The organism is Caenispirillum bisanense, assembly GCF_900230255.1.
Classification (GTDB): domain Bacteria; phylum Pseudomonadota; class Alphaproteobacteria; order Rhodospirillales; family Rhodospirillaceae; genus Caenispirillum; species Caenispirillum bisanense_A.
On the sequence record NZ_OCNJ01000005.1, the window covers coordinates 1 to 111,292 of the forward strand.

Annotated in this window: 110 protein-coding genes and 1 pseudogene (1 of these 111 cut by a window edge); 45 read left to right on the plus strand and 66 right to left on the minus strand. The window is 69.7% G+C overall.

Features of this window, described 5'->3' with window-relative positions; all coding sequences use genetic code 11:
- The 3 genes from CRP50_RS11885 to CRP50_RS11895 form a co-directional block, all read left to right on the plus strand.
- On the plus strand, positions 1-236 hold a 236-nt coding region (locus CRP50_RS11885; RefSeq protein WP_176525139.1), incomplete at its 5' end, for an ATP-binding protein.
- A 2-nt stretch (positions 237-238) separates the two neighbouring features.
- Entirely contained in the window at positions 239-1,243 is a 1,005-nt protein-coding gene (locus CRP50_RS11890; RefSeq protein WP_176525140.1) for a patatin-like phospholipase family protein, read from the plus strand.
- 152 nt (positions 1,244-1,395) lie between these two features.
- Positions 1,396-2,547 (plus strand): helix-turn-helix transcriptional regulator, encoded by a 1,152-nt coding sequence (locus CRP50_RS11895; protein ID WP_176525141.1) that lies wholly within the window; start codon positions 1,396-1,398, stop codon positions 2,545-2,547.
- 188 nt (positions 2,548-2,735) lie between these two features.
- On the opposite strand, the gene mnmA is transcribed toward CRP50_RS11895, so the two are convergent.
- From mnmA to cysE, 5 genes are all read right to left on the minus strand, one after another.
- A complete protein-coding gene (gene mnmA / locus CRP50_RS11900; RefSeq protein ID WP_141415117.1) occupies positions 2,736-3,902 on the minus strand; it encodes a tRNA 2-thiouridine(34) synthase MnmA in 1,167 nt (388 codons plus the stop codon).
- A 68-nt stretch (positions 3,903-3,970) separates the two neighbouring features.
- Positions 3,971-4,303 (minus strand): ferredoxin family 2Fe-2S iron-sulfur cluster binding protein, encoded by a 333-nt coding sequence (locus CRP50_RS11905; RefSeq protein WP_097279397.1) that lies wholly within the window; start codon positions 4,301-4,303, stop codon positions 3,971-3,973.
- Between the two features lie 97 nt (positions 4,304-4,400).
- Complete coding sequence (locus tag CRP50_RS11910) at positions 4,401-5,513, minus strand: cysteine desulfurase family protein (RefSeq protein WP_097279398.1); 1,113 nt, start codon at positions 5,511-5,513, stop codon at positions 4,401-4,403.
- Between the two features lie 99 nt (positions 5,514-5,612).
- Complete coding sequence (locus CRP50_RS11915) at positions 5,613-6,077, minus strand: Rrf2 family transcriptional regulator (RefSeq protein ID WP_097279399.1); 465 nt, start codon at positions 6,075-6,077, stop codon at positions 5,613-5,615.
- A 64-nt stretch (positions 6,078-6,141) separates the two neighbouring features.
- A complete protein-coding gene (cysE, locus tag CRP50_RS11920) occupies positions 6,142-7,002 on the minus strand; it encodes a serine O-acetyltransferase (protein ID WP_281257937.1) in 861 nt (286 codons plus the stop codon).
- Positions 7,003-7,280: 278 nt separating this feature from the next.
- On the opposite strand from cysE, the gene CRP50_RS11925 reads away from it, so the two are divergent.
- Complete coding sequence (locus CRP50_RS11925) at positions 7,281-7,919, plus strand: alpha/beta hydrolase (RefSeq protein WP_097279401.1); 639 nt, start codon at positions 7,281-7,283, stop codon at positions 7,917-7,919.
- A gap of 68 nt (positions 7,920-7,987) precedes the next feature.
- Complete coding sequence (locus CRP50_RS11930; RefSeq protein ID WP_097279402.1) at positions 7,988-8,434, plus strand: DUF29 domain-containing protein; 447 nt, start codon at positions 7,988-7,990, stop codon at positions 8,432-8,434.
- A gap of 47 nt (positions 8,435-8,481) precedes the next feature.
- Here CRP50_RS11930 and phoB read toward each other — a convergent pair whose 3' ends face one another.
- The 6 genes from phoB to CRP50_RS11960 all read right to left on the minus strand — a co-directional run bounded on the left by phoB (position 8,482) and on the right by CRP50_RS11960 (position 14,837).
- Complete coding sequence (phoB, locus tag CRP50_RS11935; protein WP_097279403.1) at positions 8,482-9,183, minus strand: phosphate regulon transcriptional regulator PhoB; 702 nt, start codon at positions 9,181-9,183, stop codon at positions 8,482-8,484.
- An 8-nt stretch (positions 9,184-9,191) separates the two neighbouring features.
- Positions 9,192-9,947, minus strand: coding sequence for a phosphate signaling complex protein PhoU (gene phoU / locus CRP50_RS11940; protein WP_097279404.1), 756 nt, complete (start codon positions 9,945-9,947; stop codon positions 9,192-9,194).
- 55 nt (positions 9,948-10,002) lie between these two features.
- Positions 10,003-10,848, minus strand: coding sequence for a phosphate ABC transporter ATP-binding protein PstB (gene pstB / locus CRP50_RS11945; RefSeq protein WP_097279405.1), 846 nt, complete (start codon positions 10,846-10,848; stop codon positions 10,003-10,005).
- Positions 10,849-10,856: 8 nt separating this feature from the next.
- The gene (pstA, locus tag CRP50_RS11950; RefSeq protein ID WP_097279406.1) at positions 10,857-12,203 is read right to left on the minus strand and encodes a phosphate ABC transporter permease PstA; all 1,347 of its coding nucleotides are present in this window, start codon (positions 12,201-12,203) and stop codon (positions 10,857-10,859) included.
- 12 nt (positions 12,204-12,215) lie between these two features.
- The gene (pstC, locus tag CRP50_RS11955) at positions 12,216-13,613 is read right to left on the minus strand and encodes a phosphate ABC transporter permease subunit PstC (protein WP_097279407.1); all 1,398 of its coding nucleotides are present in this window, start codon (positions 13,611-13,613) and stop codon (positions 12,216-12,218) included.
- Between the two features lie 177 nt (positions 13,614-13,790).
- On the minus strand, positions 13,791-14,837 hold the full coding sequence (locus CRP50_RS11960) for a PstS family phosphate ABC transporter substrate-binding protein (RefSeq protein ID WP_097279408.1): 1,047 nt from the start codon (positions 14,835-14,837) through the stop codon (positions 13,791-13,793).
- A 556-nt stretch (positions 14,838-15,393) separates the two neighbouring features.
- On the opposite strand from CRP50_RS11960, the gene CRP50_RS11965 reads away from it, so the two are divergent.
- The 6 genes from CRP50_RS11965 to rpe all read left to right on the plus strand — a co-directional run bounded on the left by CRP50_RS11965 (position 15,394) and on the right by rpe (position 22,342).
- Positions 15,394-16,029 (plus strand): response regulator transcription factor, encoded by a 636-nt coding sequence (locus tag CRP50_RS11965; protein WP_097279409.1) that lies wholly within the window; start codon positions 15,394-15,396, stop codon positions 16,027-16,029.
- Between the two features lie 175 nt (positions 16,030-16,204).
- A complete protein-coding gene (locus tag CRP50_RS11970) occupies positions 16,205-17,188 on the plus strand; it encodes a fructose-bisphosphatase class II (RefSeq protein WP_097279410.1) in 984 nt (327 codons plus the stop codon).
- A gap of 4 nt (positions 17,189-17,192) precedes the next feature.
- A complete protein-coding gene (locus CRP50_RS11975; protein ID WP_217992042.1) occupies positions 17,193-18,164 on the plus strand; it encodes a phosphoribulokinase in 972 nt (323 codons plus the stop codon).
- Positions 18,165-18,246: 82 nt separating this feature from the next.
- Complete coding sequence (gene tkt, locus CRP50_RS11980; RefSeq protein WP_097279411.1) at positions 18,247-20,250, plus strand: transketolase; 2,004 nt, start codon at positions 18,247-18,249, stop codon at positions 20,248-20,250.
- Positions 20,251-20,297: 47 nt separating this feature from the next.
- On the plus strand, positions 20,298-21,386 hold the full coding sequence (gene fba / locus CRP50_RS11985; protein WP_097279412.1) for a class II fructose-bisphosphate aldolase: 1,089 nt from the start codon (positions 20,298-20,300) through the stop codon (positions 21,384-21,386).
- Between the two features lie 308 nt (positions 21,387-21,694).
- Entirely contained in the window at positions 21,695-22,342 is a 648-nt protein-coding gene (rpe, locus tag CRP50_RS11990; protein WP_097279413.1) for a ribulose-phosphate 3-epimerase, read from the plus strand.
- Positions 22,343-22,547: 205 nt separating this feature from the next.
- Here the strand turns inward: rpe and CRP50_RS11995 are convergent, their stop codons facing one another.
- The 4 genes from CRP50_RS11995 to CRP50_RS12010 form a co-directional block, all read right to left on the minus strand.
- Positions 22,548-25,040: a bifunctional diguanylate cyclase/phosphodiesterase gene (locus CRP50_RS11995; RefSeq protein WP_097279414.1), complete on the minus strand. Its 2,493-nt coding sequence runs from the start codon at positions 25,038-25,040 to the stop codon at positions 22,548-22,550.
- 153 nt (positions 25,041-25,193) lie between these two features.
- Positions 25,194-25,868 carry a protein-methionine-sulfoxide reductase heme-binding subunit MsrQ gene (locus CRP50_RS12000; protein ID WP_097279769.1) on the minus strand — a complete coding sequence of 225 codons (675 nt, stop codon included), beginning with the start codon at positions 25,866-25,868 and terminating at the stop codon, positions 25,194-25,196.
- Positions 25,865-26,860, minus strand: coding sequence for a protein-methionine-sulfoxide reductase catalytic subunit MsrP (gene msrP / locus CRP50_RS12005; protein ID WP_097279415.1), 996 nt, complete (start codon positions 26,858-26,860; stop codon positions 25,865-25,867). The genes CRP50_RS12000 and msrP overlap by 4 nt, the downstream gene beginning before the upstream one ends.
- Positions 26,861-26,941: 81 nt before the next feature.
- Positions 26,942-27,319: a hypothetical protein gene (locus tag CRP50_RS12010; RefSeq protein WP_141415118.1), complete on the minus strand. Its 378-nt coding sequence runs from the start codon at positions 27,317-27,319 to the stop codon at positions 26,942-26,944.
- A gap of 258 nt (positions 27,320-27,577) precedes the next feature.
- Between CRP50_RS12010 and CRP50_RS12015 the strand changes: the two genes are divergently transcribed.
- The 5 genes from CRP50_RS12015 (at position 27,578) to CRP50_RS12030 (ending at position 31,446) form a co-directional block, all read left to right on the plus strand.
- Positions 27,578-28,066 (plus strand): sigma-70 family RNA polymerase sigma factor, encoded by a 489-nt coding sequence (locus tag CRP50_RS12015; protein WP_245913457.1) that lies wholly within the window; start codon positions 27,578-27,580, stop codon positions 28,064-28,066.
- Between the two features lie 18 nt (positions 28,067-28,084).
- Positions 28,085-28,330, plus strand: a complete 246-nt coding sequence (locus CRP50_RS12020) for an anti-sigma factor family protein (RefSeq protein WP_097279417.1) — start codon at positions 28,085-28,087, stop codon at positions 28,328-28,330.
- 485 nt (positions 28,331-28,815) lie between these two features.
- Entirely contained in the window at positions 28,816-29,604 is a 789-nt protein-coding gene (locus CRP50_RS12025; RefSeq protein WP_141415119.1) for a response regulator, read from the plus strand.
- A 320-nt stretch (positions 29,605-29,924) separates the two neighbouring features.
- Complete coding sequence (locus tag CRP50_RS25570) at positions 29,925-30,086, plus strand: hypothetical protein (RefSeq protein WP_176525142.1); 162 nt, start codon at positions 29,925-29,927, stop codon at positions 30,084-30,086.
- A gap of 4 nt (positions 30,087-30,090) precedes the next feature.
- Positions 30,091-31,446, plus strand: a complete 1,356-nt coding sequence (locus tag CRP50_RS12030) for a lipid kinase (protein ID WP_097279419.1) — start codon at positions 30,091-30,093, stop codon at positions 31,444-31,446.
- On the opposite strand, the gene CRP50_RS12035 is transcribed toward CRP50_RS12030, so the two are convergent.
- The 4 genes from CRP50_RS12035 to CRP50_RS12050 all read right to left on the minus strand — a co-directional run bounded on the left by CRP50_RS12035 (position 31,418) and on the right by CRP50_RS12050 (position 35,406).
- Complete coding sequence (locus tag CRP50_RS12035; RefSeq protein WP_097279771.1) at positions 31,418-31,864, minus strand: DUF4112 domain-containing protein; 447 nt, start codon at positions 31,862-31,864, stop codon at positions 31,418-31,420. The two genes, CRP50_RS12030 and CRP50_RS12035, sit on opposite strands and share 29 nt — an antisense overlap.
- Before the next feature lie 73 nt (positions 31,865-31,937).
- Positions 31,938-32,639 (minus strand): hypothetical protein, encoded by a 702-nt coding sequence (locus CRP50_RS12040; protein WP_097279420.1) that lies wholly within the window; start codon positions 32,637-32,639, stop codon positions 31,938-31,940.
- A gap of 93 nt (positions 32,640-32,732) precedes the next feature.
- A complete protein-coding gene (locus tag CRP50_RS12045) occupies positions 32,733-33,788 on the minus strand; it encodes a PRC-barrel domain-containing protein (protein WP_141415120.1) in 1,056 nt (351 codons plus the stop codon).
- A gap of 82 nt (positions 33,789-33,870) precedes the next feature.
- The gene (locus CRP50_RS12050; protein WP_245913458.1) at positions 33,871-35,406 is read right to left on the minus strand and encodes a replicative DNA helicase; all 1,536 of its coding nucleotides are present in this window, start codon (positions 35,404-35,406) and stop codon (positions 33,871-33,873) included.
- A 189-nt stretch (positions 35,407-35,595) separates the two neighbouring features.
- On the opposite strand from CRP50_RS12050, the gene CRP50_RS12055 reads away from it, so the two are divergent.
- Complete coding sequence (locus tag CRP50_RS12055) at positions 35,596-36,141, plus strand: L,D-transpeptidase family protein (RefSeq protein ID WP_097279423.1); 546 nt, start codon at positions 35,596-35,598, stop codon at positions 36,139-36,141.
- A 64-nt stretch (positions 36,142-36,205) separates the two neighbouring features.
- On the opposite strand, the gene CRP50_RS12060 is transcribed toward CRP50_RS12055, so the two are convergent.
- The 5 genes and pseudogenes from CRP50_RS12060 to thiS form a co-directional block, all read right to left on the minus strand.
- Entirely contained in the window at positions 36,206-36,838 is a 633-nt protein-coding gene (locus tag CRP50_RS12060; protein ID WP_097279424.1) for a glutathione S-transferase family protein, read from the minus strand.
- Between the two features lie 124 nt (positions 36,839-36,962).
- Complete coding sequence (locus CRP50_RS12065; protein ID WP_097279425.1) at positions 36,963-37,184, minus strand: hypothetical protein; 222 nt, start codon at positions 37,182-37,184, stop codon at positions 36,963-36,965.
- A 52-nt stretch (positions 37,185-37,236) separates the two neighbouring features.
- Positions 37,237-38,457, minus strand: a complete 1,221-nt coding sequence (locus CRP50_RS12070) for an App1 family protein (protein WP_217992043.1) — start codon at positions 38,455-38,457, stop codon at positions 37,237-37,239.
- A gap of 89 nt (positions 38,458-38,546) precedes the next feature.
- Entirely contained in the window at positions 38,547-39,332 is a 786-nt protein-coding gene (locus CRP50_RS12075; protein ID WP_245913478.1) for a thiazole synthase, read from the minus strand.
- A gap of 30 nt (positions 39,333-39,362) precedes the next feature.
- A pseudogene (thiS, locus tag CRP50_RS26510) lies at positions 39,363-39,548 on the minus strand (sulfur carrier protein ThiS); the annotation flags it as partial.
- A gap of 289 nt (positions 39,549-39,837) precedes the next feature.
- On the opposite strand from thiS, the gene aroQ reads away from it, so the two are divergent.
- Genes aroQ through aat form a run of 4 tightly spaced genes read left to right on the plus strand, consistent with a single transcriptional unit; the run spans position 39,838 to position 42,808 of the window.
- The gene (aroQ, locus tag CRP50_RS12080; RefSeq protein WP_245913459.1) at positions 39,838-40,293 is read left to right on the plus strand and encodes a type II 3-dehydroquinate dehydratase; all 456 of its coding nucleotides are present in this window, start codon (positions 39,838-39,840) and stop codon (positions 40,291-40,293) included.
- Complete coding sequence (gene accB, locus CRP50_RS12085; protein WP_097279428.1) at positions 40,294-40,758, plus strand: acetyl-CoA carboxylase biotin carboxyl carrier protein; 465 nt, start codon at positions 40,294-40,296, stop codon at positions 40,756-40,758. It begins immediately after the preceding gene.
- Between the two features lie 26 nt (positions 40,759-40,784).
- Positions 40,785-42,128 (plus strand): acetyl-CoA carboxylase biotin carboxylase subunit, encoded by a 1,344-nt coding sequence (gene accC, locus CRP50_RS12090; protein WP_097279429.1) that lies wholly within the window; start codon positions 40,785-40,787, stop codon positions 42,126-42,128.
- A gap of 20 nt (positions 42,129-42,148) precedes the next feature.
- Entirely contained in the window at positions 42,149-42,808 is a 660-nt protein-coding gene (gene aat, locus CRP50_RS12095; RefSeq protein ID WP_097279430.1) for a leucyl/phenylalanyl-tRNA--protein transferase, read from the plus strand.
- On the opposite strand, the gene CRP50_RS12100 is transcribed toward aat, so the two are convergent.
- From CRP50_RS12100 to CRP50_RS12115, 4 genes are read right to left on the minus strand one after another with little or no spacing between them, the layout of a single operon-like run.
- Positions 42,751-43,164 carry a DUF2155 domain-containing protein gene (locus CRP50_RS12100; protein WP_097279431.1) on the minus strand — a complete coding sequence of 138 codons (414 nt, stop codon included), beginning with the start codon at positions 43,162-43,164 and terminating at the stop codon, positions 42,751-42,753. The genes aat and CRP50_RS12100 overlap by 58 nt on opposite strands.
- A gap of 50 nt (positions 43,165-43,214) precedes the next feature.
- Positions 43,215-43,694, minus strand: a complete 480-nt coding sequence (locus CRP50_RS12105) for an outer membrane lipid asymmetry maintenance protein MlaD (protein WP_097279432.1) — start codon at positions 43,692-43,694, stop codon at positions 43,215-43,217.
- Between the two features lie 28 nt (positions 43,695-43,722).
- Positions 43,723-44,340 (minus strand): MlaD family protein, encoded by a 618-nt coding sequence (locus tag CRP50_RS12110; protein ID WP_097279433.1) that lies wholly within the window; start codon positions 44,338-44,340, stop codon positions 43,723-43,725.
- A 37-nt stretch (positions 44,341-44,377) separates the two neighbouring features.
- Positions 44,378-44,731, minus strand: a complete 354-nt coding sequence (locus tag CRP50_RS12115; RefSeq protein WP_097279434.1) for an NADH:ubiquinone oxidoreductase subunit NDUFA12 — start codon at positions 44,729-44,731, stop codon at positions 44,378-44,380.
- 528 nt (positions 44,732-45,259) lie between these two features.
- On the opposite strand from CRP50_RS12115, the gene CRP50_RS12120 reads away from it, so the two are divergent.
- From CRP50_RS12120 to CRP50_RS12130, 3 genes are all read left to right on the plus strand, one after another.
- Positions 45,260-48,961: a vitamin B12-dependent ribonucleotide reductase gene (locus tag CRP50_RS12120; protein ID WP_097279435.1), complete on the plus strand. Its 3,702-nt coding sequence runs from the start codon at positions 45,260-45,262 to the stop codon at positions 48,959-48,961.
- 156 nt (positions 48,962-49,117) lie between these two features.
- Positions 49,118-49,330 carry a hypothetical protein gene (locus tag CRP50_RS12125; RefSeq protein WP_141415121.1) on the plus strand — a complete coding sequence of 71 codons (213 nt, stop codon included), beginning with the start codon at positions 49,118-49,120 and terminating at the stop codon, positions 49,328-49,330.
- A gap of 4 nt (positions 49,331-49,334) precedes the next feature.
- Positions 49,335-49,631, plus strand: a complete 297-nt coding sequence (locus CRP50_RS12130) for a type II toxin-antitoxin system RelE/ParE family toxin (RefSeq protein ID WP_097279437.1) — start codon at positions 49,335-49,337, stop codon at positions 49,629-49,631.
- A 302-nt stretch (positions 49,632-49,933) separates the two neighbouring features.
- Here CRP50_RS12130 and CRP50_RS12135 read toward each other — a convergent pair whose 3' ends face one another.
- Positions 49,934-50,545 carry a YbaY family lipoprotein gene (locus tag CRP50_RS12135; RefSeq protein ID WP_097279438.1) on the minus strand — a complete coding sequence of 204 codons (612 nt, stop codon included), beginning with the start codon at positions 50,543-50,545 and terminating at the stop codon, positions 49,934-49,936.
- A gap of 98 nt (positions 50,546-50,643) precedes the next feature.
- Between CRP50_RS12135 and CRP50_RS12140 the strand changes: the two genes are divergently transcribed.
- Positions 50,644-51,126, plus strand: coding sequence for a hypothetical protein (locus tag CRP50_RS12140; RefSeq protein WP_097279439.1), 483 nt, complete (start codon positions 50,644-50,646; stop codon positions 51,124-51,126).
- A gap of 7 nt (positions 51,127-51,133) precedes the next feature.
- On the opposite strand, the gene arsC is transcribed toward CRP50_RS12140, so the two are convergent.
- Positions 51,134-51,478, minus strand: a complete 345-nt coding sequence (gene arsC / locus CRP50_RS12145) for an arsenate reductase (glutaredoxin) (RefSeq protein ID WP_097279440.1) — start codon at positions 51,476-51,478, stop codon at positions 51,134-51,136.
- A gap of 114 nt (positions 51,479-51,592) precedes the next feature.
- Here arsC and CRP50_RS12150 point away from each other — a divergent pair, with 114 nt between their 5' ends.
- The 5 genes from CRP50_RS12150 to CRP50_RS25065 all read left to right on the plus strand — a co-directional run bounded on the left by CRP50_RS12150 (position 51,593) and on the right by CRP50_RS25065 (position 58,632).
- The gene (locus CRP50_RS12150) at positions 51,593-53,986 is read left to right on the plus strand and encodes a mechanosensitive ion channel domain-containing protein (RefSeq protein ID WP_141415123.1); all 2,394 of its coding nucleotides are present in this window, start codon (positions 51,593-51,595) and stop codon (positions 53,984-53,986) included.
- A 153-nt stretch (positions 53,987-54,139) separates the two neighbouring features.
- A complete protein-coding gene (locus tag CRP50_RS12155; protein WP_097279442.1) occupies positions 54,140-55,192 on the plus strand; it encodes a glycosyltransferase family 4 protein in 1,053 nt (350 codons plus the stop codon).
- Positions 55,193-55,752: 560 nt separating this feature from the next.
- Positions 55,753-56,511 carry a hypothetical protein gene (locus CRP50_RS25055; protein WP_141415124.1) on the plus strand — a complete coding sequence of 253 codons (759 nt, stop codon included), beginning with the start codon at positions 55,753-55,755 and terminating at the stop codon, positions 56,509-56,511.
- Positions 56,504-56,866: a hypothetical protein gene (locus CRP50_RS25060; protein WP_141415125.1), complete on the plus strand. Its 363-nt coding sequence runs from the start codon at positions 56,504-56,506 to the stop codon at positions 56,864-56,866. The genes CRP50_RS25055 and CRP50_RS25060 overlap by 8 nt, the downstream gene beginning before the upstream one ends.
- Positions 56,867-57,510: 644 nt before the next feature.
- Positions 57,511-58,632 carry a hypothetical protein gene (locus tag CRP50_RS25065; protein ID WP_141415126.1) on the plus strand — a complete coding sequence of 374 codons (1,122 nt, stop codon included), beginning with the start codon at positions 57,511-57,513 and terminating at the stop codon, positions 58,630-58,632.
- On the opposite strand, the gene CRP50_RS12160 is transcribed toward CRP50_RS25065, so the two are convergent.
- The 8 genes from CRP50_RS12160 to CRP50_RS12195 form a co-directional block, all read right to left on the minus strand.
- On the minus strand, positions 58,619-59,107 hold the full coding sequence (locus CRP50_RS12160; protein ID WP_097279443.1) for a DUF29 domain-containing protein: 489 nt from the start codon (positions 59,105-59,107) through the stop codon (positions 58,619-58,621). The two genes, CRP50_RS25065 and CRP50_RS12160, sit on opposite strands and share 14 nt — an antisense overlap.
- A 71-nt stretch (positions 59,108-59,178) precedes the next feature.
- Positions 59,179-60,582: a signal recognition particle-docking protein FtsY gene (gene ftsY / locus CRP50_RS12165; RefSeq protein WP_176525143.1), complete on the minus strand. Its 1,404-nt coding sequence runs from the start codon at positions 60,580-60,582 to the stop codon at positions 59,179-59,181.
- Entirely contained in the window at positions 60,579-61,841 is a 1,263-nt protein-coding gene (mtaB, locus tag CRP50_RS12170) for a tRNA (N(6)-L-threonylcarbamoyladenosine(37)-C(2))-methylthiotransferase MtaB (RefSeq protein ID WP_097279444.1), read from the minus strand. Before mtaB ends, ftsY begins: the two co-directional genes overlap by 4 nt.
- The gene (gene dapF, locus CRP50_RS12175; RefSeq protein WP_245913460.1) at positions 61,838-62,713 is read right to left on the minus strand and encodes a diaminopimelate epimerase; all 876 of its coding nucleotides are present in this window, start codon (positions 62,711-62,713) and stop codon (positions 61,838-61,840) included. The genes mtaB and dapF overlap by 4 nt, the downstream gene beginning before the upstream one ends.
- Before the next feature lie 58 nt (positions 62,714-62,771).
- The gene (locus CRP50_RS12180; protein ID WP_097279445.1) at positions 62,772-63,257 is read right to left on the minus strand and encodes a GNAT family N-acetyltransferase; all 486 of its coding nucleotides are present in this window, start codon (positions 63,255-63,257) and stop codon (positions 62,772-62,774) included.
- Positions 63,258-63,270: 13 nt separating this feature from the next.
- Complete coding sequence (locus CRP50_RS12185; RefSeq protein ID WP_097279446.1) at positions 63,271-63,711, minus strand: hypothetical protein; 441 nt, start codon at positions 63,709-63,711, stop codon at positions 63,271-63,273.
- 102 nt (positions 63,712-63,813) lie between these two features.
- On the minus strand, positions 63,814-64,746 hold the full coding sequence (locus tag CRP50_RS12190) for an exopolyphosphatase (RefSeq protein ID WP_097279447.1): 933 nt from the start codon (positions 64,744-64,746) through the stop codon (positions 63,814-63,816).
- A gap of 132 nt (positions 64,747-64,878) precedes the next feature.
- A complete protein-coding gene (locus CRP50_RS12195; RefSeq protein ID WP_097279448.1) occupies positions 64,879-66,177 on the minus strand; it encodes a flagellar biosynthesis protein FlgA in 1,299 nt (432 codons plus the stop codon).
- A 118-nt stretch (positions 66,178-66,295) separates the two neighbouring features.
- Between CRP50_RS12195 and CRP50_RS12200 the strand changes: the two genes are divergently transcribed.
- Positions 66,296-66,787, plus strand: coding sequence for a hypothetical protein (locus CRP50_RS12200; protein ID WP_141415127.1), 492 nt, complete (start codon positions 66,296-66,298; stop codon positions 66,785-66,787).
- Between the two features lie 122 nt (positions 66,788-66,909).
- Here the strand turns inward: CRP50_RS12200 and CRP50_RS12205 are convergent, their stop codons facing one another.
- The 6 genes from CRP50_RS12205 to CRP50_RS12230 form a co-directional block, all read right to left on the minus strand.
- Positions 66,910-67,692: a succinate dehydrogenase iron-sulfur subunit gene (locus CRP50_RS12205; RefSeq protein WP_097279450.1), complete on the minus strand. Its 783-nt coding sequence runs from the start codon at positions 67,690-67,692 to the stop codon at positions 66,910-66,912.
- Between the two features lie 41 nt (positions 67,693-67,733).
- Positions 67,734-69,524, minus strand: coding sequence for a succinate dehydrogenase flavoprotein subunit (gene sdhA, locus CRP50_RS12210; RefSeq protein WP_097279451.1), 1,791 nt, complete (start codon positions 69,522-69,524; stop codon positions 67,734-67,736).
- Positions 69,525-69,530: 6 nt separating this feature from the next.
- The gene (gene sdhD / locus CRP50_RS12215) at positions 69,531-69,908 is read right to left on the minus strand and encodes a succinate dehydrogenase, hydrophobic membrane anchor protein (RefSeq protein ID WP_097279452.1); all 378 of its coding nucleotides are present in this window, start codon (positions 69,906-69,908) and stop codon (positions 69,531-69,533) included.
- 14 nt (positions 69,909-69,922) lie between these two features.
- Positions 69,923-70,303, minus strand: coding sequence for a succinate dehydrogenase, cytochrome b556 subunit (gene sdhC, locus CRP50_RS12220; RefSeq protein ID WP_097279453.1), 381 nt, complete (start codon positions 70,301-70,303; stop codon positions 69,923-69,925).
- Between the two features lie 350 nt (positions 70,304-70,653).
- A complete protein-coding gene (locus CRP50_RS12225; RefSeq protein ID WP_097279454.1) occupies positions 70,654-71,715 on the minus strand; it encodes a MaoC family dehydratase in 1,062 nt (353 codons plus the stop codon).
- 258 nt (positions 71,716-71,973) lie between these two features.
- Positions 71,974-72,852 carry an HpcH/HpaI aldolase/citrate lyase family protein gene (locus CRP50_RS12230; protein WP_097279455.1) on the minus strand — a complete coding sequence of 293 codons (879 nt, stop codon included), beginning with the start codon at positions 72,850-72,852 and terminating at the stop codon, positions 71,974-71,976.
- A gap of 248 nt (positions 72,853-73,100) precedes the next feature.
- Between CRP50_RS12230 and pdxY the strand changes: the two genes are divergently transcribed.
- From pdxY to CRP50_RS12250, 4 genes are all read left to right on the plus strand, one after another.
- Positions 73,101-73,982 (plus strand): pyridoxal kinase PdxY, encoded by an 882-nt coding sequence (gene pdxY, locus CRP50_RS12235; protein WP_097279456.1) that lies wholly within the window; start codon positions 73,101-73,103, stop codon positions 73,980-73,982.
- A 162-nt stretch (positions 73,983-74,144) separates the two neighbouring features.
- The gene (locus CRP50_RS12240; RefSeq protein ID WP_097279457.1) at positions 74,145-75,542 is read left to right on the plus strand and encodes a diguanylate cyclase; all 1,398 of its coding nucleotides are present in this window, start codon (positions 74,145-74,147) and stop codon (positions 75,540-75,542) included.
- An 18-nt stretch (positions 75,543-75,560) separates the two neighbouring features.
- Complete coding sequence (locus CRP50_RS12245; protein WP_097279458.1) at positions 75,561-76,193, plus strand: response regulator; 633 nt, start codon at positions 75,561-75,563, stop codon at positions 76,191-76,193.
- A 77-nt stretch (positions 76,194-76,270) separates the two neighbouring features.
- Positions 76,271-76,933: a LysE family translocator gene (locus tag CRP50_RS12250; RefSeq protein WP_097279459.1), complete on the plus strand. Its 663-nt coding sequence runs from the start codon at positions 76,271-76,273 to the stop codon at positions 76,931-76,933.
- 3 nt (positions 76,934-76,936) lie between these two features.
- On the opposite strand, the gene CRP50_RS12255 is transcribed toward CRP50_RS12250, so the two are convergent.
- The 7 genes from CRP50_RS12255 to CRP50_RS12285 form a co-directional block, all read right to left on the minus strand.
- Positions 76,937-78,163 carry a PepSY-associated TM helix domain-containing protein gene (locus CRP50_RS12255; protein WP_097279460.1) on the minus strand — a complete coding sequence of 409 codons (1,227 nt, stop codon included), beginning with the start codon at positions 78,161-78,163 and terminating at the stop codon, positions 76,937-76,939.
- Between the two features lie 18 nt (positions 78,164-78,181).
- Positions 78,182-80,587, minus strand: coding sequence for a TonB-dependent siderophore receptor (locus tag CRP50_RS12260; protein ID WP_097279461.1), 2,406 nt, complete (start codon positions 80,585-80,587; stop codon positions 78,182-78,184).
- Positions 80,588-80,680: 93 nt separating this feature from the next.
- Positions 80,681-81,703 (minus strand): FecR family protein, encoded by a 1,023-nt coding sequence (locus CRP50_RS12265; protein ID WP_097279462.1) that lies wholly within the window; start codon positions 81,701-81,703, stop codon positions 80,681-80,683.
- Positions 81,704-81,790: 87 nt separating this feature from the next.
- Positions 81,791-82,309 (minus strand): RNA polymerase sigma factor, encoded by a 519-nt coding sequence (locus CRP50_RS12270; RefSeq protein ID WP_097279463.1) that lies wholly within the window; start codon positions 82,307-82,309, stop codon positions 81,791-81,793.
- A 112-nt stretch (positions 82,310-82,421) separates the two neighbouring features.
- On the minus strand, positions 82,422-82,826 hold the full coding sequence (locus tag CRP50_RS12275) for a VOC family protein (RefSeq protein ID WP_097279464.1): 405 nt from the start codon (positions 82,824-82,826) through the stop codon (positions 82,422-82,424).
- 43 nt (positions 82,827-82,869) lie between these two features.
- Positions 82,870-83,898 (minus strand): aspartate-semialdehyde dehydrogenase, encoded by a 1,029-nt coding sequence (locus CRP50_RS12280; RefSeq protein ID WP_097279465.1) that lies wholly within the window; start codon positions 83,896-83,898, stop codon positions 82,870-82,872.
- 41 nt (positions 83,899-83,939) lie between these two features.
- Positions 83,940-84,605: a cell wall hydrolase gene (locus CRP50_RS12285; RefSeq protein WP_245913461.1), complete on the minus strand. Its 666-nt coding sequence runs from the start codon at positions 84,603-84,605 to the stop codon at positions 83,940-83,942.
- Positions 84,606-84,873: 268 nt separating this feature from the next.
- Here CRP50_RS12285 and CRP50_RS12290 point away from each other — a divergent pair, with 268 nt between their 5' ends.
- The 3 genes from CRP50_RS12290 to CRP50_RS12300 are packed head-to-tail and all read left to right on the plus strand — an operon-like array spanning position 84,874 to position 86,303.
- The gene (locus tag CRP50_RS12290) at positions 84,874-85,269 is read left to right on the plus strand and encodes a CidA/LrgA family protein (protein WP_097279776.1); all 396 of its coding nucleotides are present in this window, start codon (positions 84,874-84,876) and stop codon (positions 85,267-85,269) included.
- Between the two features lie 7 nt (positions 85,270-85,276).
- Positions 85,277-85,996 carry an LrgB family protein gene (locus CRP50_RS12295; RefSeq protein ID WP_097279466.1) on the plus strand — a complete coding sequence of 240 codons (720 nt, stop codon included), beginning with the start codon at positions 85,277-85,279 and terminating at the stop codon, positions 85,994-85,996.
- A 7-nt stretch (positions 85,997-86,003) separates the two neighbouring features.
- Positions 86,004-86,303 (plus strand): DUF2293 domain-containing protein, encoded by a 300-nt coding sequence (locus tag CRP50_RS12300; protein ID WP_097279467.1) that lies wholly within the window; start codon positions 86,004-86,006, stop codon positions 86,301-86,303.
- A gap of 1 nt (position 86,304) precedes the next feature.
- On the opposite strand, the gene CRP50_RS12305 is transcribed toward CRP50_RS12300, so the two are convergent.
- A complete protein-coding gene (locus CRP50_RS12305; RefSeq protein WP_097279468.1) occupies positions 86,305-87,459 on the minus strand; it encodes a PQQ-dependent sugar dehydrogenase in 1,155 nt (384 codons plus the stop codon).
- A 259-nt stretch (positions 87,460-87,718) separates the two neighbouring features.
- Between CRP50_RS12305 and CRP50_RS12310 the strand changes: the two genes are divergently transcribed.
- Positions 87,719-88,381, plus strand: coding sequence for an EF-hand domain-containing protein (locus CRP50_RS12310; RefSeq protein ID WP_176525144.1), 663 nt, complete (start codon positions 87,719-87,721; stop codon positions 88,379-88,381).
- A gap of 91 nt (positions 88,382-88,472) precedes the next feature.
- On the opposite strand, the gene CRP50_RS12315 is transcribed toward CRP50_RS12310, so the two are convergent.
- The 3 genes from CRP50_RS12315 to phaR all read right to left on the minus strand — a co-directional run bounded on the left by CRP50_RS12315 (position 88,473) and on the right by phaR (position 90,279).
- Complete coding sequence (locus CRP50_RS12315) at positions 88,473-88,868, minus strand: helix-turn-helix domain-containing protein (RefSeq protein ID WP_097279470.1); 396 nt, start codon at positions 88,866-88,868, stop codon at positions 88,473-88,475.
- 243 nt (positions 88,869-89,111) lie between these two features.
- Positions 89,112-89,462, minus strand: a complete 351-nt coding sequence (locus tag CRP50_RS12320) for a hypothetical protein (protein ID WP_097279471.1) — start codon at positions 89,460-89,462, stop codon at positions 89,112-89,114.
- A 169-nt stretch (positions 89,463-89,631) separates the two neighbouring features.
- Positions 89,632-90,279: a polyhydroxyalkanoate synthesis repressor PhaR gene (phaR, locus tag CRP50_RS12325; protein WP_097279472.1), complete on the minus strand. Its 648-nt coding sequence runs from the start codon at positions 90,277-90,279 to the stop codon at positions 89,632-89,634.
- 379 nt (positions 90,280-90,658) lie between these two features.
- Between phaR and CRP50_RS12330 the strand changes: the two genes are divergently transcribed.
- From CRP50_RS12330 to phbB, 3 genes are all read left to right on the plus strand, one after another.
- Entirely contained in the window at positions 90,659-92,023 is a 1,365-nt protein-coding gene (locus CRP50_RS12330) for an alpha/beta fold hydrolase (RefSeq protein WP_245913462.1), read from the plus strand.
- A gap of 144 nt (positions 92,024-92,167) precedes the next feature.
- Positions 92,168-93,340 carry an acetyl-CoA C-acetyltransferase gene (locus CRP50_RS12335; RefSeq protein WP_097279473.1) on the plus strand — a complete coding sequence of 391 codons (1,173 nt, stop codon included), beginning with the start codon at positions 92,168-92,170 and terminating at the stop codon, positions 93,338-93,340.
- A 471-nt stretch (positions 93,341-93,811) separates the two neighbouring features.
- Positions 93,812-94,540: an acetoacetyl-CoA reductase gene (gene phbB, locus CRP50_RS12340; protein ID WP_097279474.1), complete on the plus strand. Its 729-nt coding sequence runs from the start codon at positions 93,812-93,814 to the stop codon at positions 94,538-94,540.
- Between the two features lie 83 nt (positions 94,541-94,623).
- On the opposite strand, the gene CRP50_RS12345 is transcribed toward phbB, so the two are convergent.
- The gene (locus CRP50_RS12345; RefSeq protein WP_176525145.1) at positions 94,624-95,829 is read right to left on the minus strand and encodes an MFS transporter; all 1,206 of its coding nucleotides are present in this window, start codon (positions 95,827-95,829) and stop codon (positions 94,624-94,626) included.
- Positions 95,830-95,924: 95 nt separating this feature from the next.
- Here CRP50_RS12345 and CRP50_RS12350 point away from each other — a divergent pair, with 95 nt between their 5' ends.
- On the plus strand, positions 95,925-96,812 hold the full coding sequence (locus CRP50_RS12350) for a LysR substrate-binding domain-containing protein (RefSeq protein WP_097279476.1): 888 nt from the start codon (positions 95,925-95,927) through the stop codon (positions 96,810-96,812).
- A 687-nt stretch (positions 96,813-97,499) separates the two neighbouring features.
- Here the strand turns inward: CRP50_RS12350 and purD are convergent.
- Positions 97,500-98,777, minus strand: coding sequence for a phosphoribosylamine--glycine ligase (gene purD / locus CRP50_RS12355; protein WP_097279477.1), 1,278 nt, complete (start codon positions 98,775-98,777; stop codon positions 97,500-97,502).
- A 64-nt stretch (positions 98,778-98,841) separates the two neighbouring features.
- Here purD and xseA point away from each other — a divergent pair, with 64 nt between their 5' ends.
- Together xseA and CRP50_RS12365 are read left to right on the plus strand one after the other, a co-directional pair.
- Positions 98,842-100,491 carry an exodeoxyribonuclease VII large subunit gene (gene xseA / locus CRP50_RS12360; RefSeq protein ID WP_097279478.1) on the plus strand — a complete coding sequence of 550 codons (1,650 nt, stop codon included), beginning with the start codon at positions 98,842-98,844 and terminating at the stop codon, positions 100,489-100,491.
- Positions 100,491-101,321, plus strand: coding sequence for a M23 family metallopeptidase (locus tag CRP50_RS12365; RefSeq protein ID WP_097279479.1), 831 nt, complete (start codon positions 100,491-100,493; stop codon positions 101,319-101,321). Before xseA ends, CRP50_RS12365 begins: the two co-directional genes overlap by 1 nt.
- Positions 101,322-101,326: 5 nt before the next feature.
- On the opposite strand, the gene CRP50_RS12370 is transcribed toward CRP50_RS12365, so the two are convergent.
- The 9 genes from CRP50_RS12370 to CRP50_RS12410 form a co-directional block, all read right to left on the minus strand.
- Positions 101,327-102,238: an ArgK/MeaB family GTPase gene (locus CRP50_RS12370; RefSeq protein WP_097279480.1), complete on the minus strand. Its 912-nt coding sequence runs from the start codon at positions 102,236-102,238 to the stop codon at positions 101,327-101,329.
- Between the two features lie 217 nt (positions 102,239-102,455).
- Positions 102,456-105,134 (minus strand): pyruvate, phosphate dikinase, encoded by a 2,679-nt coding sequence (gene ppdK / locus CRP50_RS12375; protein WP_097279481.1) that lies wholly within the window; start codon positions 105,132-105,134, stop codon positions 102,456-102,458.
- 12 nt (positions 105,135-105,146) lie between these two features.
- Positions 105,147-107,492 carry a glycine--tRNA ligase subunit beta gene (gene glyS, locus CRP50_RS12380; protein ID WP_097279482.1) on the minus strand — a complete coding sequence of 782 codons (2,346 nt, stop codon included), beginning with the start codon at positions 107,490-107,492 and terminating at the stop codon, positions 105,147-105,149.
- Between the two features lie 4 nt (positions 107,493-107,496).
- A complete protein-coding gene (locus CRP50_RS12385; protein ID WP_097279483.1) occupies positions 107,497-108,384 on the minus strand; it encodes a glycine--tRNA ligase subunit alpha in 888 nt (295 codons plus the stop codon).
- Positions 108,385-108,479: 95 nt separating this feature from the next.
- Entirely contained in the window at positions 108,480-108,977 is a 498-nt protein-coding gene (locus CRP50_RS12390; RefSeq protein WP_097279484.1) for a DUF4411 family protein, read from the minus strand.
- A complete protein-coding gene (locus CRP50_RS12395; RefSeq protein WP_097279485.1) occupies positions 108,974-110,149 on the minus strand; it encodes an XRE family transcriptional regulator in 1,176 nt (391 codons plus the stop codon). The genes CRP50_RS12390 and CRP50_RS12395 overlap by 4 nt, the downstream gene beginning before the upstream one ends.
- 71 nt (positions 110,150-110,220) lie before the next feature.
- Complete coding sequence (locus CRP50_RS12400) at positions 110,221-110,493, minus strand: hypothetical protein (RefSeq protein ID WP_097279486.1); 273 nt, start codon at positions 110,491-110,493, stop codon at positions 110,221-110,223.
- Between the two features lie 25 nt (positions 110,494-110,518).
- A complete protein-coding gene (locus CRP50_RS12405) occupies positions 110,519-111,283 on the minus strand; it encodes a tRNA1(Val) (adenine(37)-N6)-methyltransferase (protein WP_097279487.1) in 765 nt (254 codons plus the stop codon).
- Positions 111,280-111,292, minus strand: partial view of a DUF2007 domain-containing protein gene (locus CRP50_RS12410; RefSeq protein WP_097279488.1) — the 3' portion only. It continues 209 nt past the right edge of the window; the window shows 13 of its 222 coding nt (coding positions 210-222); its start codon lies beyond the right edge, outside the window — the gene reads right to left on this strand; the stop codon is at positions 111,280-111,282. Before CRP50_RS12410 ends, CRP50_RS12405 begins: the two co-directional genes overlap by 4 nt.

Below are 111,292 nucleotides of genomic sequence, written 5' to 3' on the forward strand. Positions count from 1 at the left end.
CGCTCTTGATCACCGCCAACCAGCCGTTCGGCCAGTGGGACCGTATCTTTCCCGACAAGGCCATGACCATCGCCGCCATCGACAGGCTGGTCCACCACGCCACGATCTTCGAGCTGAACGTCGAGAGCTATCGGCGCCGGACGGCAGTCGGCCGGGACGCCGCATCCTCCGCGACAACTACCGAAGTGGATAATTGTCGCTCAGCGACAACTACATCGGAGGCCGGCGACAATTAGACTTGCCGGCGCCGCTGCGCGGCGCCACCATCATCATCCCATCACGGCGACCGGCCATCGTAGTTGTCGCCCACCGGCCATCCCAATTGTCGCGCTACAAGGCGGCGCGCGAGGGGCTCGAAACCTTCTGGCGCAAGGTCGCCGAGGCATCGCGCTTCACGCCCTTCAAGCGCGGCCCCTTCGGCTGGCTGACCGGCTCGTGGAGCCTGGACGGCAACCCGTGGTTCATCTGGGCCGACCTCATGCAGCGGCTCTACAGTCCGTACGAGTTCAACCCGTCCAACCACAATCCGCTGCGCGAGATCGTCGACGCCTGCGTCGATTTCGAGCGGGTGCGGCGGTGCGACCGGGTGCAGGTCTTCGTCACCGCCACCAACGTGTCCACCGGCCATCCGCGCGTCTTCCGTCACGACGAACTGACGACCGACCACGTCCTGGCCTCGGCCTGCCTGCCGCACCTCTACCAGGCCGTGGAGATCGACGGCGAGGCCTATTGGGACGGCGGCTACATGGGCAATCCGGCGCTGTGGCCGTTCATCTACCGCGGCGGCAGCCGCGACATCATCCTGGTGCAGATCAACCCGCTGCGCCGCCAGGCGGTGCCCCGCACGGCGCGCGAGATCATCAACCGCATGAACGAGATCACCTTCAACGCCAGCCTCTACCGCGAGATGCGCGCCATCGCCTTCGTCGGCCGGCTGCTCGACCAGGGCAAGCTGGACCCGCAGGATTACAAGCGCATGCTCGTCCACCGCATCAGCGGCGAGCCGGAGATGGACGCCCTGTCGGCCTCCAGCAAGCTCAACGCCGAGTGGGACTTCCTGTGCTGGCTGCGCGACCTGGGGCGCGAGAAGGCGCGCGGCTGGCTGGATGCCCACGCCCATGCCGTCGGGCGCGAGAGCACGGTGGACATCGGCACCACCTTCCTCGGCGCCGCGGACTCCGACGCCGTGCCGCCATGGCTGCGGGACGAGACGGCGGGCACCCGCGAAACCACCGCCCCCTGACCGTCGGCAGGCCCCGCCCCGGTTTCCGCGGCCCCATTATCCCGAAAATCCGGGAGGAAGGTGTTTACCTCTGGTGCGTGTTCCCCCACATTGAAAGGGTGGGAAGGCGAAGCCAAGACTTCGCCAATATTCCGGGGTGCAGGGGGAAAGGCATGACGTCTGGGGAGACGGTTCATGTCATCATAGACAAGATCTATGATGGGGCGGTGCAGGAACAGGCAGACGCCTGGCAGGACGCCATGGCGATGATCGAGCACGCCACGGGTGGTCTCGTCACACTTACTCTGGAAGACACCCGCGTCGGCAGCGTCGATGTGTTCGTCGCGCCCAGTTTGCCGCCGGCGGCGGTGGAGAGCTATTCTTCCCACTTCTTCCGGGTCAATCCCTGGCTGCCGCTGATCCCCGAGCATCCGGGCGACCAGCCGCTCGACGGGGATGCGCTGCTGGACCCGCACATCCTGCTGGCCAGCGAATATTACACGGACTGGCTGAAACCGCAGGGGCTGCGCTACGCCATCGGCGCCGACCTGTTCCGCGAGCCCGGCCGGGTGATGCTGCTGAGCATCCTGCTGGCGCCGGACAACCCGCCGACCGACTCCCATTTCGCGCTGTTGCGTACCCTGCAGCCGCACCTGCGCCGTGCCGCCCAGGTGCGGCGCCAGTTGGCCGACGCCTGGGCCGCCCGCAGCAGCGCCGACGCCATGCTCGAGCGCATCGCGACGGCCGTCCTCCTGCTCGACGGCGGCGGCCGGGTCGTCGCCCTCAACGATCGCGCGCGGCGGCTCGTCGAAGCCCGCCGCGGCCTCGACATCGACGGCCGCCAGCACCTGCAGGCGGCGGCGGCGGCGGCCAGGGAGCCGCTGCGCCGCCGCATCGCCTCCGCCCTGGCCGTGGGCAGCGGCGGGGCCGGCGGTGTTCTGGCGGTGCCCTGCGGCCCGGAGGAGGAGCGGCTGCACGTTCTCGTCGCCCCCACGGGCAGCGGACGCGGCTGGCTCGGCATCGCCGCGCCGGCGGTCGCCGTCTTCGTACACGACCCCGCGGCGACCGGTCGACCGTCGCCAGAGCGGCTGGCGGAGCTGTTCGGCCTGACCCAGGCGGAGGGCCGCGTGCTGGCGGAACTGGCGATCGGCGCTTCGGTGCAGGAGGTGGCGAGCCGCTCCGGCGTCGCCGTCTCCACGGTGCGCCACCACCTGAAGCAGTTGTTCGGCAAGACCGGCGTCAACCGGCAGGCCGAACTGGTCCGCCTGGTGTTGCAGGACCCGGTGACGCGCAGCCGTCGTCACGGCCCCGGCTCCACCGGGTGAGCGGCGAAAAAGAGGGCGCTTCCACCGGGGAAGCGCCCTGCAATGCCCGCACTACTCGGGGATAATCGCAGCAGCTCTCGGGGGTCGGGTGACAGCCGCCGCAGTCTTCAGGCATCACTCGGTCAGGATAGAAACAAGTGACCGCCATCACACCCTCCGTTTGGGGGAGGAAGCGACAAAAAGTTCGCTCAGGCGGTGCGGTCGCGGACGATCCAGCCGCCGCCCAGCACGCGGTCGCCGTCATAGAGCACGCAGGCCTGCCCCGGCGCCACGCCGTGCACCGGCTCGTCCAGCCGCACCTCCGCCGCGCCCTCGCCCGCCGACAGCACGGTGGCGGCGGCGGGGCGGAAGCTGTTGCGGATCTTCACCACGCACCGCACGCCCGCGGCGTCCGGCGCCGTGCCCTCGCCGATCCAGTTGAGGTCGCGGATGCGGAAGGACTCGCGGCCGAGCGCCTCGCGCGGGCCGACGATGACGCGGTTGGTGGTCGCCTCCACCCGCACCACGTAGAGCCGGTCCGCCGTGCCGCCGATGTCGAGGCCGCGGCGCTGGCCGACGGTGTAGTGGATGATGCCCTCGTGCCGGCCGAGCACCGTACCGTCCACATGCACGATGTCGCCGGGACGGGTGGCGCCGGGGCGCAGCTTTTCCACCACGCGGGCGTAGTCGCCGTCGGGCACGAAGCAGATGTCCTGGCTTTCCGCCTTGTCGGCGGTCGGCAGGGCATAGCGGTGGGCGAGCGCGCGCGTCTGGTCCTTGCTCAGGCCGCCGAGGGGGAAGCGCACGAAGTCCAGCTGTTCGCGGGTGGTGGCGAACAGGAAGTAGCTCTGGTCCTTGGCGGGATCGGCGCCGCGCCACAGTTCGGAGCGGCCGTCGGCACCGCGCTGGCGGCGCACGTAATGGCCGGTGGCGAGGGCGACGGCACCCAGGTCGCGGGCGGCCGTCAGCAGGTCGCGGAACTTGACGGTCTGGTTGCACAGCACGCAGGGCACCGGCGTCTCGCCCGACACGTAGCTGTCGGCGAACTTCTCCATGACGTCGCCGAGGAAGGTGCCCTCGTAGTCCACCACGTAGTGCGGGATGCCGATGGCGGCGGCGACGCGACGGGCGTCGTGGATGTCCTTGCCGGCGCAGCAGGCGTTGGCGCGCGCGATGGCGGCGCCGTGGTCGTAGAGCTGCATGGTGATGCCGACCACGTCGTAGCCGCGCTCGGCCAGCAGGGCGGCCGTGACCGAACTGTCGACCCCGCCGGACATGGCGACCACCACCCGCGTCTCCGCCGGCGGGCGCGAGGGGGCGATGTCGAGATCGAGGGCGGCCACGTCGGGCGCGTCGGGCAGAACGGCGGTCGTCATGGCGCGTCACATAGGGTCCGCGGCGGGAAATGGGAAGGGCGCCGCAGCGCCCTTCGGCAGGCGCGTCCTCAGTCGCTCATCACGTTGCGCGTGCCCGAGGGCAGGCGCACGACCAGACCGTCGAGGTCGTCGGTCATGATGATCTGGCAGCCGAGGCGCGAGGTCTTGGTCAGGCCGAAGGCGAGGTCGAGCATGTCTTCCTCGTCCTCGGACGCCTCGGGCAGCTTCTCGTACCAGTCGGGGTCCACCACCACATGGCAGGTGGAGCAGGCGAGCGACCCTTCGCAGGCACCCTCGAGATCGATGCTGTGACGGTGCGCCACTTCCAGCACCGACAGCCCTTCCGGGGCGTCGTAGGTCTGGGCCTCGCCGTCCTTGTCGATGAAGGTGATCTTGGGCATTCGCCGCTCCCTTTGTAACCGCTCGTGTTGGGGGTTCAACGCTTTCGGGGTGACTGCATAGCGTTCCCGCCGCCTCTCGGCAAGGGGGCAGGATGGATCACGCCGCCGCCCGCGCCGCCAGCGGCGCCCAGGCGGCGAGGAAGGCGTCGACGTCTCCCTCGGTGGTGGTCCACCCCAGGCTGACGCGGATCGCCTCGCGGGCCTGCGCCTCGCCGGCGCCCATGGCGAGCAGCACGTGGCTCGGCCCCACCTTGCCGGAGGAACAGGCCGCGCCGGCGCTGACCGCCACGCCGGCGAGGTCGAGCGCCATGAGCTGGGTCTGGGCAGTGACGCCCGGCAGGCCGACGCAGGTGGTGTTGGGCAGGCGGGCCGCGCCGGCGCCCCAGATCACCGCCGCCGGCTGACGGGCGCGGATGCCCGCCTCCAGCCGGTCGCGCAGGGTGGCGAGGCGCGCCGCTTCCTCCCGCCAGCCGGCGGCCACGACACGGGCGGCGGCGGCGAAGCCGGCGAGGCCGGGCACGTTCTCCGTCCCGGCGCGCTTGCCGCGCTCCTGCCCGCCGGCGAACAGCGGCTGCACGGCGACGGGATCGGTCGCCACCAGGGCGCCGACGCCGGGCGGGCCGCCGATCTTGTGGGCCGACAGGCTGAGCAGGTCGACGCGCAGGGCGTGGACGTCGGTGAAGATCCGCCCCGGCCCCTGCACGGCGTCGCAATGCACCAGGGCGCCGTGGGCATGGGCGAGGCGGGCCGCTTCCTTCACCGGCTGCACCACACCCGTCTCGTTGTTGGCGAGCATGACGGAGACCACCACCTGCCCGTCGGCCTGGGCCTCCGCCAGCAGGGTCTCCAGCGCCGCCAGGTCGAGCACGCCGTCGGGCGTCACCGGGCAGACGGCGACGTCGGGGTGGCCGCGCAGGACCGCCGAATGCTCCACCGCCGACGCCACGGCGCGTGGCCGGCCGCAGCCGCGCAGGGCGAGCGCGTCGGCCTCGGTGCCGCCGGAGGTGAAGATCACCTGCTCGGGCCGCGCGTTGACCAGCGCCGCCACCGCCTCGCGGGCGTCTTCCACCACCATGCGGGCGCGCCGGCCGAGCGCGTGCACCGACGACGGATTGCCGCCGTCGCGCAGGGCCTGCATCACCGCCTCCGCCGCCTCGGGGCGGATGGGGGCGGTGGCGTTGTGGTCGAGGTAGTGCACCGGCCGGGTCATGGATGGATCATCTGGTTCGCACATGAAAAGACCGCCGGCGAGCCGGGGCGGGGGCATCTCCCACCACGGCCACGCGGCGGCCTTTCGCGGACGCGGGCCTTACTGAGCGGCGGCGCTGATGGCCGGATCGCCGAACAGGCCGCTGGTGCCGAGCACCTTGCGCTGGACCACCTGCTCCAGCGTCACGCTGGAGAGGTACAGGTAGATCTGGTTGCCCAGTTCTTCCCACAGGTCGTGCGTCAGGCAGCGGCCCTTGTTGTTGTGGCAGCCCGCCGGAGTGCCCGGCGTGCAGCGCGTCGTCTGGATCGGCTCGTCGACCGCCAGGATGATGTCGGAGATGCGCATCTCCGCCGCCGCGCGCGACAGCAGGTAGCCGCCGCCGGGGCCGCGCACGCTGCGCACCAGGCCGCCCTTGCGGAGCTTGCCGAACAGCTGCTCCAGGTAGGAGAGGCTGATTTCCTGACGTTCGGCGATATCGGCCAGAGCCACCGGCTTGCCCTGGGAATGCGAGGCAAGATCCCCCATCGCCATCACCGCGTAGCGGCCCTTCGTACTCAGTCTCACGGTCCGTACTCCCTCTGGGCCCGCGCCGCGGCAGCGACACGAACCGTTCCCGTCTGCGCCCTCATCACGCCTGCCCCCCGCCGGAGGCGGCGCGGCGGTCTTCCTCGTCTCGTGCTCCGGAGGGGGAGGCGGCATCGCTGCCGGAGACGGACGACTCCTCCGCGGCTGTCTTGTCCGAGTCGCTGTTGTCGGCGACCACCTGCGGAAGTCTCGGAATGCGCCCGGCCGCGGCGACGGCTCCGGTGGCCGGGGCGCCGCCGGCCCGCTCGCGCTCCAGCGTCTCCACCCGGTCCATCAGCGCACTGATCTGGGCGCGCAGCCCATCCATCGTGCGCACGACGGGGTCGGGGAGATGCTCGGTCGGCAGGCCGTAGGCGCAGAAATCCTCTTCGATGCCCTTGGGCTTGCGCATCACCATGCGGGCCGGGATGCCGACCACGGTGACGCCCGGCGGAACCTCGTCCAGCACCACGGCATTGGCACCGACGCGCGCCCCCTCCCCCACCGTGTGGGGACCGAGGATCTGGGCGCCCGAGCCGACGATGACGCCGGCGCCCAGCGTCGGGTGGCGCTTGCCCTTGTGCAGCGAGGTGCCGCCCAGGGTCACGCCCTGGTACAGGGTGACGTCGTCGCCCACTTCCGCCGTCTCGCCGATGACGACTCCGGTGGCGTGGTCGATGAAGACGCGGCGGCCGATCTTGGCGCCGGGATGGATCTCGACGCCGGTGAAGATCTTCGCGACATGCGACAGGAACCGTGCCGTCAGGCGAAAGCCCTTGCCCCACAGCCAGTGCGTGGCGCGATGAGTCGCGATGGCATGGAAGCCCGGATAACACAGGAAGACCTCCAGCCGTGAACGGGCGGCCGGATCGCGTGCCAGGATGGCGTCCATGTCTTCCTTGAGTCGTGCGAACATCTTCGAAATCTGTTGAAAATTGCCGCTGTGAGTATGCTAATATGCGCCCCGTTTTACACGGTCGGGTCGCACCCCTGCTTCCCGCCGCGCAACAGTAGATAACAGAGGCCATGGCCCCTGTGGAGTTGAATATATGATCCCCGACCAAGCCGGTCAAGTTTGCCCGGGGCCGTCGGCGCCCGTTTCCGGGCCGGCCGGCGCAGCATGCGGCGGCCGGCCTTTCGTCCCCTCCGCGCGTCCTGTTGCGATCCCTTCCGCCGCGCCAGAAGCCAGGGCTCACCGTACCCATGCCTGAAGTGATCTTCAACGGGCCGGAAGGCCGCCTGGAAGGCCGTTACCACCACTCCAAACGGCCCAACGCCCCCATCGCCCTGGTGCTCCACCCGGACCCGCAGCACGGCGGCAGCATGAACAACCGGGTGGTCTACAACACCTACCACACCTTCGCGCGTCGCGGATTCTCGGTGCTGCGCTTCAACTTCCGCGGAGTCGGCCGGTCGCAGGGCGTCTACGACGCCGGCCAGGGGGAACTGTCCGACGCCGCCTCGGCGCTGGACTGGATGCAGCAGATCAACCACAACGCCGGCGCCTGCTGGGTGGCCGGCTTCGGATTCGGCGCCTGGATCGGCATGCAGCTGCTGATGCGCCGGCCGGAGATCGAGGGGTTCGTCTCGGTGGCCGCGCCGGCCAACCAGTACGACTTCACCTTCCTCGCCCCCTGCCCGTCGTCGGGCCTCATCGTCCACGGATCGAAGGACGAACGGGTGCCGGAAGCCGCCGCCGCCAAGCTGGCCGGCAAGCTGCAGCAGCAGAAGAACATCACCATCGACTACCACGCCATCGACGGCGCCAACCACGCCTTCACCGACCACCAGGAAGCCCTGGTGCGGGTGATCGACGCCTACCTGGCCAAGGCGACGGGCTGAGAAGGGACTTCCGGCCGCCTCGGGCAGCCCTTGTCTTTGGCCCATGCAGGGCTGCCGGAGGTCGCACCATGGCGACGGCGAAACGCTTTTATGACGCCGACTTCTACGCCTGGACCCAGGACCAGGCGGCGCTGTTGCGCGACATGCGCGGCGTCAACACGAGCCTCGACGTCGAGTATCTGGCGGAGGAAGTGGCCGGCATGGGTCGGGCAGAACGCCGGGCGATGGCGGGCCACGCCGCCACCCTGCTCATGCACCTGCTGAAGTGGGCCCACCAGCCGGATCGCCGCAGCCCAAGCTGGCGCGTGACCATCCGGGAAAGCCGGCGCCAGATCGGCCGGCTGCTCGACGACAGCCCGTCGCTGCGCGGTGCCTTCGAGGCCGGTCTGCCCGAGTGGTACGCCGATGCGCGCGAGGACGCGGCCGACGAGACGGGCCTGCCGCCGGAGACCTTCCCAGCGGTCATGGCGTTGCCGGTCGACCGCCTGCTCGATTGCGACTGGCTGCCGGAATAGCCGCGACGCGGCGGCGAAACCCGCCGCCGCGCCTTACTCTCCCGGTGTCAGACCACCACGGCGTTGGCGTCGAGCGCGTAACCGGCGGCGCGGACGGTGCGGATGACGTCCTGTTCCGTCTCGCCGTTCAGCGCCTTGCGCAGGCGGCGGATGTGGACGTCGACCGTGCGCGGCTCGACGTAGATGTCCGGCCCCCACACGGCGTTCAGCAGTTCCTCGCGCGAGAACACGCAGCCCGGATGCTCCATGAGGAACTGCAGCAGGCGGAACTCGGTCGGGCCCAGGTGGACGTAGCGGCCGGCGCGGGTGACGCGGTGGGCCGACAGGTCCATGGAGATGTCTTCGTAGGTCAGCACGCCCTTGCTCTGTGCCACCGGCTGCGAGCGGCGCAGCAGGGCGCCGATGCGGGCCATCAGCTCGGGCATGGAGAAGGGCTTGGTGATGTAGTCGTCGGCGCCGGTGTTCAGACCGCGCACCTTGTCGGTCTCCTCGCCGCGGGCGGTGACCATGATGATGGGCACGTCCTTTGTGGCCGGCTTGCGGCGCAGCTGGCGGCAGACCTCGATGCCCGACATCATCGGCAGCATCCAGTCGAGCAGGATGAGGTTCGGCGTGTTCTCGGCGGCGACCGTCAACGCTTCCTCGCCGTCGGTGGCCTCGACGACGCGATAGCCTTCCTTCTCGAGGTTGTAGCGGAGCATGGTGACGAGGGCGATTTCGTCCTCGACGATCATGACAAGGGGCTTCATCTGTCGCTCTACTCCGTCGCGTCCTTGGCCGGCGCGGGGGCGTCGGTGCCCCCGGGCGGCAGGCTGTAGTCCTGGTCGGCGCCCTTGGGGCGCTGGCCGCGCAGGGGCGTGCCCTGCACCAGGAAGTGGATGGTTTCCGCGATGTTGGTGGCGTGGTCGCCGATGCGCTCGATGTTCTTGGCGATGAACATGAGGTGCGTGCAGGCGGTGATGTTGCGCGGGTCTTCCATCATGTCGGTGACCAGTTCGCGGAACAGGCTGGTGTGCAGCTCGTCCACTTCCTCGTCGCGCTGCCAGACGTCGATGGCCTTGCGCACGTCGCGCTCGACATAGGCGTCGAGCACGTCGTTGATGAGTTCCTGCACGATGCGGCCCATGCTGGGCACGCCCGCCACCGGCCGCACCAGCGGCAGCTGGTTGAGCACCAGCACCCGCTTGGCGACGTTGGCGGCGTAGTCGCCGATGCGCTCGATGTCGGCGGCGATCTTCAGGGCGCCGACGGCGTTGCGCAGGTCGTCGGCGACCGGCTGGCGGAGCGCGATGAGGCGCACGACGCAGGCGTCCACCTCCCGCTCCATTTCATCGACCTTGGCGTCGGCCGTCACCACCTTGGCGGCGAGGTCGCTGTCGCGCCGCGACAGGGCCTGCAGGGAGGACGCGAGTTGCGCCTCCGCCAGGCCGCCCATGCGCACGATCATGTCGCCGAGGTCGCGCAGCTCCTCGCCGAAGGCGCTGACCGTGTGGTCCGACGAACGCTGTTCCACGGTGCTTCTCCTGCCTCGCCCGCGAACGCCGCGGGATGGGGGACGGACCGCCGCCTCAGCCGAAGCGGCCGGTGATGTAGCCCTGCGTCAGGCGGTGCTGCGGGTTGGTGAAGATCTGCTCGGTATCGCCGCACTCCACCAGATTGCCCAGGTGGAAGAAGGCCGTGCGCTGCGACACGCGGGCCGCCTGCTGCATGGAGTGGGTGACGATGACGATGGTGTAGTTCTGCCGCAGCTCGTCGATCAGTTCCTCGATCTTCGCCGTGGCGATGGGATCGAGCGCCGAGCACGGCTCGTCCATGAGGATCACCTCGGGGTGAACCGCGATGGCGCGCGCGATGCACAGGCGCTGCTGCTGGCCGCCGGACAGGCCGGTGCCGGGCTGGTCGAGGCGATCCTTCACCTCGCCCAGCAGGCCGGCGCGCTCGAGGCTCGTCATGACGATCTCTTCCAGCTCGTCCTTGTGGCGGGCGATGCCGTGGATGCGCGGGCCGTAGGCGATGTTCTCGAAGATGGACTTCGGGAAGGGGTTCGGCTTCTGGAACACCATGCCGACGCGGGCGCGCAGCTGCACCGGGTCGACGCGCTTGGCGTAGATGTCCTCGCCGTCGAGGGTGATGAGGCCGGTGACGCGGGCGATGTCGATGGTGTCGTTCATGCGGTTCAGGCAGCGCAGGAACGTCGACTTGCCGCAGCCCGAGGGACCGATGAAGGCGGTCACCTCGTTCTGCTTGATGTCCAGGCCCACGTCCTTGATGGCGTGCTTGTCGCCGTAATAGACGTTGGCATTGCGCGCGGAGACCTTGGCCTGCTCGCCCGGGCCGACCAGCGGCGTGCCGGCGGTGCCCTGGGGGGCGGGGGCTTCGGTCTGAACCTGGGCGGCGGTGGCTTGGCTGTTCATGTCGGGTCCTACCAGCGACGTTCGAACTTCTTGCGAAGAATGACGGCGAGCGCGTTCATCACCACCAGGAAGGCGAGGAGAACCATGATGGCCGCCGAGGTGCGGGCCACGAAGGCGCGCTCGGGGCTGTCGGCCCACAGGAAGATCTGCACCGGCAGAACGGTCGCCGGGTCCATGGGGCCGCCGGGGATGTCGACCACGAAGGCGACCATGCCGATCATCAGCAGCGGCGCCGTCTCACCCAGCGCCTGGGCCATGCCGATGATGGTGCCGGTCAGCATGCCGGGCATGGCCAGCGGCAGGACGTGGTGGGTGATCATCTGCAGCTTGGAGGCGCCGACGCCGAGCGCCGCTTCGCGGATCGACGGCGGCACCGACTTGAGCGCGGCGCGGCTGGCGATGATGATGGTCGGCAGGGTCATCAGCGTCAGCACCAGACCGCCGACCAGCGGTGCCGAGCGCGGCAGCCCGAAGACCTGCAGGAACACCGCGAGGCCGAGCAGACCGAACACGATGGACGGCACCGCGGCGAGGTTGTTGATGTTCACCTCGATCAGGTCGGTCCACTTGTTCTTCGGCGCGAACTCTTCCAGGTACACCGCCGCCGCGACGCCGATGGGGAACGACAGGGCGAGCGTCACCAGCAGCGTGTAGAAGCTGCCGACCACCGCACCCCAGATGCCGGCCAGTTCCGGCTGGCGCGAGTCGCCGTTGGTGAACAGGATGGTGTTGAACTGGCTGTCGACCAGATCCCGCTCCTGCAGCGTCTGGAACCACGCCACCTGATTGTCGTTGAGGCGACGTTCCGTCTCCGGCACCGAGGTGTCCACCTGGCCCTTGGCGAGCAGGTCGAAGTCGGCGGCGACGGGCGCTTCCAGAAGGATCTCGCGGCCCACCAGCTCGGGGTTCTCGCGGATCATGTTCTGCAGGCGGTAGGTGGCGCCGTCGGACAGGATGGCATAGAGGTCGCGCTTGTCCGACCGGCCCGTCACGTCGGGGAACTGGGCCTCCAGCGCCTTGCGCATGGGCACGGCGAAGTTGGCGTAGGCCAGGCTGTCGGTGGTCACCTCGCCCTGGGCGTTGGCGACCATTTCGCGCTCGACGGTCACCGGCAGCTCGATCACCGTGGTGGTGAAGGCGGTCCAGCCCTGGGCGAAGATGGTCACGAACAGGGTCGCGAGCATGGCCAGCGCCACGCCGATGGCGACGACGCCATAGACCTTGAAGCGGCGCTCGGCCCGGTAGCGGGCGGCGAGCCCGGAGTTGACGATTTCTGCGATGTTTCGGTTCACGGTGCGTCCCTCGGCAGCCACGGCGGCGGCGGGATCATAGGCGTTCGGAGTGTTCGGTGCCATGGTCCGGCCTCCCTACTCGTACTGCTCGCGGTACTTGCGCACCACGTGAAGGGCGATGACGTTGAGCACCAGCGTCACCACGAAGAGAACGAGGCCGAGGGCGAAGGCCGCCAGCGTCTTCGGGCTGTCGAATTCCTGGTCGCCGACCAGCAGGGTGACGATCTGCACGGTCACCGTGGTCACCGCTTCGAAGGGGTTGGCGGTCAGGTTGGCGGCGAGGCCGGCGGCCATCACCACGATCATGGTCTCGCCGATGGCGCGCGATACGGCGAGCAGGATGCCGCCCACCACGCCCGGCAGCGCCGCCGGCAGGATCACCCGCTTGATGGTCTCGCTCTTCGTCGCGCCGAGGCCGTAGGAGCCTTCGCGCATCGCATTCGGCACGGCGGTGATCACGTCGTCCGACAGCGAGCTGACGAAGGGGATGATCATGATGCCCATGACGATGCCGGCGGCGATGGCGCTTTCCGAGCTGATGGACAGGCCGAACAGCTGCCCCGAGTCGCGGAAGAAGGGGGCCACCGTCAGGGCGGCGAAGAAGCCGTAGACCACCGTCGGGATGCCGGCCAGGATCTCCAGCAGCGGCTTGACCACGCTGCGCACCTTGCGGGGCGCGTACTCGGCCATGTAGATGGCCGACAGCAGGCCGATCGGCACCGCCACCATCATGGCGATGAACGAGATCAGCATCGTGCCGGCGAACAGCGGGATGGCGCCGAAACCGCCCGACGATCCGACCTGGTCGGCGCGGATGGAGATCTGCGGGCTCCAGTGGGTGCCGAACAGGAACTCCACCGGCGAGACGCGCGAGAAGAACCGCAGGCTCTCGAACAGCAGCGACAGGATGATGCCGATGGTGGTGAAGACGGCGATGGTCGAGCAGACGATCATGAAGATCTTCACGGCCATCTCGACGTCGTTGCGGGCACGCAGGTCGGCCGACACGCGCTTCCAGCCGAAGCCGGCGCCCAGCACCGCGAGCGACAGGGCGGCCGCCGTCAGCAGCCAGTCGCCGGTGGCGCGGATGCCGTTGTAGTACTGCGCCGCCTGCTGGACGATGGCGTCGGAGCTGCCGGCGATGTTGCCGGTGGCGGTGTTGCGGATGTCGTTGAGCAGAAGCCCGATGCGCGCCTCCGACAGCGGCTGGCCGTCCGGCCCCTGCAGCGCCTGGGGCGGCAGGTTGGCGAGCGTCAGCTGCGTCGCGATGGAGGATTCGAACAGCATCCACAGCCCGAACAGCACGAACGACGGGACGGCGCACCACAGGGCGACGTACATGCCGTGATAGCTGGGCAGGGAGTGGAGCTTGCGCGTCTCGCCGCCGACCACGGCGACGGCACGACCGCGTCCCATGCGGAAACCGACGACCGTCAGCACCGCCAGGACGAGGATGAGGGTGAACGCTTGCATGGGCTCTCGCTACACCGGCTGGAAGGAATTGGGGGAAGCCTGAAATGCGGCTGCGCGACGAGTATGGATCAATGAAAGGCTTGTCGAGTCCGAACTGTCGGATGCCGCCCCGCATACGAACGAGTGGCCGGCCGTGCGGCCGGCCACTCTTCGTGCCGTCGGAGCGACGGAAGGCCCTTAGTGGGAAGCCTTCAGCTGTTCCATGGTGATCGGCTGCAGGCTGTTGGCAGCCTGGGCCACCTTCTCGCGCTCGGCGTCCGGCATGGCGATCAGGCCCTTGTCGGCGAGGTAGCCGTCGGCGCTCCAGGCGCGCGGGCTGGTGTACTCGGCGATGAATTCCTTCATGCCGGGGATGGTGCCGACGTGGGCGTTCTTGGCGTAGACGTACAGCGAACGCGACACCGGGTAGGCGCCCGAAGCGATGGCTTCGTAGGTCGGGACTTCGCCGTCGACCTTCGCACCCTTCAGGGCGCCGGAGTTCTGGTCGAGGAACGAGTAGCCGAAGATGCCGAAGGCGTTCGGGTTGGCCTGCAGCTTCTGAACGATCAGGTTGTCGTTCTCGCCGGCTTCGACGTAGGCGCCGTCTTCACGCACCTGCTGGCAGACGGCCTTCATCTCGTCCTTGCCGAGTTCGACCTTCTGCTCCTTCAGGGCCGCCTCGCAGCCCACTTCCATCACCAGCTCGACGAAGGCGTCGCGGGTGCCGGAGGTCGGCGGCGGGCCGAGGACTTCGATCTTCTCGTTCGGCAGCGAGGCGTCGATCTCGTTCCAGCTGGCGTAGGGGTTGGCGACGATCTTGCCGTCGACCGGAACCTGCTTGGCCAGGGCGAGGTACAGCTGCTTGCGGGAGATGGCCATCTCCGGCGCGGCCTTGTCGTTGGCCACCACGATGCCGTCGTAGCCGACCTTGATCTCGGTCACGTCCTGCACGCCGTTCTTCTGGCAGGTCTCGAGCTCCGAGGCCTTCATGCGGCGCGAGGCGTTGGTGAAGTCCGGGTGCTCGGTGCCGACGCCGGCGCAGAACAGCTTCATGCCGCCGCCCGTGCCGGTGGACTCGACGATCGGGGTCTTGTTGCCCGTGGTCTTGCCGAAGTTCTCGGCGACCGTGGTGGTGAACGGATAGACCGTGGACGAGCCGACGAAGCGGATCTGGTCGCGGGCCTCGGCGGCACCGGCGGCGGCGACGGTGGCCAGAGCGGCCAGAACGATGGTCTTCTTGAGCACTGGGACCTCCAATTGGTCAGTCGAGCGAGTGAGGCTCAAATTCCGAGCCGGTGGACGAGCCGCGTTCGGCCGGCGTCCTCGGCACGGCGCAGACTGTAGTCACCGATGGAGTCCCCTTCGTGACGGATTTCTTAAACTTATGTGACAACCGCGACCGTTGCAGAACAACGAGATATTCCAGAGACTTAGACAATTGGGCCAGTTGTCGCCATGGGCACCGGCCGGTGCATCCGCCCGCCCCATATCAACCGCAGCGGCAAGCCCTGTCACGAAAGGCCTCTCGATCGCCGCACGAGGGCGACTCCGGCGGTGGGTTTTTCCGCCCGGCCGCCGCCGTCCGCCCGCCTCCGCCGGGCCGCACCGCCGCCGGCCCGATCGACGCACCGTCCGGCGGCCCCGCGCGTCCGCGGCCGGTCCCGCCCCTCCGGGCAGGCGGACCCCGCACTTTCGGTCATAACGGCATTTGCCTTCCGGGATACATGCTGTAGCCTATGGGCCCACGGACCAGGGGGGTCCGGTTGATCCTAGGCACGACCACAACCAGGCGGCCCGGCGCATGCCCAACGACAAAAAAGCGAAACGGCCCATCGAGATCGTGATCGCGGAAAAGAACCCGCTCCTGCAGAGCAGCCTCATCAAGCTGTTCGCCGGGGACGAGCGGTTCACGCTCCTGCACATGTGTCCGGACGGCGAGCGCTTCCTGGCCGCCTGCGACCGCATGAAGTTCGACGTCGGCATCATCGGGTGGGAAATGCCCTACCTGGACGGCCGCGGCGTGCTGGAGGCGCTGTCGACCCGCCAGGAAGGGCCGCGCATCATCGTCTACACCGGGTCCGGCAACCCCGACATCCCGCGCCAGGCCATGGCGTTGCGCGCCGCCGGCTTCTGCTCCAAGTCCGATCCGCCGGCGCAGTTGCTGGAAACGGTGGCCGCCGTCGCCGACGGGCGCATGATGTTCCCCTTCGTGGACGTGAGCCAGCTGGGCGCCGACCCGCTCGCCGGCCTGACGCGGCGCGAGCGCGAGTTGCTCGCCTCCCTCGCCAGCGGCTTCACCAACCAGCAGATCGCCGAAAAGCTCGACATTTCGCTGAACACGGTGAAGTTCCACCTGAAGAACCTCTACGACAAGCTGGGCGTCAGCAACCGCGCCCAGGCCGTCGCCTTCTTCCTCAAGGGCCGCGACCGGGCCTGAGGCGGGCCGGTCCGCCGGCGCACGCCCCGGGGCGTGCGCCGGACGGCCCTTTCGTGTTGCATTGGCCGCCGCCAGGGTCTATGTCCCGGCCCGATCGCACCACTCCGCCGGGTGGCGGTCCCCCACCCGAGGCCGACGTCCTGCCGGACCGACGCCGGCAGGGAAGGAAACGACGATGTATCAAGGCCCGTCCTCCGCCGCGGAGCACTCGCCGTCGCCGCTGGCCTTCACCTACGCCCTGCGCGCCGCCACCGAGGCGGCGGCGCTGGCCGTGCATGGCGGCCTGCGCCGCGGCGACCGTGCCGCCGCCGCCCGCGCCGGTGCGGCGGCCATGCGCCGCGAGCTGGAGACGCTGGGCCTGTCGGGCACCCTGGTGGTCGGCGAGGCCATCGACGCCTCCGCCGCCCTGCTGCCGCCAGGCCTCGCGCTCGGCGACGCCGACTCGGACGCCGCCTTCGACATCGCCGCCGACCCGGCCGAAGGCACCACCTACATGACCGAAAGCGGCGTCAACAACGCCCTCTCCGTCGTGGTGGTGGCGCCCAAGGGCAGCCTGTTCCGCCCCGGCCCCGCCTTCTACATGGAGAAGTTCGCCGGCCCGCCGGCGGTGCGCGGCCGCATCGACCCGACGGCCCCCGTCGCCGAAAAGCTGCGGGTGCTGGCCGACTGCCTCGACAAGCCGGTGTCGGCGCTGACCATCTACGTGCTGGAGAAGCCGCGCCACCGGGCGCTGGTGGAAGCCATCCAGCGGGCCGGCGCCCGCGTCGCCCTGCACCCCGCCGGCGACGTCGCCGGCGCGCTCATGGCCGCCATCCCGGGCTCGGGCGTCGACGCCATGATGGGCACCGGCGGCACGCCGGAAGGCGTCATCGCCGCCGCCGCCATCGGGGCGCTGGGCGGCGAGTTCCTCGGCCGCATCAACCCGCAGCTCAACACCGAGCGCATGGCCGTCGAGGCGGCCGGCATGGACACCCGCCGCTGGCTCGGCACCGCCGACATGGCGGCGTCGCAGGCGGTGCACTTCTGCGCCACCGGCATCGCCGACGGATTGCTGCTCAACGGCGTCGCCGCCACGCCCGAGGGCATGTGCACCCAGAGCCTGCTCATCGCCGGCGGCGCGCCGGGCCGGCAGGTCGTCACCGCGTGGCGGCGGGATTGAGCCCATGTCCGTGCCGCTCGCCACGCCGTCGCCCATGTCGCTGAAGCGCGTCGCCGACCGCCCCATCATCCTCGGCATCGTCGGCGACAGCGCCGCCGGCAAGAGCACCTTCGCCGCCGGCGTGGCGCAGATCCTCGGCGAGGACCGCGTCACCATCATCGCCCTCGACGACTACCACAAGCACAGCCGGGCGGAACGCCGCCGCCTCGGCCTCTCGGCCCTCGACCCGCGCGCCAACCACATGGACGTGATGGAGCAGCACATCCGCCTGCTGCGCGAGGGCCAGCCCATCCTCAAGCCCGTCTACGACCACAGCGACGGTACCCTGCGCGCGCCCGTCTACGTGCAGCCCAAGGACTACGTCATCGTCGAGGGGCTGCTCGGCTACACCACGCGGGCCATGCGCGACTGCTACGACGTGAAGGTCTACCTCGAGCCCGAGGAGGACCTGCGCGTCTATTGGAAGATCACCCGCGACACCAGCCAGCGCGGCTACGCCGAATCCGAGGTCCGCGAGTCGCTGCAGAGCCGCGGCGAGCTGAGCGAGGCATGGATCCGCCCGCAGCGCACTTTCGCCGACATGGTGGTGCAGTTCGTCCGCCCGGAAGGCCGGCGCGAGGAGGTGGGGCCCAACTTGGTGGTGCGCCACACCTTGCGCCCGACCCTGCCCCATCCCGATCTTTCGCCCATCCTCGAGGGCAGCAAGGACAAGGTGTCCCTGACGCTCGCCCGCGACATCGACGGCAAGCCGGTGGACGTGCTTGAAATCTCCGGCGATCTCGACGACAAGCGGGCCAAGGCCATCGAGGACCTGTTGTGGAACCTGATCCCGGAGGCCAGCCACCTGCGCGCCCACCTGGGCCAGTTCATGGACGACCGCGAGCACCGCGCCAAGATGAGCCACCCGCTCGCCCTGTCGCAGCTGCTCATCACCTATCATCTGGTGAAGGCCGCCATGGGGCATTACGCGATTTGACGTTCCGCGCTATAGAGACGCCACCGATACTGCAGCCTCGCCGCACGACGCACGAACAGCACCACGGATACAGAGCCAGCCAATGACCGACACCACCGCCACCGCCCCCGTCGACGTCCGGACGATGGCCAACGCCGTCCGCTTCCTCGCCATCGACGCCGTGCAGAAGGCCAACAGCGGCCACCCCGGCATGCCCATGGGCATGGCCGACGTGGCGACGGTGCTGTTCACCCGCTTCGCCAAGGTCGACCCGACCAGCCCGCGCTGGCCCGACCGCGACCGCTTCGTGCTGTCGGCCGGCCACGGCTCCATGCTGCTCTACGGCCTGTCCTACCTGCTGGGCTACGCCGATACCGACATCGAGCAGCTGCAGAACTTCCGCCAGCTGGGCGCCAAGACCGCCGGCCACCCGGAATACGGCCACGTCGATTTCGCCGAGACCACCACCGGCCCGCTCGGCCAGGGTATCGCCAACGCCGTCGGCATGGCGCTCGCCGAGCGCATGATGGCCGCCCGCTTCGGCGACGACGTGGTCGACCATTACACCTGGTGCATCGCCGGCGACGGCTGCCTGATGGAAGGCATCAGCCAGGAGGTCATCTCCTTCGCCGGCCACCAGAAGCTCGGCAAGCTCGTGGTGCTGTGGGACGACAACCGCATCTGCATCGACGGCGACACGTCCAAGGCCACCAGCGACGACCAGATGAAGCGCTTCGAGGCGAGCCAGTGGCACGTCCAGGCGGTCGACGGTCACGACCCGGAGGCGGTCGCCGCCGCCCTGGAGAAGGCCAAGGCCGACCCGCGCCCGAGCCTGATCGCCTGCCGCACCGTCATCGGCTTCGGCTCGCCGTCGCTCGCCGGCTCCGAGAAGACCCACGGCGCGCCGCTCGGCGAGGCCGAGATCGCCGCCACCCGCGAGGCGCTCAACTGGCCGCACGCGCCCTTCGAGGTGCCCGAGGACGTGCTGACCGCCTGGCGCGCCGCCGGCACCCGCGGCACCGAGGCGCGCCGCGCCTGGGAAGCCAAGATGCAGGCCGAGCCCGCCGACAAGCGCGACGCCTTCTTCGACTTCGTCGCCGGCAAGCTGCCGCTGGGCTGGGAACGCGGCCTCGACGACTACAAGAAGAAGTGCGCCGAGGAGCAGCCGAAGGTCGCCACCCGCAAGGCCAGCCAGCAGTGCCTGGAGCACATCGTGCCGGCCCTGCCGCAGATCGTCGGCGGCTCGGCCGACCTGACGCACTCCAACCTCACCATCACCAAGCAGATGAGCGCCGTGGAGCCCGGCCACTACGCCGGCAACTACATCCACTGGGGCATCCGTGAGCACGGCATGGGCGCCATGATGAACGGCATCGCCCTGCACGGCGGGTTCATCCCCTACGGCGGCACCTTCCTGGTGTTCACCGACTACCTGCGCCCGGCGCTCCGCATGGGCGCCATCATGAACCAGCGGGTGATCTACGTCGGCACCCACGACTCCATCGGCCTCGGCGAGGACGGCCCGACCCACCAGCCGGTGGAGCACCTGGCCTCCCTGCGCGCCATGCCGAACGTGCTGGTGCTGCGCCCCTGCGACCCCATCGAGACGGCCGAGTGCTGGCAGATCGCCCTGCACACCGACGACGCGCCGAGCGTGCTCGCCCTGTCGCGCCAGAACCTGCCGACGGTGCGCCAGTACACCGCCGAGAACCTGTCGGCCCGCGGCGCCTACGTGCTGTCGGAGCCCGAGGACGGCGGCCGCGACGTCACCCTCATCGCCACCGGCTCGGAAGTGCAGCTTGCGCTGACGGCGCAGGTCATGCTCGCCAACGTCGGCGTGAAGGCGGCCGTGGTGTCCATGCCGTGCTGGGAGCTGTTCGACCAGCAGCCGACCGACTACCGCAACCAGGTGCTCGGCAAGGGCGTTCTGCGCGTCGCCGTCGAAGCGGCGTCGACCTTCGGCTGGGAGAAGTACGTCGGCCTCGAAGGGGCCGTCGTCGGCATGCGCCAGTTCGGGGCGAGCGGCCCCGCCGAGGAGCTTTACGAGTTCTTCGACATCACCGCCAAGTCGGTCGCGGACGTCGTCCTGACCCGCCTGAAGCGCTGATCGTCGGTCGTCCCGTTACGACTCAAGTCCACCGGAGGGAAACAGTCATGGCTCTCATTTCGCTGCGTCAGCTGCTCGACCACGCCGCCGAGCACGACTACGGCATGCCGGCCTTCAACGTGAACAACATGGAGCAGGTGCTCGCCATCATGAAGGCGGCGCAGAAGCTCGACGCGCCGGTCATCCTGCAGGCCAGCCGCGGCGCCCGCTCCTACGCCGGCGACATCATGATCAAGCACATGATCATGGCCGTCGCCGAGATGTACCCCGACATCCCGGTGTGCATGCACCAGGACCACGGCAACAGCCCGGCCACCTGCCTGTCGGCCATCACCGCCAACTTCTCGTCGGTGATGATGGACGGCTCGCTGATGGAAGACGCCAAGACCCCGGCCGACTACGACTACAACGTCGAAGTCACCCGCAAGGTGACCGAGATGGCCCACATGGTCGGCGTCTCCGTCGAGGGTGAACTGGGCGTGCTCGGCTCGCTCGAGACCGGCATGGGCGAGAAGGAAGACGGCCACGGCTTCGAGGGCAAGCTCGACAAGGAGATGCTGGTCACCGATCCCGACCAGGCCGCCGACTTCGTGGCCCGCACCAAGGTCGACGCGCTGGCCGTCGCCATCGGCACCAGCCACGGCGCCTACAAGTTCTCGCGCAAGCCGACCGGCGACATCCTGGCCATGGACACCATCAAGAAGATCCATGCCAAGCTGCCGGACACCCACCTGGTGATGCACGGCTCGTCCTCGGTGCCGCAGGACCTGCAGGACATCATCAACCAGTACGGCGGCGCCATGCCGCAGACCTACGGCGTGCCGGTGGAAGAGATCGTCGAGGGCATCAAGCACGGCGTCCGCAAGATCAACATCGACACCGACTGCCGCATGGCCATCACCGGCCAGATCCGCAAGGTCTTCCAGGAGACCCCGGCCGAGTTCGACCCGCGCAAGTACCTGAAGCCCGCCCAGGAAGCGATGCAGAAGATCTGCGAACAGCGCTACGAGCAGTTCGGCGCCGCCGGCATGGCCCGCAAGATCAAGGCGATCCCGCTGTCCGACATGGCCAAGCGCTACCTGAAGGGCGAACTCGACCCGAAGGTGCTGGCGGCCACCGCGACCGCCGCGCAGTAAGCGCGTGAGTGACGACCGCCCCCGGGGGACTGCTCCCGGGGGCGGGTTTGTTTTTGGCCACCAAGGCACCAAGACACCAAGGGGGCGGCGGTGCCGTCTCCATCACCATCTCTCCATTGTCATGCCCGGGCTTGACCCGGGCATCCACGTGGTCGGTCCTGGGGGAGCGCAAGACGGCTCACTTCAGTGGCGCCGTGGATGGCCGGGTCGAGCCCGGCCATGACAAGAGGAAAGAAGCGAAGGCCCCTTGGTGTCTTGGTGTCTTGGTGGTTCAAATCCCCCCTCCCCCGACCCAGAGCCCGAAAGCCATGACCGTCAAGATCGCCCCGAGCATCCTTTCCGCCGACTTCGCCAAGCTGGGCGAGGAAGTCCGCGCCATCGACGCCGCCGGCTGCGACTGGGTGCATGTGGACGTCATGGACGGCCACTTCGTGCCCAACATCACCATCGGCCCCGGCGTCGTGAAGGCCATCCGGCCGCACAGCGCCAAGACCTTCGACGTCCACCTGATGATCGAGCCGGTGGACCCCTACATCCCCGAATTCGCCGCCGCCGGGTCGGACATCATCACCGTCCACGCCGAGGCCGGCGCCCACCTGCACCGCTCGCTGCAGCTCATCCGGTCGCTCGGCAAGAAGGCCGGCGTGTCGCTCAACCCCTCGACGCCCGAGAGCGTGCTCGAATACGTCCTCGACGACCTCGACCTCGTGCTGGTCATGAGCGTCAACCCGGGCTTCGGCGGCCAGGCCTTCATCGAGAGCCAGGTGGAGAAGATCCGCCGCATCAAGGCCCTGGTCGGCGCCCGCCCGATCGAGATCGAGGTGGACGGCGGCGTGAACCCGGAAACCGCCAAGCGCTGCATCTCCGCCGGCGCCACCGCGCTGGTCGCCGGCTCCGCCGTCTTCAAGGGCGGCCCGGACGCCTACGCCGCCAACATCGCGGCGCTGCGGGGCTGAGGCTCGGACGGTTCTTTAACCACCAAGGCACCAAGACACCAAGGATGCGAGGGAGGCGGGGGCCTCCCTCGCGCACCCTCCATCAGTTGTTTCTTCAGCATCTCGCCGCAGAGGAAACGAATCGGAGGGAGCGCGAGGGAGGGCCTCGCCTCCCTCGCACCCTTCTTGGTGTCCTTAGTGTCTTGGTGGCTAACCGATCACCACGTCAAGCCGGCGCCGCTTCCGCCTCGGGCGCGGCTTCCGGTTCGTAGAACTGGTGGTTCTTCTTGCCCTGGGCCTTGGCGGCGTACATCGCCGTGTCGGCGTTGCGCAGCAGTTCCTCGCAGTCGGCGGCGTCGGCCGGGAACAGGGCGATGCCGATGGAGGCCGACACGCGGCCCTCGCGGCCGCCCAGGTCGAACGGCACTTCCAGGGTACGGATGATCCGCTGGGCGACGATGGCGGCGCCGGGGCGGCCTTCCACGTTGTCCATGATGATGGTGAACTCGTCACCGCCCAGGCGCGCCACCGTGTCGCTTTCGCGCACGCACTTGCGCAGGCGGTCGGCGGCGCCCTTCAGCAGGTCGTCGCCGGCCTCGTGGCCGAGGGTGTCGTTGACCGCCTTGAAGCCGTCCAGGTCGATGAACATGAGGCCGAGCGTCGCCCCGCTGCGCCGCGCCGCGGCCACGCCGTGCTCCAGCCGGTCGAGGAACAGGGCGCGGTTGGGCAGGCCGGTGAGGGCGTCGTAGTTGGCCTGGTAGCGGATGCGCTCCTCGTCGCGCTTGCGCTGGGTGATGTCGTTGACCACCACCACGAACTGCCGCAGGGTTTCCTCCCCGTCCTCCGAGGGCACGGCGGAGGCGGCGATGCGCGAGGCGTATTCCTCGCCGCGCGGCCGGCACGACCACTGCTCGCCGACCCAGTGGCCCTCGGCGGCCAGCGCCTCCAGCATGACGCCCTGGTCGAAGGCGCCGCAGCCGAACACCTCGCCCACCGACCGCCCGACCAGCGCCGCCGCATCCTCGCCGGTGATGGTGGCGAAGGCGGGGTTGACGGTGGTGATGGTGCCGTCGGCCTCGCACACGGCGATGCCCTCGGCCGTGGTGTCGAACACGGTGGCGGCGACGCGCAGGCGGCCTTCGGCCTTCTTGCGTTCGCTGATGTCGCGGAACAGCACCACGGCGCCCGAGCGGGTGCCGTTGTCCTCGATGGGGGCGGAGGCGTATTCGGCCTCGAAGGTGCCGCCGTCGCGACGCAGCAGCGTCAGTTCCGTGCTGTCGTGGAACATGCCGCGGCGCAGGGCGGCGCGCACCGGCACCGGCCGGCCGCAGCGGCGGCCGTCGCCGTAGCGGAACACGCCGGCGGCATCCTTGCCGGGCAGATCCTCGCGCCGCCAGCCCAGCATCTCGGCCGCCGCCGGGTTGGCGACGGTGATGAGGCCGTCGTTGTCGAGCGCCACGATGCCGTCGCCGGCGCTTTCGAGGATGGATTCGCTCTGCCGCGACAGGGCGCGCAGTTCTTCCGTGCGCTCGCGGACGTGCGTCTCCAGTTCCTCGTTGTAGCGCTTCATCGCCTCCTCGGCGCGCTTGCGCTGGGTGATGTCGCGGATGACGCCGGTGTAGAGGCGCGAGCGGCCGATGCGCATTTCCGCCAGCGACAGCTCGATGGGGAAGACCGATCCGTCCTTGCGCAGCCCTTCCAGCTCGCGCGTGCGGCCGAAGGACTTGGGCGGCCCGCCGCCGTGATAGGTCGCCATGTGGCCGTCGTGGTAGGCGGCGTAGCGGGTCGGCATGAGGACCGACAGGTTGCGCCCCACCAGCTCGTTGCGCTGCCAGCCGAACAGGCGCTCCGCCGCCGGGTTGACCGACTGGATGACGCCGCGCTCGTCGGCGGTGACGATGCCTTCCGCCACCGTGTCGAGCACGCCCTGCAGGCGCGCCTCGCGCTCGCGCAGGGCCTCGGCCGAGCGCATGCGGTCGGAGATGTCGCGCGCCTCGATCATGAAGCCGTGGGAGCCGAAGGGGATGACGCGCACTTCCATGTCGTGCACGGCGGCGTCGAGGCCGACCATCTTCAGCGGCAGCACGCCGTCTTCGGCGGCCAGCGCCTCCAGCCCCAGGTCGACGATGTCGCGGTAGTCGGCGTGCACCAGATCGGCGAAGCCGCCCGTCAGCAGATCTTCCGGCCGGTCGCCGCCGAGCAGCTTGCGCGCCGTGCCGTTGACCACCACCAGCCGGTCGTCCTGCACCACGAAGATGAGGTTGAGCGACATCTCCACCACGTTGCGGTAGCGATGCTCGCTTTCCAGCAGGTTGGCGACGGCACGCGCCCGCTCGGTCACGTCGCGGGCGTGGATGAGCACGGCCTCGCCGTCCTCGTCGCCGGACAGGATGGAGGGCGGGCTCGGCGCCACCCGGCTCGCCTTCAGCTCCACCTCGATCACGCGGCCGTCGAGGGCCTGCATGAGCAGCGGCATGGCGCCGCCGTCGTCGGCCAGTACGCCGAGGCCCATGTCGACGATGTCGCGGTAGTCGCCGTGCACCAGGTCGCGGAAGGCGCGGCCGACCAGCAGCGGCGCGCCGGGCGCGGTGCCGGTCATCAGCCGGTGGCCGGCGCCGTTGATCCAGACGATGCGTCCTTCACGGCAGACGCAGACGAGGTCCTCCACCAGTTCTGCGAACTGGCGGCTCCATTCCCCGATGAGCGTCGACGATCCCATTGCGGGCTCTATCCCCCAGGCCCTTGGACGCACGAAAGCTTCGCCGTGCCCGATCGCGACGAAAGCGAAGACATGATGAGGCTTCGCCCTACGACGTACAACAACAACGTGAAGGACTTATAACCAATGTTCTAGGGGGCACTCTATCCTTGGTCAGAGACCACGGCCTGCGGTACGGACGCGCCCCTCCGCCCCGCTCCGTCGCCGGCCCCGCCAGGACTTGAGCGCCGGGCGCGCCGCCAGCAGCAGGGCGAGAACGACGCCATGGATCACCGGCTGGGTCAGGTCGGCCTTCACCATCAGCCCGTAATGCACCACGGCCAGCACGGCGGCGGGGTAGACCAGCCGGTGCAGCGCCTGCCAGCGCCGCCCGCCCAGGCGTCTCACCGCCGCCTTGGGCGAGGTCAGGGCCAGGGCCAGCAGGATCGCGAAGGCCGCCATGCCGACGGTGATGTAGAGCCGCTTCACCACGTCGGCCCAGATGCGCGCCCAGTCCAGCCCCTGGTCGAGCCCGACGTAGGCCGCGAGGTGCAGGGCGGCGTAGAAGAAGGCGAACAGCCCGAGCATGCGCCGCAGCTTCATGGGCCAGGCGAGGCCGGTGAGCAGGCGCAGCGGCGTCACCGCCAGCGCCACCAGCAGCATGCGCAGCGCCCAGTCGCCCGAGAAACGCACGATCGACTCGATGGGATTGACGCCGAGCGCGCCCCACAGGCCGAGCCCGAACAGGCGCAACGCCAGCTCGGCCAGCGGCACCAGGGCGAGGGCGAAGACCACCGGCTTCAGCGCCGGCGAGCGGCCCCGCGCTTCCCAGAAGGCGCGCTGGGTCAGAACCACTTCTTCAGGTCCATGCCGGCGTAGAGCGGGGCGACGTCGTCGTAGCCGTTGAACATCAACGTGTCGCGCCGCTCGAACATGGAGAAGATGCTGCCGCCGTCGAGCCGCCGCTCGCTCGCCTGGCTCCAGCGCGGGTGGTCGACGGTGGGGTTCACGTTGGCGTAGAAGCCGTACTCCGAACCGCCGCCGTAGGCCGCCCAGGTGGTCTGCGGCATGTCCTCGACGAAGGAGATGCGGACGATGGACTTGATGGACTTGAAGCCGTACTTCCACGGCACCACGAGCCGCAGCGGGGCGCCGTTCTGGTTGGGCAGCACCTCACCGTAGAGGCCGACCGCCAGCAGCGCCAGCGGGTGCATGGCCTCGTCCATGCGCAGGCCCTCGACGTAGGGCCAGTCGAGCACGCCGCTGCGCTGGGCCGGCAGCATCTTGGGATCGTGGATGGTCTCGAACCGCACGTACTTGGCCTGCGCCGTCGGCTCGAAGCGCTTCAACGCCTCGCCGAGCGGGATGCCGACCCAGGGGATGACCATGGACCACGCCTCGACGCAGCGCAGGCGATAGATGCGCTCCTCCAGGGCGTGCGGCTTCACGAAGTCGTCGTAGGAGAGCTTGCCCGGCTTGCCGCAGGCGCCGTCCACCGTGATGGTCCACGGCTCGGTCACCAGCTGCTCGGCATTGGCCTTCGGGTCGCCCTTGCCGGTGCCGAGTTCGTAGAAGTTGTTGTAGCTGGTCACGTCCTCGAAGGGCGTCAGTTTGTCGTTTGGCCCGACGGTGCTCCACTGCGTTTCGGCGATGGGCTCCAGGGCCTCGCGCACCCCCGGGCGGGCGACCAGCGCCTCGGCCTCACGCCCCCCGGCGAGCAGCGCGGGCGCGGCGGCGGCGGCCCCGGCGGCGGCCATGAAGGCACGGCGGCTGAGGTAGACCTCCTTCGGCGTGACCGCGCTCTCGGGCATGTCCCACGGACGGCGGCGACGGATGAGCATGACGCAACTCCTGTTGTGACGCTCCGCCGATATAGGAACGACTCGGGCGGGGTTGCGACTCACAGGCGCGTGAAAAGCCGTTCACGTTCCGGTGGGCACGGCGAGCGGCTTGCCGTCCGGCGGGTTCACCAGCGCCTTCGGCCCGAGGCGGCGGACGAACCAGCCGCGGCGCTCCGCCTCGCCAACCAGGGCGGCGGGAGCGATGGCGTTGAAGCCGCTCAGGTGCGCGGCATAGGTGCCGCCGTCGGCCCAGAAGGCCAGCTCCTGCGCCAGTTGGGCGTCGGTGAGGCGCCATGCCGCCCGCCCCTGCCAGGCCGCCAGCACCCGTTCGAGTCCCGCCGCACCGAGCCGCGCCGCCAGCCCGCCGTCCTCCAGGGCTGCCCGCAAGGCCTGCCAGGTATCGTGCTCTTCCACCAAAGCGATAGCAGCGGCGAGATCGGGACTTTCGGTTGGTGACACGCAAATCCTCCTTCGTCCTTGGGACTAAGTCATACGCGCGACGGCACCCCCTATGGAACCCCCGTTTCCAGCGCCATCCCGATACCATCAGAAATTCCGCGGTTTCGCTTGGTCCTGACCGGCCGCGGAGTCACACTGGACGGTCTCAGGGGAAAGGGACACAGGGGGGCGACGGTCCGCAGAGGCCGCGGCTCCGTCGATGGTAGGCCGGCTCGGGCGGCCACTGTCGACTGTATGGACCCGACAGGATCGAGGGTGATGGAAGAGAGCAGACGATTGATGCTGGAGGAGCTGCCGCGGCTCCGCCGGTACGCCCGCATGCTCGTCCGGGATCCGGCGCGAGCCGATGATCTCGTGCGGGAATGCCTGGTACGGGCCATTGGCGCATTGGCAAGCTTTCAGCCTGGAACAAACATGCGCGCCTGGCTGTTTACGATTTTGCGAAACACGCTTTACAACGAAACCAAGCGGGCGAGGCGCCAGGTCGAGCAGACGGAAGAGCCGGTTTCGGCGGTTTCCGGGGGCCAGGAAGAAGCGCTCGCCATGCGCGACGTTCAGCGGGCCTTCGACAGCCTGCCCGAGATCCAGAAGGAAGTGGTCCTGCTGGTCGCCGTCGAGGGCATGGAATACGAGGACGCGGCCGCCGTTCTGGGCGTGCCGGTCGGTACGGTGAAGTCGCGCCTGTCGCGGGCGCGGCAGGACATCAGGGCATTCTTGGACACCGCCAAACCCAAGTCGGGCGGCTGAGGACATGGTCGGATACCGATGACATCACTTCGCCAATCAGGCGCCGTCGAAACCCTCGACGCCACCATCGACGACTACCTGGCCGGCCGGCTGACGGCCGACGAGCGGTCGCGCCTGGAGACGCTGATCGAGGAAAATCCCGAGGTGCGGCGCCGCGTCGATGTCCTGCGGGCACAGGAGGAGGCCCTGCGCCACCTGGGCTCCGACATCCTCGACGAGCCGGTGCCCGACCGCCTGCTGCAAGCCCTCGGCCTGGACGACTGAGTCGCCCCGTTCCCCCTCGTCTCCTATCCCGCGTTCCGTCGCCTCGCCAGGCGCCTACCCCTTCCGGAGTGGGCGCCTTCCTCTTGCCGCGCGTGCGCTGCGCGCCATGTCTTCGGCGAGCCGCCCTCCTCCGAGCGGCCGTATGCCCACGGGCACCTTCTACCCAGACGCAATAAGGCCTTGCAAATTGCGAAATTTCGGGTTGTTATTGCTCGCAGGAACTTTCGAGTCTTATAACTTTCGGGCATAACCCTTCGGGTGTACCGGCGAAGCATCGAAAGTGGTAATGCTGCAGCGCGATAACCCAAGGATTTTTGCGGCGTTGACAGGGTTCCTTAGAAGGTGACACTATCAGTTTAGGGGTGTAGGACAGGCTGCCGCAGGGTTCCGTCTATCCGTCCGGATAACGCGGGGTTATAGGGCGAAAGACATAGCGGCCGTTTGTCGGACGTCGGGGGACGCGACACTCGGGGAGTAGGATCGACATGCTCACTTCGGTTGATTTGAGGGACCGCCTGCCGCGCTTGCGGCGGCACGGGTACCTTTTGACCGGCAACCGCCACGCCGCCGACGAGGCGGTGATGGCCTGCCTGGCCGCCCTGCCGCGCGACGCGGCCGGGAAGCCTTACGCCGCCGACGACGCGGCGCTGTTCCGCACCTTCCACTCCGCCGTGCTGGCGCCGACCGAGCCCGTCGCCGGGCCCGACGCCGCCTGCGAGGCCGACGCCGACCTGGCGGAGACGCGCGACCGCCTGTTCGCCCTGCCGCCGGTGGAACGCCGGGTGATCCTTCTCGTTTCGCTGGAAGGCTTCACGGTCGCCGAGGCCGCCGCCATCCTCTGCATCGCCCCGAGCCGCGCCGCCCGGTCGCTGCTGACGGCCCGCAGCCTGATGGTCCAGCCGCAGCGCCGCCTGCGCGCCATGATCATTGAGGACGACCAGCTCATCGGCATGGACATCGCCGAGTCGCTGCAGGAAATGGGCTACGGCGACTGCGTCCACGCCGCCAACGGCCGCGAGGCGCTGGAAGCCTTCGGCGGCGGCGAGCCCGACCTCATCATCGCCGACGTGGTGCTGTCCGACGGCCCCTCGGGGGTCGAGGTGGCGCGCCGCCTGCGGGGCCGCTACAAGGCGCCGGTGGTCTTCGTCACCGCCTTCCCGGAAATGGCCCTGGCCGATCCGAGCGTCCGCGCCGACTGCGTGCTGCCCAAGCCCTTCAGCCCGAACGCGCTCAAGTCCATGGTCCGCCGCACGGTGCAGGCGCCGGCCGCCTGACCTGCCGGCAGGCCGCATCGCCGGACCGACGGCCGAGGCAAGTCCTCGGCCGTTCGTTTTTTCATCGACTGTCGCATTTTCCGGGGAACACGAAGGGCCGTTCGCTGTTTTCTTTGCGTTGGCTCTGTTTTCGACGTGTACGGCATCCCATCACGTCTCCACTCTCCGACAGGCCAATTCCCTCGACCTTGGCGGCGGTCCCTAGACCGCCGCATTTTTTTGGTCCTGCCGCTTGCGTCCTTTGCGCCGCCGCCCGGCCGCAACGGGGCGGTCGCGTCTTCCGTTTCCTCCCTGCCCCGACAGTGTGCACAGAGGATCCCATGGATCAGACGCAGTACAACGCCGCCCGCGGCGAGTTGAATCGCCTGCAGGCCTTGCCCTCCCCCGACGCCGAGGCGCGCGAGCGCATGGAAACCCTGCGGCGCGAGATCGACGCCTACGAGCAGGGCGCCGAGTCCAAGGGCAAGCCCGGCCAGGAATGACACCATGGCCCGCCGGGCGCTGCTGATCGTCAACGAAAACAGTTCGCAGGGGCGCGACGGCGACCTCCGCCCCCTCCTCGACATCCTGCGCCACGACGGCGACATGCGGGTGGACGTCCACAAGAGCCGCTCGCGCGAGCACGTGGCCGAGATCATCGCCGAGCACGGCGACGGCATCGACCTCGTCATCATGGCCGGCGGCGACGGCACCATGAACGCCGCCGTCGACATCCTGCACGAGCGCGACATCGCGCTGGGCCTGCTGCCGCTCGGCACCGCCAACGACCTCGCCCGCACCCTCGGCATCCCGGCCGGCGTGCAGGCGGCCTGCCGCGCCATCGCGCACGGGCGGCCGCACCGCATCGACCTCGGCCGCGTCAACGGCAAGCTCTTCTTCAACGTCGCCTCGGTGGGCGCCGCGGCGCAGTTGTCCAAGCAGCTCGACCGCGAATTGAAGGCCCGCTGGGGGGTGCTCAGCTATCCCATCCGGGTGCGCGACGTGCTGGGCGACGCCAATGCCTTCGACGCCGAGATCGAGGACGACCAGGGCGCGGTGGAGCGGGTGCGCTCCATCCAGGTCGCCGTCGGCAACGGCCGGTTCTACGGCGGCGGCATGAAGGTGGCCGAGGAAAGCGCCATCGACGACGGCCGCCTCGACCTCTACAGCCTGGAGCCGCAGAGCCTGTGGCGGCTGGTCCTCACTCTGCCGTTCATCCGCTCGGGCCGGCACGGTAAGCTGGAGGGATCGGTCGCCATGACCGGCACCCGCTTCACCGTCCGCACGGCGGAGCCGCTCGACGTCTCCACCGACGGCGAGGTGACGACGCGGACCCCAGCCACCTTCGACATCCTGCCGGCGGCGCTGACGGTCATGGTACCGAAGGACCGCAACGGCGAAGGAGTGACGCGGGAAATGCTGCGCGACGACAGGGTGGTGGCGCTCGACGACGTGATCGTCGCCCTCAAGCGGTCCATCGCCGACATGGAAGAGGCCGCCGACACGCACGACGAGCCCGACTCGCTCGACCGCACCCTGCGCGCCATCGCCAGCCGGCGGCACACGGTGGTGACGACCCTGGAGGACGCGCTGCGGGCGCTGGGCGACCTGCCCTCGGCGCCGGACGCCGACCGCCAGACCTTTTCGCACCTCGCGCTGCGCGTAAGGGCGCTGCTGTCGGGAGACGAGGCCCGCACCCTCGCCGACGCCGCCTGCTCCGACGAGGATGCCCTCGCCGAAGCCATCGAAGCCGCGCTGGATGCCGACCTGCCGGACGCGGTGAAGCACACCCTGCGGGCGCTGCGCGGCGACGTCGACCGGGCCTGCGACGAGATCAAGGCCGTTGCGGCGGCGCGGCCATGACCTCCTCGCCGAAGTGACGCAAGATGCGGCGGATGTTGCGGCGGTTGGCCTTGAAGCCGACGTCGAACACGTCGCCCACCAGCGGCACCAGGCCGATGGCCCAGTCGACGCCGACGGTGCCGGCCATGGCGACCAGATCCCGCCGCGGCATGCCGAGCCGCCACGCCTCCAGGATGATCCAGCCGGCCACCGCCGTGGTGGCGGTGTCGCCGACGCCCGGCACCAGCCCGGCGATGCCGTCCAGCCCCACACGGATGTTGGTGCCGGGCAGGCGGAAGCGGTCGTCGAGCCAATAGGCCACCGTCTGCAGACGGGCGAGCCGCCGGCGCCGGTCGGCGTCGGGGCCCGTCGTCGTGTCTGCGGCGGCTGAGGCGGCGCCGGAAGGGCGGCCGGGGTCGGTCCAGGTGCGGTCGGGCATGGGCGGCATCCGTCTGTTGCGTCTCTTTCACAAACAGCGCGCCGCCGACCGACGTTTCAAGAGGCCGCGGGCGTCACTCCGCCGGCTGCTGCGCCTGCTGGTCCTCGGCGGTCACTTCGTCCCAGGTGCGTTCGAGGTCGCTGACCGCCTGGCGGAAGTTCTCCTGCGCCGACTGCCAGCCGTCCGCCGTCGCCCCTTCCACCTGCGCCCAGGCCTGGTCGACCCGCGCCAGGGCCTCGGCCACCGCCTGCTCCGCCTCGGTCCCGAGACCGGCCGTTTCGGCGCCGGCGGGCGCCGCCGGTTCGATGGGCGCGGTGCCGCCGGACGACGGCTGCGGCAGGCTGGCTGCCACCTCGGCCTGCTTCGGATCGTAGTCCGGCAGGGCTTCCAGCTCGTCCTTGGCCATGCCGAGCACGAGGCGCGGCTCGCCGCCCTCGCCGCCGGGCTGCACAGACAGCTCCACCGGCGCCACCGCCACCTCGCGGCTGCCGATGCCCATGACGCCGCCGTGGGAGATGACGGCGCGCGGGCTGCCGCCGCCGGCCAGGGCCACACCCGTCAGCTCGCCGAGCGGCTCGCCGGTCGGGGAATAGACGGTCTCGCCGATGCGCTCCGCCAGCGTGTCGACGCCCGGATCCAGCGGCCCGCCGCCGTCGCTCGTGGCCACTTCGGCGGGCGCCGCCGGCATGGGGGCGGAGGCCGGTGCGCCCTCCTGCGCCAGCGCCGGCGCCAGCGGCAGGACCAGGGCGGTGGCAACCAGAAGGTGCTTCAGCATCGTCGTGCTCCTCTGCAGTGACCACGGCAGGAACAGCCGAGGCAGCCCCCTGGTTCTCATGGTCCCCGAAAGGTCACGGCCGCAGGCGCGCCGTCACTGGTCGTCGCCGGCGACGCCGTCGCCGCCGTGACCCTTGCCGATTTCGGGCTCGACCTTCTCCAGCACCTCGTCCATGGCGCCGCCGTCGGCCTGCTGCGGCCGCGGAAAGGCCTTGGTCTCGTCGACGTCGGGCAGCATCTGGGAGGCGGTGGGCTGGCCGGAGCCGCGGTCGAAACCCTGGTCGTCGCCGATGGCCTGTTCGCCCGCCAACCCGGCCGCCGCCGTGCCGGGGGCGGTGATGGCCGCCGGACTGTCGCCGAACACGTAGTCGGGCCGCTGCGCCAGTTCCTGCGCACCGAGGTCGGTGGTGATCGTCAGGCGACCGTCTTCGCCGCCGCCGCGGCTGACGGTGACGCGGTCGGCCGGAATCATGACGGTGCGGTCGTCGGTCTCCACCACCAGGCCCTGGATGCCGGCGGTGCTGTGGACGATGGCGTCGACCACCGTCCCGACGGCCTCGCCGCCCTGGCCGCCCTGCACCTCGACGTCGAACAGGGCGTCGGAGACGGCGGTCACGCCCTGCGCCCGCTCGGCGTCGAAGCGCGGCAGGTTGGCGAGGTCCATGGGCGTGACGCCGGTGACCAGCATCCAGTTCTCCGGCCCGCGGCCGGTCTGCACCCGGATGTTGGCGAAGGGCACCAGCACGCGGTCGCCCTCGACCTCGACGGCGGCGTGGACGCTGCCGTCGTCGGACAGCACGATCTCGGAAATCTCGCCGATCTCCTCCTCGTCGCCGCTGCGGAGTTCGTCGTCGACCAGCGCCGAGACGGGCAGCGCGAAGGTCGTATCGCCGCCCGCCACGCCCGGGTCGGCGAACTGCGCCGCCTCGCGCGGGCCGGCGTTGAGGCCGCCGATCTCGTCCACCGAGGTCGGCTGGTTGCGGCTGGCCTTCTCGCCGTAGGACATGTCGCCCTCGGCCGTCTCGCCACCTTTCTTGGAGTCGGTCTGCGCCTGGGTCTGCGTCTGGGCCTGTTCGGCGCCGGCGAGGGCGGGAACGATCAGGACGGCGGGCATGGCGAGGGCGCTCGCCAGAAGGGCTCTGCGAAGCATGGAATGGTCCTCCGTGGCGGCCATGGCGGGCCGCATAGCGGTTGAAACCTTTCCCTGCCAACGCCCGCAGGCCGCGTCGGGTTTACTCGCCGTCGTCCTCGTACCCGTCCTGGGTGACCAGGTTGCCGAACTTGGTGTAGTTGCCGTCGAAGAACAGCCGCACGGTGCCGATGGGGCCGTGACGCTGCTTACCGATGATGACCTCGCCGACGTTGGCCGCCTTGCCGAGGCGCTCCTGCCACGCCGTGTAGCGCTCGAGGAACTTGTCTTCCTGCTCCTCCGGCTTGCGGCCAGGCTCGGCGCGGGCGAGGTAGTATTCCTCGCGGTAGACGAACATGACCACGTCGGCGTCCTGCTCGATGGAGCCGGATTCGCGCAGGTCCGACAACTGCGGCTTCTTGTCGTCGCGCTGTTCGACGGCGCGCGACAGCTGCGACAGCGCCATGACCGGCACGTTCATTTCCTTGGCCAGCGCCTTCAGGCCGCGGGTGATGGCCGACACTTCCTGCACGCGGTTCTCGCTGCTGCCCTTGCCGCCGCCGCCCGAAAGGAGCTGCAGGTAGTCGATGATGATGAGGCCGAGGCCCTGGCCGCCGTTCTGCCGCGCGAGGCGCCGGCAGCGCGTGCGCAGGGCCGAGACGGTCAGCGCCGGCGTGTCGTCGATGTAGAGCGGCAGGTTCTGCAGTTCCTGGCTCACCTGGATCATGCGCTGGAAGTCGGCGTCGTCCAGCTCGCCGGTGCGCAGCTTGTGGCCGGAGATTTCGGCCTGCTCGGCGAGGATACGGGTGGCCAGCTGCTCGGCCGACATTTCCAGCGAGAAGAAGGCGACGCGGCCGCCGTCCACCACCTTACGGGTACCGTTCTCGTCGACCTCCTCGCGGTAGGCCTTGGCGGCGTTGAAGGCGATGTTGGTGGCGAGCGACGTCTTGCCCATGGAGGGGCGGCCGGCGAGGATCAGCAGGTCCGACTTGTGCAGGCCGCCGAGCTTGCGGTCCAGGTCGATGAGGCCGGTGGTGCAGCCGGCCAGCGACCCGGCGCGGCGGTGGGCGTTCTGCGCCATCTCGATGGCGCCGGCCAGGGCGCTGGCGAAATCCACGAAGCCCTTGTCGGTCTCGCCGGTGGTGGCGAGGTCGTAGAGCGACTGTTCGGCCGATTCGATGTGGGTACGCGCCGTCGTCTCGAAGTCGACCGTGAAGGCGTCGTTGACCAGCTTCTCGCCGAGGTCGATGAGCTCGCGCCGCAGGTGCAGGTCGTAGATCTGGCGGCCGTATTCGGCGGCGTTGACGATGGTGACGACGCTGTTCACCAGCGTCGCCAGGTAGTCCATGCCGCCCACCTCCTGCACCGCCGGATCGCGTTCCAGGTAGGTCTTCAGCGTCACCGGCGTGACCGTATGGCCCGCCTCGATGAGCTTGCCGCAGGCGCGGTAGATGGCGGCGTGGGCCGGGTGGGCGAAGTGCTCCGGCCGCAGGTATTCCGACACCTTCTCGAAGGCGCGGTTGTTGACCAGGATGGCGCCGAGCAGGGCCTGCTCGGCCTCGTAGTTGTGCGGCGGGATGCGGGCCGGCGTCGCGGCCGCGGCGGCGTCGCCGCCGCCGGGAATGGCGGTCAGGTGCATGGGGCTCGTGCTCATGGCGCGCAGTGTAGCAGATGCGGTGCCCGGTGGGGGCGCCGCGGCACCTGTGGATAACGAGGATAACAGGGATAAGACGCCGCGTCCGGGTCATCCGGATGATGACGTGCGACTCGGTTTCCGGTATGGTTCCGACCAGAGAGAGAGTAGCAAAAACCGAGGGAGTCCCGGCCCATGCGGCGCTTTGTTGCGACGCTGTGTCTCGCCGTCTGCGTGACCGTCCTGACCGCCGTCCTGCTCGCCCCCCGCCCCGCCGCCGCCGGCGAGGCCGTGGCCGCCATGCGGCCCATGGGCTCCATGATCGACAAGATCGTGGTGGAGAAGGGCAAGCGCGTGCTGACCCTGATGTCGGAAGGCCGCGCCGTGAAGACCTGGCCCATCGCACTCGGCTGGGAACCCGCCGGCCACAAGCAGTACGAGGGCGACGGCCGCACGCCGGAAGGCTGGTACGTCATCGACTACCGCAACGACGAGAGCATCTACTACCGCTCGCTGCGCATCAGCTACCCCAACGGCGAGGACCGCGCCTCGGCCGCCGCCCGCGGCAAGAGCCCCGGCGGCGACATCTACATCCACGGCCAGCCGACCACCATCAAGAGCAGCCTGCGCGCCAAGACCATGAAGGACTGGACCGCCGGCTGCATCGCCCTGTCCAACGACGCCATGGACGAGCTGTGGGCGCTGATCGACATCGGCACGCCGATCGAGATCTTCCCCTGACGCCAGGGCACTGAACGGCACGGGGCCGAGGGCGGACGCGATGCCGCCTTCGGCCCCGTTTTCGTTACAGCGGCGGCAGGCCGTGGATCTCCAGCGCGCGCTGCGTCGCCGGCCGCTCCTGCACGCGGCGGGCGAGGCCGACGTAGCGCGGGAAGTCCTTCTCCAGGTCGAAGCCGGCCCGGCCGCCCCAGCGCAGGAAGACGTAGAGGTGGGCGTCGGCCACGGAGTAGTCGCCGAGCGCGAAGCCCTCGGCCGGCAGGCGGCCGTCCACTTCCTTCAGCGCGGCGTGATAGGCCGCCAGCGCCGCATCCTTCACCGGCTGGGCGTCGGTGCCCTCGGTGACGAAGCGCTCGGGGCGGAAGAAGCGGGTGAAGTGCGGGTGCACACCGGCGGCGCAGTGGTTCATCCACTCGTGGGCGCGGGCGCGAGCCAGCGGATCGGTCGGGATGAGGCGCTTCTCGGGGTGGGTATCGGCGAGGTAGGCCATGATCGCGTGCGTCTCGGTCAGTACCTGCCCATCGTCGAGCTGCAGCGCCGGCACCTTGCTGCGCGGGTTGAGGGCGCGGAACGCCTCGCCGTACTGCTCGCCCTCGGCCAGGTTGACCCGCACCGGCTCGTAGGCGGCACCGGTTTCCTCGATGACGATGTGCGGCGCCAGCGAGCAGGAGGCGGGGGAGTAGAAGTAACGCAGGGACATGGATCGGCTCTCGCGGATCGTGAACGATGCGTCGAGGATACCCGAGTGCGCCGAGGGGAGTAAGGGCCGGTATGGCGAGGCGGAGGCGGGCCGTCGGTTGCCGAAGCCGCCAGCAGCCGCTACGTCAGGGACACGCCGCGGCACGAGCACGGTCGAGAAGACCGGCCACGTATTCGGAGATACCGCCGTCCGCAACGGCCGTCACGCGGCCAGCCCGAACGTCCGTGAGGCCGACCTCCACCGCAGCCCGGAGTACCTCGGCACGCACCGTCCGCTCCTTTTCGACCTGTCCCCCGGACACGGGTTCATCCAGGTGCTCGGGAAGGTCGAAGGTGCGGCGGGTCATGGACCGGTCCTCGGTGGCATATCTCCGAATATCGGCCAGGGTCCGGCGGCCGTCAACGCCGCCCGGACCTCGGCTCCACCACCACGCTCTCGTCTTCGTCGCCCTGCCCCTCCACCACGTCCTCGACTTCGGCGGCGTCGGCGCGGCGGATGGGGTGGTCTTCGCCGTCGCCTTCCTCGCGCACCTTCTCGCCGCGCACCAGCGGCACGCGGCCCGGCTGGATGAGGCCGAGGTCGGCGGCGTGCTCGGCCATGGCGATGCTGTCGGCGGCGAGCAGCAGGGACGAGCCGTGCGCCACCGCTTCCTCGGCCATGGCGGCGATTTCGTCGGCGCGGCCGGCGTCCTTCGAGACGTTGCGGATGTAGACGGCCAGCACCCGGTCGCCGTGCTCGGCGACGATGCGGCGGTAGACCTCGGGGTCGTGCTGACCGCTGTCGCCGATGAGCACGACGGGCAGGTCGCGGTAGACGTCCAGCATGTGGTCGATGAGCATGCGCTTGTGGTCCACCGCCTTGCGCGGCAGCGGGCTCGACCACCGCATGCCCCATTCGCGCAGGAACAGGATCGGACCGACGGGAATGCCGTGGCGGCGGAAGAACTCGTCCAGCACGTCGTAGATGCCCCACGGCGCCCGGCTGACGTAGAGCATGGGGTTGCGCTCGTCGCCGCCGGCGCCGTCGTAGAGGGCGCGGTAGAAGGCGGTGACGCCGGGGAAGGCGGTGCGGCTGTTGGCCCCCTGCACGAACAGCCGCCACATCATGCCGAACACGTTGGCGACGCCCGTCACCATCACCGTGTCGTCGATGTCGCTGATGACCACGAAGCGGCTGCGTTCCGGCGGAATGAAGACCCGCGCCGTCGCCTCCACCACGTCGGGCGCCTCCAGCGTCAGGGCGACCTCGTGCCACTCGCGCCCGTCGGGCACCGGCGCGGGCAGCCGCAGGTGGACGCGGAAATAGCCGTCGCTGTCTGTGTGGATGCGCTGCTCGCAGCCGTGGAAGCGGGCCGTCAGCGGCGCGTCGGCGACCGCCCGGCGGGCGATACGGCGGCCGATGTCGTGCAGCATGCGCCGCACCGTCAGCGCCGAGCGCGGCGCCGGAGCCTGACGGAACACCCGGCCGATGACGAAGATCTCGGTGCGCGAGCCGTAGCCGCGGTAGGGCTGCACGACGATGCCGCGCTCCCCGTGGGCCCGCCGTGCCGGCCGGCCGGCGAGGCGCAGCAGCCCGCGCACCGCCTTGCCTGCCCCGGAAATCATCGTGCCGAACGCCATGGCCCCTGCCTGCAAGAGAAAAGCCCGCTCCGGGAGAGGAACGGGCTTTCCTGGGGAACCGTTTCGCGATGCCGCCGCGCGGCCCGCCGTCAGATGAGGCCGGCGAGCGGGCTCGACGGGTCGGCGTACATCTTCTTCGGCATGCGGCCGGCCTGATAGGACAGGCGCCCGGCCTCGATGGCGAGCTTCATGGCGCGGGCCATCTTGATGGGATCCTTGGCGCCGGCGATGGCGGTGTTCATGAGCACGCCGTCGCAGCCGAGTTCCATGGCGACCGCCGCGTCCGAGGCGGTGCCGACGCCGGCGTCCACCAGCACGGGCACGCTCAGGCTTTCCTTGATGAGGCGGATGTTCACCGGGTTCATGATGCCGAGGCCCGAACCGATCAGCGAGCCGAGCGGCATGACGGCGACGCAGCCCATGTCCTCCAGCCGCTTGGCGACGATGGGGTCGTCGTTGGTATAGACCATGACCTTGAAGCCGTCGGCGATCAGCGCCTCGGCGGCGGCCAGGGTTTCGGTGATGTTGGGGTAGAGCGTCTTCTGGTCGCCCAGCACTTCCAGCTTCACCAGATCCCAGCCGCCGGCCTCGCGGGCGAGGCGCAGGGTGCGCACGGCGTCCTGGGCGGTGAAGCAGCCGGCGGTGTTGGGCAGGTACGTATAGACCTTGGGGTCGACGTAATCGACCAGCATGGGCTGGCTCGGGTCCGACACGTTCACGCGGCGCACGGCGACGGTGACGATCTCGGCGCCGCTCGCCTCGATGGCGAGGCGGGTTTCCTCGAAGTCCTTGTACTTGCCCGTACCCACCAGCAGGCGGGAGCGGAAGCGGCGGCCGGCCACCTCGAAGAAATCGTCGGCGTCCAGCGCCGGCATGCGGTCGCCGTCGGGCAGGCCGCCGCCGATGAAGTGGACGATCTCCAGGCGGTCGCCGTCGGTCACCGGCGTCTGCTGGAAGGCGGACTTCGGCACGATCTCCAGGTTGCGCTCCACGGCCACCTTGCGGGGGTCGATGCCGAGGGTGGTCAGCAGCCCCTCGACGGTGGTGGCGGTGGACAGCGGGCGGGCTTCGCCGTTGATGGTCACCTGCATCGGCTTGCATTCTCACTCAGGGATCAGGGTTGGCGAGAGTATGGGGCGACGCGGCCCGTCCCGCAACCGCGAGAACGCGCTGCCGCGGGCGCTTGCGCAACATTATGTCGCGGAAGACGCCGGCGGGTCTGCTGCGTCCCCTGCGCTTTTCGGTCGTTTTCGGCCGGATGCCATGCATTGGGCGCATGGCGGCGCACCTTGCCGCCAATCCAGACGTTGCCAGCAGGGTCCGCCTGCTATAGGACTAGGCGACATACCGTTACGGCAACCAGCGACGGCAACCGCGCGCGTGTCCCCCACCGTCTTCATCCTCAACGGCCCCAACCTGAACCTGCTCGGCACCCGCCAGCCGGAGGTCTACGGCCATGAGACGCTGGCCGACATCCGCCGCCTGTGCGAAGACCACGCCGAAGGCCTCGGCCTTTCCGTCGACTTCCGCCAGACCAACCACGAAGGCGAGCTGGTGACCTGGGTGCAGGAGGCGCGCACCGCCGCCGCCGGCCTGATCGTCAACGCCGCCGCCTATACACACACCTCCGTCGCCCTGCTCGATGCGCTGCTCGCCGTCGATCGTCCGGTGGTGGAGGTGCACCTTTCGAACATCCACAAGCGCGAGCCGTTCCGGCACCATTCCTATGTGTCGAAGGCCGCGCACGGCATGATCTGCGGGTTCGGATCCCACGGCTACGTGCTGGCGCTGGACGCCGTCGCCCGCCTCATTCGAAGCCAGAAAGAGAAGAGCTAGATGAGCAGCAAGCCCTTGATCGACAGCGCCGCCGTCCGCGACCTGGCGACCCTGTTGGACGAGACCGGCCTCACCGAGATCGAGTACGAGACGGAAAACGTGCGCATCCGCGTCGGCCGCGCCGCCGCGCCGCAGATGGCCTACGCCCCGGCGCCGATGCACGCCGCCGCACCTGCGCCGGCCGCCGGCGCCGCCGCGGCCCCGGCCGCGGTCGAGGACGTCGCCAAGCACCCGGGGGCCGTCACCAGCCCCATGGTCGGCGTGCTCTACACCTCGTCGGAGCCGGGCGCCCCGGCCTTCGTGACCGAGGGCGCGACGGTGTCGCAGGGCCAGACCCTGTTCCTCATCGAGGCCATGAAGACCTTCAACCCGGTGCGTGCCCCCAAGGGCGGCACGGTCAGCCGCATCCTCGTCGACAACGCCCAGGCGGTCGAGTTCGGCGAGCCGCTGTGCGTGATCGAGTGATCCTCCCCGGCCAGGTTGGGAAAAGCATGTTCGACAAGGTCCTCATCGCCAACCGTGGCGAGATCGCCCTGCGCATCCACCGCGCCTGCCGCGAGATGGGCATCAAGACCGTCGCGGTGCATTCCACCGCCGACGCCGATGCCATGCACGTGCGCCTCGCCGACGAGAGCGTCTGCATCGGCCCGGCGCCGGCGCGCGAGAGCTACCTGAACCGCGCCGCCATCCTGTCGGCGGCGACCATCACGGGGGCGGACGCCATCCACCCCGGCTACGGCTTCCTGTCGGAGAACGCCGACTTCGCCGAGATGGTGCAGGACCACGGCTTCGCCTGGATCGGCCCGAGCCCGGAACACATCCGCCTCATGGGCGACAAGGTCACCGCCAAGAAGGCCGCCATCGAAAGCGGCCTGCCGGTGGTGCCGGGCAGCCCCGGCGCCGTCGAGACGGCGGAAGAGGCCAAGACCATCGCCGCCGAGATCGGCTACCCCGTGCTCATCAAGGCCTCCGCCGGCGGCGGCGGGCGCGGCATGAAGGTGGCGCGCGACGCCTCCGAGCTGCTGGAAGCCTGGTCGACGGCCCGCACGGAAGCCCAGGCCGCCTTCGGCAACCCCGAAGTCTACATGGAAAAGTACCTGGGCCAGCCGCGCCACATCGAGATCCAGGTGCTCGGCGACCACTACGGCAACGTGGTGCACCTCGGCGAGCGCGACTGCTCGCTGCAGCGCAAGCACCAGAAGGTGCTGGAGGAGGCCCCCTCCCCCGCGCTCAACGCCGACCAGCGCGCCGCCATCGGCAAGGTCGCCGTCGACGCCATGAAGACGCTCGGTTACCGCAACGCCGGCACCATCGAGTTCCTGTACGAGAACGGCCAGTTCTTCTTCATCGAGATGAACACCCGCCTGCAGGTGGAACACCCGGTGACCGAGAGCATCACCGGCATCGACCTGGTGCGCGAGCAGATCCGCATCGCCGCGGGCGCGCCGCTCGGCTACACGCAGGACGACGTCATCATCGCCGGCCACGCCATCGAGTGCCGCATCAACGCCGAGGACCCGGAAACCTTCGCCCCCAACCCGGGCAAGGTGGTCGGCTACCACGCGCCGGGCGGCCTGGGCGTGCGCGTCGACTCCGGCCTCTACGCCGGCCTGTCGATCCCGCCGCACTACGACAGCATGATCGCCAAGCTCATCGTCTCCGGCGCCAACCGCACGGAATGCCTCATGCGGCTGAAGCGGGCGCTCGGCGAGTACGTGGTGGACGGCGTGAAGACCACCATCCCGCTGCACCAGCGGCTGATGGACGTGCCCGACTTCCAGAACGGCGCCTACGACATTCGCTGGCTGGAAAAGTTCGTGGCAGGCGACCTCTGAGGCGGACGGGGGAGACGCGCTTGACAGAGCTTCCCGTCACCCCCGACCTGCTCCTGCGCGCCTACGCGAGCGGCGTCTTCCCCATGGCGCGCTCGCGCGGCGGTCGTACCCTCTACTGGGTGGATCCGGACGAGCGCGGCATCATCCCGCTCGACGGCTTCCACGCCCCCAAGTCCCTGCTGAAGACCGTGAAGCGCGGGGTGTTCGACGTTCGCGTCGACACCGCCTTCCGCGCCGTCATGGAAGGCTGCGCCGCCCCCGCGCCGGGCCGCACCGAAACCTGGATCAATGACACCATCTTCAAGGTGTTCTGCGACCTGCACGCCATGGGCTACGCCCACAGCGTCGAGTGCTGGCAGGACGGCCGGCTGGTGGGCGGGCTCTACGGCCTGCAGCTGGGCGCGGCGTTCTTCGGCGAGAGCATGTTCTCGCGCGCCACCGACGCCAGCAAGGTGGCGCTCTGCCATCTGGTGGCCCGCCTGCGCGGCGGCGGCTTCACGCTGCTCGACACCCAGTTCATCACCGACCACCTGCAGCGCTTCGGCGCGACGGAAATCCCCCGCGCCCGCTATCACCGCATGCTCGGCGAGGCGCTGAAGCGGCAGGCGCGGTTCGACGGGGATTATCCGGTGGAGCTGGTGTCGTCCCTGCTCAGGCAGTCGAGCACCCAGACGTCGTAGATGGGGTGCTCCATGGCCGACAGGGCGGGGCTGGAGGCGAACATCCAGCCGCGGAACACCTCGCGCGCCGGGGCGCCGGGCTCGATCTCGGTGATGTCGAGGAAGGCGGCCGACTCCGGCGTCTCCTCGGGCGGCCGATAGCGGCAGGCGCGCACCAGGATCTCCAGATTGCCGATGCGCGTCTTCTGGCCGACCGGCGCCGTCACCGTCGAGACGCGCGCCGTCACCTTGTCCAGCCACTGCAGCACCGCCTTGTCGCCCGTCACGTCGGTGGCGGCGGCAGCCGGCGCCACCGCACCGGCGGCGAGCGTCAGGGACAGGGCGGCGGAGCGGAGAAGGATCGTGAACGTCGTCATGGCGAAGCGGTAACCCGTGGCGGCTGGGGGCCCGAAGGCGGCGTACCGGCTCAACGGCCCGGCTGCGCCGCACCCTGGGCGGAGGGCGACTGGGTGGCGAGGAAGATGATGTCGCCCACCAGATCCTCCATGGACTGGAAATCCTCGGTGTTGTCGATCCTGCCCCCGGAATCGAGCATTTCCGTGGCAGAGCCCGGCTGCAGGCGGACGTATTTGCCGCCCAGCAGGCCGTCGGACACGATGGTGGCGACGGTGTCGGCCGGCAGGCGCACGTCGGGGACGATGGTCATGCTGACCACGGCCCGGAAGGTCTGCGGGTCGAGCCGCTGTTCGGTGACCGAGCCCACCTTGATGCCCGAGACGCGCACGTCGGACCCCACCTGCAGGTCGCCGGTCTTGGAGAACACCGCCTGCAGCGGATACCCCTCCACCGGGCGGACGTCGGCCATGGTGTAGGCGATGGCGAGGAACAGGCCGGCCACCACCAGCACCACGGCCCCCAGGATGGTCTCGATCGGATTGCGTCCCATGACGGTCGGGTCCTTCCCCTGGTGCGGGTCAGTCGGTGAGCGAGGGGAACGGGCTGGCGCCCGGCGGGGCGGCGGTGCCGGCCGGACCGCCAGCCTCGCCGGCATCACTTCCGTCGCCGTCGCCGTCGGGATCACCCGGGGCGAGGATGTCGCCGCCCTGCTCGGCCGCGGCGCCGCCCTCGGCCGCCGCGGCGCGGGCCGCCTTGGCGCGGGCGACGATCTTCGCCAGCAGTTCCTCGAGGATCACCGCGTCCTGGGTGTAGGAGATGCGGTCCCCGTCGGCCAGCAGGTCGAGGCCGCCGCCGGGCTGCAGCTCGATGTACTTGGTGCCGAACAGGCCCTCGGTTTCGATGATGGCGGCGCTGTCGTCGGGCAGTTCCACGTCGCCCCGCAGGGACAGCACCGTCTCGGCCTTGTAGCGGTCGGTCAGGCGCATGTCCGACACCACGCCCACCGGCACTCCGGCCAGCCGCACGGGCGCGCCTTCGCGCAGGCCGTCGGTGCGGTTGAATTGCGCCGTCAGCGTCATGATGGCGCCGTTGTCCACGTGCCGCTCGTGCCGCTGCATCACATTGTACGTCAGCAGCACGCCGACGACCGAGACCGTGGCGAGGCCGTAGAGGGTTTCCCTGGTGCGGCTGTTCATGACGACTCCGCGGTGCCGGGCGGCCCCGCCGGCCCGGTCAGGAGCCGGGGGTCCAGGCCTCGTAGTCGCCGGTGCCCTTGGCGCGATTGCCGCCGCGGCGGTCGTCGCCCTGGGGGACGTAGGCGTTCACCGTACCCGACAGGTTGGGCAGGTGTTCCTTCATCCACGGCTTCTTCTGGTCGATCTTGATGGGCTCGTCGACGGTGTAGTGCAGCCAGGCATGCCATTCGGGCGGAATCTTCGACGCCTCGATCTTGCCGTTGTACATCACCCAGCGCTTGCGGCGACCGGTCTTCGGCTGCCGGCGGTCCTGGTAGTAGCGGTTGCCGTACTGGTCCTTGCCGACGAACTCACCCTTCAGCCAGGTGAAGAACATGGTGCCCGTGATCATGTGACGGTCGCTCCGGTGCGCACTCTCTAACACATAGGCGTTCCGGCCGGGCGGCGGCGGCCGTCGGCGGAACGGGCCGCACTATGGCGCAGAAGGGCGCCGCAGTCCAGCACCGTCGCCACCCCTGCCCCGCCCGTTCGGGTAAGGCCGCCGGTGTGACGGCGGTCACCGCCCGAAGACTACATATAGTGTCTCCTCGGGGTGCTCCGGCAGCTGTCCACAGCTGTGGAGAACTCGGACGAGGGCCACCCCCAGGCGGCGACTCGCCCGTTTGCCTCGGGTTCCGCAGGTTCATCCACCGGCTCATCCGACTTACCCACAAGACATACGAGATATTGTGTTGCAGCCGCGGAACGACACAAAATTCGGTTGCCCGGCTTATGACGTTCGCCTAGTCTCATCGCCCGTCGGTAGGGACATCCCACAGTCCCGGCACGCGGCTCGGGCGGAGGAAGCCGAGGGTCGCTCAACCACCGTGCACAGTCCTCACGGCCATAGCGAGCACGCTACATCTAGGGGAGCATCCACATGCAGATCGGTCGCCTGTTCACGCAGGAGGGGCAGTCGCCCTATGCGGACATCGACTTCCGTCACACCACCAGCGAGATCCGCAATCCGGACGGCTCGGTGGTCTTCAAGGCCGACGGAATCGAGGTGCCCGCCGACTGGTCGCAGGTGGCGAGCGACGTGCTCGCCCAGAAGTACTTCCGCAAGGCCGGCGTGCCGGCGGCGCTGAAGCCGGTGAAGGAAGACGACGTCCCCGAATGGCTGTGGCGCCAGGAAGCCGACAAGGCCGCCCTCGCCAAGCTGCCGGAAGACAAGCGGTTCGTCGGTGAGTCCAGCGCCCGCCAGGTGTTCGACCGGCTGGCCGGCACCTGGACCTACTGGGGCTGGAAGGGCGGCTATTTCGACTCCGAGGGCGACGCCCGTGCCTTCTTCGACGAGATGCGCTTCATGCTGTGCACCCAGATGGGCGCGCCGAACAGCCCGCAGTGGTTCAACACCGGCCTGCACTGGGCCTACGGCATCGACGGCCCGGCGCAGGGCCACTCCTACGTCGACTTCAAGACCGGCAAGCTGGTGAAGTCCAAGTCGGCCTATGAACACCCGCAGCCGCACGCCTGCTTCATCCAGTCCATCCAGGACGACCTGGTGAACGAAGGCGGCATCATGGACCTGTGGGTGCGCGAGGCGCGCCTGTTCAAGTACGGCTCGGGCACCGGCACCAACTTCTCCGCCCTGCGCGGCGAGGGCGAGCGGCTGGCCGGCGGCGGCAAGTCGTCGGGCCTCATGAGCTTCCTGAAGATCGGCGACCGCGCCGCCGGCGCCATCAAGTCGGGCGGCACCACCCGGCGTGCCGCCAAGATGGTCATCGTCGACGTCGACCACCCCGACATCGAGGCCTTCATCGACTGGAAGGCGCGCGAGGAGCGCAAGGTGGCGGCGCTGGTCACCGGCTCCAAGCTGTGCAACCGCCACCTCAACGCCGTGCTGAAGGCGACCACCGAGTGGGACGGCGCCGCCGACGGCGAGGACCGCTTCGACCCCAAGGTCAACAAGGCGCTGAAGAAGGCCATCGTCGCCGCCCGCAAGGCGATGGTGCCGGAGAACTACGTCCAGCGCGTGCTGCAGTTCGCCCGCCAGGGCTTCACCGAGATCGCCTTCGAGGAATACGACACCGATTGGGATTCGGAGGCCTACCTCACCGTTTCGGGCCAGAACTCCAACAACTCGGTGCGCGTCACCAACGACTTCTTCGAGGCCGTGACCCGCGACGAGGAATGGCCGCTGCGCGAGCGCACCACCGGCAACATCAAGGCGAGCCCCAAGGCCAAGGACCTGTGGGAGAAGATCGCCGAGGCCGCGTGGTCCTGCGCCGACCCCGGCCTGCAGTTCGACACCACCATCAACGAGTGGCACACCTGCCCCGAGTCGGGCCGCATTAACGGCTCCAACCCGTGCTCGGAGTACATGTTCCTCGACGACACGGCGTGCAACCTGGCCAGCCTCAACCTGCTGACCTTCCGCCGCGAGGACGGCAGCTTCGACGCCGACGGCTTCGCCCATGCCTGCCGCCTGTGGACCGTGGTGCTGGAAGTCTCGGTGCTGATGGCGCAGTTCCCGTCGGACCGCATCGCCGAACTGTCCTACCGTTTCCGCACCCTCGGCCTCGGCTACGCCAACATCGGCGGCCTGCTCATGGCGGCCGGCATCCCCTATGACAGCGACACCGGCCGCGCCCTGTGCGCCGCCATCACCGCGCTGATGACCGGCGTGTCCTACGCCACCTCCGCCGAGATGGCCGAGGAGCTGGGCGCCTTCCCCGGTTACGCCGACAACCGCGACGCCATGCTGCGGGTGATCCGCAACCACCGCCTCGCCGCCCAGGGCGAGCACCGCGGCTACGACGGCCTGTCCATCAAGCCGGTGGCGCTCAACGCCGCCCACTGCCCGGACAAGGCCCTGGTGGACGCCGCCCGCGCCGCCTGGGATCGCGCGCTGGAGCTGGGCACCGCCCACGGCTTCCGCAATGCCCAGGTCTCCGTCATCGCGCCGACCGGCACCATCGGCCTCGTGATGGACTGCGACACCACCGGCATCGAACCCGACTTCGCCCTGGTGAAGTTCAAGAAGCTGGCCGGCGGCGGCTACTTCAAGATCATCAACCGCCTGGTCCCGACCGCCCTGCGCACCCTCGGCTACGAGGAAAGCCAGGTGCAGGCGATCATCGACTACGCCGTCGGCCACGGCACGCTGGCCGGGGCGCCGCAGATCAACCACGAGACCCTGCGCGCCAAGGGCTTCGGCGCTGAGCAGATCGGCAAGCTCGAGCAGAACCTGAAGAGCGCCTTCGACATCAAGTTCGTCTTCAACAAGTGGACGCTCGGCGAGGACTTCTGCCGCAAGACCCTCGGCCTGACCGACGCGCAGCTCGACGACTTCGCCTTCGACATGCTGAAGGCGCTCGGCTTCACCCGTGAGCAGGTGGAGGCCGCCAATACCTACGTGTGCGGCGCCATGACCGTCGAGGGCGCGCCGTTTCTGAAGGCCGAGCACCTGCCGGTGTTCGACTGCGCCAACGCCTGCGGCCGCATCGGCAAGCGCTACCTGTCGGCCGAGAGCCACATCCGCATGATGGCGGCGGCGCAGCCCTTCATCACCGGCGCCATCTCCAAGACCATCAACATGCCCAACAGCGCGACGGTGGACGACTGCAAGGCGGCCTACCAGCTGTCGTGGCAGCTCGGCCTGAAGGCCAACGCCCTCTACCGCGACGGCTCCAAGCTGTCGCAGCCGCTGTCGGCCGCCCTGCTCGACGACCTGCCGGAGGACGACGAGGACGACGCCGTGGCCGAGGCCGCGCCGGTCGCCTTCACCGAAAAGCTGGCCGCCGCCCAGAACCCGGTGCAGCGCGCCGAAGTGGTCGCCGAGAAGATCGTCGAGCGCTACACCGCCCAGCGCCGCCGCATGCCGGACCGCCGCAAGGGCTACACCCAGAAGGCCGTGGTCGGCGGGCACAAGGTCTACCTGCGCACCGGCGAGTACGAGGACGGCAAGCTCGGCGAGATCTTCATCGACATGCACAAGGAAGGTGCGGCCTTCCGCTCGCTGATGAACAACTTCGCCATCGCCGTCTCCATCGGCCTGCAGTACGGCGTGCCGCTGGAGGAATACGTCGAGGCCTTCACCTTCACCCGCTTCGAGCCCTCGGGCATGGTGGAAGGCAACGCCGCCATCAAGATGGCGACGTCGATCATCGACTACCTGTTCCGCGAGCTGGCCATCAGCTACCTGGCCCGCAACGAACTGGCCCACGTCGACCCCGCCAACATCGGCCACGACGTCATGGGCGGCGGCCACGACGAGGGCGACATCGACGAGTGGGGCGACGTCGCCTACCAGCGCGGCATCTCCAAGGGCTACGTGCGGTCCAACCTCTACGTGCTCAACAAGACCACCGAGCGCGGCGAGGCCATGGAAGTGACGGCGCGGGCCACCGGCACCGACGGCCACGGCCACACCATCACCGCCGGCGCCACCGCCAGCATCTCGTCGGCCGGCGTCTCGGCCGCCTCCGCCGTCGCCAGCGGCCGCAGCCACCAGATCGCCGAGGCCCGCATGAAGGGCTACGAAGGGGACAGCTGCCCGGAATGCGGCAACTTCACCCTGGTGCGCAACGGCACCTGCCTGAAGTGCGACAGCTGCGGCGCGACCACCGGGTGCTCGTGAGGGTCGGGTCGTAACGAAGAAGAGTGAGAGAGACTGCGGGCGGCGCCTTTCAGGGGCGCCGCCCGTGGGCGTTTCGGGGGCGGCCCGAGCGGTTTGAACTGGATGGAGACGATGTGCATTGGTACGATCATGGTGACTTTTCCCCGGAGAGACACCATGTCCGTCGTCAGGTTCCATTCCGTCACCGAGGCCGCCATGCCAGACAGAAGGGACGACGCGGCAGAGACGGAAATCTCGACCGAGGCCCTGGAAGAGATCGACCGCCGACTGGCCGCCCTGGATCGAGGCGAACGCCTGACCGGCGACGAACTGCATGCCGACATGGAGGCATGGAAAGCGGAGCGACGGGAGCAGCGGCGCCGACGCTGACGCCATGGCCGTCTTCTGGGCCCGTGCGACGCGGCACGACCTCCGGCGCATCTTCGTACACAACGAAGAATGGCGGGGCGAAGAGCGAGCAGAGGCCATCGACACCGACATCCGCCGTTTCGGCGAGACGCTGACGCCGACCGCCGGCTCGCCTTGGCCACCGCGGCCGTTTTTGCGCAAGGCCCTGGGACCACACGGCTACTGGGTCTTCTTCCGATCGACCGGCGACGACGTCGAGGTCGTCGCCGTCTATCATGCCAAAGAGAACTGGACCGCGATCCTGCCCTGGCGCCAGACCTGACGCCCCTACTCCACCCGCTCGCCCGGCAGAATGACGCGGCTGCCGGTGAGCGGGTCGCTCGGCAGGGGGGCGGTGTCGAGCCCGTAGTAGCGATCGTCGCGGCGTGGGTGGCTTGCCCTGCGGCAGATCGCGCAGCCTCCGTATCACCGGTCGCCGTCCGTGGAGCCGTGGATGGCCGGGTCGAGCCCGGCCATGACAAACTTTTCTGCAAAATCAAACACTTGTCATGCCCGGGCTTGACCCGGGCATCCACGCGGCGGGTCCTGGCAGAGGCGGCCGTAACGGGGGACGGGCGCCTGCCCCTACTCCACCCGCTCGCCTGGCAGGATCACCCGGCCGCTGTCCAGCGGGTCGCTGGGCAGCGGGTCGGTGCCGAGCCCGTAGTAGGTGTCGTCGCGCCGCAGCGGTTCACCCTGCGGCAGCTCGCGCAGCTTCTGCACGTCGGGCATGGAGTCCAGGCTGTAGCGCTTGCGCTCGGCGTCCTCCGGCGGCGCGGGTACGGCGGCCAGCGTCAGCGGCACCGTGCGGTCGCCGGACCCTTCCGCCACCGGCACCGGCGTCTCCGAGCGGTAGAGCGTGCGGGCCTCGGTGAACACCCGGCCGGCCAGGGCGTACTCGTGGCCCGGCTCCAGCGTCATGGGGCGCCACTGCAGGCGGTAGGGTACCGGGGCGGTGAGCGGCCCGTCGATCACCTGGCTGGCGACGAGGAAGGGGCGGCCGGGTTCGGACCGGGTCAGGTCCACCAGCCGCACCTCGCCGCGCGCCGTCGGCGGCAGGGCGTCGCCCGCCGGCACCACGAGAACACCGCCGAGCGTGTCGACGCCATGGGGGTCGGCGCCGCGATCGGCGAAGGGGGCGCAGGCGGCGGCGAGCAACGGCAAGCAGACGGCGGCGGCGGTCACGGCGAGACGCATGGGCTGGGTCCTTTCCAGGCGGCGGAAGCGGAACTGGTGCAACTGCAAACACTACGGCATCGTCGCCGTTCCAACGCATCCAAAAAGGGAAACGCCGCATGAGTGAACCGCAGACCGGCCGCCCGGGTCCATACGCCCCGCGGCGCTATCGCTTCGCCGGCCTGTGGCAGACCGCCGGCTGGCGCCTGAAGGCCTACGGCATCGAGGCCGACGAGGCGGCGGCGCCGCTCGGCCCGGCCGTCCTCGCCGCCGCCCGGCGGGCCGTCGACGCCCACATCGCCGCCAGCGGCTCGGACGAGGGGTTCGAGCGGCTCGGCTTCGTCATCGTCCACCGCGGCGAGGAAGGCCTGTGGCTGCCGGTGTTCTGGTGGCACGGCGACATCCTGTGCAGCCGCCTGTTCCGCGCCGACCCGCACACCGAAGAGCCGGTCTTCGCGCCGGTGACGGAGCCCTTCGTCGCCTGCGTGTGGGAGCTGGTGGTGGTGCAGCACGAGACGGCGGCCTGGGCCGGCACCCTCATGGGCACCGACCCCGAGCCCACCCGCTATCTCGCCCGCATCCTGCCGGACGGCGTGTACTGACGGAAGGTCACAGGATCTCCAGCACCTGCTCCGGCGGCCGGCCGAGGCGGGCGCGGGCGTCGTCCACCACCACGATGGGGCGCTCGATCACCGCCGGGTGGGCGGCCATGCCGGCGATGAGCTGGGCGTCGGTCAGCGCCGGATCGTCGAGCCCGGCCTCCTTCGCCTCCTTCTTGCGCATCAGCTCGCGCGGCGTCATGCCGAGCAGACCGAGCAGGCGGGTCAGGTCCTCGGCCGACGGCGGCGTCTCCAGGTAGGCGACCACGGTCGGCTCGATCCCGCGCTCCTGCAGCAGGGCCAGCGTCTGGCGGGATTTCGAACAGCGGGGATTGTGATAGATGGTCACGGCCATGGTCGACTGCTCCGTTTGGTGTCGGCGGCCGCCATGCACTACAACTGTCGGCATCCGATGCGCCGCCGGGCGCGTTGCGCCGGTTGAACCAGATGAAGGGTGCTTCCTCTTGCCATGAAGCGTACTGCCGCACAACCCCGCCTCCTCCCCGCCCTTCTCGCCCTGGTCCTGATGCTGACCGCCGTGCTCGCCGCCGCACCGCCGGCGGCGGCCCAGCAGAGCGGCGGCCAGCCCGCCGTCTCCGCCGAGACCACCGAGCAGCTGGAAGCCCTGGTCGGCACCCTGAAGGACGAGGGCCGCCGCCAGCAGCTCATCGGCCAGCTGGAGGCCATGATCGCCGCCCAGCAGCAGGTGGACGCCGCACCGCCGCCGCCGTCGTCCCTGGGCGCACGCCTGCTCGACCGGGTGTCGACCGGCCTCGGCGCCGCCAGCGCCCAGGTGGTGAAGCTGGCCACCGCCGCCGCCGACCTGCCGGGCGTCGCCCGCTGGTTCGCCCGCTGGACCGGCGACCCCGACATCCGTGCCCGCGTCGCCCTCGGCGCTTTGCGGGTGACGGGCATCGTCGCCTGCGCCCTGCTCGCCCTGTGGATCGCTCAGCGCGCCGTCGCCCGCCCGCGCCACCGCCTGGAGGTGCGCGAGGTGAAGCCGCGGTGGCTCGAGCGCGTCTTCCTCACCATCGGCCTCGCGCTGGTGGAGCTGATCCCGCCCGCCGCCATGGTGGCCGTGGGCTACGCCGTCATGCCGCTGGTCAACCCGGCGCCCAGCGCCCGCGTCGCCGCCATTGTGCTCATCACGGCGCTGGCGGTGCTGCAGGTGGTGCTGATCGTCGCCCGCCTGCTGCTGGCCCCCCGCGCCCGACCGCTGCGCTGGCTGCCGCTGGGTGACGAGACGGCGCATTACCTCTATCTGTGGGTCCGCCGGCTGGCGCTGATCGGCGTCATCGGCTTCTTCGGGGCCGAGGCCGCGGTGATCTTCGGCCTGCCGCCGGGCGGCCATGCGCTCATCACCCGGGTGGTCGGCGCCGTCATCGCCGTGCTGCTGGTCATCATCGTCATGCAGAACCGCCAGCCGGTGGCGCAGTGGATCCGCGCCCGCCGCATGGTGGTGCGCCAGGCGCCGCTCGACGCCACGCCGGAAGGCGCCGCCGCCGAGGCCGACGCCCACGCCAAGCCCCTGCGCCCCACCGGCGCCATCGGCCGTGTCGTGCGTGAACGCTTCGCCGACGTCTGGCACATCCTGGCCGCCCTCTACGTGCTGGCCCTCTACGGCGTGTGGGCGTTGTCGGTGGATGGCGGGTTCGAGTACATCCTGCGCGCCACGGTGCTGTCGGCGGTGGTGATCGCGCTCGCCGTCGGCCTCGTGACGGTGCTGTCGCGCGGCGTCGACCGGGTGTTCCACATCTCCGACGACGTGAAGGACCGCTTCCCCGGCATCGAGAAGCGCGCCAACCGCTACACCCCGCTGCTGCACACCACCGTGCGGCTGGTGGTCTTCGTGGTCGCCGCCGGGGCCGTGCTGCAGGTGTGGGGCGTCGGCGTGGTCGAGGCCCTGGCGAGCGGCACCGGCCGCCGCGTCGCCGGCGCCGCCGTCACCATCGCCATCGTGCTGACGGTCAGCCTGGTGATCTGGGAGTTCGCCTCCTCGGCCATCGAGCGCTACCTGTCCACCACCGACGCCGACGGCAACGTCGTGGAGCGCTCCGCCCGCGCCAAGACCCTGCTGCCGCTGGCCCGCAACGTGCTGCTCGTCGCCATGATCGTGGTGGTCGGGCTGGTGGTGCTGTCGGAGCTGGGGGTCAACATCGCGCCGCTGCTGGCCGGTGCCGGCGTGGTCGGCCTGGCGGTCGGCTTCGGCTCGCAGAAGCTGGTGCAGGACATCATCACCGGCGCCTTCATCCTGTTCGAGAACACCATCTCGGTCGGCGACGTGGTGGCGGTGGGCGGCCATTCCGGCGTGGTGGAGGGCATGACCGTGCGCTCCATCCGCCTGCGCGACATGACCGGCACGGTGCACAGCATCCCCTTCTCGGCGGTCGACAAGGTCTCCAACCTCACCAAGGACTTCAGCTACTACGTGCTGAACATCGGCGTCGCCTACCGCGAGGACACCGACCAGGTGGTGGAGGTGTGCAAGGAGATCCTGGAGGAGATGCGCCAGGACCCCGAACACGCCGTCAACATCCTGGAGCCGCTGGAAGTGCTGGGCGTCGACGCCTTCGCCGACAGCGCGGTCATCATCAAGGCCCGCATCAAGACCCTGCCCATCAAGCAATGGTCCACGGGCCGCGAGTACAATCGCCGCATGAAGAAGAAGTTCGACGAGCTGGGCATCGAGATCCCCTTCCCGCACCAGACCATCTACTTCGGCGAGGACAAGCAGGGCAAGGCGCCGCCCGCCCGCCTGCTGCTGGAAGGCAACGGAAGCAGCGGCGGCGCGCCGATCCCGCCCGCGCCACCCTCCCCGCCGGTCAACGACACCGGCCCGGCGCCCGAGCCGCGCCCGGCCTGACGCACGGGCCGGGAGGGGCCGCCGCCCTCGGCGTGCCCCTCCCGCCTGTCGCACACCCTCAACATTTCCGCCGCAAACCCTTCACTGGACCCGCCGCGCCGGCGCCCGCACAACTCTCGGCACCGCAGCCACCGCCGCCGAGGGCCCTCCGCCGTGCGCATCGCCATCGTGACCGACGCCTGGTATCCGCAGCGCAACGGCGTCGTGCGCGTCCTCGGCACCCTGCATGATCGGCTGGTGGCGCGCGGGCACGAGGTGCTGGTCGTCAGCCCCGACCAGTTCTTCACCGTGCCCATGCCCACCTACAGCGAGATCCGCCTCGCCCTCTTCGCCAAGGCGCGGGTCGGGCGCATGCTGGACGCCTTCGCGCCCGAGGCGGTGCACATCCCGACAGAAGGGCCGCTCGGCAAGGTCGCCCGCGCCTGGTGCCTGCGCCGCGGCCACCCCTTCACCACCGCCTATCACACCAAGTTCCCGGAATACGTCCACGCCCGCACGCGCCTGCCGCTGCCGCTGCTGCGCACCTGGATCCGCCGCTTCCACGCGCCCTCGCAGGCGGTGCTGGCGCCCTCCCCCTCCGTCTTCCGCGAGCTGACGGCCGAGGGCTACGGCAACGTGGTGGAATGGAGCCACGGCGTCGACGTCGACACCTTCCGCCCCGGCCCCAAGGACTTCTTCGCCGCCCTGCCGCGGCCCATCTTCCTCTACGTCGGGCGGGTGACGGTGGACAAGAACCTGCCGGCCTACCTCGCCCTCGACCTGCCGGGCAGCAAGGTGGTGGTGGGCGACGGGCCGAGCCGCGCCGATTACATGAAGCGCTTCCCCGCCGTCACCTTCCACATCGCCGACGGCGGCGATACCGAGCTGGCGGCCTGCTACAACGCCGCCGACGCCTTCGTCTTCCCGAGCCGCACCGACACCTTCGGACTGGTGATGCTGGAGGCGCTGGCCTGCGGCGTGCCCGTCGCCGCCTTCCCCGTCACCGGCCCGACCGACGTGCTGGGCGACAGCGGCGCCGGCGTGCTGGACGAAGACCTGCGCGCCGCCGCCCTCGCCGCCCTGGAGATCCCGCCGGAGCGCTGCCGGGCGCACGCCTGCGGCTTCTCGTGGGAGACGGTGACCGACCAGTTCCTCGGCTTCCTGGCGCCCCTCGACGCCGCCGCCGACCGCGAGCCCGCCCGCCGCCGCCGCGCCGGCGCTGCGTGATCGAACCGTTCGCTCAATAGCGACAACACTTCCAATTGGAGCGATGACGGGCCCGGCGCTAGGGTGATGTCAGCGATCAGGACCGACCGCCCCGGCTCCCCTCCCCGGCGCGGCCCCTGCATCGAGACGACCCGGCAGCCGCCCGGAGCCCGACTCCCCCGACGGGCTCCGCTCCCCCCGAACGCGGGCAGATGCCGGCCACGGCCGGGGGCGGCGGACACGCTCCGCCCCTCCCACCCCGCGATCCCCTCCTCCGGGAGGGCGACCCCGCCGCCCCCGCGCCGCCGACGTTTCCCGCCTGGACCAGAGTTGCGCCGCCGGTTGAGCGGAGCCCATGCGCGTGCCGCGCGCGGGCTGCCGCCCGCATCCGCTTGGAGGCACAGCCTCCACACCTCCAGCCTTTTCTTTAGGGAGGTCGGGGCCTGGGCGATCCAGCGGCGGCGGCGAACGCGGCTTGAGGGGGTAGTGTGTAACGACAGGAACCGCCGCAATGCATTGACACGCAATCCACTGCCTGCTCAACTTCGGCCAGCCCTACAAAATTCCGACGCCCACAAGTTATGACCTTTAGCACCTATATTAACGAGACCGAAGGACCGCCCGCGCGGCTGCCGCTGACCCACGCGACAGACTGCATTGGGTTCCATTCAATAATGACAGCGCAGGCGATAACATTGCCGGAGAAATGCAAAGTTTTTAACAGAGAAATAGTCTACAGCTTCTACGGTCGCCCCGCATACCGAGTCAACTTTAAGGATGATGCCGCGCATTCTGAACTGGCCTATGCGCCAGTTTGTTTTGTTTTAAACCCTTCAGAAGCACCTGTCGACGCGATATATCCCTTCGACACTGGAGGATTCGAGCGGTATCGGCCTTTTATCCACCACAACCTCACGCTCGAAGACTTTCGCTTACCTGGAGATATCGGGTTTGCGCAAAAAATAGTCGCTCGCTTTTTCGGAAGCAACCGAAGGTACTATGATGCAGCTGCTCATGGGGCAGCGGACGTACCCGTGCTTGAGTTTGCGGCCTCAGCCTACAACTCCTTGATCCAATCGCAAGGCAGGGGTGGTGACGACAGAAACTCGTGCATCGAAGTTCAGATGTCTCCACCTCTAGACATCCGGAACTCCGTACTGGCTGTGGCAATGCCGGTAAAAATGGCTGATAATACAGCTATTTTATCTTACATAAAGTCAATTAACGCCACTATACTACCATATAGAATCAAGGATAGATTTCGCCCAATTGAGTTGGCGGGGCTTATTGACCATCTAGTGGAGAACTTTTACGGAAACGCGGGCTATCTCAATGATTGACGACAAATACAAGCTCGCCGGGCTATTTGTTCCCACCGGAGAGTTTCCGAGCTTCTCATTGCCGGTTTTCCTGTGCGCATTCAGGAATCCTTACTACATACAAAACGTCAACGAATCGGGAAACATCAGCCATTTTGAGGAGCTTGACCCAGAAGGCTTGATGATAATCCCGATATTTACAGATGAAGAAAATTACAAGAAGATAGATGATGAGGCAATTTGGGCTATATCTATAGATCATGAAAATCATATCTATGGAACAAAAGAAAATCTCTTAAATATGGCGGCGCGGCCGCTCAAACGAGGCAAATTCGACAACGACATTTTTTTGCTTTGGAACTTTCTCAATTCCTAGACGACGAGAAGAGCATACGGAAGTACCTTACTCGGTGCGATCGTTCACTTTCGGTAGCGGCGCCGCGCGCAGTTGAAGGATGGCGAAGCTCACTACTCTTCAGTGCAACTTTTGATGTACTGAAGGATTATTCCCAAGAAGGCAAACGCCATCTTACCGCGCCCCCTCGCGTGCGACTTCAAGGGGACCAAGCGACAGTAAGGGTAAAAGGATCTTCTCTCTCTGCAGCGGACGTTCAAGAATTCCGCGCCGCTCTTACTCGTGCCCTCCAACCATACTTGTCTACGTTCGGAATTAGTCAGAGTGGTTTCTCCCTATCTATAGACGATGACGACGCCTCTTCCTCCGATATGCATAGTTCAGCCAGCCCTTATCCAGTTGCAGTTGTCTCTCTCGATCAGCCATCCCGTCGCTTGTTAGCACATGCCTCATCTTCGGCTGCTTTTCCCACCAACTTCGACGCTTATCATCTTCATGACGGAAATTTAACTCAGAAGCTAATTGCTAAGCACGACGCTTCATGTGCGACAAAAGAACACCTACTTCTGGTTTTTGCCTTAGTCACCAAGTTCACAGATACAAGCATTTTATTATCTCGGATCCATGGCCTTAACGGCGACGCTCTCCATGGTAGATGTGCTCACGTGAACTTCGTCGTACTCGACGGTGGAGCCAAGCCCAGCGGACGGTCACTTGCCGAACAAGACGCTACGATCACGTGGCTCTACAGACCTGAACGCATAAGGCAAGACTTCAGAACCGCTCCTAGCCATATCGCGCTGACCAGCTTTCTGCGGTCAGCACAAACACTTCTAGAAAGCGAATTATTTGGCGTCAATGATTGGAAAAATCGCCAAGAAGGGCACAATGTTTACATTTGTGTTGCGCACCCAGAAGTATACAGCCAACCAGAACTATTCAAGACCGTTCTAGGTGCTCCTCTCCCCGTGACGGCTGCACGCCGGATTGAAGTCTTTACCGCTCGTGGGCGCGATTCGGGTTTTGATAACAGATTTCCTGCCTTTTTCAGGGCCAGCGGGTGGCCTCGATCAGGCCAGGTAAAGATGGGCCGACCACGAAGGTATACGACCTCTGCCGCACATCTGCGGAGGTACGCCGGGGTTCTATTTTCAGCCTTTGACGAGAGCAACGACACCGGCGCCAGATTGAAGTTGCTTGAACCCTTCCTGAGGTGGGCCGGGATGCATGTCCGGCGTAAGGGCACGGACTCCCTCACCTGCGAGTACGGCGGAGTACAGGCGGAGCTTTCATACGGCTCGCCATCTCGGACACCTGTTGTTACGGGCACATTTCTAGGTCATATCACCACTCAGGGCGCATACCCAATCCCACGGCAGGTTGAAGCTATGCGAGAGGGTCTTCTTCTCGTCAGCGAACGTCAGTTGGCGAGGATGCCGCCCGCAGCGGGACTGTGGGGATTGCTTTTTGCCCAGTTCAGGGGCCTGCCAAGCAATTCAATAGCGGAACTCCTAAAGCCTGTGGTCAACTACATGTTTGAGGAGAAAGTAACCACTTTGAGCGGAGCGGCAATAACAAAGCTCTTGTCTGAAATTCCTAGGCCATGGGCTGAATCACAATTCCCTGCATGGGAAAAAAAGTTTCGAGCCACAAGCGCAGAGTGGCCGGAAGCTTTTATCATGAATTTTGGGGGCCGCCGAAAGATCGTGGTTTTCTGCGGCTACGTGGGTATCTACCTTGAGTACGTGTTGCCACCAGATCAAGATGAGCCGTCTACGCCCGCGTAGCGTTGCCAACGATAAGCACCTTCTCCACCGCCTCCCGCGGATCGAAGTCCGGCGACAGCAACTCGTCCAGCGTCAAGGGGCAGGTCTTCGGCAAGGCCGGAACGGGGTCGCCATGCACGGCCAGCGAGGCCGCCGCGCCGTTGCAGGCCAGCTTCCAGATGCGGTCGAGGTCGATGCGCTGGCGCAGGCCGGGCGAGAAGGCGAGGACCGCGTCACCCTGGAAGGTGATCGCCTCATCGTACCAGTGCGCCACGGCCGGCGCCTCGGGGGCGGCGGCGATCTTGATCAGGTGGATCAGCGTCTGCCGGAGCAGGCTGGACACCTTGAAGACTTTTTCGCTGCCCAAGTCTTCGATCTCCTCCGCCAGATTGTCGCGGTCGAGATCGTAGGCGTCGGCCGGCAGGCGGCGCAGGCGGGCCGCCTGGTCCTGGGTCCAGCCGTAGAAGTCCGTCTCGTACTGCGGTGCGCCGGTCATGTCGTGCCTCCATCACACCCGTAAACGGTAATGCGCGGCGGCACGCGAGGCCAGAGGGTTTCGCGCCGCCCCTAAACCCCCATCAACCCCCGCGCAAAGTCCTCCGCCTTGAAGGGGCGCAGGTCTTCGGCCGTCTCGCCGACGCCGATGAAGTGGACCGGCAGGCCGAAGCGGTCGGCGAGCGCCACCACCACGCCGCCCTTGGCGGTGCCGTCCAGCTTGGTCATCACCAGGCCGGTCACGTTCACCATCTCCTTGAACACCTCCACCTGGCTGTGGGCGTTCTGGCCGACGGTGGCGTCCAGCACCAGCAGGGTGTCGTGCGGCGTGTCGGGGTCCATCTTCTTCAGCACGCGGACGATCTTCTGCAGCTCGTCCATCAGGCCCTTCTTGTTCTGCAGGCGCCCGGCGGTGTCAATGAGCAGCACGTCGGCGCCCGCCGCCTCGGCCTCCTTCAGGGCGTCGAAGGCGAGCCCCGCCGCGTCGGCGCCGGTGTCGCGCGAGATGACGGGGGCGCCGGTGCGGTCGCCCCACACCTTCAGCTGCTCCACCGCGGCGGCGCGGAAGGTGTCGCCGGCGGCGATCATCACCTTCAGGCCCTCGTCGCGCCACTGGTGCGCCAGCTTGCCGATGGTCGTCGTCTTGCCCGAGCCGTTGACGCCCACCACCAGCACCACATGCGGCTTCTTCGCGCGGTCGATGGCGAGCGGGCGGGCCACCGGCTCCAGGATCTCGGCGATGTCCTCGGCGAAGGCCTTGCGGACCTCCTCGCCGGTCACGTCGCGGCCGAACCGCTCCTTGGCGAGCGAGGCCGTCAGCTTGGCCGCCGTCGTCACGCCCAGGTCGGCGGTGATGAGCAACTCCTCCAGTTCCTCCAGCGCCTCGTCGTCCAGCTTGCGCTTGAGGAACAGGCCGGTGATGCCCTCCGTCAGCTTGCTGGAGGACTGCGACAGGCCGTCGCGCAGGCGGGCGAACCAGCTCTTCTTGGCCGGCGCGGGCACAGGCGCAGCGGCGGGCGCCGGCTCCGGCTCGACCGCGGCGCGGCCGCCTTCGGCCGGCTGGTCGGGCTCGGCGGAGGGCAGCGGGTCGGGGCGGACTTCCGGCGCCGTCGCCTCTTCGCCTGCGTCGTGGAGGGCCGGCGGTTCGGCCTGCTCGACACCGCCCTCGGCGGGCTGGTCGTGGGGCACGGGGGCGCGCAGATCGGGCCGCACTTCCGGCGCCGTCGCGTCCTCGCCCGCGTCGTGGGGGGCCGGCGGCTCGGCCTGCTCGACGCCGCCCTCGGCCGGCTGGTCGTGGGGCACGGGGGCGCGCGCATCGGGCCGCACCTCGGGCGCCGTCGCCTCGTCGCCGGGAACCGGGGCCGGGGCCTCCGCCTCGTCGCCGCCGCGCCCGAACAGACGGGAGAAGAACCCCCGCTTCTTCGGCTTGTCGTTGTCGCCGTCGGAGCCTTCGGGGCGCTTCGTCTCGTCGGTCACGCGGGGACCTCTCCGATCAGGGTGTCGCCGTCGACCGCCGCCAGGCGCACGGTCACGATCTCGCCCACCGGCGCCGTCGCGGGCACCTGTACGGGCACGTAGTGTTCGCAATGGCCGCGGCCGGGGTCTTCCACCAGCACACGCGCCTCGCTGCCAACGCGCGAGGCGAGGTAGGCGTCCATCACCGCCTTGCCCTTGGCGCGCAGGCGGGCGGCGCGCTCCTTCACCACGTCGCCGGGCAGGGCCGGCATGCGGGCGGCGGGCGTGCCGGGGCGGGAGGAATAGGGGAAGACGTGCAGGTGCGTCAGCCCCGCCTCGTCCACCAGCCGCAGGGAATTCTCGAAGTGCTCGTCGGTTTCCGTCGGGAAGCCGGCGATGATGTCGGCGCCGAGCACCGCGTCGGGGCGCAGGGACCGGATGCGGTCGGCCAGCTCGATGACGTGGTGGCGCAGGTGGCGGCGCTTCATGCGCTTGAGGATGAGGTCGTCGCCCGCCTGGGCCGAGAGGTGGAAGTGCGGCATCAGGCGCGGCTCCCGCCCGATGAGGTCGAGCAGATCGTCGTCCACCTCCACCGGGTCGAGCGAGGTGAGGCGCAGGCGCGGCAGGTCCGGCACGTTGGCGAGCAGGCGGCGCACCATCTGCCCCAGCGGCGGCGTGCCCGGCAGGTCCTGGCCGTAGGCGGTGATGTCGACGCCGGTCAGCACCACCTCGCGGTAGCCGTTGTCCACCAGGGCGCGCACCTGCTCGGTGATGCGGCCCATGGCGACGGAGCGGTTCGGCCCGCGCGCATAGGGGATGATGCAGAAGGTGCAGCGGTGGTCGCAGCCCTGCTGCACCTGGACGAAGGCGCGGGTGTGGCCCTCGAAGCCGGCCAGCAGGTGCTCGGCGGTCTCGCGCACCGTCATGATGTCGTCGACCAGGATCTGCTGGTTGAGGCCGGGCGCGTAGAATTCGGCCTTCAGCTTCTCGGCATTGCCGAGGACGCGGTCGACCTCCGGCATGCCGGCCCACAGGTCGGCGTTCACCTGCACGGCGCAGCCGGTGACGATGATGCGGGCGCCCGGGTTGTCGCGCCGCAGCTTGCGCACCGCCTGGCGGGCCTGGCGCTCCGCCTCCTTGGTGACGGCGCAGGTGTTGACGATGATGGCGTCGCCCAGGCCGGCGGCGCGGGCGTGGTCGCGCATCACCTCCGACTCGTAGGTGTTCATGCGGCACCCGAAGGTGACCACCTGCGGGTCGAGGCGCTTGGTCATGGTCATGTGAGAGCCGGAGCGGGGGCCGGGAGGAGGCTCGGGTCGAGGGTGCCGGCGAAGGCCGTGGCGACCGGGCCGGTCATCAACACGTGGCCGTCGGCCTCGCGCCATTCGATGGTGAGCGTGCCGCCGTCGAGCGCCACCGCGACGCGGCGGTCGGTGAGGCCGCGGCGCACGGCGGCGACCCCCACGGCGCAGGCGCCGGAGCCGCAGGCCATGGTGATGCCGGCGGCGCGTTCCCACACCCGCATGCGCACTCGGCCGCGGTCGAGCACCTGAACGATTTCCACGTTGGTGCGCGCCGGAAACAGCGGATGGCGCTCCACCTGCGGGCCGACGGCGGGCAGGTCGACGGCGGCGACGTCGTCGACGAAGAACACCGCGTGCGGATTGCCCATGGAGACGCAGACCGGATCGTGCAGCGGCCCGACGGAGAGGTCGGCGTGCAGGGTGTCGCGCGGCTCGGCCAGCGGGATCTCCTGCCAGTCGAGGCGGGCCGGGCCCATGTCGACGGTGACGAGGCCGGTGGCGACGTCGCGCCAGCCGCGCAGGAGGCCGGAGACGGTGCGGATGGTGACCTCGGCCTTGCCCGTCTCCTGCATCAGCAGGTGGGCGACGCAGCGCGTGGCGTTGCCGCAGGCGCCGGATGGGCTGCCGTCGTCGCCGTTGTAGATGCCCATGACGGCATCGGCCTCGGCGTCGCCGGGCTCGATGGTGATGAACTGGTCGCAGCCGACCCCGGTGCGCCGGTTGCCGACGGCGGCGATGGCGGCAGCGGGAAGCGGACGCGCGTCGGTCCGCCGGTCAACGATGACGAAATCGTTGCCGAGCCCGTGCATCTTCAGGAAGCGCAGCGGCGTCGTGCTGGTCGTGCTCATGCCCGGAGTTATAGGGCGCGGGCGGGGCCAAGTCCAGGGGCCGCCCGAGGACGCGGCCTCAGGCCAGACCCTTCTCAACCGCATAGTTGTGGATGGCGACGCCGTCGACCTCCAGGTCCCGCCGGTGCAGGACGGTGAAGCCGCGCCGGGCGAAGAACCGGCAGGCGGCCTCGCTGGCCTCGGAATAGAGGCGCGGAATGCCGCGGGCGCGGGCCTCGGCTTCCAGGGCGGCATAGAGGGCGGCGACGACGCCCGTGCCGGCGGCTGCGGGTGCGGCGTAGAGGAAGTCGATGTGGCCGTCGGCCTCCAGGTCGCCGAAGGCGAGCAGGCGGTCGCCCGCGTCCACCGCCGCCAGCACGGTGCGGCCGTCGGCCATCATGGCGCGCCAGCGGTCGGGCGCCGGGGCGAGGCCGGCCCACACGCGCACCTGCTCGGGGCCGTAGTCGCGCGGCCCGACGCCGTCCACCGAGGCGCGGTAGAGGGCGGTCATGGCCTCGGCATCGGCGGGGCGGACGGGGCGGATGGTCGCGAGCGTGTCGGTCATGGGCGCGGAGGTATCACACGCTCCAGCCGATGAACAGGCCGGCGTCGCCGGGGATGCCGCCGGGGAACTCCAGGATGCGGGCGCGCAGGCGGAAGCCGAGGGGATGCAGGTGCTCGTGCCACAGGTCGTAGATGTCGCGCGGCTTGCCGAGCAGGGTGTCGGGCCACTCCGGCAGGCTGTTGTTGATGGCGCGGCCGCCGTCGGTGCAGGCGTCGCTGGGGAAGCGGCAGACCAGCAGCTCCTTCTCGTCGCGCTCGGCCGCTTCCTTGAAGTGGTTGATGAGGGCGTGTTTCTCGGCTTCGGTCAGGTGGCTGTCGCGGAAGCGGGCGACCAGCTCGTCGTGCGCCTTGCGGGCGCGTTCCTCGGCCTCCACCCGCTCGCGGTGCCGGCGCTCCTCGGCCGACATCATGAGCTGGCGCAGGTCTTCGGCGGTGACGTAGTCGGCGGCGGGCATGGCTCGGCTCCTTCGTGACGGCCGGTGCAGCCTAGCACGAACGGCGGCGGGGCGGCCCCTGGGACCGCCCCGCGCAAGTCTGCTCTGACGACGGAGAAGACCTCAGCCGTCGGTGGTGATGCGGTCGACGAGCGCCGCCATGGCTTCCTCGGCCATGGAGTTCTCCACCTGGCAAGTGCCGGCCGCCATGTGGCCGCCGCCGCCGTATTCCAGCATCAGCTTGCCGACGTTGGTCTTCGACGAGCGGTCGAAGATGCTCTTGCCGACGGCGAAGACCGTGTTCTGCTTCTGGAAGCCCCACATGACGTGCATGGAAATGTTCGTCTGCGGGAACAGGGCGTAGATCATGAACCGGTTGCCGGCCCAGATGGTGTCCTCGTTGCGCAGGTCGAGCACCACCAGGTTCTTGTGCACGGTGGCGCAGCGGGTGACCTGTTCCTTGAACTTCTCGGCGTGCTCGAAGTACAGGTCGGTGCGCTCGCGCACGTCGGGCAGCTCCAGCACCTTGGAGATGTCGTGATCGAGGCAGTAGTCGATCAGCTCCATCATCAGCTGGTAGTTGGAGATGCGGAAGGTGCGGAAACGGCCGAGGCCGGTGCGGGCGTCCATGATGAAGTTCATCAGGTCCCAGCCGGTCGGGTCCAGCACCTGGTCCTTGGTGAAGTCGGCGGAATCGCCGCGGTCCACCGCCTCCATCATCTCGTCGGAGATGCGCGGGAACTTGGCCTTGCCGCCGAAGTAGTCGTAGACCACGCGCGCCGCCGAGGGCGCATCGGGGTCGATGATGTGGTTGTCGCGCTTGCCGACGCGCAGGGTCTCCGACAGGTGATGGTCGAAGGCCAGGTGCACCCCTTCCACGTAGGGCAGGTTGGTGGTGATGTCGCGGTCGGTGATGTCGATCTTGCCGTCCTGCATGTCCTTCGGGTGGACGAACTTGATGTCGTCGATCATCCCGAGTTCCTTCAGCAGCATGGCGCACACCAGGCCGTCGAAGTCGCTGCGCGTCACCAGACGAAAGGTCTTCCCCTCGGTCATTCCCCGATCCCCGGATCCATGTCTAAAGTGGTAGGCTCCGCGCAGAGTAGACGGGTCTTCGGGCCGACGCAACGCGGCATGCGCGACCGCCGGGGCCGCTGCCACCACCACGTCAGCAGCCCGCGCGAGCGCTCAACCGGAGGTGCCGGTGGCGGCGTCGTCCTCGGGCGGCACGGCGCAGAAGGCGGCTTCCAGCTCGTGGCGCAGGCGCAGGCCGAGCCCCGCCGGATCGAGCCGCACCGCCGCCCGCGGCACCGGCCGCCCCGCCGCCACGGGGCGCAGCAGCGTCACCCGGTCGGCCAACGCCAGCGGCAGCAGGCCCGCCGCCACCGCGTCCTCCGCCGGCATCAGGGCGCCGCGCACCGTGCCGCCGCCGGGTCCGTCGAGCACCTCCCCCACCGCCAGGTCGCGTTTGGCCACCGCCACCACGTCGCCGAGGAAGGCGGTGGGGTGCCCCGTCGCCTCGCCGCGCAGGCAGGCGGCGGCGACGGAGACCGCCACTTCCAGCCCGCCCAGCGCCTGCGGCCGCCACAGCGCCGCCGTGCGCCCAGCCGCATCCGTCGGCACCCCGGTGGCGGCGAGGGCGGCGGCCGTCGCCTCGCCGCCCGCCGCGACCGTGATCCAGCCACCGCGCGCGAAGCCGGCATCCGTCGTGGTCACCGCCGCCACCACGCCGGCCCGCGGCAACAGGCCGCCGCTGGCGCGCGGCTGCATGAGGTCGGCCAGCGTGTCCGGCTCGACCAGCGGCGCGGCCGGCGGATCCGCGGGCACGGCGAGGCCGGTGGCATTGGCGACGGCGGCGAGCGCCAGGGCGACGGCGGTGCCGTCGGCTTCGGCGACGGCGCGGCGGTCGCCCTCGGCGAGGGCCTCGTCCGACTGGGGCGGCGCGGCGACGCCGGCCGCCAGCACCTCGAAGCCGCTGGTGCGGGCGCGCTCCACCAGTTCGCAGACCAGCGCCGGCCGGCTGCCGTACGCGAGACCGTAGACGAGGCCGGCGGCAGCGAAACGGCGGGCGAGCAGCGGCCCGACCAGGGCGTCGGCCTCCGTCGTCGCCATCACCAGCGGCCGGCCGTGTTCCAGGCAGGCGGCGGCGTGGCGCAGGGCGGCCTCGGGATCGCCCGTCGCCTCGATCACCACTTCGAGCCCGCCGGCGGCGACCAGCGCTTCGGCGTCGTCGGTGAGCCAAGTAGTACCATGGCGGAGCGCCTTGGCGGGCGAGCCGGCCTCCGCTCGCCCCTCCTCCCAGCCGGCGGCGGCGCAGGCGGCGCGGGCGCGGGCGACGGTGAGGTCGGCAACGGCCATGACGTGGAGGCCCGGTGTCCGGCGCGCCTGGGCGAGCGCCAGGGTGCCGAGCCGCCCGGCGCCGATCAGGCCGACGCGCAGCGGGCGTCCCTCGGCGGCGCGGGCCGTCAGCAGGGCGTGCAGGAACATCGAACATCTCCTCCGGCGACGGGTTTTCCCGTTTCTCCATCGGCAGTCTAGCCCATCGCCGCGCGATCCCCTACAACAGGGACGATCGCCAGGAGGAGTGCCTCAGAGGATGCCGCTCATGCCCCGTTCCGCCGCCGTCGCCCTCGTCGCCGCCCTGGCGTCCGGCCTCGCCGCCTGCGCGCCGGAGCCCTTCGTGGACATGCGGCGCGAGGCGGGCACCCTGACCACCGTCGGCGCCTCCACCCTCGACCGGCCGGCGGTGTGCTACAATACGGCCAACGCGACGCGCGAGGAGGTGCAGGCGCTCGCCGACGCCGTCTGCGCCGAGACGGGCCGGGTGGCGGTGTACGAAAGCACCGACCTGCTGCGCTGCACGGCCCTGCAGCCGCACCGCTCGCTGTTCCGCTGCGTGAAGCCGGAGCGCACGATCGCCGTCGACGGCGTCCGCCGCCTGCAGCCCGGCGTGCTGGGCGTGCGGGTGCCGAACCAGGGCGTCACCCCGCCGGCCGACGGCGCCGGGAAAGACGACGACCTGCCCATCCCCCAGGTCCCGCCCCTGCCGGAGAAGCCGCAAAGCCCCGACGGCGACGGGCTGCTCGGGATCTTCTGAGGCCCGGCATCGGGCACCTGGGAACTCGGGCAGACGAACGGACGAACAGGCAAAGAAAAACCGCCGGAGGGCTGCCCCTCCGGCGGTTTTCTCGTTCAGTCCCTGCGGACCGTTCCGTCGGCTTACAGAACGCGCTCGGCGAGCTTGTTCTTGATGTCCTGAATGGCCTTGGCCGGGTTCAGGCCCTTCGGGCAGGTGTTGGTGCAGTTCATGATGGTGTGGCAGCGGTACAGGCGGAACGGGTCCTCGAGCTGGTCGAGGCGGTCGCCGGTCGCTTCGTCGCGGCTGTCGTTGATCCACCGCGCGGCCTGCAGCAGGATCGCCGGGCCGAGGTAGCGGTCGCCGTTCCACCAGTAGCTCGGGCAGCTGGTCGAGCAGCAGAAGCACAGGATGCATTCCCACAGGCCGTCGAGCTTGGCGCGCTCTTCCGGCGACTGCTTGCGCTCCTTGTTGGCCGCCACCGCCGTCTCCGCCTTCATCCACGGCTCGATGGAGCGGTACTGGGCGTAGACGGTGGTCAGGTCGGGCACCAGGTCCTTCACCACCGGCATGTGCGGCAGCGGGTAGACCTTGACGTCGCCCTGCACCTCGTCGATCGGCTTCAGACACGCCAGGGTGTTGGTGCCGTCGATGTTCATGGCGCAGGAGCCGCAGATGCCTTCGCGGCACGACCGGCGCAGCGTCAGCGTCGAGTCGACCTCGTTCTTGATCTTCAGCAGGGCGTCCAGGACCATGGGGCCGCAGGCGTCCAGGTCGATCTCGAAGGTGTCGAGACGCGGGTTCTCGCCGAGGTCCGGATCGTAGCGGTAGATCTTGAAGGACTTGACCCGCTTGGCACCGGCCGGCGCCTTGAAGGTCTTGCCTTCCTTGACCCGGCTGTTCGGCGGCAGGTTGAATTCAACCATCTTTCTATCCTCGCAACAGGCGTCGCTTCACGGGAGCCGGCTCAGTACACGCGCTTCTTGGGCGCGATGTACTCGATCTCGTCCGTCAGGGTGTAGGTGTGCACCGGACGGTAGTCGAGGGAGACCTTGTAGTCGTGGTCGACGACCGCGAGGGTGTGCTTCATCCAGGTCTCGTCGTCGCGCTCGGGGAAGTCCTCGTGCGCGTGGGCACCACGGCTCTCGTGACGCGCTTCGGCGCCGTAGATGGTGGCAAGGGCGCAGGTCATCAAGTTCTCGAGCTCGAGCGCCTCGGTCAGGTCGGTGTTGAACACCAGCGACCGGTCGGTGATCTTGAGCTGCGGCAGGGTGCCGGCGATCTCGCTGACCTTGTCACAGCCTTCCTTCAGCGACTGGCTGGTGCGGAAGACGGCCGCATCGTTCTGCATGGTGCGCTGCAGGGCCGAGCGGATTTCCTGCGTGGTCTGCGAGCCGTTGGCGTTGCGCACCCGGTCCAGACGCGACAGCGCCAGGTCGTCGCAGCTCTTCGGCACCGGCTTGTGCTTGGTGCCGGGCTTGACCAGCTCGGCGGCGCGGTGGGCGGCGGCACGGCCGAACACCACGAGGTCGAGCAGCGAGTTGGTGCCGAGGCGGTTGGCGCCGTGCACCGACACGCAGGCCGCTTCGCCGACCGCCATCAGGCCGCCGCACACGGCGTCCGGGTTCTCGGCGGTCGGGCGCAGCACTTCGCCCATGTAGTTGGTCGGAATGCCGCCCATGTTGTAGTGCACGGTCGGCAGCACCGGGATCGGCTCCTTGGTGGCATCGACGCCGGCGAAGATCTTCGCCGTCTCGGTGATGCCGGGCAGACGGGCGTGCAGCACGTCGGCGCCCAGGTGCTCCAGGTGCAGGTGGATGTGGTCGGCATCCTTGCCGACGCCACGGGACTCGCGGATCTCCATGGTCATGGCGCGCGAGACGACGTCACGCGAGGCCAGGTCCTTGGCGGTCGGCGCGTAGCGCTCCATGAAGCGCTCGCCGGCGGAGTTGGTCAGGTAGCCGCCTTCGCCGCGGGCACCCTCGGTGATGAGGCAGCCCGAGCCGTAGATGCCGGTCGGGTGGAACTGCACGAACTCGTGGTCCTGCAGCGGCAGGCCGGCGCGGGCGGCCATGCCGTTGCCGTCGCCCGTGCAGGTGTGGGCCGAGGTGCAGGAGAAGTAGGCACGGCCGTAGCCGCCGGTCGCCAGCACCGTCTGGTGGGCGCGGAAGCGGTGCAGCTCGCCGGTCGCCATGTCGAGCGCGATGACGCCGCGGCAGGTGCCGTCCACCGGGTCCATCAGCAGGTCGAGGGCGAAGTACTCGACGAAGAACTCGGCGTTGTGCTTCAGCGACTGCTGGTAGAGCGTGTGCAGGATGGCGTGGCCGGTGCGGTCGGCGGCGGCGCAGGCGCGCTGCACCGGCGCTTCGCCGAAGTTGCGCATGTGGCCGCCGAAGGGGCGCTGGTAGATCTTGCCGTCGGCGGTGCGGCTGAACGGCACGCCGAAGTGTTCCAGCTCGTACACCGCCGGCACGGCCTCGCGGCACATGTATTCGATGGCGTCCTGGTCACCGAGCCAGTCGGAGCCCTTGACGGTGTCGTACATGTGCCACTGCCAGGTGTCCTCGGCCATGTTGCCGAGCGACGCGCCGATGCCGCCCTGGGCGGCGACGGTGTGGGAGCGGGTGGGGAAAACCTTGGTGACGCAGGCCGTCTTCAGGCCGGCGGCGACCATGCCGAAGGTGGCGCGCAGGCCGGCGCCGCCGGCGCCGACGACCACCACGTCGTATTCATGGTCGATGAGATCGTAAGCAGCCATCTGACTTCAGCCTCCAACGGCGACTTTGAGAACCGACAGGACACCGAACGCGCCGAGCGCGAAGCAGGCGATCTTGACGGCGATCAGCGAGGCGGCACGGGCGATGCCGTGCATGTAGTCCTCGATCACCACCTGCAGACCGAGCGCGGCGTGCCAGAAGGCGGCGACCAGCGTCAGGATCATCAGGGTGGCGTTGCCGGGGCGGCCGAGCCAGGCGGTGAAGGTGGCGTAGTCGGCCCCGACGTTGGAGATGACGGCCGCCACGAACCAGAAGCCGAGCAGCACGAGGCCGATGGCGGTGATGCGCTGCGCCAGCCAGTGGCCGACGCCTTCCTTGGCGGAACCGAGGCCGCGGACGCGACCGAGCGGAGAACGAAGGCTCATAGGATCTTTCCCCCTCACGCCAGACCGATGATCCAGGCGAGGACGGTCAGCACGCCGGTCGCCGCGATCACGGCATACGACGAGCGACGCGCCTCTTCCTTGGTCAGGCCGACGCCGATGTCCCAGGTGAGGTGACGGATACCGCTGACCAGGTGGAAGAAGAAGGCCACCGAGAAGCCGAGCAGCAGGAGATAGCCGAACCACGAGGTGATGAAGCCCATGGCGGCGTCGTAGCTTTCCGGACCGTAGGCGGCGGCGCCGACCCAGTACAGCAGCAGCAGCATGCCGACCGAGAGGCCCACGCCGGTGATACGGTGGGTGATCGACAGCTTGCCCTCGATGGGCAGCTTGTAGATCTGAAGATGCGGCGAGATCGGCCGGGTATCAGATTTCATGGCGTCAGCCTCTTCGACGGTCGGCGCCCGCCCCCTCGACTCGGGCCGGTGCGCACCTTGGCCTGCGGCGCTCGCGCGCCCGTTCCACGTTCAAGCGGCGCCCAGGGCGCCGAAACTCTCGGCAAGGACGCGACCCGCCCCTCCCCTCGGGGAGGAGGCCGCGCCCGACTCCGTCCGGGACGTCCGCGCCGGGTCACCCCGCCGTGGCCGCCCCGCCCCCTCGATCTGGCGTTCCGGGAGACGCCTGGAGTCATGCGGCAATGCGGCGAAAGGTTTAGCCCCTCGCCCCCGCGGTGTCAACGTCGGCGGGGTGGGCCTGCGGCCGGGCCGCCCCCACCCCGCCGGGTGGGTCAGACCGCGCGGCGCGGCATCAGCACCGTGTAGTCGAAGTCGAGCACCACCTGCGGGTCGTACTTGCCGTCCGCGTCCTTGTAGGGGAAATCGGCGCACGGCTTGTCCTTCGTCGCGACGGTACGCAGGCGCAGGGCGCCCAGATCATGGCGCTCGTGGATCTCGTAGGTGCCGAGCACTTCCGTCCAGGCGTGGATGGTGTCGCCGGCGAAGGTCGGGTTGCAGTGGCTGCCGGCGTTGATGGCGACCACCTTGAAGGCGTTCTCCAGGCCGTTGAACGACAGCGCGCGGGCCAGGCTGATGACGTGGCCGCCATAGATGAGGCGCTTGCCGAAGCGGCCCTTGGCCTGCTCGAACTGGTTGAAGTGCACCTTGGCGGTGTTCTGGTAGAGGCGGGTGGCCATCATGTGCTCCGCCTCCTCGATGGTCATGCCGTCGACGTGGTCGATCTTCTCGCCGACCGCGTAGTCCTCCCAGCAGAACGACGAGCCGGCGCCGGCGAAGTCGTAGCCTTCCAGGTTGAGGCCGACCGGCAGACGCAGCGACTCGGGCGCCACCACCGCCGGCAGGTCGGGCACCACGGTCTCGGGCGCCGGCTTGCTGTGGTCCTTCTTGTTGACCATCACCCAGCGCACGTAGTCCACCACCATCTCGTCGCGCTGGTTGACGGCGCGCGAGCGGACGTAGACGACGCCGGTCTTGCCGTTGGAGTTCTCCTTCAGGCCGATCACCTCCGACACCGTGCGGATGGTGTCGCCGGCATAGACGGGCACGCCGAAGCGGCCGTCGGCATAGCCCAGGTTGGCGACGGCGTTGAGCGACACGTCGGGCACGGTCTTGCCGAAGGCGACGTGGAACACCAGCAGGTCGTCCACCGGCGCGTCCTCGAAGCCGATGTCCATGGCGGCGACTGCGGAAGACTGCACCACGAAGCGCGGCCCGTAGAGCGCCGTGTAGAGCGCGACGTCGCCCTCGGTCACGGTGCGCGGCGTGGCGTGCACCAGCTGCTGGCCGATGCGGAAGTCCTCGAAGTAGTTGCCCTGGTTGGTCTTGGTGGTCATGGGGGCTCGTCCCGTTGCTGGCGTGCGTTGTTGAGGAACCACCAAGACACAAAGACACCAAGAACCGCTCTCAGCTCGTCATGGCCGGACTTGATCCGGCCATCTCCCTCCGCTCTGGGAGATGCCCGGGTCGAGCCCGGGCATGACACTGAATGGAGGGAGCGCGAGGGAGGGCCTCCCCTCCCTCGCGCCTTGCCGCCACGGCGGCAGCCTTGGTGTCTTGGTGCCTTGGTGGTTCAAAAAAGGAGCGGCGTAGCCTCAGCCCGCCGCGGCCTTCAGCGCCTCGATCTGGTCGGCCAGCGCCACCAGGCGCTTGGCGTTCACGACATGCAGGTTCTCCACCAGCTTGCCGTCGACCACCACGACGCCCTTGCCCTCGGCGGTGGCGGCGGCGTGGGCGTCGATGATCTTGCGCGACCACTCCACCTCGGCCGGCGACGGCGCGAAGGCCTCGTTGGCGGCGTCGATGGTCTTGGGGTGGATCAGGGTCTTGCCGTCGAAGCCGAACTCGCGGCCCTGGCGGCAGTGGTCCTTGAAGCCCTCGTCGTCGGACAGGTTCAGGTAGACGCCGTCGAGCATGGCGAGGCCGTAGGCGCGGGCCGCCAGCATGCACAGGCCGAGCGAGGTGACGAACGGCAGCCGCATGGGCGTGTGCTCGGCGTGCAGGTCCTTGGCGAGGTCCGACGTGCCCATGACGAAGCCGCCGAGGCGGGGGCTGGCCGCCGCGATCTCCTCGGCGTGCAGGATGCCGAGCGGCGTTTCCATCATGCACCAGATGGCCATGTCGGGCCGGGCGCCGGCGTTGACCATGATGGCTTCCGCCATGCGCACGGCGTCGGCGCTTTCCACCTTGGGCAGCAGGATGCCGTGGGCGGCGGAGCCGGCGGCGGCGGCGATGTCCTCGAAGCCCCACGCGGTGTTCAGGCCGTTGACGCGGATCAGCACCTCGCGCTGGCCGTAGGAGCCGGCGGCGGCGACCACGTTGGCGCGGGCCTCGACCTTAGCGTCGGGGGCGACGGCGTCCTCGAGGTCGAGGATCAGGCCGTCGGCGGCGAGGCCCTGGGCCTTCTCCAGCGCACGGGTGTTGGAGCCCGGCATGTAGAGAACGCTGCGGCGCGGGCGGGACACGGTTGCCATGGGACTTGTTCTCCCTTCTCGGACGGATGGCGGGTAGGATGCTGCGGCGCAACGTATCCGACCGGCCCGGCCGCGACAAGCGCTCTTTGAAACAATCGAACAGGAAATGCGGCTGATACGGTCATAATCGAAGCCTCGACCGCAGTGTCCATGCGGGCGGCGGGGGAAATGGCCGTTGCGGCGCGAGTCGGGCGCCCTATGATCGGCTCCGTCCACTCTGCGCATTCCGCTTCGGGAAGGAGCCACTCGTGGCGATTCTCTCCATCCAGTCGCATGTCGCCTACGGCCACGTCGGCAACTCGGCGGCGGTGTTTCCGCTGCAGCGCCTCGGCAACGAGGTGTGGCCCGTCCACACCGTGCATTTCTCCAACCACACGGGCTACGAGACCGTGCGCGGCACCGTGCTGGGCGCCGACCTGGTGCGCGACACCGTGACCGGCATCGCCGAGCGCGGCGTGCTCGGCCGCTGCGACGCCGTGCTGTCGGGCTACCTGGGCGACGCCGCCATCGGCCATGCGGTGGTGGAGGCGGCGGCGCTGGCCAAGGACCGCAACCCGGCGGCCGTCTACTGCTGCGACCCGGTGATGGGCGACCACGACGCCACCGGCGGGCCGGGCGGGCTCTACGTGAAGCCCGACATCCCCGACCTCATGCGCGAGGCGGTGGTGCCGCAGGCCGACATCACCACGCCCAACCAGTTCGAGCTGGAGCTGCTGACCGGCCTGCCCTGCGCCACCCTGCCGCAGATCGTCGCCGCCGCCGATGCGCTGCGGGCACGCGGTCCGGGGATCGTGCTGGTGACGTCGGTCCGGCGCGACGACGGCGACCCCGAACGCATCGAGGTGCTGGCCCGCACCGCCGAGGGCGCCTGGCTCATCGGCACGCCGCGCATCCGCCTCAGCCATCCGCCCACCGGCTCGGGCGACGCCTTCGCCGCCCTGTTCCTCGGCCACTGGCTGAAGAGCCGCGCCGTGCCCGCGGCGCTGGAGCAGGCGGTCAACGCCCTGTTCGCCGTGTTCGAGGCGACGGCGGCGGCCGGCGAGCGGGAACTGAGCCTGATCACCGCCCAGGACGCCCTCGCCGCCCCCACCCGCCGCTTCCGCTGCGAAGCGCTGGCGGTGCCGGCCTGACGCGCGACGGCGCCGGCCCCAGCAGACCGGGGACCGGCGGCGGGTGGTTCGACCGGCAAAAGGCGCAGCCCACCCCTTCCGATAATCGCCCACCCAAAGGCCTTACTCCCGCGCCTTCTTTGGGATAGGGTGCGAACGAGGGGTCAAGAGGGGGTTTGCGCCATGCCAGGACGGGCACGCATCGACGACATCACCACCCGCACGGTGGAGGGTCTGTGGCGCATCTGGCGCAGTGCCGATCCCGGCCTGCGGACGCGCGTGGCCGACATCGCCCGCCGCGACTCCGACGCCCTGGCCGAGGTGTTCTACGACACCCTGATGCGGGATCCCGCCGCGGCCACCTTCCTCAGCCACGACCTGGTGCAGACGCGCCTGCGCGGTTCCATGGCCAAGTGGCTGCAGGCGGTGTTCGCCATCGCCGTGGAGGACGACGTGCGCGCCGTGGTCGCCACCAACTTCCACGTCGGCAGCGTGCACGCCCGCATCAACATCCCGCTGACGCTCATCCCCGCCGGCATGCGCGTCATCAAGCGCGACCTGACGCGCCGGCTGGTGGCCGAGGCCTCCCTGCCGCCGGCCGAGGTGGCCGACGCCGTCCTGTTCATCGGCGAGCTGCTCGACACCCTGACGGACACCATGCACGAGGCCTACATCGGCGATCTGGTCGGCAACGTGCGCCACCAGCAGTCGCTGAAGATGTTCATGTCGGGCCAGAACCTCGCCTTCGAGAGCGAGCGGCTGAAGGGCTCGCTGCTCGACTGGCTGCGCACCGTGGTGGTCGGGCTCTACGAGCGCGGCGACGCGCCGCCGTCGGTGCCGTCGCTCGAAACCAGCGACTTCGGCCTGTGGCTGAACCACAAGGCGGAGCTCACCTTCGGCGCGGCGCCCGAACTGGACGCCCTGCGGGCGCGCGTGCACGAGGTGACGGAGCGGGTGGACGCCGCCGTCGCCGCCGGCGGCGAGGCCGTGGGGGCGACCTTCGTGCGCCAGCTCGACCGCGACGTGACGGAAATCTCCTACCTGCTCGGCTCCATCACCGCCCGCGCCGTCGAGATGGAAAGCGGCCGCGACAGCCTCACCCGGCTGCTCACCCGCCGCTTCATGCCGGCCATCTTCCAGCGCGAAGTGGCCATGAGCCTGCGGCACGGCAAGCCCTTCGGCGTGCTGCTCATCGATGCCGACCACTTCAAGCAGATCAACGACACCCACGGTCACGACTGCGGCGACCGCGTGCTGACCACCCTATCGGAACTGCTCATGAGCACCGTGCGCGCCGGCGACTTCGTGTTCCGCTACGGCGGCGAGGAGTTCCTGGTGCTGCTCGCCGAAATGGACGCCCCGGCCCTGGCCGCCAAGGCCGAGCAGGTCCGCGACGCGGTGGCCAATCACCCGGTGACGCTGCCCGAGGGCCGCCAGCTCGCCGTCACCGTTTCCGTCGGCGCCGCCCTGCACGACGGCCATCCCGACTACGAGCGCATCATCAAGGCGGCGGACGCCGCGCTCTACGAAGCCAAGCGGCGCGGTCGCGACCGCGTCGTGCTGGCCGGCGCCGCGGACTGAGGGAGACGGCGCCGCATCATGGCGGGATTGGACCTGTCCAACGTGATCGTGCTGGTGGCGGAGGACAACACCTTCTCGCGCCAGCTCATGCGCACCACCCTGCGCGCCCTGACGGTCGGCGAGATCCAGGAGGCGGTCGACGGCGTCGAGGCGCTGGAGATGGTGCGCCACCGCATGCCCGACCTGGTGTTCACCGACTTCGACCTGCCGCACCTGGACGGCATCGAATTCACGCGCCTCGTCCGCACCGGCATGGACAGCCCCAATCCGTTCCTGCCCGTGGTGATGATCTCGGCCCACGCCACCCGGTTCCACGTGCTGGCGGCGCGCGACGCCGGGGTGAACGAGTATCTGGTGAAGCCGTTCTCGGCCGCCGGCCTGTTCAGCCGCATGCGCGCCGTGATCGAAAGTCCGCGCCGATACGTTCGCACCAAGACCTACTTCGGCCCCGATCGCCGCCGCCGGGACGACCCGCTCTATCGCGGGCCCGACCGGCGCGGCCGGGACGTCCAGCCCACCGCCCCCCAGGCCCCGCGGGAGTACGAGATGACGCAGGAGCAGATCGACCGCGACGACTTCACGGGCGGCGTCGACGGCGGTCGCGGCGGGCCGGCCGTCCTGACGGCGCCCCGCCGGCCGGGATCGAAATAGTCGCACCGGCGGCCCGATGGCGCTAAGGTCGGCGCCGTTCTTCCGCCGTCAGCAGGGAAGGCTCGACGACCACAGGCATGGATTATCTCTTCCTCAGAGGCATCGCCGTCGGCTTCGCCATCGCCGCGCCAGTGGGGCCCGTCGGCCTCCTGTGCATCCGCCGGGCCCTCGCCGACGGGCGCTTCGCCGCCTGGGTGGCCGGCCTCGGGGCCGCCGTCGCCGACACCTTCTACGGCGCCGTCGCCGGCCTCGGCCTGACGCTGGTGTCGGACTTCCTGATGGAGCACCGCACGCTGCTGTCGCTGATCGGCGGCGTCTTCCTCATCGGCCTCGGCCTGCACACGGTGCGCCTGAAGCCGACCCTGTGGCAGACGCCGCAGGTCCACCTGGGGCTGGTGCGCGACTTCTCGTCGTCGTTCGTGCTGACGCTGACCAACCCGGCGACCATCCTCGCCTTCATGGCGGTCTTCGCCTCCATGGGCGCGGTGCACGTCACCGAGGACCGCATGGACGCGACGCTGCTCATCGGCGGCGTGTTCGTCGGCTCGGCGCTGTGGTGGCTGGTCCTGAGCGCGCTCGCCGGCGCGGTCCGCCACAAGTTCTCGGAGACGTGGCTCCTGTGGCTGAACCGCGGGTCCGGCGTGATCCTGGTGCTGTTCGGCATCGGCGTGCTGGCGAGCCTGGCCTTCCTGCCCGCCGGCGACACCGCCGCCTTCGCCCTGCCGGCGCTGTTCGAATAGGCGTCAGCCGCCGGCGCGGTGTTCCGCCGGCCTCGCCGTGGCGCCACCGCGCACCGCCGCCCGGCGGGCGCGGTCGACGCGGGCGCGGCGCTTCTTCCACCAGATGACGACCCCCGTCACCGACAGGCCGGTGATGACGAGGCCGAGGACGGCGACGGCGATGCGCCCCGGCAGGCCGGCGATGCGGCCGCCGTGGATGGGCGTCTGCAGCTGCATGAAGACCTCGCCGGCGGTGCCCTCGCCGGGGACGTCGGCGCGGATCAGGCGGCCGTCGGTGCCGTCGAAATAGAGCCACGGGCTGCCGAGGGCGAGGTCGTGGTGGTCGCCGATGCCGGCGGCGTAATAGTTCAGCTCCCGCGCCAGGAAGATGGCCTGCACCGGATGGGTGAGCCCGCGACGGGACGCCTCCTCCGCCGCCCGCGCCTCGATCTCGGCGTAATCGAGGCGCACCTCGCCGAGGCTGCCGGGCGGCTGCTGTCCGCGCTCGTGCCACACCGTCGGCGCCACCGGCGAGAACAGGTTGACCACCGGGCGGAACACCTGGTCGGGCAGGTTCATGGCGATGGAGCTGACGGCGATGGGCAGCAGCAGAAGCCACAGCCACAACGACGCCGCGCGATGCAGGTCGACGTTGAGGCGATAGGCGCCGGCGCCGCGCTTGATGCGCCACGCCGTCTTCCAGCGGACGAAGAACGGGCGCCCCGGCGGCAGCGTCAAGGCGACGCCGGTGAAGCAGTCGAGCGTCCACAGGATGGCGATCACCCCCATGAACACCAGCCCCGTGACCTCGGGCAGCATCAGGGTGTGGTGGAACTCGTAGACGAAGGGGATGAGGTTCTCGGCCTCCAGGCAGCACTCGCCCCACTTGCGGGTGGCGAGCGTGTCGCCCGTGACCGGGTCGAGGTAGACCCAGTCGTAGGCGACTTCGGGGATGGCGCCCGTCGCCGGGTCGGGCTTGGGCTGGCCGACGGCGAGGGCGGCATGGCCGGGTTCGTGCTCGCTTTCCACGTAGATGATGGACAGCGACGGATGATCCGCCGCCGCCCGGTCGGCCAGGGCGGCCAGACCGAGCGGCGTGCCCTGCCCCGGCGCCTCGTAGAACTGCGGGTTCAGCACCTCGTCGATCTCGTGATGGAAGGCGAGGATCGATCCGGTGAGACCGGCCGCGGCCAGGAACAGGGCCATGGCGAGGCCGACGTAGCGATGGAGGACGACCAGGACGGAACGCATGACGGCTTCTCCTCCCCCTTACCAGGCGTAGGTGACGCGGGCGTTCACCCGCATGCCGGGACCGTAGTAGCAGGCGTTGAAGGCGCAGGTGGTGACGTACTCGGTGTCGAACAGGTTGTTGGCGTTGACCTGCAGGGTGGCGCTGTCGGTCAGCTCGTAGCTGAGCATGGCGTCGACCAGCGTGTAGTCGTCGGCCTTCGATGTATTGGCGCGGTCGTTGAAGGCCGAACCCACGTAGCGCAGGCCGCCGCCGAGCGTCAGGCCGGCCAGCGGACCGGTGTCGATGGTGTAGGTCAGCCAGCCCGAGGCGGTGTGCTCGGGCACCTGCACCGGCACCTTGCCGAGGTCGATGTCGTTGCTCTTGGTGACCTCGGCGTCGGTATAGGCGTAGGCGAGCGCCACGTCCCAGCCGGTGAACAGGCTGGCCTTGGCTTCCAGTTCCAGGCCGCGCGCCCGCACCTCGCCCGCCTGCACCGAGGCGTTGATGTTGGACGGGTCGCGGGTCAGCACGTTGGTCTTGGTCAGCTGGTAGACGGCGGCCGTGAACAGGGCGTTGGTGGCCGGCGGCTGGTACTTCACGCCGACCTCGTACTGCTTGGAGTCCTGCGGCTCGAAGGACTCGCCCGACAGGTCGGTGCCCTCCGTCGGCGTGAAGCCTTCGGTATAGGCGACGTAGGGCGCGACGCCGTTGTCGAACACGTAGCTGAGGCCGAGGCGGCCGGTGAAGGCGCTGTCCTTCTTCTCTTCGGTGGTGCCGGCCAGCTTCTGCTCGGTGGTCTGCTCCACCCAGCTGTAGCGGCCGCCGAGCGTCAGCACCCAGTCCTCGTAGAAGGTGATCTGGTCCTGCAGGTAGAGGCCGGCCTGCTCCAGCGTCTGTTCCGTCACCTGGTAGGGCGCGGGCAGCACGGCGCCCGAATAGCGGACATCGGTCAGGTCGAGCGGCGCGACGGCGCCGTTGTAGTAGCTGAAGCTGTCGGTGCTGTGGCTGTAGTCGGCGCCGAGCAGGACGACATGCGCGGTCGGGCCGGCGTCGAAGCGGGTCTCCAGCTGGTTGTCGATGGTGAACTGGTCGAGCACGTCCGGCGACGCCCAGACGTAGCGCTGCAGCGTGCGGCCGTCGGGCTCCACGTAGTTGGCCGCGACCGTCTGGTAGTCGACGTCGATATGGGTGTAGCGGGCGCTCTGGCGGAACTGCCAGGACTCGTTGAAGCGGTGGGTCAGGAAGGTGCCGATGCTGGCCTGCTCCTGCTCGAAGCGGTCGAAGCCGGGCTCGCCGGGCACCACGTTGGTGCGGCCCGCCTCGGTCGCCAGCGTGCCGAAGATGGTCGAGCGGTCGTCCTTCATGTAGTCGGTGAGCAGCGTCAGGCTGGTGTCGGCGGTCGGCGCCCAGGTCAGCGACGGCGCGATGTAGAGGCGGTCGTGCTCCTGCGGGGTGCCGTCGTTGTAGTCGAACTCGGTGTCGCCGGTGCGCGCCACGCCGACCAGGCGCACCGCCACGGTCTTGTCGTCGGTGACGGCGCCGCCCAGGTCGAAGCCGCCTTCCACGGTCTCGTACGAGCCGCCTTCGATGTAGACTTCCTGCTGCAGGTCGGTGCGCGGGCGCTTGGAGGTGCGGTCGACGACGCCGCCCGCTTCCGCCTGGCCGTACACCGCACCGCTCGGGCCGCGCATGATGTCGACGCGCTCCAGGCCGTAGGGCTCGGAGGTATAGGCGGCGAAGAAGTTGCCGTCCATGCGCAGGCCGTCGCGGAACGACCCGGTGGTCGCCGAGGCGAAGCCGCGGATGGCGATGGAATCGAAGCCGCGCGGGTCGACGCCGTAGCCGTCGACCACCACACCGGGGCTGTAACGCACCGCCTCGGCCACCGTCTTCACGTCGCGCGCCCGCAGTTCCTCGCGGGCGACGGTCGAGACGGACTGCGGCGTCTTGATGACCGGCGTGTCGGTCTTGGTGGCGGCCACCGAGAAGTAGGAGACGTAGCCGTCGGTGCCTTCGTAGGAGGTGATGGAACGCAGCGCCTCGACGCGGATGGGGTCGAGCTGCATGGCCGCGGCGTCTGCCGGCACCGCCTCCAGCACCGCCGTCGCCGGATCGGTCAGGCGGTAGGTGACGCCGGTGCCGGACAAGAGGGCCGCGAGCGCCGCCTCGCCGCTCATGCGGCCACTCACGCCAGGCGACTGCACGCCGGACACCAGCGGCGCCGCATACCCGAGCTGCCAGCCGGTCGCCGCCACGAAGGCATCGAGCGCCGCGCTCAGCGGCTGGGCGCCGATGGACAGGTCGTAAGCCGGCGTCGCCTGCGCCACCTGCTCGACCCCGCTCCCCAGGCTGATCTGCTCCGCGGCCGCGGCGGGCGCGGCGGCGGACACCAGAGCCGTCGTCAGCAGCCATGCCGCCTTACGAGTTCCCCACGAAAACACCATCTCTCGCTCTCCAAACTTCCCTCTGGTCGCGAATGCGAACTATTCGCGTTACTCAAAGGGACGTCCGAAGGCGGTCGCTCTCTTACAGGAAATTCATGAACGGACGAAAATCAGGTGGTCGCCGAGGGTTTCGACCCGCGCGCCCACCACCTCGGCCAGGGCACGGACCACGGCGCGGGGGTCGTCCAGGCGGTAGCTGCCGCTCACCGGCCGGTCGCCGAGGTCGTCGTCGAGCAGCACCACGAAGCCCGGAATGTAACGGTCGAGGTCGGCCAGCACGGCGCGCAGCGGGCGGTCGTGGAACTGGATGCGCCCGGCCACCCAGGCGAAACCGTCGGGGTCCGCCGCGGCGGCGGTGACGCGGCCCGTCGGGGAGACGGCGGCGGCCTGGCCCGCCTCCAGCCGCACGGATTCGCCAGAACGCTGGCTGCGCACGGCGACCGTTCCATGCGCCACGCTGACGTCGGTTCCGGCGCCGCTGCCGTCGCGGACGGTGAAGGCGGTGCCGACCACGCGCACCTCGGCATCGCCCGTGCGCACGGTGAAGCTCTGCCCCGCCGCCACGGGCTGCACCTCGAAATAGGCTTCGCCGGCCAGCACGGTCACGCGCGGCCCCGCCGGCGTGGCGGTCACGTCGACGGCGCTGCCGCTGTCGAGGGTGATGCGCGAGCCGTCCGGCAGGGCGACGGTGCGCCGCTCGCCGACGCCGGTGGCGTGGTCGGCGAACAGCGCCTGCATCCGGTCGACCGCCGCATGGCGCAGCCCGTCGGCGAGGACCGTCACCGACACGGCGACCGCCACCGCCGCCGCCATGGCCATCCAAACCGGGCGCACAGGGCGCCGGCCCGGTACGGCCGCCGATGATGGACGCGGGACGGATGCGGCCAGCGCCGCCCCGAAGGCATCGCTGCGCCACAGGCTTCCGAGGGCGTCGTAGGCCGCCGCATTGGCGCCGTCGGCGCTGCGCCAGGCGTGAAAGGCAGGGCTGTCGAGGACGGTGCCGTCGTGCAGGGACCGCGCGAACCATTCCGCCGCCTGCTCCTGCGGCGTCTCCCTCGGTGCGCTCTGCGGCATCACCGCCGCCGGCCCGTGGTCGCCCTGATGCTGTCCGGTCATCGCCGCTGCCCTCGTCGCGGCCCGCCCGCGCGGTCGGCGGTGCAGGCTTCTCCATTTATAGACGTCCCGGGCACCCGTTTCTCCCACTCACCGGTTGTCCATCAGGACGAGGCAGCGGGCGAGCGCCGCCCGCATGTCCTTGTAGACCGTGTTCTCCGACACCCCGAGGCGGGCGGCGATCTGCGGGTAGCTCAGCCCCTCCACCCGGCCGAGCAGCAGCACCTGCCGCTGCCGCTCCGGCAACTCGGCCAGCACGGCGAGCAGGCGGGCGACGGTCTCGCGGTCGGCGGCCCGGCCTTCCGGCGACGGCTCGGTGGTGGCGACCACCGCCAGATCGGCGTCGCTGCGGTCGCGGTCGAACAGGCGGTCGCTGCGCCGCTGCCGCCGCAGATGATCGAGGGCGAGGTTGTGGGCGGTCTGGAAGAGGAAGCTCGGCACATGCTCGACCGGCTGGCGCTCCATCGCCCCGACGACCCGCAGATAGGACTCGTGGACCAGGTCTTCCGCCGTCGCGGCGCAGCCGACCAGCCGCATGAGCCGCCGGATCAGGGTCGGGCGGTGCGTCTGGAAGACGAGTTCGAGGGAGTGGCGGGCGGAACGGGGCATGGGCGGCGGGCTGCGAGGACACGGGAGGCGCCCACCATAGTGAAACTGATATTCATTCTCAACACGCCAATGCGGCGAGCCGGACGGAGAGAGGGGCGATGCGCCCCTCGCCCTATTCCTTCGCGGCCGCCGTCGTCCGCCGGGTCGGCGTGTGCGGGACGTATTCCGCCAGCAGGCCGTCCGGGTGGCGGACGAAGAGGGTCTTGGCGCCCGTCTCCGTCGCCTTCTCCTCCAGCACCTCGCCGCCGATGTAGGTGAAGGCCTTGCGCACCGCCTCCACGTCGTCGACCTCGAGCGTCAGGGCGATGGCCTCGAAGGGCCGGCGGGCGGCGGGTTCCCCCGCCACCACCAGCACCGACAGGGTCGGCGACTTCACACCGGCCATGCGCACCTTCTGTTCCTTGTAGCCGTAGCGCAGCGTCACCTCGCCGCCCGTCAGGCCGCGATAGAAGTCCACGGTGTCGTCGAGGGCGCGGGGCTCGCAGAACACCCGCACCCAGGCCTGCCGCACGTGCATCGCCCGATCCTCCCCCTCGTCGTCTGTCGCTGTGGCCGCCGGCTCAGGCCGTGCCGGGCTGGCTGAAGCGGGCCGCCAGCAGTTCGCCGACGCGGGCCGCGTTGATGGCCTGGCGGCGCAGGTTGTCGCCGCACAGCCAGAAGCTGGCGGCGTTGTCGGCCGAGGTGTCGGCGCGCACGCGGCTGATGTAGAGGTTGTCCTCGCCGTGGGTTTCGGCCGGCGTGACGACGCCCTGCTCCTGGCGGTGGTCGACCACCGAGATGCCCTCGTCCTTGCGCCAGACGGCGCGCAGCTGGTCCTCGTTGAACCCGTCCTCGCACTCGATGTTCACGAAGGCGCCCTGGCCGACGAAGACCGGCACCATGGCGGCATTCACCGTGCAGGCCAGGTCGGCGCCGAACATCTTGAAGATCTCCTGCGCCGTCGCCTGCTCCTCGCCCGTCGCGCCGCCCTTCTCGAAGCCGCCGACGGCGGGGATGACGTTGAAGGCGATCTGCTTGGCGAATTCCGACTGGTTGGACGTGATCGGCTCGTTCACGAAGATGCCACGCGTCTGGTTGAACAGCTCGTCCATGGCGCCGCGGCCGTAGGTGGAGACCGGCAGGACCACGGTGGCGACGCAGCGCAGCACCGAGAAGGCGTCGTGGATGGGCGCCAGCGCCTGCGACAGCATGAGGGTGGTCACCTGCGGGGTCGCGACGATGCGGCCGGCGAGCTTGTCCAGCGCCTGCGGGTTGACGTCGGCGGCCACCATGGGCACCGCCGGGTCGTGGCGGAAGGCGCCCGACAGGTCCACCACCGCCGCCCCGGCCGCCGCGGCGCGGGTGCAGGCGGCCTTGGCGTCGCGCTCGGGCAGGACGCAGTAGGCGAGGTCGACGCCCGCGAAGTCGAAGCGGTCGAGGTCGCCGAGGTCGAGTACGTCGTCCTCGCCGAACGAGACCTGCCCGCCGACGGCCCGGCCGGTCGCCAGCGGGATGACGGCGTCGCCGCGCACGCCCCGCTCGGACAGGACCTGGAGGAGTTCGCGGCCGGCATTGCCGGACGCGCCCATAACCGCGATGCGTAGAGCCATGTGTGCGTGCCTTCGGTCGGAGTGCGTGTGCGTGCGTTCGTTCAACGCTGCGCAATCTGTTCCGGCCCGCGCGTCATTTCAACCCATTCCGCGAAGGTCAGCGGCGGCGGCACCACCCGCGGCCCTTCCTCGAAGGACGCCAGCAGCATGTCGGTGGTGGTGGGCACGTCGCCGTCGTCGAAGGTCGGACGGTCGGTATAGAACCAGTGCGCCCCGATGCGCGCCGTCTGCTGCAGCCGCCCGGCCCAGTCGGGCTGGACGTGTTCGGCGTGGTACCACAGGGCGCCGCCCGTCGGATCGTCGATGCCGTTGGTGATGCGCAGCACCGCCACCGCCAGCAGCAGCGACTGGCGCCAGCTGTCGATGTCCGTCGGGTCGTCCGACAGGCCGTCGCAGGTCCAGGAAAACTGGCACAGATGCTGCTCGGCCGACAGGTTCTGGCCGATCACCTGGCAGATGTCGCGCGGGAAACGGTCGTCCCGCGCGCGGTTCAGCACCACCTGCGCCACCGCCACCCGGCCGCGCAGCGATTCGCCGCGGGCCTCGAAGTAGTCGTTCAGCGCCAGGCAGATCAATTCGTCGCGGGACACGGCGAGCCCCTCGGACGGCAAAGAGATGTCCTCCGGGACGTTCGCCGAAAACGCCTCCGCTGTTGCCGGCGCGATCGTCAGGATCGCGGCCAGCACCATGGCCTTCAGTCGTTTCATCGACGCGCTTCCTCGCAGCCTGCGTGATCCGAACCGCCGCCCGGCCGGCGTCACCCAACGCCGGCCTTCAGCCCCGAATTTCTTCGGCGGGACGGACCACCGTCACACGGTTGTCGCTCCCTCACTCCACATCCATATTGCACCGCAACCATATTTGTTGCAGCGCAACATGTCAAATCTACGTGCCACACCCCAGGAAAAGCATTAGGATTCAGTGTCCTCGGCCTCAATGTCGGCGTGGCGCCGAGCCGTACAGAGGGTTCTCCTCATGACACTGACGGTCATAACGCTTCTTCTCGGCTGCCAGTTGCTCGGAGAAGTACTAGTTCGTCTGACGGGGGTTCCGGTACCCGGTCCCGTCGTCGGCATGGCTTTGCTTTTCCTTGGTTTGGTCGCCAGAGGATTAATTTATCGGGCGGATATGCCAGATCCATTGCGCGACACCGCAGGGGGCCTTCTGCGCCACCTGTCGCTGCTGTTCGTGCCCGCCGGAGTCGGCGTCATGGCACACCTGCCGCGCCTGGCCGAGGAATGGGCGCCCATCACCGCGGCGCTCGTCCTCTCCACCCTGATCACCATCGTGGTGACCGGCGCCATCATGCAGATGCTTCTGCGCCGCCGCCCCGTGCGTTCGGACGGGCCGGCGGACGGCGGCGGGACCTGACGCCGCCATGACCACCGACCTGCAGAGCATCTGGGTCTATCTGGCGGCGGAGCCGCTGACCGGCCTGTTCATCACCCTCGTCGCCTACCAGATCGGCCTGGCGCTGTTCGAGCGCCTGGGCCGCACGCCGCTGCTCAACCCGGTGCTGACGGCGGTGCTGCTCATCGTCGGGCTGCTGACGCTGACCGGCGTCGAGTACCGCACCTACTTCGAGGGCGCGCAGTTCGTCCACTTCCTGCTCGGCCCGGCCACCGTGGCGCTCGCCGTTCCGCTCTACAACCAGCTGGCCCAGGTGCGGCGGTCGCTGCCGGCCTTGTCGGCGGCCCTGTTGTGCGGCTCGCTCACCGCCGCCGGCAGCGCGGTGCTGCTGGGCTGGGCGCTGGGGGCGAGCCCGCAGACCGTGGTGTCGCTGGCGCCGAAATCGGTCACCACCCCCATCGCCATGGGCATCGCCGAGCGCCTGGGCGGCCTGCCGTCGCTGACCGCCGTGCTGGTGATCCTGACCGGCATCGTCGGCGCCGTGCTCGGCCCCTGGCTCTTGCGCCTCGCCCGCGTCACCGACGACCGCGCCGCCGGCGTCGCCATGGGGGTGGCGAGCCACGGCATCGGCACCGCCCGCGCCATCCAGAGCGGCGAGGTGGCGGGCGCCTTCGCCGGCCTCGCCATGGGGTTGAACGGCCTGCTCACCGCCGCCCTGCTGCCGCTGCTGTGGGCACTGCTGACATGAGCGCGCCATGACCGCCGGCCTCGCCCGCCGCGCCGACCTCGCCCGCGCCCTCGCCGCCCTGGCACCCCGCCTGCCGCGGCACGAGCGCGAGGCGGTGCTCGACCATGCCGAGGACAGCCCCGGCCTGCGCAAGGGCTCGGCCGAGGCGGCGGCGTGGCTGTCGCTGGTGTCCTACGCCCGCCACGTCTTCACCGACTACGACGCCCTGCTGGCCGACGGCTACGACCCCGACTCGGCGCGCTTCTTCATCCTGGAAGACCTGAACGAGCGGCTGGCCGAGTGGGGCGTGCGACGGCGGGTGGAATAGCTCAGGACGCCGGCACCAGGCGCAGCACACGGCCATCGTCCGAATCGGTGAGGACGTAGAGGAAGCCGTCCGGCCCGGCCCGCACGTCGCGGATGCGCTCGTTCAGGTCGTCCAGCAGTTCCTCCTGGCCGTTCACCCGGTCGCCCTGCACGTCCAGCCGCCGCAGGTGGGCACCGGCCAGCGCGCCGACGAACAGGTCGCCGCGCCACTGCGGGAAGGCGTCGCCGTCGTAGAAGGCCATGCCCGACGGCGCGATGGACGGCACCCACACCACCACCGACGGCTCCATGCCCGGCGCCGTCTTGCGGTCGGAGATCACGGCGCCCGAGTAGTCGACCCCGTGGGTGACCGCCGGCCAGCCGTAGTTGGCGCCGGGCTTCAGGATGTTGACCTCGTCGCCGCCGCGCGGGCCGTGCTCGTGCGCCCAGATGCGGCCGGTCTCCGGCTGCAGGGCGATGCCCTGGACGTTGCGGTGCCCGTAGGAGAACACTTCCGGCCGCGCGTCGGCACGCCCCGCGAACGGATTGTCGGCCGGCACCGCGCCCGAGTCGGTGATCCGCACGATGGAGCCGAGGTGGGTGCCGGGGTTCTGCGCCTCCTGCATGAAGCTGTAGCGGTCACCGAGGGTGACGTAGAGGGTGCCGTCGGGCGCGAACAGCAGCCGCGAGCCGTAATGGGCGCGCCCCGCCGTCTTCGGCGCGGCGACGAAGATCGTCTCGACGTCGGTGAGCGTCGTGGCGTCCTCCGACAGGCGGCCGCGCGCCACCTCCGTCCCCGCCCCGTCGCCGCCGCGCCCGGCGTAGCTGACGTAGACGAGGCGGTTGGCGGCGAAGTCCGGGTGCAGGGCGACGTCGAGCAATCCGCCCTGGCCGGCGGCGAAGACCTCCGGCAGGCCGCGCACCGGTTCCGCCACCAGGGCGCCGTCGCGCACCACGCGCAGGCGGCCGGGCCGTTCCGTAACCAGCAGGGCGCCGTCGGGCAGGAAGGCGAGGCTCCAGGGGTTCTGCAGGCCGCGCACCACCGTCTCGATGCGGAAGGTCGCCAGTTCGGACCGTTCCACCGTCTGCGCGACGGCCGCCGACGGCGCGGCGAGCGGCGGCGACAGCACGGCCAGGGCGGCAAGCAGGGCGAGCGGCAGCGGACGGCGCAGGAGCATGCGACGGGAACCTCCGTGGTGGGGAGTCGGTTCTTCCCACATGAGCGCGCCTGCGCGAGACGCAAGGCCGCCGTGCCGGGCCGGCGGGGGTCGCCCCGGTTACACTCTGTTACCATGGAACGGCGTGGCGGACATCGGCCTGTTACCGGCGCCGCGCAGACTGGTCTCCAAGGTCGGACAGACGGCCTTGCCAGACGAACCGGAGCGCGCCCCTTCCCCCCTCCCCGCGGGCGTGCCGGACCAGACCAGGAGACGGATCATGAAACGCACCCTCAAGACCCTGCTCACCGCCAGCGCCGCCGTCGCCGTGATCGGCTTCGCCACCGCTGCGGTGATCGACGCCCCGGCGCTCGCCTTCGGCGGCGGCTATGGCCACGGCTGGCACCATGGCGGCGGTCCGCACATGACCATGGCCCAGGGCCAGCCCGGCATGGGCCCCGGCATGGGCATGATGGGCGGCCGCATGCAGCAGCGCATGATGCAGCTCGACACCGACAAGGACGGCGCCGTCAGCAAGGCCGAGTTCCAGGCCATGCACGACCAGCGCTTCACCGCCCTGGACGCCGACAAGGACGGCACCGTCAGCCAGGACGAGTTCGTGAACGCCGACCCGCAGGCCATGGGCATGGGCATGGGTCCCGGCTGGAACGCCGACGCCATGCCCGAGGCCATGAAGGACATGATGGCCGAACGCCGCGCCTTCATGTTCCGCGGCCTCGACGCCGACGACAGCCGCACCCTGACCAAGGACGAGCTGGCCGCCCACGCCGAACCGCGCTTCGAGATGATCGACGCCAATGACGACGGCAAGATCACGCCCGACGAGATGGGCCGCATGGGCCCGCGCGGCATGAACGGCCCCGGCCAGGGCATGGGCCAGGGCATGGGTCAGGGTCCGGCCCAGCCGGCGCCCGCCCAGTGACCGCCCGCGTCTTCCCTGCCTGAAAAAACAAAGCCGCCGGCTCTCGCGAGCCGGCGGCTTTCCCCCTCCCCCCGGAAGGGGTGGCGTGCCCTCAAGCCGGAGCCGTGGCGAGGGCGCGCGCCAGTTGGCTGAGCGCCTCCTGATGGCGCTCGTTGTTGATCATGCTGAAGTTGCGGGCGAGTTCCAGGCACATGCGCTGGCGCTGGCCCATGTCCTCGCCGCGCTCGTCCTCGAGGCCTTCGAAGAAGTAGCTCACCGGCACGTTGAGGACCTGCGCGATCTCGAACAGGCGGCCGGCCGAGATGCGGTTGATGCCGCGCTCGTACTTGTGGGCCTGCTGGTAGGTGACGCCGATCATGTCGGCCATCTGCTGCTGCGACAGGCCGAGCATGATGCGGCGTTCGCGGATGCGCTGGCCCACGTACTTGTCGGTATCGGTGGCGCGATTGGTCGGCTTGCCGGCGCGCGGAACGGACATGTTGTTCATGACAATTACCCCTTGACCCTCAGAGCGTAAGCGAGCCGGTCGTTGGTCGCCGGCTTCCCCGCAGGTGATCCCGCGAGCATTGTTTTTTCAACCTCCGGGATACGCCTTTCTATCGCGTCGCGCAAGCCCCTTCTAATACTCCGGGATCAGCCCACAGGTCGTAGACCGGCCCCGCACAAGGCCCGGAAAGCAAAAGGAAAATGGCGGGTCATATAACTTTCGGCGGGGGATGAGCTTATGCCATCAGATCTGGCGGCGCACCATCCGGTTGTGCGGTGCAGTGGCAGGAGTTTCGGCAACCGCCGCAACCGCACGGTAGCAGGCGGTTGCGGCCGCCGCTCCGGGGTGCGGAAGCCCGAGCGGTGCCGGCAGCGGCGGGGCGGCTTCGGCGGCGCACTGGGCGGCGAAGCCGAGCCGGGCCGCAGCCGCCCGCCGCGCCAGATGATCGCGCATGTCCTCGCGCCCCGCATCGTCGAGCAGGGTGATGCGCACCACCTCCGCCACGGCCCGTGCGGCCTCCGCGCCCGGCGGCGGGGCGGGCCGCCGGTGGGGCGGCCCGGCGTGGGTGGAGGCGACGGGGGAAACCAGGCGCACGGGCTCTCCTGTTCAGGATCTCGGGTGATCCTGTAACGATTGAGCCACGCGAAGGTGACCGGCGCGAGCGGCTGGCGGGAGGAGCGGGCGGCGAAGACGGATGACGGCGCGTGCGCCGCCCGGCGCAGGCCCGGGCGGCGCGACTGCGACCAAGGCCGCGGCGGGAGTGCTACTTGGTGCGGCTGCCGGTGCGGCCGAGCAGCTGGTCGATCTGCGACTGCATGGCGTTCATGCGGGAGCGCAGCTCGTCGATGTTCTCCTGCCCGCGCTGGACGGGGTTGTCGCTGCGCGACTTCTCGCCGGCGGCGAGGCCGGCGACGGCGCCTTCGGGGCCCTTGCCGCCCTTGCCCTCGTTGTAGAAGGGCGAGAACATCTTCATGGCGCTTTCGAAGATCGCCATGTTCTGCTTGTTCATTTCCTCGATCTGCTGGAGGGGAAACATGCCCTCCACCGCCTTCTGCATCAGCGTGCGCATCTGCTCTTCGTTGCGGTAGAACGAGCTCATGGACATTTCGAGGTAGCGCGGCACCACTTCGCCCAGGCTGTCGCCGTAGAGCGAGATGAGCTGGCGCAGGAAGCTGATGGGCAGCAGGTTCTGGCCCTTGCCTTCTTCCTCGACGATGATCTGCGTCAGCACCGACCGGGTGATGTCTTCCCCCGTCTTGGCGTCGTAGACCACGAAATCCTCGTTGTCCTTCACCATCTGGCAAAGGTGGTCCAGCGTCACGTAGCTGGAGGTCGCCGTGTTGTACAGGCGCCGATTGGCGTATTTCTTGATGGTGATGGGCGCGCGCGGCGACTTGGAAGCTTCAGCCATATCCCGACTTTTCCCCGCAGTGTTTTACCCGCTTGGGCTCCGACCCTGTTTTCGCAAACTTACCATATTTTTCCAAAGAGATATCGCCTTTCTCGGCAGGTTCCGTGGTAGAGTACGGTGGTTTTTGGTATATTCCCCGTCATGTCCGACGCTCCCGACCTCGAGGCGCTGGCGCGCCGCTATCTCGACCTGTGGCAGGACCAGATGGCCGCCATGGCCGCCGATCCCGCCATGATGGAGGCGTTGTCGCGCACCTTCGCGCTGATGACCCAGGGCGCGGCCGCCTTCGCGGGCGGCGCCGCCGAGGCCATGCGCGGCGCCGAAGCGGCGAGCCCCGCCGCCGCCGCCACCGCTTCTCCAGCCGGCGGAGACTCGACCGATGCGACCGTTCGTGCCGACCGAGATGCCGACCCTCGCCCCGCCGCCGCAGGCGGCCGCCCCGGCGCACCCGCCGCGCCGGCAGGGGCCGCGGCCGCTGCCGCTGCACCTGGCGACCCAGGGGTGGACGTTTCTCACCTCCTGCGCCGGATCGCTGCGCTTGAACAGCGCCTCGCCGACCTCGAATCCGGCGGCGCCGACTCCGGGGCCGCCGCCGAGCCCAGACCAAAGCCAAAGCCGAAGCGACCCGCTGGCCGAAATCGCCAGCCTGCTGCAAAGCCCCGATGACCGCCGGCGCTTCCTGGCCGAGGTCGACGCCGAGGCGCGGCGGCGGTTCGACACCTTCCTGCGCGGCGTGCAGGCCTATCGCGACCACCCCTACCACCGCCCGCTGACCGACCCGCCGGCCGTCTGGCGCGCCGGCACCACGGCCTTGCGCGACTACCGCGGGACCGGCGGCGCCGTCTCGCCCGCCGGCGAGGGCAAGGGGGCGGCGGTGCTGGTGGTGCCGTCGCTGGTCAACCGCGGCTACGTGCTCGATCTGACGGCGCGGCGCAGCTTCATGCGCCACCTCGCCCGCCGCGGCTTCCAGCCCTTCCTGGTGGACTGGGACGCGCCGGGGCCGGAGGAGCGCGGCTTCGGCCTGTCCGACTACGTGACGCGCCGCCTCGACCCCATGGTGGACGCCGTGCGCGCCGCCAGCGGGCGCGACCGCATCGGCGTCGTCGGCTACTGCATGGGCGGCACCCTGTCGCTGCCGCTGGCCCAGCGCCGGCCCGACGCCGTGGCCGCCCTGGTGACGCTGGCCGCGCCGTGGGACTTCCATGCCGGCAGCCGCCGCCAGCAGCGGGTGATGGCGGCGCTCGGCGAAGCGCTGCGCACCGTCATCGACGTCCACGACCAATTGCCGCTCGATCTGCTGCAGGCCATGTTCGCGAGCCTCGACCCCGGCGGCATCCCGCGCAAGTTCCGCGCCTTCGCCGCCATGCGCGCCGGCAGCGCCAAGGCGCGCGACTTCGTGGCGATGGAAGACTGGCTGAACGACGGCGTGCCGCTGACGGCCGGGGTGGCGCGCGAAACGTTGTTCGGCTGGTACGCCGACAACCTGCCCGGCCGCGGCCTGTGGACCATCGGCGGCGAGACCGTCGACCCGGCGCGCATCGCGGCCCGGGTGCTGCTCGCCATCCCGTCGCGCGACCGCATCGTGCCGCCGGAGTCGGCGCTGGCGCTGGCCGCCGCCTGTCCGCAGGCGGAAACGGTGCAGGTGCCGCTCGGCCACATCGGCATGATGACCGGCCGGCGCGCCGGCGAACTGGTCTACCGGCCGCTCGCCCGGTGGTTGGGCAAGGCGCTGCGCTCGCCTTGACCATCATGTTGCACTGCGATTGTCCGTTTGCCGGGCGAAGGGCCGCCCGTTATCATGCGCCGCCCGTTCGTGTGGGCGGACGGACCGGCCGGTGACCCGTGGGCGCGCGGACTCCGGCTTCTGTGAAACCAGGGAGAACTCGTCATGACCGATATCGTCGTCGTCAGTGCGGTGCGTACCCCCCTCGGCAGCTTCGCCGGCAGCCTGGCCGCCACCCCGGCCGCCAAGCTGGGCGAAATCGCCATCAAGGAAGCCATGTCGCGCGCTCAGGTGGACGCCAAGGAAATTTCCGAGGTCATCATGGGCCAGGTGCTGAGCGCCGGCCAGGGCCAGAACCCGGCCCGCCAGGCCGCCCTCGGCGCCGGCATCGACCAGCACACCCCGGCCTACATCATGAACCAGGTCTGCGGTTCGGGCCTGCGCACCATCGCCGCCGGCTTCGCCAACATCAAGGCCGGCCTGTCCGACATCGTGGTCGCCGGCGGCATGGAGAACATGAGCCTGTCGCCGCACTGCTCGTACCTGCGCAACGGCGTGAAGATGGGCCCGACCGAGCTGGTCGACACCATGATCAAGGACGGCCTGTGGTGCGCCTTCAACGGCTACCACATGGGCAACACCGCCGAGAACATCGCCACCAAGTGGCAGATCACCCGCGAAGAGCAGGACGAATTTGCCACCGCCTCGCAGAACAAGGCGGAAGCGGCCATCACGTCCGGCCGCTTCAAGGACGAGATCGTGCCCGTGCCGGTGAAGGTGAAGAAGGACGAGAAGCTCTTCGACACCGACGAATTCCCCCGCGCCGGCGTCACCGTCGACGCGCTCGGCAAGCTGCGCCCGGCCTTCAGCAAGGACGGCACCGTCACCGCCGGCAACGCCTCGGGCATCAACGACGGCGCCGCCGCCGTGGTGCTGATGACCGCCGCCGAAGCCGCCAAGCGCGGCCTGACGCCGCTGGCCCGCATCGTGTCCTTCGCCTCGGTCGGCGTCGACCCGGCGATCATGGGCACCGGCCCCATCCCGTCGTCGCGCAAGGCGCTGGAACTGGCCGGCTGGAGCGTCGACGACCTCGACCTGATCGAAGCCAACGAAGCCTTCGCCGCCCAGGCCATCGCCGTGAACAAGGACATGGGCTGGGATACGTCGAAGGTGAACGTCAACGGCGGCGCCATCGCCATCGGCCACCCCATCGGCGCCTCGGGCACCCGCGTGTTCGTCACCCTGATGCACGAGATGCAGAAGCGCGACGCCAAGAAGGCGCTCGCCACCCTGTGCATCGGCGGCGGCATGGGTATCGCCATGTGCGTGGAGCGCTGAGGCGACCGCCTCACCCTCCGACGCCGAACGGGAAACCGCCCCGGAGCCGCCGCGCTCCGGGGCGGTTTTTTCGTGCGCCGCGCGTGCCCTGCGACTCGGTGTAGGCGCGGCCCCGCCCCATGGGGTGGCATTTTTCGTGGAACAAGATGGGCCCTTCGCGGGTTTCCGCGACGACAGGGCCACGTGCCGACCACGCACCGGTTCCGGACCGGGACTAATTTTGTTACCCTGGGTGCGGGGCACGGCACGCGCATCGCGCGGCGTTTCCGGTGCGATGCTACCGCAGAGCCTTGTCCCTCCCCTCCCGACGGCGCCCGGCGGCACCGCCGCCATCGGCGTTCGTCACGGCTTACGCACTAAAATTTCATTTTTTGCCACCTAATTGGGGCTTTATTACCGCGCTCGATTCTTCTACAACAGTTCCCGCAGGGTTCGTGATTCACCGAAGCTATCAATCCGGAGGGATACTGAATGTCCAAGGGACGTGTTGCGCTGGTCACCGGCGGCACCCGCGGCATCGGCCGCGCCATCAGCGAGCATCTGCGCGACGCAGGCTACAAGGTGGCCGCCAACTACGGCGGTAACGACGAAGCCGCGAAGCGCTTCACCGAAGAGACGGGCATTCCCGCCTACAAGTTCGACGTCGCCAGCTTCGACGACGTGAAGGCCGGCATCGAGCAGATCACCAAGGACCTCGGCCCCGTCGAGGTGGTGGTCAACAACGCCGGCATCACCCGCGACGGCACGCTGCACAAGATGAGCTACGAGCAGTGGGAAGCGGTGATCCACACCAACCTCACCTCGTGCTACAACACCTGCAAGTGCGTCATCGACAGCATGCGCGAGCGCGGTTTCGGCCGCATCGTCAACATCGGCTCCATCAACGGCCAGGCCGGCCAGTACGGCCAGGTGAACTACGCCGCCGCCAAGTCGGGCATCCACGGCTTCACCAAGGCGCTGGCCCAGGAGGGTGCGGCCAAGGGCATCACCGTCAACGCCATCGCCCCGGGCTACGTGGACACCGACATGGTGCGCGCCGTGCCGCACCACGTGCTGGAAAAGATCATCGCCAAGATCCCCATGGGCCGCCTCGGCCGCGCCTCGGACATCGCGCGCGGCGTGCTGTTCCTGGTCGCCGACGACGCCGACTTCATGACCGGCTCGACGCTGTCCATCAACGGCGGCCAGCACATGTACTAAGCCTTCGCTCGGGTGGGATTTCCGCCCGGACGTGCAAACGCCCCCCGCACGCGCCCGTGCGGGGGGCGTTTTCCTTTGCGATCCTATTCCGCCGGCGCCTCGGCGACGGTCGGCTCGGGGCGCACGGCCGGCACCGGTCTCCATGCCACCGCGGCGATGAGCCCGGCCGTCGCCATGGCGGCGATGCCGACGGCCACCACGCCCGGCCAGCCGAAGGCGTGCCACACCGGCGCGGGGCCGACGGGGCCGGTGGTGCCGCCCATGTAGTAGAACAGCACGTAGAGACCGACCGCCGACGACCGTCCGCCGCTCGGCACCACCTGCCCGACGCGGCCCATGGCGACGGCCTGGGTCACGAAGACGCCGACGCCGCCCGCCGCCAGCCCCGCCACCACCACCGGCAGCGACGGCGCCAGCGTCGCCAGCAGGCCGAGGGAGCTGACGCCCGCTGCCAGGGCCACCGTGCCGCGGGTGCCGAAGCGGCGCAGCAGGCGGCCGGTCATGGGCGTCACCACCACGCCCGCCAGATAGACGGCGAAGATGAACCCGAGCTGGGCGGTCGACAGGTTGTACGGCGGCTGCGACAGGTGGAAGTTCACCCAGGTGAACACCGCCTGCAGGAAGAACAGCATGAGGAACCCGACCACGCAGACCGCCAGCAGGCGTCCGTTGGTCAGGTGGCCGCGCCAGGCGTCGAGCACCGCGCCGATGCCGCTGCGCCGCCCCGTCGGGCGCGGTGCGTCCTTGGGCAGCCAGCGTACCAGGATCACGGCGCAAAGGGTGGTGATGAGCGCCAGCGCCACGAAGGCGAAGCGCCAGCCTGCCACCGGCTCGATCATCGCCGAGACGAAGCGACCCGAGAACCCGCCCAGCACCGACCCGGCCATGTAGAGCGCGGTGACGTCGGCGCGCTCGTCCACCGGCCACTGCTCGCTGATGTGGGCGACGGTGACGGCGAAGATGGCCGGCAGGCACAGGCCCTGCAGCAGGCGCCAGACGATCAGTTCGTGCAGCGAGGCCGCCTGCGCCGCCAGCAGCGTCGGCACCAGCAGCAGCAGCACCGCCGCCACCACCATGCGCTTGCGCCCCACCGCGTCGGCCAGGGTGCCGGCGAAGGGAGCCACCAGCGCCACCGAGATGGTGGCCGCGGACACCGTCAGCGCCACCGCCGCCTCCGACGCGCCGAACACCCGCGACAACTCCGGCAGCAGCGACTGCGTGGCGTAGAGGTTCAGAAACGACACGGCACCGGCGGCGAACACGGCGATGCGGGGGCGGATGGGTGTCATGGCGGCGTCATACTCCTCGCTCTCTATGTGGCGCGGCGCCGTCATATGATCCAATATATTCTTCTGCAGGCTGTGATAGGTAGGAGCTATGACCGATGGAGCTGCGGCATCTGCGCTACTTCGTGGCGGTGGCCGAGGATCTGCACTTCGGTCGGGCGGCGGCGCGCCTGCACCTGTCGCAGCCCTCCCTCAGCCAGCAGATCCAGGCGCTGGAGGAGCGCATCGGCGCCGCGCTGTTCGTGCGCAACCGCCGCAAGGTGGAGCTGACCGCCGCCGGCCGCCTGATGCTGCCCGAGGCGCGCGCCACCCTGGCGCAGGCGGAGAAGGCGCTGGTGGTGGCCCGAAGGGCGGGCCGCGGCGAGGTCGGGCGGCTGGAGATCGGCTTCACCGGCTCTGCCCCCTTCAACCCGTTGCTGCCGCAGAGCGTGCGCCGCTTCCGCGAGCGCTGGCCCGACGTGCAGCTGTCGCTCAACGAGATGTCGACCACGGCGCAGTTCGAGGCGCTGGCCGCCGGGCGGCTGGACGTCGGCTTCCTGCGCCCCGGCCAGCCCATGGAGATGGTCGGCATCGCCCAGCGCCTGCTGCTGCGCGAGCCCCTGCTGGCGGTGATGACCGCCGCCCACCCGTTGGCGGCGGGCGCGTCGGTGCGGGTGGCGGACCTGGCGACGGAACCTTTCATCCTGCACCCGCGCGCCATCGGCACCGGCCTGTTCGACAAGGTGATGACGCTGTGCGCCGCCGCCGGCTTCGCCCCGCGCATCGCGGTGGAGGCGCACCAGATGTCGACGGTGGTGACGCTGGCGGCCGTCGGCATGGGCGTCTCCATCGTGCCGGAGGCCTTGCGGCGGCTGAACACGGACGGCGTGGCGTTCCGCCCCATCGACGACGATGGCGCCTTCATGGACCTCATCGCGGCCCGCCGCGCCGACGACGACACGGCGGTCGTCCGCAACTTCTTCGCCGTGCTGCCGGAGGCGGTGTAGGGGGACGAGGGCGGCGCCCCTCAGTGTCAACCATGCACCGGCGCGGTCGGCGGTGACGCGGAAGCGGGCCGCCGCCCCTTCCCTTAGTGTCATGCGCGGACTTGATCCGCGCATCCACGGCTCCCCGGACGGCGGCCGTGGAGACGGCATCCACGGCGGCCGCCGTGCACGCCGTGGATGGCCGGCTCGGAGGCCGGCCATGACGAGGGGGCAAAAGAAACTGCACACGCTCCAGCCACGGATGTGACCCGGCGGCGACGGGGGCCAGGCCGCCACCCTTCCCCCCAATGTCATGCGCGGACTTGATCCGCGCATCCACGGCTCCCCCGACGGATGCCGTGGAGGACGGCGCTACGACGGCCGCCGCCGTGCACGCCGTGGATGGCCGGCTCGGAGGCCGGCCATGACGAGGGAGTGTGGGTGCCTGCGCCCGCTCCAGCCACGGATGTGACCCGGCGGCGACGGGGGCCAGGCCGCCACCCTTCCCCCCAATGTCATGCGCGGACTTGATCCGCGCATCCACGGCTCCCCCGACGGCGGCCGTGACGACGGTATCCCACGGCCGCCGCCGTGCACGCCGTGGATGGCCGGCTCGGAGGCCGGCCATGACAAGGGGGAAGGGACCGCGACGGGTGTCTGGCGACGCCGACGGCCGACCCCAGCCCGCCGCCCCGCAGCCGCCGGCCCTTACCGCCCGACGGCGCGCCAGCCGATGTCGCGGCGGCAGAAGCCTTCCGGCCAGTCGAGGGCGTCGACCGCCTGATAGGCACGGGCCTGCGCCTCGCGGACGTCGGTGCCGAGCGCCGTCACGCCCAGCACGCGGCCGCCGGTCGCCACCACCGTGCCGTCCTGCAGCGCCGTGCCGGCGTGGAACACCGTCACCCCCGGCACCGCGCCGGCGGCGTCGAGGCCGCGGATCTCGGTGCCCTTGCGGTAGGGGCCGGGGTAGCCCTCGGCGGCCATGATGACCACCAGCGCCGCCTCGTCCTTCCAGGAGAGCGACACCTCCGACAGGCGGCCGTCGGCGGCGGCCTTCAGCACCGGCAGCAGGTCGCAGTCCAGGCGCATCATCAGCACCTGGCATTCCGGGTCGCCGAAGCGGACGTTGTATTCCAGCACCTTGACCGTGCCGTCCTTGGCGATCATCAGGCCGGCGAACAGGATGCCGGTGTAGGGCCGGCCGTCCTTCGCCATGCCCTCCACCGTCGGCACGATGCACTCGCGCATCACGCGGTCCTGCAGCTCGGGCGTCACCACCGGAGCCGGCGAGTAGGCGCCCATGCCGCCGGTGTTGGGGCCGGTGTCGCCGTCGCCCACCGCCTTGTGGTCCTGGGCGGCGGCCAGCGGCAGCACGTCGGTGCCGGAGACCAGGGCAAAGAAGCTCGCCTCCTCGCCGTCGAGGAATTCCTCGATCACCACCTCGTCGCCGGCGGCGCCGAACACCTTGTCGCCCATCATCTGGTCGAGCGCCGCTTCCGCCTCGGACACCGTCTGGCACAGGATGACGCCCTTGCCAGCCGCCAGCCCGTCGGTCTTCACCACGATGGGGGCGCCCTTCTCGCGCACGAAGCGCTTGGCCTCGTCCAGGTCGGTGAAGCGGCCGTACCACGCCGTCGGCACGCCGTGGCGGGCCAGCACGTCCTTCATGAAGCCCTTGGAGCCTTCCAGCTCGGCGGCCTCGGCGCTCGGTCCGAAGGTGCTGATGCCGGCCTCGCGCAGGCGGTCGGCGAGGCCGGCGACCAACGGCGCTTCCGGCCCGACCACCACCAGGTCGACGGCATTGGCCTTGGCCCAGGCGACCACCGCCGGCACATCCTCGGCCTTGAGGCCCTGCAGGCATTCCGCGACGGCACCGATGCCGGCGTTGCCCGGCGCGCACCACAGCTTCGTCAGCAGCGGCGACTGCGCGATCTTCCAGCACAGCGCGTGTTCGCGCCCGCCCGAGCCCACCACCAGGACCTTCATCGCCGTCGACCTCCTCGCCCGATAGATCGTTCACTGGGCCGGCGTTTTAGCATAAGTTCGGGCCATGACGACCCCCTATTCCCCGCCGCCGCGCGCCGGCGCCCGCAACGTGCCGGAGATGAGCGTCTCCGAGCTGTCCAACGCGCTCAAGCGCACGGTGGAGGACAGCTTCCCGCTGGTGCGCGTGCGCGGCGAGATCAGCCAGCCGAAGGTCGCCGGCTCGGGCCACTGCTACCTGCGCCTGAAGGACGACCAGGCGGTCATCGACGGCATCATCTGGCGCGGCAGCATGATGAAGCTGTCGCTGCGCCCCGAGGAAGGGCTGGAGGTCATCGCCACCGGGCGGCTGACCACCTACCCCGGGCGCTCGTCCTACCAGATCGTCATCGAGTCGCTGGAACTGGCCGGCGAAGGCGCCCTGCTGAAGATGCTGGAGGACCGCCGCCGCCGCCTGCAGGCGGAAGGCCTGTTCGACCCGGCGCGCAAGAAGCCCATCCCCTTCCTGCCGCGCATCGTCGGCGTCGTCACCTCGCCCACCGGCGCCGTCATCCGCGACATCCTGCACCGCATCTCCGACCGCTTCCCGCGCCATGTGCTGCTGTGGCCGGTGGCCGTGCAGGGCGAGGCGGCGGCCGAGCAGGTGGCCAACGCCATCTACGGCTTCAACGCCATGCCGGCGGACGGCTCCGGACCGATCCCGCGGCCCGACGTGCTCATCGTCGCGCGCGGCGGCGGCAGCCTGGAAGACCTCATGGCCTTCAACGAGGAGATCGTGGTGCGGGCCGCCGCCGCCAGCACCATCCCCCTCATCTCGGCCGTGGGCCACGAGACCGACACCACCCTCATCGACCACGCCGCCGACCTGCGCGCGCCCACCCCGACGGGGGCGGCGGAAAAGGCGGTGCCGGTGCGCATGGACCTGCTCGCCCAGGTGCGCGACTGCGCCGGCCGCCTCGACGGCGCCGCCGGCCGCCTGCTGGAGGAGCGCCGCCTGCGCCTCGACGGCGCCGTGCGCGGCCTGCCCGACCTGCCGCGGGTGGTGGAGGATTTCGCCCAGCGCCTCGACGACCGGGCGGAGCGCCTGACCGCCGCCCTGCCCCGCTGCCTCGACGGGCTCGACGGCCGGGTGCGCGAGGCCGGCGGCCGCCTGCGCAAGCCGAGCGAGCTGATCGCCATGCGCGCCCAGCAGCTGGACGCCTGCGGCCGCTCCATCGACCGCGGCATGGAGCAGCGCCTGCTCGACCGCCGCCAGGCCCTCACCCACGCCGGCGCCCGCCTGCGCCCGGAACCCTTGCGCACCGACATGGACCGGGCGGGCAAGGACGTGGCGCGCCTCGGCAAGCTGCTGCGCGACGACATGGACCGCCTGCTGGCGCAGGTGGGCGACCGCCTGGGGCGCGAAGACCGCATGCTGGAAAGCTGCTCGCACAAGAGCGTGCTCAACCGCGGCTTCGCCCTGGTGCGCGACGCCGCCGGCAAGGTGGTCTCCGACCCCGCCGGCACCGCCGCCGGCACGGCGTGGACCGTCGAGTTCCGCGACGAGCAGCGGGTCGCCGTCACCGTCGGCGAAGGGGCCGCACCGCCACCGCCTGCCCCGCCCGCGCCGCCGGATTCGCCGGGGGAAGCGGAGGACGCCCCGCTCAAGTCCCGCAAGAGCCAGCGCGGCGTCGCCGCCGCCCCCACCTTCCACGGCCGTCAGGGGAGCCTGTTCTGATGCGCCTGCGCACTCTGGTCCTGGCATTCGCCGCCCTCGCCGCCTCCGCCCTGCCCGCCTGCGCCGCCGAGTTGACCGGGGCGGTGCAGCAGGGCGCCCTGGTGCTCGGCCGCACCCAGCCGGGGGCGACGGTCACCCTCGACGGGCGGCCGGTGCGGGTGGACGAGCAAGGGCGCTTCGTCATCGGCTTCAACCGCGACGCCGCGGGCGAGGCGACGCTGGTGGAGATCGGCCCCGGCGGCGATCAGGCGGAAACGCGCCTGACCATCGCGCCGCGCCAGTGGGACATCCAGCGCATCGACGGCCTGCCCGACAAGCAGGTGACGCCCGACCCCAAGCTGCTGGAACGCATCCGCGCCGAGAACGCCCGCGTCGCCGCCGTGCGCGAGACCGACCGGCCGGACCCCGACGTCTTCGCCGGCTTCGCCCTGCCGGTGCCGGCCGAGACCCGCGTGTCCGGCGTGTTCGGCAGCCAGCGCATCCTCAACGGCCAGCCGCGCAGCCCCCATTCCGGCACCGACTGGGCGGCGCCCGAGGGCACGGCAGTCGGCGCCGTCGGCCCGGGCGTGGTGTCGCTGGCCGAGGACGACCTGTTCTACACGGGCAAGACGGTGATGATCGACCACGGCCACGGCGTGCAGTCGGTCTATGCCCACCTGAGCCGCATCGACGTCGGCACCGGGGCGCGCGTCGCCACCGGCCAGACCATCGGCGCCGTCGGCGCCACCGGCCGCGCGACCGGCCCGCACCTGCACTTCGGCATCAGCTGGTTCGGCGAGCGGCTGGACCCGCAGACGGCCCTGCCGGTGCTCATCCGCCCCGGCGAGTAGCGCTTTTAAGCCAGGCGCTCGACCAAAGCCGCAAGCGCGTCGAAGGGTGTCTCGTTCGCCGGCAGGGTCAGCGGCGCGACCTTCTTCAGTCCTTCCCGCCCGAAGCGTTCGCGGACGAATTCCTCCAGCCATTCGGCCCCCTGGGCGGCGCGGGCGGCGGCCAGGGCGTGGCGGTCGCGCAGGTGGGCGAGGTGGCGGTCCATGGCGGCGACCACCGCGTCGACGCCCTGCTTCTGCATGCTGGAGACCATGAGGACGGGCACGTCCCAGCCCTCCATGTCGGCTTCCGCCAGCGACAGGGCGCCGTGGACGTCGGCGCGGGCACGTTCGGCGGCGGCGCCCATGTCGGCCTTGGTGACCAGCACGAGATGCGGGATCTCGGCGATGCCGGCCTTCATGAACTGCAGGCTGTCGCCCGATCCGGGTTGGACGCAGAACACCACCGTATCGGCGACGCGCACCACGTCGGTCTCCGACTGGCCGACGCCCACCGTCTCGATCAGCACCACGTCGTAGAGCGCCCGCATGACCACCATGGCGGCGACCGTGAGGCCCGCCAGCCCGCCCAGCCGGTCGCGGGCGGCCATGGAGCGGACGTAGACGCCCTGGTCTTCCGGGTCGGTCTGCAGGCGGGTGCGGTCGCCGAGCAGCGCGCCCTTGGACTTGCGCGACGACGGGTCGACGGCGATGACGCCGACGGTGCGCCCGCGCGCCCGCCAGCCGCCGATGAGGGCATTCATGAGGGTGGACTTGCCGACGCCCGGCGGCCCGGTGATGCCGATGACGTGCGCCCGCGGCCGCCGATAGGCCTCCGACAGCAGGGCCACCGTCTCCGGCGCATCGGGCCGCGCCTCGATCTGGGCGAGCGCGCGGGCGAGCGCGGCCTTGCCACCGTCTTCGAGCGTCTTCAGGTCCATCGTGTGCTGTTCCCGCCGTTCTGCCGGTTTTGGGGAACCACAAAGACACCAAGACACCAAGGCGGCGGAGCCTGCCTCGGCACCGGCTCTCTGCGCTGGCGCATCGCCAAGTCATCGCCGAAGGCATTCACGGTCTGCCGCGCAGAGCGGGACGGAGTTCGACGCCTACAGCCGAACCCCGCCCTCTTGGTGTCTTTGTGCCTTGGTGGTTAAGACCTCACGCCGTCGTATCGCGATGCTTGCCCAGCACCGCCTGCGCCGCCGCCAGGCGGGCGACCGGCACGCGGTAGGGCGAGCACGACACGTAATCCAGCTTCAGCGCCTCGCAGAAGGCGATGGACGACGGGTCGCCGCCGTGTTCGCCGCAGATGCCGAGCTTGATGTCGGGCCGCGTCTTGCGACCACGCGCCGCGGCGATCTCCACCAGTTCGCCGACGCCGTCCTGGTCCAGGCTGGCGAACGGGTCCTTCTCGTAGATGCCCTTCTCGCGGTAGTAGTGCAGGAACGGGCCGGCGTCGTCGCGCGACATGCCGAGCGTGGTCTGCGTCAGGTCGTTGGTGCCGAAGCTGAAGAAGTGGGCGGTTTCGGCGATGTCGCCGGCGCGCAGGGCGGCGCGCGGCAGCTCGATCATGGTGCCGACCACGTAGTCGAGGCGCTTGCCCTTGGCCGCGAAGACCTCTTCCGCCGCCTTGTCGACGACGGCCTTCATGAGGTCCAGCTCCTTCTTGGTGCCGACCAGCGGGATCATCACCTCGGGCACCACCGTCTCGCCGCTCTTCTGCGCGACCTCGACGGCCGCCTCGAAGATGGCGCGGGCCTGCATCTCGTAGATCTCGGGGAACGACACGCCGAGGCGGCAGCCGCGCCAACCGAGCATGGGGTTGCTTTCGTGCAGGCGGACGATGGCGGCGCGGATGGTGCCCTCGTCCACGTCCGCCGCCTTGGCGACGTCGGCGATTTCCTCGTCCGACGACGGCAGGAACTCGTGCAGCGGCGGATCGAGCAGGCGCACGGTCACCGGCAGGCCCTGCATGATGGAGAACAGGTCGACGAAGTCCTGCCGCTGGTAGGGCAGCAGGGTGTCGAGCGCCTTGCGGCGGCCGGCCTCGTCGTCGGCCAGGATCATCTGGCGCATGTGGATGATGCGCGCCGGATCGAAGAACATGTGCTCGGTGCGGCACAGACCGATGCCCTCGGCGCCGAACTTGCGGGCCGTCTGGGCGTCGAGCGGGGTTTCGGCGTTGGCGCGCACGCGCAGGCGGCGGATGCCGTCCACCCAGCCCATGAGAATGCCGAAGTCGCCGGTCAGTTCCGGCTGGATGGTGGGCACCGCACCCGCCATGACTTCGCCGGTCGAGCCGTCGAGGGTGACGGTGTCGCCTTCCTTGATGGTGCGGCCGCGGGCGACGAAGGTCTTCGCCTTGTAGTCGACGCGGATTTCGCCGGCGCCCGCCACGCAGGGGCGGCCCATGCCGCGCGCCACCACGGCGGCGTGGCTGGTCATGCCGCCGCGGGTGGTGAGGATGCCTTCCGAGCAGTGCATGCCGCCGATGTCTTCCGGCGAGGTCTCGATGCGGACCAGGATCACCTTCTCGCCGCGCTTCACCCACTCCTCGGCATCGTCGGCCGAGAACACGACACGGCCCGCGGCGGCGCCCGGCGAGGCCGGCAGGCCCTTGGCCAGCACGTCCTTCTCGGCATCGGGGTCGAGCATGGGGTGCAGCAGCTGGTCGAGCTGCGCCGGGTCGATGCGGTCGACGGCCTCGGCCTCGGAGATCAGGCCCTCGCGCGCCATGTCGACGGCGATCTTCAGCGAGGCCTTGGAAGTGCGCTTGCCGGTGCGGGTCTGGAGCATCCACAGCTTGCCGCGCTGGATGGTGAACTCCATGTCCTGCATGTCCTTGTAGTGCGCTTCCAGGCGGTCGCGCACGTCACACAGGTCCTTGAACAGGGCCGGCATCACCTCTTCCATGGCCGGCAGGTCGGAGCCGTGGATCTGCTTGCCGTGGATGGTCAGGTGCTGCGGCGTGCGGATGCCGGCCACCACGTCCTCGCCCTGGGCATTCACCAGGTACTCGCCGTAGAACACGTTCTCGCCGGTGGAGGGGTCGCGGGTGAAGCAGACGCCGGTGGCGCAGTCGTCACCCATGTTGCCGAACACCATGGCCTGAACGTTCACCGCCGTGCCCCATTCGGCCGGGATGTCGTGCAGGCGGCGGTAGGTGATGGCGCGCTGGTTCATCCAGCTGCCGAACACCGCGCCGATGGCGCCCCACAGCTGTTCCTGCGGGTCTTCCGGGAAGGGCCGGCCCAGTTCCTCGTGCACCTTCGCCTTGAAGCGCCCGACCAGTTCCTTCCAGTCGTCGGCGTTGAGGTGCGTATCGAGGTCGACGCCGCGGTCGTCCTTGAGGTCCTGCAGCAGTTCCTCGAAGTGGTGGTGTTCCACGCCCAACACCACGTCGCCGTACATCTGGATGAAGCGGCGGTAGCTGTCGTAGGCGAAGCGCGGGTCGCCCGACTGCTCGATCAGGCCCTGCACCGTCTCGTCGTTGAGGCCGAGGTTCAGCACCGTGTCCATCATGCCCGGCATGGACGCCCGCGCGCCGGAGCGCACCGAGACCAGCAGCGGGTTCTTCCGGTCGCCGAAGCCGGCGCCCATGATCTTCTCCAGCTGCGCCACGCCGGCGGCCACCTGGTCCTTCAGGTCGGCGGGATAGGTCTCGCCGTTGGCGTAGTAGTAGGTGCACACCTCGGTGGTGATGGTGAAGCCGGCCGGCACCGGCACGCCGAGCGACGACATTTCCGCCAGGTTGGCGCCCTTGCCGCCGAGCAGGTTCTTCATGTCGGCCCGGCCCTCGGCCTTGCCGTCCCCGAAGGTGTACACCCACTGAGTCATGGTCGGTTCTTCCTACCCTTCGATCTTGCTGAAGTCGGCAACCTCGCCCATCACCGCGACGATGCGGCCGAGCAGGTGCAGACGGTTCCTGCGCAACGCCGCATCCTCGGCGTTGACGGTGACGTCGTCGAAGAACGCATCGACGGGCGCGCGCAAGCCCGCCAGCGCCGCCATGGCCCCGGCGAAATCCTCCGCCGAAAGCGCACTGCGGGCCGCCGGCTCCGCCGCGTCGAGCGCCGCCGCCAGCGCCTGTTCCTGCGGCAGGACCAGGGCACCGGCGTCGACCGCGCCGCGGTAGGCAACGCCGTCCTTCTTCTCTTCGATGCGCAGAATGTTGGCGGCACGCCGGAAGGCGACCAGCAGGTTGGCGCCGTCCTCCGAACCGACGAAGGCCGACAGGGCATCCACACGCGCCAGCAGGCGGACCAGATCGTCCTCGCCGCCGAGCGCGAAGACGGCCGTCACCAGATCGTGGCGCACGCCGGCCTCGCGCAGGTGGACCTTCAGGCGGTCGGCGAAGAAATCGAGGAGGTCGTCAGAAAACGCAACAAGCTGACGAGCAAAAAAATTCTTTCCGACGCTGGCTCTATCGTTTGCGTCTGAAGCCAGAAGCTCGAAGTTCACGAAGTATGGCTCAAGCGCACGCTCCGCGAGGTTGCTCATTCTCTCGTACTCATCACTAAACATGTCTGTACTCTCAGCTTTGAGCCACAAGGTCTCTGCCTCAGTTCCCTTGAGGAAGAATTTCGTGACAGCAGCTTCCAGAAGCATTCCCCCGTAGGACGCCCCACCTGAAGCTGAGAGTCCTGTATCCTTTTCGCAGCGCGTCATCTCATCATACACACTGCGGACATGGTGAATCAGGGCCGATCTAAAAATTGTACGTAAAGAAATTCTGACGTTATTCTCGCAGATGAGGCGAATAACTCCCAGAGCGGCCCGCCTCAGCGCGAACGGGTCCTTGGAGCCGGTCGGCTTCTGTTCAATCGCCCAGAACCCAGCCAGCGTGTCGATCTTGTCGGCCAGCGCCACCGCCACCGACACCGGCGCCGTCGGGCAGCGGTCGTTGGGGCCGAGGGGGGAGTAGTGCTCCGCCACCGCGTCGGCCACCGCCTGCGGCTCGCCGTCGCCGAGCGCGTAGTAGCGGCCCATGATGCCCTGCAGCTCGGGGAACTCGCCCACCATGCCGGTGGACAGGTCGGCCTTGGCCAGTTCGGCGGCGCGGTCCACCTGGGCGGCGTCGGCCCCCATGTGGGCGGCGATCTCGCCGGCGAGGCGGCGGATGCGGCTCACCTTGTCCCAGTCGGTGCCGAGCTGGGCGTGGAACACGCGGTCCTTCAGGCGGTCGACGCGGCTTTCGAGCTTCGCCTTGCGGTCCTGGTCCCAGAAGAACTTGGCGTCGGACAGGCGGGCGCGCAGCACGCGCTCGTTGCCCGCCACGATGGCCTGGCCGCCGTCCTCGGCGATCATGTTGGCCACCACCACGAAGCGCGGCGCCAGGCTGCCGTCGGGGTTCAGCACCGAGAAGTACTTCTGGTGGCTGCGCATGGAGGTCGTCAGCACCTCCGCCGGCACGTCCATGAAGGTATCGTCGATGCGGCCCATGAGCACGACCGGCCATTCCACGAGGCCGGTGACCTCGCGCAGCAGGCCCTCGTCGTCCTTGAGCGTCAGGCCCTCGGCCTCGCACAGGCGCTGCGCTTCCGTCAGGATGACGCGCGCCCGCTCCGCCGGGTCGAGCATGACGTAGGCGGCGCGCAGCTTCTCGCGGTAGCCGTCGAAGTCGCCGACGGTGAAGGGCTCGGGCGCCAGGAAGCGGTGGCCCACCGTCTCCGCCCCGGCCTGCACGCCGGCGTACTGCACGTCGACCTCACGGCCGTTGAGCAGCGCCACGATGCGGTGCAGCGGCCGCACCCAGCGGGTGGGGTTGGTGCCCCAGCGCATGGACTTGGGCCACGGCAGGTCGGTGAGCGCCTGTTCCACCACGTCCTTCAGCACCTCGACCGTCTCGCGGCCGGGCTTCTCGATGACGGCGAACCACACCTTGCCCTTGGGGGTGTCGCGCTGTTCGCACTGCTCCAGGGTCAGGCCGGTGGAGCGCAGGAAGCCGTCGACGGCGGCGGCGGGGGCGTCCACCTTGGGGCCCTTGCGCTCTTCCTTCACGTCCGGCTGGCTGAGCGGCAGGCCCTCCATCACCACCACCAGGCGGCGGGGCGTGACGAAGGCGCGCGGGTTCTCGGGCGTCAGGCCCTGCTTCTCGAGGCCGGCGAGCAGCAGGCTCTTCAGGTCCTCGGCGGCCTTGGCCTGCATGCGGGCGGGGATTTCTTCCGAGAAGACTTCGAGCAGGAATTCGGTCATGTCCTCAGCCCTCCGCCACGGCGTGGCCGCGGGACTTGAGCCAGCCCTCGCAGCAGGCCTTGGCGAGCGCGCGCACCCGGCCGATGTAGGCGGCACGCTCGGTGACCGAGATCACGCCGCGGGCGTCCAGCAGGTTGAAACGGTGCGAGGCCTTGATGCACTGGTCGTAGGCCGGCAGGGCGAGGCCGGCGGCGAGCAGGCTCTTGCACTCCGTCTCGGCGTCGGTGAAGTGCTTGAACAGCATGTCGGTATCGGCGTGCTCGAAGTTGTGGGCGGAATATTCCACTTCCGCCTGATGGAAGACGTCGCCGTATTTCACGCCGCGCCCGTTGAAGTCCAGGTCGTAGACGTTCTCCACGCCCTGGATGTACATGGCGAGGCGTTCCAGGCCGTAGGTGAGTTCCACTGCCACCGGGTCGCATTCGATGCCGCCGACCTGCTGGAAATAGGTGAACTGCGTCACCTCCATGCCGTCGCACCACACTTCCCACCCGAGTCCCCAGGCGCCGAGCGTCGGGCTTTCCCAGTCGTCCTCGACGAAGCGGATGTCGTGCTTGTCGGGGTCGATGCCGAGCGCGCGCAGGGACTCCAGATAGAGCGCCTGCGCGTCGGCCGGTGACGGCTTCATGATGACCTGGAACTGGTAGTAGTGCTGCAGCCGGTTGGGGTTCTCGCCATAGCGGCCGTCGGTCGGCCGGCGCGAGGGCTGCACGTAGGCGGCGTTCCACCCCTCGGGGCCGAGCGCCCGCAGGGTGGTGGCCGGATGGAACGTACCGGCGCCGACCTCCATGTCGTAGGGCTGGAGGATGACGCACCCCTTGTCCGCCCAGAACTGCTGGAGCGTCAGGATGAGCTGTTGAAAACTGCGGCTGGACGCGCCGGAAACGGCCATGGACTCGGTCTCTTCGAAGCCTGGGTCTGAAAGGAGGCTAGAAGCTACCGGGCGCGGGGGTGGGAATCAAGCGGGGGGTGGGGACAAACGCCCGGTCAGGCCGCGAGGACGAAGCTGCGCTCCAGCCGGCGGAGCACGTCGAACGTGTTCACGAACGGCCGCCCGAACTCGGCACAGAGGTTGGGTAGCGGCACCCGCCTGCGCGCCTCGGCGCTGAAGGTTTCGTGCGTGACCACCGTCGCATCCATGGCCATGGCCTTCGCCACCAGCCACGGATCGGCGCCGGAGAGGAAGTGCGCCTTGCCCTGACTGCTCCAGGGCCCCGCCTGGACCGCCGCCGCCACCTCCCGGAAACACCGCTGCGTGTCGTGGTCACGCACATCGGCGACCCATGCAGCGTCGCGGCGGGCGCGCATCCAGTCGGCCAGCTCGTCCCGACCTGCGATCAGCTCGTCCCTGACAGGGGCGATCGTGGCGACCATGCCGGAGGCCCCGGCCGCGTCGAGCCATGTCCAGAACCCCGGACAGATGTCGAAGGCGTAGTAGCGGTTCTTCGCTTCGATGAAGACGTTGGCGTCGAGCAGGTAGGTCACAGGCGCCCCTCACCCATGCGGGCATGGGCCACCCGCAGCGTCTTCGGCGTCATGTTGAGCAGAGATGCCGCATCCCGCAGCAGAAGGTGCCCGGACATGGCCTGCGCCACGACGGCGCGCATGAACCGGCCGCCGTTGCGGGAGCGCGCCGTGACGTAATAGTCGCCGCCACCGCCCTCTGCGGACTCGCGGAGCCGGCGCCACCGCTGTAGCTCGGCATCACGGAACCGCTCGAAGGTGTCGCGGTCGACCAAGCCCATGTCGCGCGCCCGGATGCCGATCACCATGGCACTGACCCGGAAGTGCCGTGCAAGGATCTCGGCATTGCGGTCGAGAGACAGGTCAGCGACCCACAGAGCCTGCACGTCCTGCCGCGGCGCCAGAAGATCGGCGGCGACACGGTTGCAGCACGCCTCCACCCGAGCCGCTCCGGCACGCCCGGACGGGACGGCCAGCGGGTCGGAAATGCCGCTCTGGCCGATCCACAGGTGCGCAAGCTCGTGCGCCAACGTGAAGATCTGGCCGGCGTAGGCATCTCGGCCGTTCAGGAAGATCGTCGGCAGTACTGGATCGGCGATGGCGAAGCCGCGGAAGACGCCGACGTCGAGCGGCCGGTGGGTATTGCCGCCGACGACGCCGTTGCGCAGCACCCAGATACCCGCCCCTTCGGCCAGACCGATCAGGCGCCGCAGAAACTCCTCGGCGCCCCGGCTGGCGGCCCTGACCTCGGGTGTGAGGCCGAGAACCCGCGCCATGTCTTCCGCCACCACCGCCGCCTCGGTGCGGGTGGAATAGCGCCCGACGAAGGGCAGTGGGTCCGCCCCTTCCTGCCGCCGGTACTCGCGATACCAGTCGAACTTGTAGAAGACGTCGCCCAGGGCATCCTTGAAGGCGGCATCGAGGGCCGGAGACCGATGGGCGCCGCCCGCCCGCAGGTCCGGAAGCGGTAGGTCGTCGTCGGGTGGGGAGGGAAGAAAGAAGGCGCCGAAGGGCACATGGGTCGTCCGCGCCAACTGCTCGGCCTGCCCGAAAGTGGGTCGTTCCGCCGCGGTCTCCCACGCGATGACACGGCCTTCTTCCACGCCGAGGCGCTCGGCCAAGGCAGCAGTGCTCAGGCCTGCCCGCTCGCGCGCCCAGGTGAGCACCTCAGGCGTGACCAGCGCCTCTGCCATGATCGCCCATCAACCTCCACGTGCGCCCGTTCCACGAGACATAATATGAAGTAGTCGCGCAGCGCAGACAACTACCCCCGCCCGCACCCGCACTTCTCCCCCGCCGGCTTCCACGTCCCGCACGCGGGGCACTGCTCCAGGTCTTCGACCTTGCCGCCCTGGCCGCCGTCGGCCGTCTCGCCCCGCTCCGTCATGCGGGCGCGAACGGCGGCGCGGGCGGCTTCGGCGGCGCGTTCGTGGGGGCGCTGGCGGGGGACACCGCCGGCCTGGTGGCGCTGGAACGCCTTGAACAGCCACCACACGATCACCACGGCGGCAACGGTGAACAGAACTTTCGTCAGCATCGTTTCGGCACATCCATGTAAAGCGTCACGACCGGGCACCGCCCGGCGCATCGGGGAACAACGGGGCGGCGTCGCGCAGGATCGCCTCGGCCTCCGCCGTGTACTTGGCGGGGCCGGTGCCGTGCAGCACGAGCCCCGGGTAGAGCACCGCCGGGCTCTTCACCCCCTTGCGGGCGCGCACGATCACCCGGCGGGCGGCCTCGCCGGCGCGCGGCCACAGGGGAATGATGCCCACCGCCCCGCACTGGCGGTGCAGGGCGGCGAGCACGTCGTCCAGGCGGTCGGCGCGGTGGATCAACGTCAGCCAGCCGCGCGGGCGCAGCACCGACAGGCAGCCCTTGATCCAGTCGGCGAGGTCCGTCGCGCCCTCGGCGTGGGCGGTGGCGCGGCCCTCGTTCTCGGGCAGGGTGCCGCCGGCGGAGAAGGGCGGGTTTGTGATGACGTGGTCGAGCGAATCGAGGGTGAAGGGCGGCCGCTTGGCGTCGCCCACCGCCACCGCCGCCGGCAGCTCGTTCAGGGCCATGTTGCGGCGGGCGAGGTCGGCAGCGGCGGGGCGCCACTCCAGCCCGCGCCAGTCGCCGCGGCGCTCCAGCCGGGCGGCCAGCGCCAGCAGCGCCGCGCCCGGCCCGATGCCGACGTCGAGCACGCTCTGCCCCGGCCGCATGGGGCAGGCGGCGGCCAGCAGCACGGGGTCGACGGCGGCGCGATAGCCCTCCCGCTCCTGCAGCAGGCGCACGCGGCCGCCGAGCAGACGGTCTTCCGTCACGCCGTCGGCGAGGCCTGGGCTCACGATCCGCTC

Excerpts from the sequence above, each read along its gene's own strand:
- CRP50_RS11895 (WP_176525141.1), top strand. The coding sequence starts at position 1,396 with ATGACGTCTGGGGAGACGGTTCATGTCATCATAGACAAGATCTATGAT.
- mnmA (WP_141415117.1), bottom strand. The coding sequence starts at position 3,902 with ATGACGACCGCCGTTCTGCCCGACGCGCCCGACGTGGCCGCCCTCGAT.
- CRP50_RS11905 (WP_097279397.1), bottom strand. The coding sequence starts at position 4,303 with ATGCCCAAGATCACCTTCATCGACAAGGACGGCGAGGCCCAGACCTAC.
- CRP50_RS11910 (WP_097279398.1), bottom strand. The coding sequence starts at position 5,513 with ATGACCCGGCCGGTGCACTACCTCGACCACAACGCCACCGCCCCCATC.
- CRP50_RS11925 (WP_097279401.1), top strand. The coding sequence starts at position 7,281 with ATGCCTGAAGTGATCTTCAACGGGCCGGAAGGCCGCCTGGAAGGCCGT.
- CRP50_RS11930 (WP_097279402.1), top strand. The coding sequence starts at position 7,988 with ATGGCGACGGCGAAACGCTTTTATGACGCCGACTTCTACGCCTGGACC.
- phoB (WP_097279403.1), bottom strand. The coding sequence starts at position 9,183 with ATGAAGCCCCTTGTCATGATCGTCGAGGACGAAATCGCCCTCGTCACC.
- pstB (WP_097279405.1), bottom strand. The coding sequence starts at position 10,848 with ATGAACAGCCAAGCCACCGCCGCCCAGGTTCAGACCGAAGCCCCCGCC.
- pstA (WP_097279406.1), bottom strand. The coding sequence starts at position 12,203 with ATGGCACCGAACACTCCGAACGCCTATGATCCCGCCGCCGCCGTGGCT.
- pstC (WP_097279407.1), bottom strand. The coding sequence starts at position 13,613 with ATGCAAGCGTTCACCCTCATCCTCGTCCTGGCGGTGCTGACGGTCGTC.
- CRP50_RS11965 (WP_097279409.1), top strand. The coding sequence starts at position 15,394 with ATGCCCAACGACAAAAAAGCGAAACGGCCCATCGAGATCGTGATCGCG.
- CRP50_RS11970 (WP_097279410.1), top strand. The coding sequence starts at position 16,205 with ATGTATCAAGGCCCGTCCTCCGCCGCGGAGCACTCGCCGTCGCCGCTG.
- CRP50_RS11975 (WP_217992042.1), top strand. The coding sequence starts at position 17,193 with ATGTCCGTGCCGCTCGCCACGCCGTCGCCCATGTCGCTGAAGCGCGTC.
- tkt (WP_097279411.1), top strand. The coding sequence starts at position 18,247 with ATGACCGACACCACCGCCACCGCCCCCGTCGACGTCCGGACGATGGCC.
- fba (WP_097279412.1), top strand. The coding sequence starts at position 20,298 with ATGGCTCTCATTTCGCTGCGTCAGCTGCTCGACCACGCCGCCGAGCAC.
- rpe (WP_097279413.1), top strand. The coding sequence starts at position 21,695 with ATGACCGTCAAGATCGCCCCGAGCATCCTTTCCGCCGACTTCGCCAAG.
- CRP50_RS11995 (WP_097279414.1), bottom strand. The coding sequence starts at position 25,040 with ATGGGATCGTCGACGCTCATCGGGGAATGGAGCCGCCAGTTCGCAGAA.
- msrP (WP_097279415.1), bottom strand. The coding sequence starts at position 26,860 with ATGCTCATCCGTCGCCGCCGTCCGTGGGACATGCCCGAGAGCGCGGTC.
- CRP50_RS12015 (WP_245913457.1), top strand. The coding sequence starts at position 27,578 with ATGGAAGAGAGCAGACGATTGATGCTGGAGGAGCTGCCGCGGCTCCGC.
- CRP50_RS12020 (WP_097279417.1), top strand. The coding sequence starts at position 28,085 with ATGACATCACTTCGCCAATCAGGCGCCGTCGAAACCCTCGACGCCACC.
- CRP50_RS12025 (WP_141415119.1), top strand. The coding sequence starts at position 28,816 with ATGCTCACTTCGGTTGATTTGAGGGACCGCCTGCCGCGCTTGCGGCGG.
- CRP50_RS25570 (WP_176525142.1), top strand. The coding sequence starts at position 29,925 with ATGGATCAGACGCAGTACAACGCCGCCCGCGGCGAGTTGAATCGCCTG.
- CRP50_RS12030 (WP_097279419.1), top strand. The coding sequence starts at position 30,091 with ATGGCCCGCCGGGCGCTGCTGATCGTCAACGAAAACAGTTCGCAGGGG.
- CRP50_RS12035 (WP_097279771.1), bottom strand. The coding sequence starts at position 31,864 with ATGCCCGACCGCACCTGGACCGACCCCGGCCGCCCTTCCGGCGCCGCC.
- CRP50_RS12040 (WP_097279420.1), bottom strand. The coding sequence starts at position 32,639 with ATGCTGAAGCACCTTCTGGTTGCCACCGCCCTGGTCCTGCCGCTGGCG.
- CRP50_RS12045 (WP_141415120.1), bottom strand. The coding sequence starts at position 33,788 with ATGCTTCGCAGAGCCCTTCTGGCGAGCGCCCTCGCCATGCCCGCCGTC.
- CRP50_RS12050 (WP_245913458.1), bottom strand. The coding sequence starts at position 35,406 with ATGCACCTGACCGCCATTCCCGGCGGCGGCGACGCCGCCGCGGCCGCG.
- CRP50_RS12055 (WP_097279423.1), top strand. The coding sequence starts at position 35,596 with ATGCGGCGCTTTGTTGCGACGCTGTGTCTCGCCGTCTGCGTGACCGTC.
- CRP50_RS12060 (WP_097279424.1), bottom strand. The coding sequence starts at position 36,838 with ATGTCCCTGCGTTACTTCTACTCCCCCGCCTCCTGCTCGCTGGCGCCG.
- CRP50_RS12065 (WP_097279425.1), bottom strand. The coding sequence starts at position 37,184 with ATGACCCGCCGCACCTTCGACCTTCCCGAGCACCTGGATGAACCCGTG.
- CRP50_RS12070 (WP_217992043.1), bottom strand. The coding sequence starts at position 38,457 with ATGGCGTTCGGCACGATGATTTCCGGGGCAGGCAAGGCGGTGCGCGGG.
- CRP50_RS12075 (WP_245913478.1), bottom strand. The coding sequence starts at position 39,332 with ATGCCGGCGCTGGACGCCGACGATTTCTTCGAGGTGGCCGGCCGCCGC.
- accB (WP_097279428.1), top strand. The coding sequence starts at position 40,294 with ATGAGCAGCAAGCCCTTGATCGACAGCGCCGCCGTCCGCGACCTGGCG.
- accC (WP_097279429.1), top strand. The coding sequence starts at position 40,785 with ATGTTCGACAAGGTCCTCATCGCCAACCGTGGCGAGATCGCCCTGCGC.
- CRP50_RS12100 (WP_097279431.1), bottom strand. The coding sequence starts at position 43,164 with ATGACGACGTTCACGATCCTTCTCCGCTCCGCCGCCCTGTCCCTGACG.
- CRP50_RS12105 (WP_097279432.1), bottom strand. The coding sequence starts at position 43,694 with ATGGGACGCAATCCGATCGAGACCATCCTGGGGGCCGTGGTGCTGGTG.
- CRP50_RS12110 (WP_097279433.1), bottom strand. The coding sequence starts at position 44,340 with ATGAACAGCCGCACCAGGGAAACCCTCTACGGCCTCGCCACGGTCTCG.
- CRP50_RS12115 (WP_097279434.1), bottom strand. The coding sequence starts at position 44,731 with ATGATCACGGGCACCATGTTCTTCACCTGGCTGAAGGGTGAGTTCGTC.
- CRP50_RS12120 (WP_097279435.1), top strand. The coding sequence starts at position 45,260 with ATGCAGATCGGTCGCCTGTTCACGCAGGAGGGGCAGTCGCCCTATGCG.
- CRP50_RS12125 (WP_141415121.1), top strand. The coding sequence starts at position 49,118 with ATGTCCGTCGTCAGGTTCCATTCCGTCACCGAGGCCGCCATGCCAGAC.
- CRP50_RS12130 (WP_097279437.1), top strand. The coding sequence starts at position 49,335 with ATGGCCGTCTTCTGGGCCCGTGCGACGCGGCACGACCTCCGGCGCATC.
- CRP50_RS12135 (WP_097279438.1), bottom strand. The coding sequence starts at position 50,545 with ATGCGTCTCGCCGTGACCGCCGCCGCCGTCTGCTTGCCGTTGCTCGCC.
- CRP50_RS12140 (WP_097279439.1), top strand. The coding sequence starts at position 50,644 with ATGAGTGAACCGCAGACCGGCCGCCCGGGTCCATACGCCCCGCGGCGC.
- arsC (WP_097279440.1), bottom strand. The coding sequence starts at position 51,478 with ATGGCCGTGACCATCTATCACAATCCCCGCTGTTCGAAATCCCGCCAG.
- CRP50_RS12150 (WP_141415123.1), top strand. The coding sequence starts at position 51,593 with ATGAAGCGTACTGCCGCACAACCCCGCCTCCTCCCCGCCCTTCTCGCC.
- CRP50_RS25055 (WP_141415124.1), top strand. The coding sequence starts at position 55,753 with ATGACCTTTAGCACCTATATTAACGAGACCGAAGGACCGCCCGCGCGG.
- CRP50_RS25060 (WP_141415125.1), top strand. The coding sequence starts at position 56,504 with ATGATTGACGACAAATACAAGCTCGCCGGGCTATTTGTTCCCACCGGA.
- CRP50_RS12160 (WP_097279443.1), bottom strand. The coding sequence starts at position 59,107 with ATGACCGGCGCACCGCAGTACGAGACGGACTTCTACGGCTGGACCCAG.
- mtaB (WP_097279444.1), bottom strand. The coding sequence starts at position 61,841 with ATGACCATGACCAAGCGCCTCGACCCGCAGGTGGTCACCTTCGGGTGC.
- dapF (WP_245913460.1), bottom strand. The coding sequence starts at position 62,713 with ATGAGCACGACCAGCACGACGCCGCTGCGCTTCCTGAAGATGCACGGG.
- CRP50_RS12180 (WP_097279445.1), bottom strand. The coding sequence starts at position 63,257 with ATGACCGACACGCTCGCGACCATCCGCCCCGTCCGCCCCGCCGATGCC.
- CRP50_RS12185 (WP_097279446.1), bottom strand. The coding sequence starts at position 63,711 with ATGCCCGCCGCCGACTACGTCACCGCCGAAGACCTGCGCCAGCTCATG.
- CRP50_RS12190 (WP_097279447.1), bottom strand. The coding sequence starts at position 64,746 with ATGACCGAGGGGAAGACCTTTCGTCTGGTGACGCGCAGCGACTTCGAC.
- CRP50_RS12195 (WP_097279448.1), bottom strand. The coding sequence starts at position 66,177 with ATGTTCCTGCACGCCCTGCTGACGGCCCGCGCCGCCGAGGGACGCCCG.
- CRP50_RS12200 (WP_141415127.1), top strand. The coding sequence starts at position 66,296 with ATGCCCCGTTCCGCCGCCGTCGCCCTCGTCGCCGCCCTGGCGTCCGGC.
- CRP50_RS12205 (WP_097279450.1), bottom strand. The coding sequence starts at position 67,692 with ATGGTTGAATTCAACCTGCCGCCGAACAGCCGGGTCAAGGAAGGCAAG.
- sdhA (WP_097279451.1), bottom strand. The coding sequence starts at position 69,524 with ATGGCTGCTTACGATCTCATCGACCATGAATACGACGTGGTGGTCGTC.
- sdhD (WP_097279452.1), bottom strand. The coding sequence starts at position 69,908 with ATGAGCCTTCGTTCTCCGCTCGGTCGCGTCCGCGGCCTCGGTTCCGCC.
- sdhC (WP_097279453.1), bottom strand. The coding sequence starts at position 70,303 with ATGAAATCTGATACCCGGCCGATCTCGCCGCATCTTCAGATCTACAAG.
- CRP50_RS12225 (WP_097279454.1), bottom strand. The coding sequence starts at position 71,715 with ATGACCACCAAGACCAACCAGGGCAACTACTTCGAGGACTTCCGCATC.
- CRP50_RS12230 (WP_097279455.1), bottom strand. The coding sequence starts at position 72,852 with ATGGCAACCGTGTCCCGCCCGCGCCGCAGCGTTCTCTACATGCCGGGC.
- CRP50_RS12240 (WP_097279457.1), top strand. The coding sequence starts at position 74,145 with ATGCCAGGACGGGCACGCATCGACGACATCACCACCCGCACGGTGGAG.
- CRP50_RS12245 (WP_097279458.1), top strand. The coding sequence starts at position 75,561 with ATGGCGGGATTGGACCTGTCCAACGTGATCGTGCTGGTGGCGGAGGAC.
- CRP50_RS12250 (WP_097279459.1), top strand. The coding sequence starts at position 76,271 with ATGGATTATCTCTTCCTCAGAGGCATCGCCGTCGGCTTCGCCATCGCC.
- CRP50_RS12255 (WP_097279460.1), bottom strand. The coding sequence starts at position 78,163 with ATGCGTTCCGTCCTGGTCGTCCTCCATCGCTACGTCGGCCTCGCCATG.
- CRP50_RS12260 (WP_097279461.1), bottom strand. The coding sequence starts at position 80,587 with ATGGTGTTTTCGTGGGGAACTCGTAAGGCGGCATGGCTGCTGACGACG.
- CRP50_RS12265 (WP_097279462.1), bottom strand. The coding sequence starts at position 81,703 with ATGACCGGACAGCATCAGGGCGACCACGGGCCGGCGGCGGTGATGCCG.
- CRP50_RS12270 (WP_097279463.1), bottom strand. The coding sequence starts at position 82,309 with ATGCCCCGTTCCGCCCGCCACTCCCTCGAACTCGTCTTCCAGACGCAC.
- CRP50_RS12275 (WP_097279464.1), bottom strand. The coding sequence starts at position 82,826 with ATGCACGTGCGGCAGGCCTGGGTGCGGGTGTTCTGCGAGCCCCGCGCC.
- CRP50_RS12280 (WP_097279465.1), bottom strand. The coding sequence starts at position 83,898 with ATGGCTCTACGCATCGCGGTTATGGGCGCGTCCGGCAATGCCGGCCGC.
- CRP50_RS12285 (WP_245913461.1), bottom strand. The coding sequence starts at position 84,605 with ATGAAACGACTGAAGGCCATGGTGCTGGCCGCGATCCTGACGATCGCG.
- CRP50_RS12290 (WP_097279776.1), top strand. The coding sequence starts at position 84,874 with ATGACACTGACGGTCATAACGCTTCTTCTCGGCTGCCAGTTGCTCGGA.
- CRP50_RS12295 (WP_097279466.1), top strand. The coding sequence starts at position 85,277 with ATGACCACCGACCTGCAGAGCATCTGGGTCTATCTGGCGGCGGAGCCG.
- CRP50_RS12300 (WP_097279467.1), top strand. The coding sequence starts at position 86,004 with ATGACCGCCGGCCTCGCCCGCCGCGCCGACCTCGCCCGCGCCCTCGCC.
- CRP50_RS12305 (WP_097279468.1), bottom strand. The coding sequence starts at position 87,459 with ATGCTCCTGCGCCGTCCGCTGCCGCTCGCCCTGCTTGCCGCCCTGGCC.
- CRP50_RS12310 (WP_176525144.1), top strand. The coding sequence starts at position 87,719 with ATGAAACGCACCCTCAAGACCCTGCTCACCGCCAGCGCCGCCGTCGCC.
- CRP50_RS12315 (WP_097279470.1), bottom strand. The coding sequence starts at position 88,868 with ATGAACAACATGTCCGTTCCGCGCGCCGGCAAGCCGACCAATCGCGCC.
- phaR (WP_097279472.1), bottom strand. The coding sequence starts at position 90,279 with ATGGCTGAAGCTTCCAAGTCGCCGCGCGCGCCCATCACCATCAAGAAA.
- CRP50_RS12330 (WP_245913462.1), top strand. The coding sequence starts at position 90,659 with ATGCGACCGTTCGTGCCGACCGAGATGCCGACCCTCGCCCCGCCGCCG.
- CRP50_RS12335 (WP_097279473.1), top strand. The coding sequence starts at position 92,168 with ATGACCGATATCGTCGTCGTCAGTGCGGTGCGTACCCCCCTCGGCAGC.
- phbB (WP_097279474.1), top strand. The coding sequence starts at position 93,812 with ATGTCCAAGGGACGTGTTGCGCTGGTCACCGGCGGCACCCGCGGCATC.
- CRP50_RS12345 (WP_176525145.1), bottom strand. The coding sequence starts at position 95,829 with ATGACACCCATCCGCCCCCGCATCGCCGTGTTCGCCGCCGGTGCCGTG.
- CRP50_RS12350 (WP_097279476.1), top strand. The coding sequence starts at position 95,925 with ATGGAGCTGCGGCATCTGCGCTACTTCGTGGCGGTGGCCGAGGATCTG.
- purD (WP_097279477.1), bottom strand. The coding sequence starts at position 98,777 with ATGAAGGTCCTGGTGGTGGGCTCGGGCGGGCGCGAACACGCGCTGTGC.
- xseA (WP_097279478.1), top strand. The coding sequence starts at position 98,842 with ATGACGACCCCCTATTCCCCGCCGCCGCGCGCCGGCGCCCGCAACGTG.
- CRP50_RS12365 (WP_097279479.1), top strand. The coding sequence starts at position 100,491 with ATGCGCCTGCGCACTCTGGTCCTGGCATTCGCCGCCCTCGCCGCCTCC.
- CRP50_RS12370 (WP_097279480.1), bottom strand. The coding sequence starts at position 102,238 with ATGGACCTGAAGACGCTCGAAGACGGTGGCAAGGCCGCGCTCGCCCGC.
- ppdK (WP_097279481.1), bottom strand. The coding sequence starts at position 105,134 with ATGACTCAGTGGGTGTACACCTTCGGGGACGGCAAGGCCGAGGGCCGG.
- glyS (WP_097279482.1), bottom strand. The coding sequence starts at position 107,492 with ATGACCGAATTCCTGCTCGAAGTCTTCTCGGAAGAAATCCCCGCCCGC.
- CRP50_RS12385 (WP_097279483.1), bottom strand. The coding sequence starts at position 108,384 with ATGGCCGTTTCCGGCGCGTCCAGCCGCAGTTTTCAACAGCTCATCCTG.
- CRP50_RS12395 (WP_097279485.1), bottom strand. The coding sequence starts at position 110,149 with ATGGCAGAGGCGCTGGTCACGCCTGAGGTGCTCACCTGGGCGCGCGAG.
- CRP50_RS12400 (WP_097279486.1), bottom strand. The coding sequence starts at position 110,493 with ATGCTGACGAAAGTTCTGTTCACCGTTGCCGCCGTGGTGATCGTGTGG.